Source organism: Exiguobacterium sp. s11 (genome assembly GCF_018619015.1).
In the GTDB taxonomy this organism is placed as follows: Bacteria; Bacillota; Bacilli; order Exiguobacteriales; family Exiguobacteriaceae; genus Exiguobacterium_A; species Exiguobacterium_A indicum.
In genome coordinates this window covers 113,638-228,980 of the sequence record NZ_JACSNF010000005.1, presented here as the reverse complement: position 1 = coordinate 228,980, position 115,343 = coordinate 113,638, and the positions used below count along the sequence as shown (strand labels likewise).

Sequence of the window (115,343 nt, the reverse complement as noted above, 5' to 3'; positions counted from 1 at the left end):
TCTTCTGGAAACAAAAGCATTTCACCGACCACACATAGACAACGAATCGATGAACTCGCATCCGCAAGCCAAGGGTAGACGCGTGTCGCATCGATATGCTCTTCAAGATACGTTTTCATGAAGCATCTCCTTTTTTAATCCCACTGACACGTCACGCTTTGATGGGTTTCAAATCGTAGATGTACGAGTTCATTTGTTTTGAGATTAGACAGTTTCAGCGAACTTTGAGCTTCATTCGTATAAGGCAATTCGAATGTGACATCTTCGATTTTTTTCAGTAAAAAGGATGCCCAGTGCCGATCGTATTCATTTTCGGACAGGACATCCCATAACGCATCCTCACAATGATCCGCCTCGTAGACATATAATTTCATGAACGTGTTCTCCGCTATCACGGCTAACCTTGAGAATACAGGAGGATTCGGAATTCGTGGTTTTTGAATGACCAAGGTATAGCCCTCTTTCAGAAGGCGATCCAAATGTTCGCGGCTATCCGGTAGCTCCTCTTCGATGACGGAATCCGGCAGTTCTCTGATGCGGATTGGCAATCCCACCTCATATTCAAAAGGATCTTGGAGTGCGAGTAAGTCTTCATGGGAATAGATTATTTTCATGAGATTATCCTCACATTCTTTTATGGAGTGCTTTCAGATTACACGCGCGCCATGCATCACGGACGATATCTTGGAAAGTCGTTGCCTTCGGTTTGAGTTTTAACGTTCTATAATCGAAGCGATAGACGGCTTCGTCTGGACGCTCTTTCAATACCGCATAGTATTCGTCCTGTTTAAACGACGAGCCAAAAAAGAAATACTTGTCACGGATCGCATCGAACTCGGTTAACGCGTATTCATCGAGACTGTCCGAGAGATTGCCTTGGATCTCATGCGATAAACCATTCCAACTCGTCAACGGAATACCGTTTAAGTTCAACTCTTCGGAAAAACGCACACCGTTACAGACTCGCAAAATACCTTTATACCACTCCGGAATCGCAAAATGATCGGTCTCGAATGCTTGGATGCGGGCTTCTGGACAAAGACTCTCCACGGACACTTGATAGTTTTGGATGGAGGATGAATAATCATACAAATACAGCTTGTGCTCCACCTTCTCACCTTCGATTGGAATACTGTATTTCAAGGATTTTTGATCGTTCACATAAAAGAGTCGCATCGCCTGAAGGATATTCGTAAGAAAGACATCGTCTGGTAAAACAGTGTTCTGATGATTCAGTCGTGGAACTTCAACGTCTTCTAGTGACACGTCTTCCTTGTCATCGTGTTCTTCAAAAGCCTCATGTTCCCCGAGGAGGATCGCAATCCCTGTCACGTTACCGTCTTCTCGTCGGACAAGGACTTCATAGTGTCCGTCCCCCATTAACTGAACGGCGACACCGAACGGAAACAGGAAAATCTCGTCTTCCATCATTTCGTCTGAGATAGCGATATAGAACGGGTCGATCTCTTCGTCGAACTCTAGCGTATTTCGAATCTCCCAATTGATGGCTTCCCGTCTCCCGTAATCTGCTGTGTTCATGACGACGAGCTGCGCTGAATCGACGACGACTAGATCGGATAACGGCTCGAAATCGGATGGATCCAGCTTCGTTTCTTCATTTATTGTTAGGTAAAGCAAATTGATTGATTCGAACTCATCTTCGTCATAGAAGACCGTCCAAAACGAACCTTGTTCAACTGGAATTGTCACGTTGTATTCTACATCCGGCTCAAGGAAAGCAGGATCCGAGACAATCAGATTCCCTTTGTGATTTGTAAACGTGCCTAGCTTTTTCATGGTGCATCACTCCTTCTTACAGATTTCTATCATACCGGAACGGATAGTCGCTCCTTCTTTCTCTTCATCAAACGATCGATAGAGCGCTCTCTGCCATGCGACAGTTCTCTTCATCCAACTCGGATCCTCGATGTTCAGGTAGGTTAATGCGTCTTTCGCTAAGTCCTCATGTTCTTGTTTTGTCGTTAGCCCATTCATCACGAAAGACTTTCCGTCACCGTCAGGTGGTTCAACTAAATCAGACCCGACGACAAACCGTTCTTCTGCTTTTAAATCAGATACTTTCACTTTATTTGGGAGAATCGTGTCCCCTTCAAAATCGACATAACCAGTCAATGGGACGATACTCGTTTCCATATAAAAATCTTCACTGTATTTCGTTATATAGATCATCAAGATTTCCTGAAAGGAGTCTTGTTTACGTCTAAAAAGAGGATAGCTTCCTTTGAATCCATGTGCTCGTAAGTACGGCACCATGATCGTTTTCATCGCTTGTATCATCATCTGCCGATTTCCGAGAGTAATGAATCCCACGCGTTTCCGCCCTTTCTAAACAGCTGAGGTCATTGCATTGTTGTAACTCAACCCTTTGATTCTTGTTGCATCCGCCACTCCATGAATCCGGTGGTGTGCTCTTGCCGGAAACGAATCCAATTCGTTAAGGTTTGATTCCTCTTCTGCCATTCGTTAATACATTCCGATTTCAAAACCGCATCTTCGAGTTGCTCGATTAGTAACCAAGCTTCTGTTAAGGTTGCTGCATCCTCTTCTATTTCTCCTAAATACAAATCTTCATCGAGATGGTGGAAAGAATACCAAAGTCCATACAAGTGATGATCAATCATTCTCTTGATCGCTAACTGTTCCCGTCTTCCCCCACGTGTAAGCGCTTCTTGTAAGTAGATGTAACGGTCATCTTCATCAATGAAAAGACCATACCAGCGATACGGTCGGACGTCATCCGGCAACTCTTTCATCCACTTCTTCAAAGTCGGTTTTAGAAGACGTTCTTTTAGCGGATGAATCAAGAGGAACGAAGCGTCTGTCTCTCCTTCACAGGTAGATAATAACCAACTCACAAACGTCCGCTGTCGCTCGAAGTTCCACGTATTCGCTTCTTCAATGAATCTATCCATATGTACTAGCCACTCTTTGCGTAAGCCACGATTTTTGGCAAGAAGAGCGGTGTGAAGACGTGGTAGATCAGAAACGATAGGGTCTTGTAATAACTTATCTAGAAGCGACATGTTTCATCTCCTTTTAAAAATGTCATTGCTCCACTTTCATTTGTTGTCTCGTTTTTCGAAGATGAAACCATAATAGTATTCCCGTGCCTATCGAAAGAATCGGGAAAAGATACGGGATGTACGATTCCTGCTGATGAATCACGTGCATGAAAAAGTAACTAACGAAGCAGACAATTCGAAGCCATGTAGGAAGATAACCTTTACCGAGAAAAGCTAAAAGCATCAAAGGAATACCCATTCCAAATATTACAATTGGTAAGACAGAGAACGGTGTCACGAACTGAAACAGAGCAAGTCCCATAAGGATATAGGCGAACCAGGACGTCCGTCGTCGAAACTTCTCGCGTTCCTTTCGTCCAGGTTGTATCCCGTAAATATCATCCTGCTTGTATCCTTCCGCTTGTTTCTCGGCAATCAGTTCCTCCATCCGTCGTTTCGCTTGACGCCTCGTCGAGTACTGTTCTTCCTTCTCATCGCTGACATCTTGATCCAACTTCCATTGCTCGGTGACACCGTGATAGATCTGGATTGTTCGACCATCACGATACAAGTACCAAAAGTACGTAATGCCATCCACCTGTTTCCTGAGTGTCTGAACCATGTTAACCCTCCAGATCTGCTAGGACATCTTCTGGATCCAGCTCAAGTCCGACGAGCTCCGGGCCCCAGTTCAAGCCACAATACAGTCCGTCCTCGATCATGTTCGGTAACCAACCGTTAATAAACAAGTCCAAATCCAATCGAATCAGATGATAGTTCGACCATTCCTTCGTCTGTAACGCCTTCGCCGTTGCTTCCGTCGAAAAGAATAACAGGACGTCTGTCTCGTCTTGATTCGACGGACAATAGGCCCAGCCCGACTGTTCCAACTTCGATAGACCATAGACAGTTCCCGTTTCAAGAACCGTCTCTAAGAAAAGTTCTACTTGTTCCGCACTCTGTTCCATTTGTTGTTCCTTTTCAACGAACGCATTCAACGTCGGTGCTACCGGAAATAGTTCTTGTTCTTCGTGGTCCCACAAGACGATCGTCTCTGTATCCGGTAACTGATATCCGAGTTCGTCACCTGTTCCGTCCGCCGCAATCCGCAAGAACCCTTCTGGATACTCTTTTGCATCTGTCAAATTGACACGAACAAGATCGTCCCATGTTCGCTTGATATACTGCTCGTCCTTGATCGGATGAAACTCCCATTCACCGACATTAAACTTGTTTTCGCACTTGTACCAGTTTCGTAGTTCTTTCGGAAGCTCGAAGCCGAGTACTGCCTCTACTTCTTGTAGTCTCTCTTCCGTAACGCCAGGTAATCCACTTTGATATGTCATTCTGTATGACTCCTTTGATCTTAAATTAAATTATTTGTAGGTATTTAGTGCATAATCCATCTAATAATCTGTTGGTAACATCGCTTTTAGCTGATCGACGGTTTGAAAGGCATCTCCATTCGAAAACCACATGAAACCGAGCGCATCATGCGACGGAAGGATGAACGGTAATCCATCACGTGCATCAACTACATGCGTGTATTTCGCTTCTTGAAAAATCCATCTCCCAGAAGTCTTTAACTCAAACGTAGGTCTTGCGAACGTGACGAGGAACGTTTCACTATAAGCAGCTCGAAAGAAGGACTTTTTTAAGACGAAATGCAGATCATTCGCATCCACCACTTCGATACAACAGTAAAAACTGGTGCGTCGCTGATCACCTTCGTACCGTGGATGTTCATGGTATACGAATGGTCGCAATTTTAAACGCTCTAAGAGGTCCATTTCATCTTCTCGAAGCTCATCAAAATTAGTCGTGATATATAAAGGAAAATGATTGAAGCGAACTAGCGTGCCATACAATACCTCCTCCGTCAATTCACTGGTAAAACTACCTACTGTATGGTCATAACACATGATTTCGTAGATAGTTTGCAATGGACCAAGCACGTTAATTTCGGATGTCTGAAGCATACGTTGGATACTCTTCGACTGAAAAGAATATTCGTCGATTGTCAGCTCGTTCATACTGTATCTCCAATCTGTGTCGTCATTGTTCAATTTTTTTCCGGCTAAAATTCTTGCCTGTGGGATAAAGTCCGGTCAAGCGTCTGCCGTAATGAACTTTTGCCTGCCCCATTCGGATTTTCTTCAGATTAAACTGGTCCTTGAAATAATCAATGACGGGTTCAACGATATAAGACGGCTCCAAGATATGAAGGACGAATTCGATCGCTTCTGGACCATATTCATCTTCAACAAAATACCCGTTTCCGATTTCAAAAAGAAATTCATTGAGGTCTTCTTCAATGCTCGAACGACGCTCAAAGATGACGTCATACTCTGTATCCTGACAAAAGATCTCTACGACAACTTCGTGGTAATCCGCTTCTTGAACGACCGAGTATCCGTCCTTTTCTTTCTCCGCTACGAGCTCCCCAATGTAGGCATCCAGATGAAAAAAGCGCGAGAACTTTTGCTCACTCATTGGTTCTTTCAATCTCTCTCCCATGATGCCGTGAAACGTGTAGAGTGTCCGTCCATCCTTTTCGAACAGCCATAAATGATTCTGACCGTTCATTGGTTTGATGAGTTGCATGAAATTCCCTCCACTCTTATAGGTCTGCGAACAATTCGCCATTCAGCTGGCGAATCATCGTATCGTTCGGTAACTGTTGTCGTAGTCGTTTCGCCCAATCTGTGCGAAGATCATAAGCGAAGTGTTCTTCGTTCGATAGCAGATAAAGCATTGTTCCATCATGGCCGACAATCACGACGGTCGTATCTTCCGGATAAACGAACCGATCTTCTAAGACACGTGTTTTTCTGTACGTCGTTTCGACCTCTTGTTGAATCGACAAGCGATTGGAATACGAAAACATGAACAGTTCGTTCATCGACGCAACTCTATAAGCGTGTTCAAGGATGAGTTCGAGCATCCTAGCATTTTCAATCTTTACCGTGAAAAAATGACTCTCACTTGTCGATGTTCGTTTTCCACGTAACCAACCGTTCGTTTGTTTCTGTCTAGACAAGACATGTGAAGTGAACGACATATGATGTTGCGAGAAAAAAGCCCTGTTGTCTTTGTCTTCCTCTTCAAAAGCAAAAAAGGTCGCGTAGATCGGGAAACGATTTTGATGATTTAGAAAATCAAACAGGAAAGTTTCATTTTGATCTGTATCGCCTTGTTCTCCCGATTCAACACTCATGTGATACGCTTTCGCTAGCGGTCCATTTAGTACTAATGGTCGTTGGATATCGTCTTCAAAAAGGGCGTCGGTAATTTCGCATTCGCAAACGAATACCTCCCTGTTAAAAATCGATTCTTCAATTTCTTCATTGTCTCCCACGAGCGGATGTCGTTTTAAATTAAGCAGCTGCATCTCAGTTTCATATAACATCTCATTAAATTCCTCAGTACCGTATTTTTCGATGTAAGCGACTTCCGAAGCAAAGATAGGTACGAACCAGACTGGTAACACCGTCTCCGGTTCCCCGAATGCCGCGTTCCCTTTATAGACTTGAAATGATTCTTCAAAGTAGAACGGTGTCGTCACGTATAGGGCAGCGAAGTCGTACTTCGATAACAACCCAACCGGAATCGGTATGTACTCGCCTAAATCATAAGCGTGTCCAGTCTTTAATGCTTCCAGTGTCAAGCGATAGATCAATTCAATTAAATCCGACTCGGCATCTTGTTGCATGACAGATAGCATCACTTCTTGATGGATAACGGCACCGTTCTCGAATTGCAATGGGTGATGCAATAATCCAAGTGATGTCACGGTATTCGCATTCGCAAACGGTGCATTTTGAAACTGAACCAATTGAATCGCATGATCTTGTAATTCTTCCATCTCAAGGTGACCAGTACTTTCACCACAATGGGCTTCTAAGTGTTCGATGTAGTTCATATTTTTATATCCTCATTTCATGACATTAAAAAATGTCATTTTCAATAAATATCTTCTACCATATATTATATGTTTCACGATACATTTTTGGATTTTTTTATTTAAAAAATTGATATAATGTATGTTTTTAATTTAGAAAAGAACAGTGTTTACGAATAGATGGTGTTTTTCTTCAAGAGGAACACTACTTTATGTTGGAATCGATCGAAAAAAAACGATACATTCTGTGTATATTTCCGTATCAACCTAGTTAAACGTCATACTTTTCTTGCGTGAAGGATAGTGTGACACATGAAGTTCTGGAAATTATAAAAGATGACTCCGGTCAAATACCGAAGCCATCTCATAGTAACGTAAAACGATAAAGGTACTTTTATTAGCGTGTCCAATCGTTAGGCAGCCTTCACATGTAACGATTTTGTTTGAAGTACTTTCCTTCGATCCATGTCCATATCCGATGTCCTAAGTAAATATCAATTATGCCAATGATTAACGCAACGACAATCATGAGAATACCACTCATATCAAAAGCGATTATAGGGTATAAAATTGTAAAAACTATACTCAAAAGAATAGGAAGCGTGATCCCCATCCAAACAGAATTAAACACTATTGCCTTCCACACTCAAATCATTCCTTTACTTAGTAATAAATTGCTTGAGTTTAGCATGTGATAAACAGAAGAGGTGAAGTATGTGTCGGTACTCTAATAGTCCATACGCTTGAACTTAATATATCGTTAAGAGAAGAGGACCTACGAATCCATCAACGCATTCCATCGAAGAGTTTGAGGATTTTTTTATTTTTATATTCTTTCGCATAATCAATGGCCGTTTTTCCATTGGCATCCTGATGATTCAGATCTGCTCCGTGTTGTAGTAATTCGTGAACGACCTTAGCGTGATCATAACTAACTGCTAACATCAGCGGCGTCGCGTGACTATCAAGCGGGTTTTCAGCTTCCACTTCCGCCTGTCCCTCAATCAGTGCTTTTACGGCTTTTACATGTCCTTCTCCTGCTGCAGTGTGTAACGGGGTGAATCCATGTACCGTGCGCAAATTCACATCCGCTCCGGCTTGAAGTAACACGTTGATACACTTCACTTTATTTTCTTGTGCCGCATAGTGGAGTGGCGCGTATCCATCTCCATCCCCATCAAATCGATTGATGTATTGTGCTTCGCGAGCGAGCGCCTTAAGAATTTTTGAATTGCCAGTTTTACTCGCAACCACGTGCAACGCATTGTACCCATCCGTATCGATCTCGAATGATACTCCTTGCTGAATGATTTCAATCGCGATCTCCGTTTGATTATCTAAAAGCGCGATATGTAGGGGCGAGAACCCCTCCCGATTCTGTTTTTCAAGATCAGCGCCGCTCTCAATCAAAAGCCGGACAATATCCAGATACCCTTCTTGAATCGCCCAGTGCAGCGGACTGTATCCTTCCTCATCCAGCAAATCAATCTCCGCTCCGTTTTTGATCGCTTTCCGGACCTTCTTTAGCTCCCCTTGAAAAGCATAGTCATTCAATGCATATCGCGACACGTGTACTCCTCCTTTTAAACGAATTAAATCTTATATATAGCGCTTAGTGTATATTCGACTTTAACGCATACATGTGATTGTCTTTCGGTTGGATGACGATTTTTTTATCGTATAACGCTCCAACCTCGTGAACGGATTGGTTGTCATCGTCATCCGCTTCGTCCCATTCCTGTTCTTCTACGTAATAGCTGACCATGAATGCATCCGCATTAAACCATCCGGTCAAGTAGTCAGGTAAAGTCTCTTGAAACGGCTGCAACGCCTTATGCTCAAACGGAAACGGTGTCTCGTTCGGATTGAACGAATGCACGTATACGGCATCTAATGCAGCGTCATGTTGCGAAATTTCCATCCAAATCTGAAATGGTTGATCCCATTCATGTAGCCTAGCATTCAATTTCATCATTAGATCATATGACGCTTGAAGATGAAGCTTTCTGTACCGTATGGATTCATTTCCGCGTCCATAAAAATCAAGATGGGTATGCCAAAAATCGAACCAACTATCGTCGCTAAAGTCTAAATTGTGCGTCTCGAATACTGTCTCTTTTTTTAAGTTGCGGAAGTATCTTTTTTTACCTCTGAATTTTTTCATATAAGTGCTCCCCTTTCATAAGTACATTTTAAAAATTCTAAATCCTATGTATTCGTCACCCCATAGAGAAGGAAACTCTTCTCTATAGTATTCATTCCAATAACTAATCATTTGGCTTTCTACTTTTTGAACGAACGCTTCATTTTGAGATGTAAACGCATTTAGCTTACTCTTATCTATCTTTTCGAATACCTGATTAACGCTATATAACAATTCTATGACACCCTCACCAAGGAACTTGATTAGATAGGGAATCATCCAATCCTCTACTTGTAAGAGGTTATCCAACTTCATTATATATTTTTCTCTTACAAAGCCGTCGTGGTGTCTCGAATAAATACAACAGAGTATAGATTGTTGCAAGGGAGCAAACTGACGATAGGTTTCCTCAGACACTTCATTAAAATAGATTCTTTCAGGAATAGTTAAAACTTCCCCATTTTCAAGCAAGGCACTAAAAGACATATTGGAAAGTTCATTTTGAAACCACTTTATATCCATTTGATCGATAACCACTTTGACATCCTGTTTTAATACTTTTGGAAAGGCATTCATTAAACGCTTCTTTGTTTTCATAATATCCTCGTTTCTAATGATTACTACAATTTACATATCTCAATCTATTCACTTATCTAAAACATCATAAGTGGATAAACGCACCTTACATTAACTTTTTTCTACTGATCATTTATTGAAAAATAGCTTTTAAGAAGTAATATTATATTATTATACTTGATTATTTTAAAAGAAGAGGTTTTTTAATGAATTTTTGGGGTTAATTGTTAGGGGATAAAAACGCTTCTTTACTTCTTCATGAAGATGTAAGGAATCAAATTGAACAAGAATCGGGTGATTGTTTTCTTAAAACGTATTGAACAGCTCGACGAACAGAATTGCGGACATCTTGTAATCGATAATGAAGGTTAACTTTGAATTTACATGGTCTGACGCAGAAAGGAGTCTTTACCTACCGTTGTATCGGTGTAACCCGTTAACGGTCGATGACTTCGAAGATGGCGTTTCCACATTGTATGAAAGGGGATTAACAGGAAAATTGATGTTCGATGAGAGCGAGGGAATTATCTCTAATCCTCTGATTTTGATGACATTCCAAACCAACCACACATTGTGTTTGGATATTTCGGATGAGACAACCTACCTCATAGAGGAGAATTTTGACCAATTCCCTAAAAAGCATTAGACGAAATCAAGAAGTTGAATTCATACGCTATGATGTGCTTACCAACTATCCATCGCTAGATGAAAATCGAGACATTATTGAAGGGCTATGAAAATTATTGCCAGCTCTTCATCAACGAGTCGATCTGGCCACTTAACCCATCGTTATTACAATTCGAATGGTTAACATCAAAAAATCCAATTCTCATAGCGGACTTTTATGTACATGTAACCGTCAATTGCTTGATGTAACTCTTGACCGATAAGATGGAAACGGTGAATCGTACATATCAGAAAATACCGATTCTTACAATATTGTATGCAAACTTTCTTTTGTTCGATATGTTCGTCTCAGTAGCGGGTTAGGACAATTCGACTGTATTGTCCCATCGATTCAGCTGCATGCACGACTCATATACCTTTTCAATGCTCGTTTAATTGGATCGAACTGATGCAATACTCTATATTTTTTAACTACCATCAACAAGTCTATTATCTCTGACATACATTTCTTTACTATATGAGTAGTTTATCAATAGTCGAAAGCAATCAATTTTTTTCAAAAAAAGGAATACTCCATTTATTCGAAATACTGCCAAGTTGAACGACAAAATTTTGGGTAGGTGTGGCATCACCCATGTTTTAACGCATAAAAAACCCTGAATGGTGGCCATTGTAAAGTGTCCACCATTCAGGGTTCAGTTCATTGACAAGAACAGATGAATGCCCCCTATTAAACTGGGCTCATTCAAGTTATCCTTTCTCGGTACCTCTGGCAAAGTGCCTTCATGAGAATAAATTAGACTTCCGATACTTCATAATACACATGTGTCGACTTCGAAGACGTTCAAAAGGACATGAGGTTTACTTCAATCCAGATGAATTTGTATCAACCAATTTACCTTGAGAGATACGTACGCCTTTGCCAGCAGTGATTGATTCCTTCACCTTTTTAGCCGAGCTCGACGTTTCTGCAATGTATCGACCCAAGCGGTTATTGTGCAAATCCATCTGTCTTTCGATCGCTGGTTGATTATCAGCTCCGTACTCATGCGCATCAGCGAAGTACTTCGCATATTTAGCTGTGATGGACTTTACCATCAACGCATTCCAATAGGCATGTCGGAATGCATCCCCATTACCATTGTAGAGGACCGAGCTTTTATAATATTTTTCAGCCTGTTCTACGGCAGTTTCAGAATCGCTCTTAGCCTTAGTGCACTTGACAGGGTGACGGACACATAGACTTCTCTCATCGCTGTTCGCCTCAATGCTGAAATCATTGTCCTCAGGATCATTCTCGATCTCGAACGATCTTAACATCATCATCGGTTGTACTTCTTCTGGAGTAGTCGCCTTCTCTTGGAACAGACTATACACGATCTCGTCCATCTCTTCTTCGGTCATTTCCGGATGATCGCGTTCCAACTCCTTGATCTGGGGCATGATCGCGTCAATATCTTCAGAAGATATCTCGTCTACGACCGATGCATCACGATCCATGAAGTCGACCTCTTCTCGTACTTGATCCATCATTTGATTATATTCGATTTCATCCTTACTTTCTCCAGAAGCATGTACTTGATCTCCTTGATTCCCAAGATAAAATAGGCCAAGTAAAAACGAAGTAGCAAATAACATTTTTTTCATAATAAATACTCCTTTGAATTTTAATGTGTATACAAGATATAATAGCTTTAGTTTTATGACTATCGGATTAGAAGACTATACAATTTTAAGGGAGAGGAAATGGAATGAAAAAGCTTGTAGCGATTGCATTAGTAACCATTTTAGCTGGGTGTGGTAGTCAACATGATACCGAGAAAATGATTAAGTGGGGTGAATATAATAAATCAAATGTCGAAAGACTGAAAGAAAATGATATTAAGGTACAAGTCAAAGACGATGTTATGTATATACCGAAATCAGATCAAAAGAAAGCTGTTAAATGCTGTACGTAATTTTCATTGGTTATCATGTCCATCATCCTACTCGGATTGATGGACATTCCTTTTATTCTTTCCTATTCCAAATCCCTTGTCCCTTATACCTCACTCACCCACACTCTATTATAGGAATTTCCTCCCAGACTGCTAATTACAATATAGAAAGGTAGGAGAACCATTTACGATCCATCTATATTTTCCGCGTTATATTTCTCTCATTCATCAAATTAATAGCTTTTGTTCTCTAGATAATTCAAATTCAGCAGACAATTAAATAACCTAACTAAAAAATGAATTTTTTTCTTGGTATTCAATCTTACAATTTTGTAATCTAATCTTTTTTTCTAATGACTAAATCGATTTCGACGTCGAAACGTATACATACCCCTATTCGTCATCCAGCCTCGTTCCTAATGGTAAGCACGATTCGTATCAACTAGAAGTAGGAAATAAAATCAGTATCCAATCTCTATTTCAATATCGCTTCTCAAATACATGCTACTAGAATTCTTCCTCATGCCAGAAAAATATGATTTTACCGTTCAACGTAAAGATAACGTCGAATCTACTAATCGACATCTCAAGTGTCGTAAGATAGACGTTTTCCTATAATATATTGTATACAAACTAGACTCTCCATTGACTCATTCTTTAAAAATTTTTACTTCTGATTAATACTTACTAAGAAAATGAAGACCATTTGACGATGTTTATATCTTCGGCACAATGTTTTTATGACTTAAAGTTAAAAACGGGTGTTGATGTAAAGATTATCAGCCGTGATCCTCGACCATCGTAAGCGCTGAATAAGTTATATAATCGTATAGAGCATGTCCGAATTACCAAATCAAATACCGGAATCATTCAACACCCTTTTTAACGGATTTTACTTCAAGGTGATATATGAATCCGCATCACATACGCTTTGGAACATTGACATGTGGTTATTACAAATCAAACGCCAGGACCCAATATCACACGATCTTGTCGATGGTATAAATAATTCATTGATAAACGAATAAAAAAACTAATTTTCATGATCAAGGAAGACATAATCCGTAAAAATTTGAATTATCCTTCGATCTTCATTCGTCAAACAGACTTAAACCGATACATCAGCATGTGAAAGAATTGTATGATTCGATGAACACGATCAATTCGGATATCTTGAATAACTGGATACCTCAGTAATGAAGTAGACATCGTGACGAGCAAGTATCAGTACATTAACAGGCGCACTCCATAATTAAAGAAGAGTCGCATTCGTATGATGAACAAACGATTTGAATCGAACAAAAAATGCAACCATCCTCTTCAAGAGAAAGGCTGCATTCGTTATTCCATCTGAGATTCCTGAGAAACAGAACATTGATTCTCCTCTTGTATTACATCGACCACTCTCAAAATAAGTTTATCGAATCTAATCATAGCCTCTCCATGATTTACTCCGTCTTACATCACATAGTCCGGTGCACCTTTAGGCAGTAAGAAAGCAGCTATGAAAATCAAGGATCCTTGAAATACTAGATAATACTAAATAGCAGTTCCTTTAAATTTAAATGAAAACCAATGTATCAACGCATATAGGATAAAAATAGATGTAAACAATATACTTTCTAAGAATTTAATTTGATTAACAAACTGTAGAAATAAAGCTACTATATAAGCGAGAAGGTTCCAAAATATTATGGGTGCTCGAGAAATGGTTAGAAGATCATCTGTTTTACCCATAGTGTTAGAACATTTGCTCATTTTCATACCCTTCCTTGTTTGATGTAATAACAATTTCAAATGATCTTTAAAAAAGGCTGCGCAGCCCTTTTGCAAGCTTATTCTATTTTACCAATTCCAACTATCCCTTAATTATGGGTGAAATACAAAGTAAAAAAGAAACTAGGAATTTAGTATTCGTGGTCATTTTTGATAATCAACTTTCGTGAGTGATTTTTCGATCACCGCTACGTAATATAGAAATCAAAATCATCTTGTTCTTGCTGATTTAACCTATTTTAAACGGAATTTTATCTGATATTATTTATTACTATTTTATTATTACTTATGTGAAATCAGTCTGAAGTCTAAAGTAATATTTTCTATTTAATCGTACACTTTACTTTTATTGAAGAATCATATGGAAAGTAGGAATGCTAAAATGAATCCTCCAAAAATAAGTATTTTGTTACTACGAACATGTCTTTTTGCATTTTTTCTTGGTCTTCTAGGTTTAGCAATTTATGGATCATTTACACTGTTTAAAGGTTTATCAAATGGAGTTATTTTTGAGAAACCAGGATACGTAGTGTTAATGGTTGCTTATATTGCTCTCATACCTTTGTTAACTTCTATCTTTCATGGTTTCCACATTTTGAACGCATTTGCAAAGGACTTTGACTCAGCGTCTTCTATTTCTTCATCGTTAAATATTATTAAAAATTCGTTCCTCGTTATTGCTGTTTTAGCCGCCTGTATTCTACCAGTCTTCTTTTATATTGGTCAGGCAGACGATGCTCCTGGAGTAGTCCTTTTAGGGATTACTATCGTCATCTTCCCATTAGCAATCAGTGCTGTTTTTCGATGCCTTCAATACGTTTTAAAAAAATGCACTCCTTTGTAAGATAAACAAGTAGATAATTAATTTAGAAAAGATTATGAATTATGAATTACGTAGTGAAAAGCATTCTTTTTTAGAGATAATTAGGCTGACAACAAATTAAGGAATAAGAGTTTTTGTAAATAGGTATATACATTTCGATATTGAAATGCATACACCTATTTTAGACAATACTCTGTTAACTTTTTAATTAATAAATGAGGCTGGAGACATCTTTTATTCTTTCATAAAATTTCTAGTTTTTATGAAATGTATTTTTTACCTTCAATAATAAAGACGGTTTCTACACGGTTACGTCCTTTTCTCTTTGCTTTATATAATTGTTGATCCACATCATTATAGAAATGGGAAACATCATAAGAGTCAGAACCTAAATAACCAGCTCCAATGGAGACCGTTATTCGTTGCGGTAATGAGAAGTCTGTCTGTTCTACGGAATGACGCAGATGTTCAGAAAAAGCAATAATGTCATCAGGTGATGTTTCTTGAAGAATTATCGCGAACTCTTCTCCACCAATTCGAATAGGTAATCCTGAATGGGGAGTGACAGAAGAAATCAGTTTAGCGAGTTTTATCAACACTTGGTCTCCCTTCACGTGTCCATACGTATCGTTGATGCTTTTAAACCGATCAATATCAAGCAATACATAACCAAAAGACTCTTCGTTATCTCGTATCATTTGAATCAATTGATTCAATCGTCGTCGATTTGCAAGACCCGTCATTGGATCTGTTCCTGCCATTTCTTCAAAATCTCGTAACATGACCTGTTGGTTTTCTGCAAACGAGAGAATCATAGCTCGAATATTTTCAGCTTCCCGATAGGGGGAGTTTAAACCTCTCGTTTCTTGTATGACTTCACCTATCGGTTTTTTATAATCGAGTAATGAAAGGCGATTCAACGGTTTTGTAATAAAGATAATCAATCCAATCAAGACAAGAAATGAAATCAAAATCAATGGAAACCCAATAGTGGCTGCTTTGATTGCTGTCAGTTGAGCAGGAGCCAACGCTTTTGATACAGGTGTCATCGAAATGATCCTCCAATCATTTTGAAGAACTGTTGTATATCCAGCGAATACTTGTTCCCCTGTCTGCGCCACTATCGTTCCTTTACCAGGTCTTCCTTTATCAAGATTAATGGTCGCTTGGTATTTATGTGCCTTTGTCCCGATCCAACTGCGCTTCTTATGGTAAATATAAGTACCGGTCGAGTCGTAGACGGCTACGTCGTATTTATCATTGCCGTATGTTTCCTCGAGAAGGTGAGTCAAAAAGTTTTTTTCACGCAACCAGACTAATCCATTGAGCATACCGTAATATTTCCCATCCTTATAGAGTGCTGTCGAAACTATTAACATCAGTTTCTGATTTTTCCCGATATAAGGGCTCGAAGTAAAATTTCGTTTTAATAGCAATCCTAGTCGTACACCTTCCGTATCCACCTTAGTTCCCATAAGCTTCAAGTCAGGAGTATTGGCTTTTCCAATACCATTTTTATCGATGATTGCAATCGAGTTAAAATTAGAATTAGATTTTTTCAAAGTTTGTGTAAGTTCGTTCAATTTTTGGGGATTATCCCAATTGGATAGGATAGTTTCATGATGTGCAAGTAATGTTTGCTCCATTAGTAGAAATGTATCATTAGTTAGAGCACTTAACTTCTTAGCATTTGAATAGTTTTCGTTTATCGTATTTTCCTTCAGCGTTTGTCGGTTAACATAGTAACTCGTAGCAAAAATAGAGATTAATACTACAATCATAGTTACCATTGTTACGGTAATGACCCAAAACTTAAGCGGTAGCTTCATTCAGTGTAGATCCTTCCTTTTTTATAACCATAATGTTACATAAATTATACCAAAAGAAAGAATGGTAACTTCATCTAGAAGATGTTTTAATATTTTTATTTATAATAAATGTGAAAGCGTAGACAAAAAATATTCTAAGTAGAAATGCCCTAAAATTTACTCTTTTTACATATTTTCCTGATAAAATAAAAATACACGGTGGACATTCTTTTGAACACCAGGTATTCCGTCATATACGTCGGTCCATAAAGCCTTTAAACGATGCTCTCATTTCCTATCACAGCTTTCTTAGATCACCTACTCCATTTCCTAGTTTTCCTTTACTATAGTGACCTCTAGTATTGCTGTGACTTTCTTTCGATGTCATCTTTGTAAATTATTTTTTTCAATTGTTAAAGTATGTATTCATATTAAAAGTAGGTCTCTTTTTACTTTATTAGAGATATCTTTTTTGATTATCTCTTTAGAATGGAGGAACTATGAAACACTTACGATGGGGCTTATATCTTCTAACTATTTTTTTATTTTTATTTATTTATAATTCGTTTTTTAATTATGAATTCGTCCTGTTCATTTCGACTTTTTCGTCTATCCACGTTATGCATTTTTGTGTAGTCTTTAGTTTTCTACTCACTTTTTGTTCCATCTTATTAATGATGAAAATTAGCTCATCGAATGATAGTAAAGCCGTTATCGGTATATTAATTACTCTCGTTTTAAATTTATCGTTTCTACTTATTACAGGAATCATTGATTTTATCGGATCGTGGCTGACTTAACAATATTGCTATACATGTTAAAGATAAACATGGGAACTATAAAAGATGACTCCGATACAAAACGGAAGTCATCTTCATGCAAGCTTTAACCAATTAAGGTGGTTGTATTAAACTGTTCAAATACTAGGACTTAGAAAATTATTGGTTTGCATTTAATTTAATACGTTTATTCTAGCATTCATTTATTTGATACAAAGTTGATATCCATTCCCCTTTTATATTTTTAATCAACCATCACATTAAATTTCTTAAAGTAGTATGTATCTTTAAGCTTTCCTTTGCTTATAAAAATTCATCATATAATTGTAAGGAATTATCTCGCACCTTTTAATAGTTATCTATTGAAAAATCATTTGTTTATTAAAAGACCTTTCCCACCTTTTGTTTGCAGCGTGTTTACTCTCTCTACGTTTTCAAGAAGAGGCTTTGCCTTTTGAATCAAAGTTTGAGTGACTGCTAGATTTAAAGACGCTTTATGGGATGTTTCATTCGACCATACTTCGTATACATAAACCACATTTGCTTCCTCATCAGAAACACTTACAACATAAATTTCACATTCCTCTAATTTTTCCATTGATCGAGAGGCATTTAAAAGGATATCAACCATTTCTTCTCTTTTATTTTCTGATACAAAGAACTTAGTAAATAAACAGTACTTAGACATATATATCCTCCTTTTGGATTCGAGATATTATTTTACTTTTAGAACCCTACATACTTGTATTAGTCTTTAAGTCTTTAAGTCTTTAAGTCTTTAAGTCTTTAAGTCTTTACCTCTTTTTCCACATCATGGTTTATTATTTGTAAAAAAATGATCAATCAAATCAAAATTTTAGTTAAGCTCCTTATTCTCAAATTATGTTCAAAATCCTTCTATACTTATAGAAAAAATAATTTCCGTTACTTTTTTCGTCTACTACTGAAATTTATGAAAAACACTTAAATGTTATTACACAAGATAAGACCGTTCCGAAGAAAAACACGTATCCTAAAAAAGGTCTTTCATGATAACTGCATGTTTCTGAATTCTTTTTTATCAACACATATTTCCTCTAACTTTTCATATAAAAACAAAGAGTGTAGATATTTCGATGTCGAAATGTCTACACTCTTTGTTCAGTGAGTACTCGATTACTGATTTGATTACTGACTTTTTTGTCTAAATCTGATGTCTTATTTTTATTCCATAAATTTTTTCACACCGATCGCTGCGTTATGGCTACCGAATCCGAACGAGTTAAATAATCCATACTGCATTTCCATCGAGCGAGCCCCATCTGTTACATAATCCTGGTCGCACATGGGATCATCGACTTCAAGATTAATCGTGGGTGGAGTGATTCCTTCCTGTAAACATTTCGCAAGCGCGATCGCTTTCGATCCACCGGGAGTGCGTTCGCATGTTCCTCAAACAATTTTTTAATCGTACGTATCTCGGACTGATCACCGACGATCGTACTCGTCGCATGCGCACTGATTACATCGATGTCATTCGTCTCGATTCCTTACATGTTGCACGGCACGTTTCATGGCGAGGTATGCTCCTCGCCACTATATGATAAGCATCTGAACTTACCCCGTAACCGACGACTTCCGCATAGATGGACGCTCCTCATTGCTTCGCGCGTGATAACGATTCTAGTATCAAGATGCCTGCATCCTCCGACATCACGAAGCCATCACGTGTCGCGTCAAAAGGGCGACTCGCTTTTGCAAGTGATTCATTTTTTGTAGACAATGCTGTCCTTGCCATAGGCAATTCCGCGATGCCGCTTCCATCCCATCAGCGAATGCAGCATCAGCTGAAAGTGCTCGAGGATCTACAAGTATGAGTCTTGACCTATCCTTACAGCGATGTTAGTAGCTATATAGACTAATTGGGTAAAAACGTTATAAAAGTAAGCGGTGACCCCTAAAGGTCCGGACTACTTCATGAAGAGGGTTGTTTCCCCTCTTTTTTTACATGTAGTGCTGATGTTTTCGAGTATAGATAAGAAATGTTATCTTCATTAAAACTACTGAAATTAATTGGATTATCGGTAAAATTAATAATAAACGAATGATTTCGACGTCGAACCGTATACACTCATTATTAATTTATTCGTTTCATCAAAATAATGTCAGGGTTACAATCAATAATAAAATGTGTGAGAGTATTTTATACAAATATTTTTGTTTACAATCTTTCTATTTACTATAGTTCAGGTTTTTTACGTAAACAGCTTTTTTCCTTCTAACTACATTTTTTACAATAATAAAGAAGTCTTAAGGTCTAAAAGTTCTGTTTAGTATCTAATACTAGGAACTAGTGATAATATAGCAATCGAGAGTACATTATCGTATCGAGGAGTGAATAAAATGGTTGTTTCTAAAGCTCAGATCACTGCAATTGGTTCCTACGTCCCTAAAAACAAATTAACCAATATGGATTTAGAAAGTATGGTAGAAACAAATGATGAATGGATTGTACAACGCACCGGTATTAAAGAGAGAAGAATAGCGAATAAAGATGAGTATACAAGTGATATTGCTTATCAAGCTGTACTAAATCTGAAAGAGCGCTACAAGAAGTCGATAGAAGATGTAGATATGATTATCGTCTGCACCCTGACACCTGATTTTAAAACGCCAAGTGTCGCTTCCCTTGTTCAAGCAAAATTAGGTATATTACATGCGGGTGCCATTGACTTAAATGCTGCATGCGCTGGTTTTGCGTATGGATTACATATGGCAAATGCTTTAATCAGCTCTGGATTGCATAAGAAGGTACTCGTTATTGGTGCTGAAACGCTTTCTAAAGTCACTGATTATACTGATCGTAATACCTGTATTTTATTTGGTGATGGTGGTGGAGCAGCACTGGTCGAATTCGACGAAAACCATTCAAGTTTTATTTCTTCACATCTCATTTCTGAAGGAGAAAAAGCAAAGAGCTTATATTGTTCTAATCTATCCGATCAAATATTTAAAGACGAAATATTAGACAGTAAAAAGATTGTTCAAAACGGTAGAGAAGTTTACAAGTGGGCAGTCAGTACCGTGCCTAAAGGAATGAAACATGTTGTCGAAAAAGGGGCGACTTCCTTAGAGCAAGTCGATTGGTTTATACCGCATAGTGCTAATCTCAGAATGATTGATTCGATCTGTGAAAAAAGCGGATTTCCTTTGGAGAAAACTCTGTATAGCTTGGTCGACTACGGAAATACTTCTTCTGCAACCATTCCTTTATCATTAGACAAAGGAATTAAAGAAGGAAAGATCAAGTCGGGTGACCGTATCCTCTTATATGGATTTGGGGGCGGACTGACTCAAGCTGGTTTACTGTTAGAATGGACTCTGTAAAATCGTAAATTAACACTAAAGCACCCACATTTCAATAATGAACTGCCCCATAAAAGTTGGACATAAAAATCCAACTTTTATGGGGTGTTTTTTATGGTCAAATATACAAAGGCGTTTAAAGTCTAGGTCGCTGAGTGTTATCTGACAGGACGAGAAGGATACCGAGATGTAGCGATAGAATTCGGGATAGCACGTGAACTGATCCGTGAGTGGTCGCGTCTCTATGAGCGTTGGGGGGAAACGATCTTCGATCCTTCCTATACAAGCCACTCGCTGGCATTTAAACTGGAGGTATTAAACGACATGGTGACCAACGGACTGTCCTACATAGAGGCGGCCGTAAAGTACCGAATTTTCTCCCCAGGGACGATTTCGAGATGGAGAACGCTGCGTTAAAAAAATTGAAAGCCTTGGTTCAAGAAGAGAATGCGCGACGAACCGGATCAAGGCACAAGTAATCGACGAATTGCGGTCAGTCTATCCCGTTCCGGGACTCCTTCGCGTGCTCGGTATGGCACGAAGCGTCTATTACTATTGGCGGACGCGCCTGACGGGTGAGGACAAGTATTCGAAGGTGAAGACAGCTATCCATACCCTCTTCCACGAACATAAGGGACGATGTGGCTATCGTCGCATCCACGCACTTCTCGAACGCCAAGGCTTCCGGCAAGACCGAAGACCGTACGCCGTCTAATGAATGAGCTCGGTCTAAAATGTCTCGTCCGTATGAAGCGATACCGCTCCTATAAAGGACGGGTCGGAAAGGTCGCACCGAATCTTCTCCAACGTGACTTCAAGGCCACCGGCCTGAACCAGAAATGGGTGACTGACGTCACTGAGTTTCACCTGTTCGGGGAGAAGCTCTACCTCTCGCCGATGATGGACTTGGGAAACCGTGAGATCATTGCTTATACCCTATCGGACCGCCCTACCTATCAATTCGTTGGTGAAATGTTGGATCAGGCAATCGGGAAGCTCGACGAGAAAGCCCGATCGATTCTGCATTCCGACCAAGGGTGGCATTATCAATATCGAGCGTTCGTCGGTACGCTTCACGAGCACGGCATTACGCAAAGCATGTCCCGTAAGGGCAACTGCCTCGACAACGCAGCCATCGAAAGCTTCTTCGCTGTGCTCAAGTCAGAGCTCCTGTATCTCAAGGAGTTCGATGACATGGACCACTTCAAATGTGAGCTCGAGCGTTACATCGAGTACTATAACCATCGTCGTATCAAGGGACGACTAAAAAACCTGAGCCCAGTGGAATACCGGACTCAGGTCCTCAAGGTCGCCTGACAAATTATTTATTGTCTAACTTTTTTGGTTCAGTTCATAAATACTAGGGGATGTTGATCTTATATCGAAGCTGCGACTTCTTGTAAATTGTCTGCTGTTTCGGCAATTGAATCGGCGATGCGGCGCATCCCTTCGATTGTTCCGGCGACATCACTTGTATCTGACGATAACTCGCGTACTTGTCGTGAGACAACTTCTGTCTGTTCGGAGATTCTAGAGAATACGTGGACGATTTCTTGCATTTCAGTCGTCGTCTGAACGACTGCGCTTTCTGTCTCCCCCATTCGTTTCGACACAACCAGCATTTTTTGTGTGATTTCCTGTGCGATACGTGATGTCTCTGCTGCTGATTGTTTACTTTCTTCTGCCAACTTTCGTACCTCCTGAGCAACGACCGTGAATCCTCTTCCCATCTCACCTGCGCGCGCAGCTTCAATTGAAGCGTTCAAGCTCAGTAAATTTGTTTGGTCCGAAATCGTCGTCACCATCCCAGCAATTCGTTCGATTTCTTCGGATAGCCGAGATAGCTCTGCGACCTGTTCGGTTGTCTGTGTCAGGTCATGAACAACATCTTGAAAATGATGCGTTTTTTCTTCGACCAATGTCACTCCATCTTCTGCCTCCACAACTGCTTTTGTTAAACGATCTGAAATTGTGTCGGTTGTCAGTGAGACGCGTTTCGCATGCTGCTCGATTTCTTGAAAATTCGCTGATGATTCTTCACTCATTGCCGCTAATCCCTCAATTGATCGTTGAACACCCTCACCAACTTGACGCTTTGCTAATTCAATTGCTTGTCGCTCTTCTTCAACTTGCCCTTCATACATCGTCATGACGATTTGCTGTTCTAGATTGAACAGTTTACTCGCAGAACGCATAATACGAATACGCTCAGCTTCTGGCCAGTCACTATTTTCAATTTTATCGCTTAGCACATTCCATACTTTTTGGAAAGCAGCAACATACCATTTAGTCTGTAGACCAATCTGTACATGGCGATCTGCGATCCGACGACGAGCTTCTATGTAGTCCATCGTCAATTTTCCTTCAAACATTTGAAGAATGTGTCGAGAGAGCGTTCCTTTTAATCGTTCGAGAGTCGAATGATGCTCAATCAAACGACGTAAAGAAGGAATCCGAATCAGCTCTTCATAGAACGCATCGACCATACTAGGCATCCAATGAGCTACATCCGTATAAATAACACGTACCATTTGTAAATCGAGGATGGTTAGATCAATTAAGTGAAGCTGTTCTTCCAAAGAACTCGGTACTTTCAGGATGGCATACGTAGCTTCAGCTTCAATTAACGCATCAAAGGTTACTACTTTTGCTGTTTTAAACCATTTCATTTATTTCTCCCCTTCATTTCCAGTTAAACCTCGCCTCTTATATCGTCGTATTTTATTGGAATTTGAATGGGAGTTCAAAGAACGGTGTCTTTTTCTTTTTAAGATAAATTATTTCATTGTCGTTATAAGGATACTGCGATAATTGTATATTTCCCTTATCAAACCGATAACTATTGAAGTATTTTAAATTCCAAATCCTATTCTCACTATTAATTGTAGTAACGTTTTAATCATACTATCACCCTGATCTTCAGGCGGAAGAATACAGTCTAAATAATTGCAGATATAGACATGCACCAATGATAGCGAAAAGGAGAATGATAGTGAAGATACCGAGAGGTGCAATCCATCCTGATGCGTAGATGGCGAGAGGCGCCAGCGACTTACCAAGTGTGTTTTGAAGACTATCAGCAGCTAGATACTGACCTCTTGCCTCTTCAGGAGCATAATGTCCGATGAAACTTTGTGTGACAGGTGTACGCATGATCTCACCTAACGTGAAGATAAGCGTACAGCCAAACAGAAACCAGATGTTGTTATTCCATCCGACTAAAAACGTACCTCCTCCTGCAAGTAGCGTCGACATGACAAATAGACGTTTTTCTGACCAATGTTTGAGTCGATTCGTTACGGGAAGAATCAAGATGACAAACAAAAAACCATTAAAGCCTACCAACCACCCAAAAATGGATTGGCTCGTGAGCTGAAATGAATCCATCAGGTTTGGTACAAGAGGTTGTGTAGGTACATTCTCTATCACATAGACTGGTAAGTAGAGATCGAGCTGCATCACTGGGAAGAGCGAACAAATTCCCGCAATCACGTATATCAGAAAAATGCTATCTTTGAGAACAAATCGATAACCAGACCACTTAGATTGAAAGGCAGATTTAAGTGGGATTGTGACATCTTTTGGCTTGGAACGATCAGGTAAGGTTTCACTGACGATAAAATAGATCGTGATGAAGTAAAGGAACAGAACCGTTGCACAGATCCATAATAACAGTTGACGATATTGAAAAAAGAAGACTGCCCCGATAATAGGTCCTAAAACAGCACCTATATTGTTCACGGTCATAAATGTCGCGTACACCTGTCGCAATTCATCCTTTGGTACCGTGTCCGCTACCATTGCTGAACTTGCGGGCCGATAAAATGCTGCCCCTATCCCAATTCCGATAAATGCAACATAATCGATCCAAGGAGAGGAGGAGACGGCAAATAGAATGAACATACTCATTTGCAAAAATGTTCCGATCAGCATGACAGGACGCCTCCCTAACGTATCCGCAACGCTTCCCCCTATTAAACTTCCGATGATACTTAGTAAGGGCGGTAGTACCATTATTAATCCAGCAGTCTGTAAGCCAAGTTTTTGACCAAAGTAGACCGTCAAAAAAGGAAAGTACATCCAAAATAATAAATTAAATAATCCTTCTCCTACCAGTCTGACTTTCACATTCGAATTCCAATAAATTTTGTTCATAATAACTCCTCTCAAATAAATAAGGAATAGCGTCTTCCTTTTGTAGTTTTACTATAGAGAAGATGATTAATGAGATATAGACTTATCTTTTAATGTGGATTATACTAATATTATGAAAATTGAGTAGACAAACCTTTGTTTAAATTGTACTTTAAAACGAACGTATGTTTGTTTTGAGGTACTTTATTTTTGACTATCACTTTTTTGTTTCTTCCTATTTTTAAGAATTTTAAAGTTTCTTTGCTATATAACTGACCAATAAAAAGCAGTCCCTGTCTTTATATGACGAGGACTGCTTTTTATTATTTTAAACACGTCGACTTTTTACTTTATCGATCAGAAACAACTACAGACTAACTCGATTAAATAAAAATCACTTATTTTTTCTTAGCCGTAATTAACTCCTACAAGTAGAAGCAGAGATTCGTTTATATGGCTTATATGGAAGTTAAGTCCGTGACCTAGATTTCTCATACACATCATTTTTATTGTTCTTTTGCGACTCAATTATCAATAAATCATTCAATGTAGTGGATTGGAGGGAGTCGATGAATAAGGAATAGGCTTTATCCATTACGTAAGGGATAGCATATCCACCTATATAGCTACGTTCTGCATCTGTGGAATGCGTCATCTTTTCAAATTGTAAAACGACTTCGCTCACTTTAATTTGAGTGGCTGGTTTTGCTAACTTAAATCCACCTCCCCTTCCACGAATAGTGTGAAGAAGGTCTAGCTTACTCAGGATCCAGACAATTTTCATTAGATGATTTTCCGAGATGCGTTGAGCCTCTGCTACTTCTTTCACTGTCACTAATCGTGAAGAGTGTGTCCCAGCAAACAACAGTGTACGGATGGCATAATCAGTCGATACGTTTATTCTCATAAGTATAAGAGTCCTCCTTGCGCTTTACAATGAACCATATCTGTCGGCATATAACAAATCCATCTTTTCGATATAATACAGTTTGACAACTTTTTTATTATAGAATATGTAGGATGTCCAGACAAAATAAATATCTTAATTTTAAGAAGAAAATTGAATGAATGTAACAATATTACAAATTGATTTATCAGCCTTTTAATCTGCTACTATTCTTTCGCAAGAGCAATTTAGATATAAAAAAACAAGCCACCTATTTAGATAGCTTGTTTTTTTACGATTTGCGAAATACCCAATAAGACTGACCGAGATAATTTAATCCCGTATAGATGACCATCCCGATTAGAATTGCGCCAGTCTCTTGTAGATTTGGTAAAAGGTAATAGACTCCCCATAGACTAAAACGATAGGCAATGAGGTAGCTGATGGAAACGACGATTAAAAAACGGATCCAATAGGACCACCCTCCTGCCTCTTGGCGAAAGGTGAAACGGCGATTGAGCATGTAGCTGATCCAAACACCACATGCATTCCCAATAGCCGTCGCTCCCCAATAACCAGTATGCAAAACATGAAAACAAAACAATGTCAACGTCAGACCAACCAACGTATTGAGAATTCCTACTAATAAGAAACGAAGGAAGGTCATCATTCTCGTTTTTTTTCGACGACATAACGAGGACGCCGCTTGACTTCCTGATAGATTTTACCGATATATTCACCTATCAGTCCGATACCGAGTAACTGAAGTCCCCCGATGAACCAGATGGACATCATTAATGACGTCCATCCATCCATTGCCTCTCCTTCATATCTGCGATAAAGCGCATACCCGACAAATCCGACCGAGACGATGAGCATGAACAGTGAGACTAAAAATAACAGCTTAATCGGGCGGACACTAAATGAGGTTACCCCGTCCCATGCAAGAGCCATCATCTTCCGTAATGGATATTTCGATTCCCCTGCTTGACGTGCTTGTCGTGTGTAGGTCACTTCTGTTGTTTGGAAACCAAGGGAAGGCACCATTCCTCGCAAAAAGAGATTGCGTTCCGGATGTGCACAAAGCGTTTCGACGGCTCGTTTGCTCATGAGACGATAGTCTGCATGATTGAAAATGGTTTCTACACCTAGCCAGTCAATGAAGCGATAAAAACCTTGAGCAGTGGACCGTTTAAACCAACTATCGGTCTGACGATCTTTTCGTACGCCATAGACAATATCATTCCCTTTCGCAAATTCACCCAAGAACTGCTCGATTACTTTTACGTCATCTTGAAGGTCTGCATCCATCGACACAACACAATCTGCATGTGTGTGTCCTTCGACAAGACCCGCGAACAAAGCATTTTGATGTCCAACGTTATGAGCTAATTTTAATCCTCTAAACCGACCATCCTGTGCATGGACATCTTCGATTTGAGACCAGGTATCATCTTTACTTCCATCATCTACGAATAAGACAAAGGAGTCCTCAGAAATGAGATGTCTTTCTCGCCACTCTGTTAAAAAACGGTGCATCGTACGGACCGTCAAGCGTAATACTTCCGTCTCGTTATAGCATGGAATTATTACACCTAGCGTAGGTGTCTTCGTCATTGTCATATCATTACTCCTCCATGAACGAAATTACTTCGTGCTCTCTGTAGTAGCTTGAATACGGTACAACCGAATCTTCCAAGCGGAATGCTGATCTTCGAACGTTCTTTCGTACTGCAATCCAATCGCTGCAGCATTTTTGATTGGTACAGCAGATAAGAGATATGTTGCACCTATCTGCTTCAACTGTGCTGTATTGATGGACAAATGTTGAATTGGAACTTGGTGTTTCTTCGTGTATTCGTATTCTTTACCGAGCTCGGAAGAAAACAAATAAACTCGATTTCCCCACGTATCAAAATAACGTTGCAATAGATCACTTTTATTTAGTTCTTCAGCAATCACCTTTCGGAAGGAAGCTTTATACCATAGCGGATAAAAGTTCACATAGCCATCCACAGTCTGCATCCCATTGTACTGAGCGATCGCAGGGTGCATTCCAATAGAGGCAACCTGGTAATCTTTTGTAGGTTTGTCAATAAACCGTTTGATATCAGAGAACTGAGAAGTCGCATAAAATGCCTTATAGGATGGATGATGACGATAAAGGAACTCGGGATTCCATGCGAGCAAGACAAAGGTTTGGGCTATTAGCAGGCAAATCACCCATTTTCGTTTAGCTGTTCTCCATAACCAATCGAGCATCAAGTAAAACAATGCATACCACAACATCGGTTGAAGAAAGTGGAATCGGGAGAAATTGAAAGTTCTGATGAGAGAGACCTGTTGCTTTAACGGGTTCCATCCCTCATAGAACCAAAATGCATACCAAAGTGATAAACCAAAAACAAACCACATTAAAGTTCGAATTCGCTTTGCTGCATGATCTTTTTGACGGAATACTAAAAATCCGACAATCAAGAGTGTTAGTAGGATAATGGGCGACTGAACCGCTCGATCATGTGTATGACCGAATATCAAATTTTTAAAAAACAAACGTATACTGGACCAAAAGCCGTTGTTTCCCGTCTCGAAGTCATTTCGACTGGTAGGTTCTTCCTCCCACAACATCGAGAAGACCAATCGATATTCAATTAGTAAATATAATAAGACTTGAAAACAATATGCGATCCAAAAGCGACTATGAAAACTACGTTCGCGGATTTCCTTCATCACATGGTAGAGGGCAAGCATTGCTAAAAAGAAAATGATTCCTAACACAAAGCTAGAATAGAATGGAACCAAAATTAGTATTAACGCACTCAACTTTATCTTTCGACCATGCCAGATATTCCAGTACGCCCACAATAAGAGCGGCATCCCAAGCGTACTGAGCATGCCTGATGGCCAGAATGGCGTCCAAGAAAATAAAACCGCCACCCATAAAGTATATGATTTAGGAATAACGCCTTTCGCATAATCACGTAATAATAGGTACATTCCTAAAAAAGCAAAGATTCGGACCAGTGTTTGACTGATTACATATGCCGTAAACGGCGAGAACCATTGATACAGCCAAATGATAGCCGTAAATTCGCTGACAAAGGCATTTCTTGAGACAACCCCACTTAATAAGTCAGGAACAGTCGCTTGAAGGCTTGCATAAATACTATTCGTATCGACCAATGTTTTGTACCAAACGATATTCGAATCTAAATTATCATGAATACGAACATGAGCATCTTCCCCAAGTAAGACCATCGGGGAAATGTAGAGACATGCTAGCAACATCCCTATTAAAATGCGAGTTCTTTCTCTCATCGTCTCCCTCCTTCTTTTTGATTTAAGATTAAATCTATTAATTTATAACCCTATTAAATACAAGGTATATCCTTTTTCCGTTCCGTTTTTAGATACAAAATAATTGGTTTCTTTTACTTCCTTTAAGTAATTTATGTGAATCATCTTCCTTTTTCCATTCTTTTTTATGGTATATAATCCCTAATAAACCATTTTCAACAATACCCTATACCACAATAAGATAATCTCTATTTCATTAATAAATACCTTGTTGTAAGTGTATTTCAATAAAAATTACTGAATGGTTTTGAATGGATACGCGCGTTTTTCTTGAGAAGACAGTGTTATCCTATTTTCGTCGAATTATTAATGGAGGGTTGAAATGAGGATCACACAATATACCGATCATACGATTCGATTATTGCTTTATTTAGGAAATAATCAAGAAGACTTTAAAAAGATAGAAGATATTGCAGATCACTATATTATTTCATCGAATCATTTACGAAAAGTGATGCGACACCTTTCATCGCTGGGATATACGGAAACAAGACGGGGTCCTTTAGGGGGCATTCGTTTAAGACGACGTCCACATGAAATCAACATCGGTCGACTTTTTCGAGAAATAGAACCTCTTCATTTAATTGAACAAATAGATAGCCCACTGTTTCCCTTTAGTAATATAAATGAACGCTGGAAATCAATGTTTGATCAAGCGTTAGATGCCTTTTTGAAAGAACTAGATAAATATACGCTGGTAGATCTTATAGATAATCCAGATGAACTCTTTACCCACCTTTCATTAAAATGATTCTTTTCTTAATTACTATGTCAAGTTGTGAATTGTGATTTTTCAATGCGATTAAAAACCATTTTCTCCTTTCACTCCATTCACTCACTTTCATCTTTTCATTCAAAAATTAACTACTTAAGAGTCTTTAATCCATCATTGATTGCTCATGTTGTATTTCTCTCTTGCCTATTTGGAAGGCTTCAAGCACATTCAAATACCAACTGTTGATAAGAATATAGTGTATCATTGGCTAGGGAAGAGGAAATGAGGAGCTTTATATTGAAAACAGAACAGTTTCAATTGATTTGTATGCAAATTGCACTTTAAGAATTTACTATTGCATATGATAAATTACTTTATAAAGAAAGCATTACGCTTAAAAAACAAATAGCCCTCAATCTAATGCAGCAAATTCGTTCGGAATTTGATTTTCTTGGAATGGATAGTCGCAAAACACCTTTTATGAGTAACGTTTTTTGTTTATATGCACAATTGAAGATACTATCATTCTGAAAGTATGAACACAATTTTTTAACCATGCCTTCTTAAAATGTTAAACTCATCTATTTATCAAGAGTTTTTTTGCCTTTATTTTATAATGCCATAACTTAGGTAACTCAAAATCATGTAAGGTTCTTTAGGAGGAGAAATTATGTCTTTTTTATCCATTATTTTTGTTTTAATTGTTTCGTTAGAACACTTCTACATACTTGCTCTCGAAATGTTTTTCCTATCTTCTCAAGCAGCTAAACGTTCTTTTGGTCTCAGTGATGAAGCTGTAGCGTCAAAACAAATTCAAACACTTTTTGCTAATCAAGGACTATATAACGGTTTCTTAGCAGCCGGACTTTTATACGGACTGATTCGTGAAGATCAGGGAATTGTGATCTTTTTCTTATCTTGTGTTATTATTGCAGCTTTATATGGGTCTATTACCTCTAATCGATCTATTTTAATAAAACAAGGTTTACCAGCAATCATAGCTTTGTTACTTGTACTTTTGGTATCATGAAGAACAATTGATATTAATATTTTTAAAAAAGTATAAGTTAGACTGTGTAAAGTCTAACTTATACTTTTTTAGTTTATTATCTTTAATAAAGACATTTATTTAACCTTTTAAAAATTAAAATATGAAACAATGAAAGAATTTTATTGAATTTTCTATGGTAATTTTTTGTATGGCATATGAATTTCTCTAAAAAAAGCTATATTTTTTACATGTTTGGGTACAGTTAGATAAGAACATTATCTATAAATACTTTGTTATTCTGTTCTATTAAAAATTGTCCAAAGGAATGGTTTTATGTCTCGAGAAAAAGATAGTACAAAAAAGTATTTTTATTTTTTGCCTACACGAAAGAAGAATTTAAACTATTTTTCAATCGTCCATGACGAAAGCAAAGTGTCTGAAATTGGGAGCTTTATAGAAAAAGCAGCTGCTAATGGAGATATCATATCTATTGCAGCCATCGATTCTTATCGAATTCTATACTTTGATGCTTACATTGAAAATTTTGACTCTTTTCGGCATGAAGTCTATCTCATTAAATCAAATCTTGAATTAAAAGTACTCCCTTATAAAAATATATTGGATATCAAAATAAAAGAAATTTAAGCTTATTTCTCATATTCGTTTGTAAAATCTACTGTCCTCAATAATAAAAAGACTATGATGATCTCCAAGTTTGTGTATACTTTAACTAAAAACATATAAGTATAATATATGTTATATTCTACAGAAACATGAGGTTAATAATATGATATCTTCACAAGTTCATCCTTTATTAAGTGAATTAGATGAATATGAAAAGAGTTATCATAGACATCATCAAACTATGAACAGCTGGTCCATTCTCCAACTCTATAGACACCTTATTGATAAGAGCAATGAGTTTCTTGATTTTGCAGAGCAATGTGAGTTCGCCCCTCCTTTAGCTACGAAGGGACGAACACGATTCGGGAACTTAGTTTTCTTATATGGTGAAGTTCCATGGGTACGTATAAGGTTTCGAGATGATCTTGATATCGAATTAGAAAATAATTTAGATTATGCTATTCTTAAGGAGAGTGCAAGACAATTAGTTACACGTATCGACCAAGTTAAGACACACGCTCAAACAATAGATTCTTCAAGAAAAATTTATCAAGAAGAACTTGGTTGGTTAAATGTATCCGACTGGCTTGAATGGTTAGATATTCATTTACAGTATCATTTAAGAAAAAGATAGATATTTCATCAACCAGTATTCATTATGTATGAAATTAATAGATCTTCCTGTTTTTCCTGAGCATATAAACTTTTCTTCTTTTATAAAAAGAGCATCCTTGTCGGACGCTCTTTTTTAAGGGTTAAATATTTAATCCTTATTTTGAAAGATTTCTGTGTTTTCAATACGAATTGAATCTACGATACCGCAATCCATACAAAACGAAAATACTTTGTGAGCACCTTGAAGTGATCCTTTTGATGGTTTTAGTGGAATATAGTCTGTTGCTTCTTGAAAATTAGTACTTCCGCATGATGCACAAATTTTATTTTCCATTTAGAGCACCTCCAATAAGCATTGTTTAAAACTTTTTACTTCTAGTTTTATTTTATCATCTGTATAGTTGTTACGCTTATTTCTTTTGATGTATTTATCTTATATGCCTTTAAAATGACACTTTCTTTCCTATTCCGTAACTTATAGGCAACCATTCCTTTACTACGGTCATATGTCCCAGAATTGAAAAATCGTTTCGGATATGTTTTTACACTAGTAGAAATATCCGCAACATCTAAAGCTTTTCCTCCCTGTTCTACTTGAAAGCATTCAAACCAAGAAATTATTTCATTTTTGTTATTCATACCATGGTTCTCGAACTTGAACTTTATTAATAGTAAAGGTGTAGTCTTGTTGTCAATTGGATTAGATGGGATTACATTGAATGATTTTATGTAAAGACTATATGTATCGCTCGAATAATGCTTTCCATCAAAAAATTCGTTGTGGTCACTTTTATGAAGTCTCTTCATCTTTATTAATGTTTCAGCTTTGTTTTTATGACTTTCAGATTGGGTTAGACTTATGCAAAAAACTCCAAAGAGAATAAGCAAAACGATTGGTCTGACCAGTAGCATATCATCACTCTTCCGCTATTTTAATAAGGTTCATATAGTTTTTTCTTTCGTGTTTGCCTTGTTATAAAAAATTTTCTTTTTTTTTTCAGACTATACTTCATCCTATCTTTCTAACATAGTGTAATCAACCATTTTATTTTTTTTCGACATCAGTGAAGCGAATATCTTTCTTAATGAAAACCACTTTATATAATCTTGAAACGACCGATACTCATAGAGAATCTTTTGATTAGGAGGAACTAGTTTGAAGAGTGTAACCAAGTGGCCGTTCCTAATTTTAATAGGAATCAGTATGATGTTTTGGTATGGGAATGTGATTTATGAAGGATCCGAATGGATTCGCTTAACTTTTCTCAACACTATTCAACTTACCGTTGGAATAGTAAGTACTTTTTGGATTATACGTCTTTATAAGAATCCTGCTACTTCATTGAAAATATTTTGGCTTTTTCTGAGTATGGGTACAGGATTATCCTTTATCGGTACTTTAGTTTGGATCATTGATTTATTGATCACAAAACAGGCATCTGAAGCCCCACCGTTCTCGTATTTCTTGTGGGCGTTATGCTATATATGTTATTTCATCGCTTTACTGTATAGATTGAGAAAAACTTATATTCAGTTTGCGAATATGACTTATTTTTTCAACACGATGATTTATATGATTGCTGCCATTTCGATCAGCTATTATTACTTGCTTTATCCTTTATATCGTATTGAAGAGCACTCTTTAGGAAAAATTACATACACTGTTATTTTTCAAATTGCTGATTTGGGCATTTTATTTTTTATCATTACTCTCTTTTATCTAATTCAGTTTAATAAGAAAAATAAATCCCTGAATTATCTGATCATAGGCCTATTCCTACAAATATTAGGTGATATGCTGTTTGCTCAAATGATGATTAGTGAGAACTATCAAAGCGGTAAATTTGTCGATTTTGTTTGGACAATTGCTTTATTATTTATTGGTTGTTCTGCTTATTTCTATAAAGATGAACAGAAGACAGCGTTTGAACTTGGAACTCCCTTTTTCTCTACAATGAAAAGAGAGTTCCTCTTTCCTTACCTAAGCATTTTAGTTTTATCAGTTTTAATGATGGAAAGTTATGACTGGTCCTTAAATGCACTTAGTTTTGGATGGATCATGATTTTTCTATTGACCATTGTCAGACAAGGGATTACAACATCAAAGAATAATAAATTAGTATCACAACTTAATGAGGTTGCCTATACGGACATACTTACAAATTTAGGAAACCGTGCGGCATTTTTAAAAGAAACGCAGTACGCAATGGACTCACGTCAACAAGACTTCACTTTTATACTTTTACAAGTAGAAAGATTAAAAATGTTTAACGATGTTTTCGGTCATCAAGTCGGTGAGCAGCTTATTAAAGAGGTCTCTAACCGTCTAAAACATACTATTGGTATGAATGTTAAGTTATATCGTTTCACCGAAGATGAATTTATGATTGTATCATCTAATAAATCTACTGCAGATATTCTGTTGTTAAATGAATCTATTTTTGATGTATTACAACCGACATTTAAAACATCTGATTTTGAATTGAATATCATAGGACATATTGGAATCACACATTATCCGAAACAAAGTATATCCTTGGAAAAAGTCCAACAACATACGGCTGAAGCGCTCTATCAGGCAAAACAGTATGCGAATTATTCCTTTGTTATTTACAACAATGAAATGGAATCAAATTTGCTACGTAAATTAGAAATGGAGGCTCACTTAAAGAACGCGATCAAGAATAATCAGCTTTCCGTATATTATCAACCTAAAGTTGATCTCGCCTCCGGATGTATGGTCGGTATGGAAGCATTATTGCGATGGGAACATCCAAAATTCGGTTGGATTTCGCCTGCTGAGTTCATTCCTCTTGCTGAAGAGACTGGTTTAATCAATGAAATCGGAGAATGGGTACTGTATACTGCTGCACATCACAACAAACAGTTACAACGTCTTGGATTTAAACCATTATTGGTTTCAGTGAACGTATCCGCTCTTCAGTTTCAAAACCCTAATTTCTGCAACATGGTGGGAGAAGTCATTACAAAAACTAAGTTGGATCCGGAATGGCTAGAATTAGAGATTACAGAAAGCATTGTTCAAAACATCAAAGAAAGTTTTAATATCTTGCAAAAAATAAAATCAATGGGTATAAAAATATCCATTGATGACTTTGGCACAGGTTATTCTTCTTTAAATGTCTTAGAACAGCTTCCTATTGATACCTTAAAAATTGATAAGTCTTTCATCGATCGAATTTCATATAGTAATCCTTCACCTATGGTAAAAGCAATCATAGAACTGGCTTTAAACCTGCAATTAAACGTTGTAGCGGAAGGCATTGAGACAGTGGAGCAAAAAGAAATCCTTTATAGAAATGGATGTATGATTGGTCAAGGCTATCTCTTCTCAAGACCTGTTGATTACTATACTTTTGTTGACTTCCTTACATCGTATGCACAGTCAAATGTCACTTCGTCCTGAATTAAGATGCATAAAGCAACCGATTGATATAATCGTTGCTCTATGCATTTTATAGTTTATATACCATTACTAATCATTGATTGTTGTCGATTTTCTAAATATTTTTACATCTGCTATAAATCATACACCTATTTTTAGAAGTCATAAATCATCTCTGTTCTTTTACATCTATACTAGTGAGATTAACGTTAAAAGGAGTACGAATGCGGTATGTTCAATAGAATCAATCTGCGTTACTTTATTCTCGTTTTGTATTTACTCGGTTATTATTGCTGGATTTTGTTATATCCAAACTCTCCTTATCAATCCATTGGAAGCAGTATCTTTTCAATCATTGGCCTCTTGATTGCTTTGTATTTTTTGATCCTTACTCTTTTGAAAACCATAAATAAAGAACGCACATTCTGGTCCATCATCACTCTAGGCACATTTTTTTATTTAGCAGCGGAAATTTTATGGATGATATCAGACACTATGTTCGGTAAAGAAGTAATTTTTATCAGTTGGTCGGATGTTTTTTATCTCTTACAAATCATCTGTATTCTCAGTGCATTATTTTATAAAATCATGCATCAAACCAAAATGATCATGCATTTATCTTTCATGTTCGATTTCCTTATTATTCTCATTATCGCAACGACATTTTCTTGGTACCTTTTAATTTCTCCGGTTCTTGCAAGTAGTGCAGCTACACCTTTAGCATTTATCATTTCCCTAGCTTATCCTATTGGTGACCTTGGGATGTTAATTGCAGCTGTCTTTTTAATGATGCATAGATCGTCTCGAACCCATACGTCCTCTATGATTGTGATTATCTTAGCCGTATGTATACAGGCAATTGCAGATTCAGCCTATCTCTATTTAATTTCTATCGATAATATCTCTTCAGGTAGTGTGGTTGATCCACTCTTTATCTTGAGTATAATCTTATTAAGTTTTGCAGGAAGAACGAAAACTTCTAAGTTCGTTATTAAACATTCTTCTATACAACTGGAAAAACTAAACATCTTTCAAGTTTTAATTCCTTATAGCGGGATTTTATTTTTATTTACTTTCATGGTATTTCATTCCAATAGCTTTGACATTATTTCAGCGGGGTGTGGAATATCGATTTGTCTTGTACTCATTCGACAAATTGTGATTGTTCTAGAAAATCAAAAACTTGTCGATAAATATATTCATCAGGCTAATGCGCTAGAAGTAAGCGAAGAACGATACAAGTCGTTGTTCGAATATCATCCTCATCCAGTTTGTTCGATGGATTTAGAAGGGAACTTTGAAAGTGTAAACGAAGCATGTAGTCAGTTATTTAATCTTAGTTCTGATGAATTAGTCGGTCAAAATAGTTTAGCCTTTATTGAAAAAAAGTCGAAAACGATAGTGCTTCAAGAACTCGAATTTGTCTTTAAGGGCTCCCCACGCAGCTATGAAGTCAAAATTCTTAACAGTGAAGGAGGAATCATCTGTATGAACCTCACAAACATCCCAATCATTGTACAAAACGAGATAGTCGGTATTTTTGCCATTGGAAAAGATGTTACAGAGGAAAAAACTATTGAACAACAAGTGAAATATCTCGCTTATCATGACCAATTGACAGGCTTGAGTAATCGATCTGCATTTGAAAATCATTTAACTTCTCTTATAGAAGGAACATTCAAACAATCAGATTTTAAGTTAGCGCTATTTTTCATCGATTTAAACGACTTTAAACATGTTAACGATACCCTTGGTCACGATATTGGAGACTTATTATTGCAGGCTGTAGGGGGACGTCTAAAATCTATAGAGAAACAGTTTGAAATGATTGCACGTCAAGGAGGAGATGAGTTTACTCTACTACTTAAAAATGTGCTGACACAAGAACAATTGAAACAACGAGCCGAGTTAATTCTTTCTGTTTTAAAAGCACCCTATTACATTAACGGCCAAACCATACTCTGTCCTCCAAGCATCGGTATTTCATCCTCTCTCACTGACGCAACAACTGCTATGGAAATCATGAAACAGGCAGATATAGCTATGTATCAAGCGAAAAAGAATCGTTTAGGTGCTTATGTTTTATATAGCGACCTCCATCTAACATCTAAACAAAAGTAAATTTAATTTTTTTATTTTCCAAACACTATATTTTCAAAAAAATGCCTTTTACTCCCTTTAATAAACATGTATACTTTAATCATGTAATAAATAAGGAGGGAAGCATTTGCGCCTTTTTTTGAAAAAACGTGCTATTTCTGAACGATATTGGATTCCTCAATCTGAGTGGCAACGAACATGTGCACGTCGTAACGTAAAAATGCAAACACGTCCTTATGAAACGTTTGTTGGGTTAGCCTACAACAAAGAAGAACAACTTGTTCAGATTACCAAAAACACCTTAGCTTCAGCCTCTATTTTTTATGTAACTCTTTTGGAAGAACAATCGATCCATACGAATATCTTGAACCAGCAGTCTTCTTTAAGTGTTCAGCAGGTTCTTCCAGAATCTAAACATATTGACAGCGTTTCAGAGTTCAAGCTATTGGATTTATATGTAAGAAAAGAAGGGATTGGCGAAAGGGGATTGTTGCTTGAAGCTTTAATTGACGACCTTCAATGCCAGTATAATAAATTTTCTATCCATGGAAGTTATAATCATATCTCGTATTCTGGATTGATCTCTTTAGAATGTTTTTCTCGCTATGGATTTAAATTGGAAAATGGACAATTAATCTACCAAAAAACATAAAAAACGTCTTTAGCCGTGTGCCCCACGAACAAAAGACGTTTTTTAATTAGCATTTCTCATTAAAGTTTATAGCTGGCTTTGCTTAGTTGGTAAAATAACTTGAATGATTGTACCTTTACCAAGTTCGGAACTTAACTCAATCTTCCCATTGTGTGCCTCGACAATTTCTTTACAGATGGCAAGACCTAAGCCTGTCCCCTCAATTTTATGATATGAACTCCTGTGTGCTCGATAAAACTTATCAAAGACTTTTAATTGATCGTTTTCAGAAATCCCAATCCCCTCATCCCGGACTTGAATAACTATCATAGCCTCTTTCTGCTTCATCCAGATCTCTATAGACCCACCTTCCGGAGAATATTTTCTCGCATTATAGATCAAATTTGTGAATAACTGTGCCATTTTTTCTTGATCTGCTTCGACCTCCATTTTTTCCTGTTCGTTTATTTGAACATTCCATATGTGGAGTAAGTCCTCCTCACGCTGTACCGTTACTATGTTCTGAATGATTTCCACTAAATCTACCGTCTCTATCACAAATGATTGTTGATTTGATTCCATACGTTGTATGTCTAAGAAATTATCAACCAACAAAGATAATCTTTTTGTTTCAGAGTGTATCGTTTCCAAGTATTTCTTCTGACGATCCATATTGTACGATTTAGCTAATAGCAATTCTGTAAATCCATAAATCGATGAAAGGGGTGTTCGTAACTCATGCGAAACAGTTGAAATAAGTTCTGACTTCAGACGATCCACTTCCACTTCATGCGTGACATCTTTTAACACCAACATGATTCCTTTCAAAGATGCATGATAGCGAACTTCTTCTGCATAAATTGTTACTATTTTCGCTCCATCATTTAATGTGATTTGAATGTCTTCTTGTGGAATTGAATTTGAATAGACTTTATCCATGAATTTATTAAACTTTTCTTTTTGATCTACTCGTCGAACTAATAGTTCATTTTGAACGTCTAATGAGATGAGACCCCGGATATTTTGCTTTTCATTATTCTGTTGACTGTAATCAAATAAATTTAGCAGTGCATGATTAGCAAGTACTTTATTGTCTTCAAAATACATCATTGCCTCGCGAATGGAATGGATCAGAGTCGTTGTTTTTTCTTTCTCGACTTGCATCTCATCAAATACCCTCATGCGTAAGAGTGATAACGCAATTTGGCGAGCGAAGGACATCATATCTTCTAGTTCATCTGTTTCAAACGGCATTTTATAGCGACCAAGATAGATACAAGCCAATACTTCATCAGAATCAGTGTCTAATACAGGTACAGCCGATTCGTAGATATAGTACGGGTGTGGTAACGGGTGATCTAGTGCAATCTGTTTAGTAGAGTGCGTACTGCGTTTTAAAAGTTTAGCTCGCTCTAAGAGTGAACCAGGCATCGCTATCTTTCCAAGTGAGGTTTCTGTAATACCGAATGAAAAGATCTGCTCTAAATGTTCTCTGTCATAAAAAATGATTGCTCCAAATTCTGCATGTGTAATGGCTACTAGCTTTTCAATGATTGTTTCATAGGCTGTATATGTTTCTCGAGATGCCAAGGTTTCGGTCAGTTCATTTCGATACTTTAAATGTTGCTCATTTTGAAGTGTAACATTCAATGCTTCTTCGAGCTCTTCTTGTTGAGCATGTAACTCTTCCTGTTGGGCAAGCAGTTCTTCACTTTGCATTTGTAATGCTTCGTTATTCAACTGCAAATGCTTTTTTTGTCCAATAATCGATGCTGACATTTGATTGAATGTTTTAGTGAGTTCTCCTACTTCATCCTGTTCATTTAGAACTGGTATTGGCTCCGTATCACTTCCTTGAGCCAGTCTATCTGTTTCTCGATTTAAACGTTTTAACTGTCGTGTAAGTCGTGTTGTAAAAGGTCGTACAAAGAGTAACGTCAATAGAATCAATATCCCAATATTAATTCCTCCAAGAACTTGAGATGTATTGACTAGGCTACCCAAACTTTTTTGAGCAGCCTTTTCTTGTTTATTTATTTCGTTTCGATAGGTTGTAAATGTTGTTTCCATATCTAAAATGTTTTCTCTCATGTCTAAAGAAGAACTATTACTATTGGACAATTGTTGATTGTCGTTGCTTGCAGCTGGAGTCAACTTCGACAATGTATTTTGTTGTAGGAAAGGCTCATCGATTTTTCCATCTTTTTTCTCTTTAACATAATTGATGACGCTCGGTATGACACGATTTGTATAGGACTCATAAAGGAATCGTGTATCCTTGGCATAGTTCGCATCTACTTCAGTTGTCTTATTTAGTTTAAACCAATTTGTTTGTTCTTCGATATTTGCTTTTTCTTTATTGATTTCATTTAATACAGAAGTTTCACCATAAAGTGCGTAACCTCGAACGTCATATTGAAGCATTAACCACGACTCATGTAAGAGAGTAGCTTTCGTCCGGTGTTCACTTAAAGTATCTAATTGTTTCTGTGAATCAATCATTTGGTTTTTTGTATAAAAATAGATACAAAGGGTAGATAAAAGTAATGTTATAAATACGCTATAAAACGCAAACATGATTTGTCTTCCAATGGTTCGATTTAACCAAATTTTCATTTAAAGTTCCTTTCCGATACTTACATTTATGAGATAAGTTTCTCATTAAAATAAATCTTGCCATCTATTTGTTTTGATTTTGGATAATTGTTATTCAACTATTTTCGAATGTTTATACCATTTGTACCTTTGAAAAAATTATAAGAAGGCGTAGACATGAAGCCATTCCAACTAAGTGTCATATATCTAAAAATCTGTACTATATTGATGATTACCGGATTGATTGGCATCGCCGGTTTTGGTGTTTCTTTATTACTTGATGGTTTAATGAACAAATTATTTTTTGAAAAACCAGGATATACTTTATTGATTCTTTATTACCTAGCACTGGTACCCTTTCTTTATTCTTTATTTCATGTGTTACGCATTCTCCGATTTCTTTCTTTAGACATAATTCCGTTCATCCAAATTTATCAATCGATGCAATCGATCAAAACTTCGCTTTTTATAACAACAAATATAGGAATTCTTATGTTCCCTGTATTTTTTATATCGCACAAGCAGACAATGCAACCGGATTGATACTTATCAGTATTGCTCTGATAGTCATTCCACTAGCATTAGATGCTATCATTATTTGTTGTTAACATGTAATAAAAAAAATTAACTTTATTAAAGAATAAGTTAATAGAATTCTTTTATACCATTTTTAGAAGAAATAAATATAAAAAAGCTAAATAAATAAAAATATTTAAAATTAAATATTCAGAAAATTTAGTTTTATTGTATTATCTCATTAATTTTCGGGAATAAATAAATATTTATTTCATGTATATTTTTATTTTAACTCATTACGGAGGTGAAAGGATGAATAACATTTGGAACGGAACGTCGTTGAACTTGAACGGCATTCTCGGATCACTCGGCAACTTGCTTGGAGCGATCATCGTTTTCTTGATTGGGTGGCTCATTGCCAAGCTGATCGCGAACGGGGTTCAAAAAGCGTTAGAGAAGTCTGGGGTCGTCAACAAGTTGTCACCTCAAAAAGAAGGTACGCCACCAAAGAAGAAAAAGTGGACACCTGAAAAAATCATCGGGACCGTCGTCTTTTGGGTTCTCATGGTCTTCGTTCTTATCTTGGTCTTCAACATCCTTGATCTGAACATCATTGCTGGACCACTTGCGGATACGATGAGTACATTACTCGCGGCAATCCCGAACATCTTGAAAGCAGCTCTCATCCTTCTCTTGGCATACGTCATCGCGGTCGTTCTCCGCATGATCATCGTCAAAGCAGGAACGAAGCTGATGGCGAACGACAAAGTACGTTCGAACAAGATGCTTCAAGGTCAGACGGATCTTTCAGCTTATCCAAAAGTAGCAGGGGAGATCGTCTTCTACCTCGTCTTGCTTCTGTTCCTACCGGGTGTACTCGGTGCCTTGAACATTGAGAGTGTCTCACAACCGTTCAGCCAATTGTTATCGTCATTCCTTGGATTCATTCCACGCTTGATTGCTGCGGCAGCCATCTTCTTCGTCGGCTTCCTCGTAGCGAAAATCGTCCGCGATATCGTGACGAATTTCCTTCATGCTGTTGGAACGGATAAATTTGCAGCTCGCTTCAACCTTGGATCAACGGATCAAAAAGATGCGAAATCACTTTCGTCGATTCTCGGAACAGTCGTCTTCATCTTGATTCTGATTCCAATCACGATTTCAGCACTTGATCAATTGAACATTAAAGGAATCACAGGACCAGCGATCAACATGTTGAACGATGTCCTCGGTATGATTCCAAACATCATCGTTGGTGTCGTACTGATTCTTGTCGGTCTTTACGTCGGACGTTTCGTTAAGAAATTCGTGACGGATCTCTTATCACGTCTTGGTTTCAACAACCTGACACGTCACTTGAAAATCGGTACGTGGGATGCAAACCAAGCTTCTACATCACCAGCTTCGATCGTTGGTGCACTCGTTGAGATCGTCATCGTCGTTCTCTTCGTCGTCGAAGCCTTCAACTTGATTGGTCTTGACTTCATGGTCGACCTCGGTCGCGCCGTCCTTGCGTTCTTACCGAGCGTCCTGACAGCGATCATCATTCTCGCAATCGGGATCATCGTCAGCAACCTCGTCAAACGTACGATGGACAGCCTGTTCGGTAACTCTGAACTAAAAGTCCTCTCAAGCGTTGCGAAGTATGCGATCCTTGCACTTGCTGTCTTCATGGCACTTGATCAATTGGGTGTTGCTGATACGATCGTCAACTCAGCCTTCATCTTGATCTTGGGAGCACTTGCGCTTGCGTTCGGTCTTGCCTTTGGTCTCGGTGGACGTGATAATGCATCGCGTTACCTCGATCGTCTGCAAAAGAAAGCAGAGAACACGGAAGTCGACACATCGAACCTTCCAAGTAAGTCAGCATCGACTTCTTCATCACCGAGCTTGAAAGATGCAGCAAAAGGTGCAGCTTCGCAAGCAGCTGATGATGTCACACCAGACCGTGCACCACGCTCAGCGCGTTCATCTTCAACAGATGAGACGACACATGGTACACCAAAAGGTGCGTTGCCAAAAAACGATTTAGCACAGCAAGATGATTACCCGATCGACCCGAATGATCATAAAAGTCCTAACTTTGATCGTCCAAAGGATTCACGTAGACCCAACGACCCACCACCTGATTTCAATCAATTTTAAACAAAAAATACAGCAAATGATCAATTCGAAAAGGACATTATTTACTAATGTCCTTTTACTTACGATAGAGAGGTGAACAACATTGAAACTCATCAAAGGAGATCAACTTACAAGTCACCTAGAGAAACATATTTTTATACAGTGCTTCGTTTTTGAAAATATCATCACTACAGCGAATGCGGCGAAAGTTAAGATATACTTCAACGAACCAATTTCACACTATTCAACGAGCCCTAAACAATTAGAATCTGCTCGAATTTTTGTTGGTGAAGTTCATTACCATCTAAGTCTTCCGACGCTTGAGAAGCGTTTTTATCTCGAGTTCTCAAATGGAAGCAAGCATCAAATCGTATTAGCTGCTCATGAGCCAATAGACGAAGTAATTGCCCTACTTCAGTATTTCTTTATGAATTATTCAAGGTAATTTAAAAAGCGAGAAGTAGTCCTTAGACTACTTCTCGCTTTTATGGGAGTTTGATTATATCGATGCTCATTTGCTGACACGGTACAAATAAGTCATCAAGTTTAATCAAATGAAATAACATTACTTGTATATTCCCAGAGAGTTAATAATTAAACCTTTTAAAGACAATTTTATTAGTTAAATCTTGATATAGTTAATCGAGTTTACAACAGTATTTCAAAATAATTGAAATAATGATAAAATATTATACACTAGATAATTTTTATACTTAGAATAATGGAGGAACATAATGAAAATTGATACACTAAGTGCAACGAATTCTTACAAAGAGAATATACACCTTTTAGAATTCGTTCATGAGATTGAATTCTATGACCATCATTTACATAAAAAAGAGTTGCAGTACCCTTCTTTAATGAAACATTTACAACGACAAGCGAACCTATTAACGATTCAAGCATTAAATAATTTGACTTCTATACATTTAGCGGAAGAACGTATGATTCAACTGGTAAGAAACACGTATAGTCCTTTTCATATACAAGAACGTGAGCTCGCTGGCCATCGTGATGCCCTCTCTTATATACATGATCATCACATCGACTATTCAGTTTATGATTTTCGCATCGTGTATATTATTCATAAGGAAATAAATCAGCATTTGACTACAGACCAACTCAATGAAAAAACAAGTTTATTTCCTGAGAACCCTTTACTTCCCCACTCCATCACGTCGACTAGTCAATGTCTTTCTACAGCTGACCTTCAAAAGTTATTTTTTGAATTTCAATCATCAATTGAAGTCCAAAAAATGCATCCTTTAATTGCAATTCCGTTATTACTCCATAAATTCTTTAAACAAATAAGAGGTCATTATGATGCATTAAGACTCATGAGGCTGTTGAATATCTACTTACTTCACCAATTTGATTATCGAATCCAATGTTACTTTTCACTCGATCGACAATTTAATGAATCCTACGACAGTTTTCATGACAGCTTTCTACAAAGATTTAAGGATCAAGATGCCGATGCCATCTTACCGTTACATCAATGGACTCAATTCTACTTAGAAACTGTTCTAACAGCTTACAAAGAAATAGGCGGCTTTATCAATGCTTATAAAAACCGTTCCATTTCCGAAATCAAGATGGAGCAAATTTTTACGTTTATAACTTCTCAATCGGAACCTTTCACAAAACAACAGGTGCTAGAACACCACCCTGAAGTAGGTAAGCAGCTCGTCGAAAAAATGTTGCGTATTTTGCGAAATAAAGGTCAGATGCAATGTATTGGAAAAGGAAAGAACATAAAGTGGGAGTGGATATCTGAAGAGAGGATACCTTAATGATATAATCCTTACTTTCTGCTTGTTTGTTCATTTAGTTATCATAAACAATGAGTTGTGGTTGACTCATAAGAACTTCCTCTTTTCTCCACAGCAATGATGGGTAATCAAATCATCTGTTTTTGATAGAATCAATGTTCGACATCCTAAACAAGAAAACAATTTGATCTTAGCAGTTTTTGTTGTCAAACCATTTCTTCTTAATTCGTTTTCAAAAATGAATTTAGATTGATAAGCAGAAACTGAATAAGAATACATTTTCAAATCCTCCTTATAGATTGCTAGAAATAATGCTTGTTGTCGTTTTTTCTTCTATCGTATTAAACTAAGAATAGTATAGTTTAGTATATACCCGAATTTAAAGATGTATAAATAGTTATATATGTGATTGAAAATACTATTTACTTTTTCATCATCCAGTCCGATATATGAACTATACTCTCGTTACCAATTTATTTAGGAGGTTGAGCATGAGCGGGAAAAAACACTCCATTCGCACTCGATTATTGTTGATTATCGGACTAATCTTTACTTTATTTTTTATTATAAGTAGTGCATCACTTTACTTTAATACTAAACAGACTGCATTATCTACCTTAAAAGCTACAGCTGAAAAAGATGCGTTACGTATTGCAAATACAATCAATTTAGAGAAATATGAATCCTTTCTAAATGAACTAACGCCATCAGCAAAGTACGACCAATTGCGTGAACAATTAAATACCCTTCGCAAGGAAAATGGCTTAATGTATGCGTACACAGCACGAGTAGAAAATAATAAAGTTCATCTTTTAGTAGATGGATTACCTGCAAAGGACGCTGTAAAAATCGATTCCCCTGCGACTGGAGCAAAAGCAAAAGACATGAAAGATGTTTTAAAAGGACAAACTTTTGCGACTGATGTCATTCAAGATCCTGATTATGGCGAGTACATCAGTGTGTATGTACCTTTGAAAAGTTCTTCGGGTCAAGTCATTGGTATTTTAGGAACAGATATTGCTGCAAAAGAAGTCACTGAATTAACGACTTCTTTGTTAAAACAAAACCTTCCTCTCTTTATTGGCTTATTATTGTTGTTACTTTTTGGAACGCTTACCTTGTTATATATTGTTCTTGGACGAAAGTTAAGACCGCTCGAAACATTGCAATCAGTCGCAGACCTAATTGCTAAAGGACATCTTAAACAAGCAAAACAAACATTAACGGATTTGACTATTCCTTCAAAAGATGAAATTTATGCGTTAGCAATCTCCATTCGTGACATGAATGAGATGCTACGAGTAATGATTGCTGATATTAAACAAACATCAAATCTTGTCACGACGACCAGTCATTCAATCGATCACAGCACGACAGAAGTATTAGATGGTTCTACACAAATTGCGCGTACAATGGGAGAGATCGCAATCGGTACAGAGAACCAGACCCATGTCACACTGTCTTTAAATGAAGAAATGCAAAGTTTTTCTTCGCTGATTCAAACTGCCTCCGAATCTGGTCGGACCATTCAAGAGACAACCATAGATATGGCTTCGTTAACAAAAATTGGACGTGACCAAATGCAACAGTCAGTAGAAAGAATGAATCACATTCATCAACAAGTCGTTCAATCTGCCGATCAGGTCGAGCAGTTGAAACAACAATCTTCTGATATTCAAGCTTTAGTCGGGATCATTCGTGGTATTTCGGAACAAACCAATCTTCTTGCGCTTAACGCAGCTATTGAAGCCGCTCGAGCTGGTGAACAAGGTAAAGGATTTGCTGTAGTCGCTACAGAGGTGAAAAATCTGTCGAGTCATGTTGCTAGTAGTGTAAGTGAAATCGCCTCAATCGTTACCTCAATCGAGACGAGTGCCGCTCAAATGCAACAGAGTTTCTCTACTACAGTGCAAGCAACGGAGAGTGGTAAGCAAATTGTTCTTGAAACGGATAAGACATTTGAGAATCTATCTACTCAGGTTACAGACGTCTCTACGTCAACCAGACATATGACTGAGAAAATGAATCATGTTTTAGCTTCTGAGCAAAAAATCCGAATGGCGCTTGAGGAGATAGCTGCAGTTGCAGAAGAACACACAGCAAGTAATGAAGAAGTGGCAGCTGCATCGGAGCAGATGATTGCTACCATCACTACATTGCACGATTTAGTAGAAAACTTGAATGAGCGAACGAATCATTTGGAATCAGAATCGAAAAAATTTGATATTTAAGTTTTTCTATACGGAAAGGTGACCTTTAAAATTTAAAGCACCTTTCCGTTTCTTTTAATTTATTTTTAAGATAAACTCTATGAACCATTAAAGTTTTTTTTAAAACACTCTTAAGTAATAAATAATAGAAGGGATTTATCGTAATATGACTGAACAGCTAAATTCTTTTTCTTCACTTTCTCCTGCTATTCAGAAAGAAAAAATGGTCCGTTTAATTCAAGGACTTCAGCAAATTCATACTACGCCAATAAAGGCAAGCCATTACATCACTCTTACGGAATTCCTTCCATACCCACCATATGAAGAAGTCCTTCAACTTTACGGAACGTGGAAGAATTTTTTAATTGAAAGTGGCGTGATAAAAGCATCTGCTAAGCCACAAAAAACATCAATTAGTCGTACCCCAAAAGAAAAGCCAATATTGATTCAGAACAAATTATCAATAGAAGAAAGCTTACACTTATGTTCTAAAAAAATCGGTCCTTCATTTACTGTACGTCAGTATACTGAATTGAGAAAAAAATACCCTTCTATGATGAGTGCTAGTAACATTACACATCATCACGGGAGCTGGAAACTAGCTTTAACTTACCATGGATATCTTTCAGGTGAGGCCCAATCGAAAAAAAATTGTCTGAAAGCCCTGGAGTCTGCCCAAATAGATTTTAATACGTGTAACCTCACCATAACGCAATATCGAAAATGGCTAAAAAATAATGTAGGACCATCTGTTCCAATGATCAAGCTAAGATTTGGGAATTGGAAAAATGCGCTATCATTTCTCACTGACTAATTTTTCGTCACTTTTGAACGATAGAATTGTCTAGAAGAAGGGTATACACGGTAATATGTCATATTTATTTGATCATCCGTTCGCTGATTCGTACCTTAAGTTTTTAGGCAGATGAATCGGTCACATGGGAGGAGGTATATCCTTTGGATAAGATTACTTTCGTCGTTCATTTGGTTTTACTATTTATTTTAAACGTGTGTTATTTAAATGAAGCATTGCACATCGGTTCTGTACTTATCTTGATTCTTTTATCTATCATCGAGGCTGTTATTCTTCAATTACTACTGAAACCACTCTTATCAAATCGGTCTATTTTTCGTGCTGCCTCACAAAACCAAAGAGAAAAAACTGAACTTTCTCAGTAAGATTAACTCAGCATTAGATAAAGCAACAGATAGAAACCTATGGAGAAACATATACTTTTTAAAAGTATATGTTTCTCCATTTCTTTTGCTTCCAACACGAGAATCTCTTAGATTGCTTTAGTTGTAGATGAATACTTAAAAGGTAGAGGAAAAATTACTAACTGCAATGATTTTTGGAACGACTCCTCTTTAATAATGTAATGTGGCTTTTTTTATTTACATTCATCTATCAAGTGACTAGTGTTGACAAAAGACTTTACACTCGCTTCACTATCTGAAAATTTTTACTTCAGAGGATAATCTAAACAATTGATAACATATACCGATATTACTGTCTGTATGAAAAAAACTCAGGAGGACTTGTATGCAAAACAAACGTACGCATTCTTTAAGAAACAGACTATCCCTTATTATCGGTATGATTCTTCTTTTATTTTTCTTGTTCAGTAACGTCGCCCTCTATTTCAACACCACACAAACGGCACTGTCTACTCTCAAAAAGACAGCTATTCAAGATCTCCAAAGGATCTCAAAACAAATTGATCCCACAACCTATGAGCGTTTTCTCGCTCAGCCTGAAGAAGGAACAGATTATGAGAAGCTTCGTTCTCAGTTAGATGATCTGCGTCTGCAAAATGGTCTTCTATATACTTATACCGCACTCGTAGAAGATGATCACGTAAAGCTCATGGTAGATGGTAGCTCTTCGGAGAGCGCCAGTGACATCGGAGAACCTTCAACCGGCGCTTCTTACAAAGACGTAAAAGACGTTCTTTCAGGTAAGACACACGCTACTGATATCATCGAAGACAAGACATACGGTAAATATATCAGTGTTTTTGTTCCGATTAAATCCACTGACGGCAGCGTTATTGGTATTTTAGGTGGGGATATTTCAGCAGATGAGGTCCATGAACTCACGATGGCTCTCGCTAAACAAAACTTCCCGCTCTTCTTTTTAGGCCTCATCCTCTTCCTTGGCATCACATTGATTTACTTACGGTGGATTCTTATGCGCAAGCTTGATCCAATTCGTACGCTCCAAGAGGTCGCTCAATTCATTGCAGCAGGTGATTTAAAAAATGCGGATCTTCGATTACGAGATTTGAAGGTGAGCGCAAACGATGAGATCCACTCCCTTGCAGTATCGATGCAAGACATGAACGACATGTTGAGTAAGATGATTGGCGAAATCAAAAAAACTTCTACAGTGATCACTCAAACTAGTAAAACCATCGATTCCAGTTCACAGGAAGTACTCGACGGATCGTCGCAAATCGCGCATACGATGACAGAGATTGCTGTAGGAACTGAGAGCCAGACTCACGTGACTCATTCTCTCAACGAAGAGATGAATGCGTTCGCAGGTTTGATTCAGAGTACGGATGAAGTCAGCACGAATATTAATAACGCTACGATCGAGATGAATGAATTGACACAAGAGGGTCGCGCTCACATGCATCAGTCTGTCGAGCGAATGAACGTCATCCATTCTCACGTCCAACGTTCAACGAATCAAGTGCAAGAGCTCAATCGACAATCAGAAGAAATCCAAGGTCTCATTTCTATCATTCGTGATATCTCTGAACAAACCAATCTCCTGGCACTGAATGCTGCGATCGAAGCAGCTCGTGCCGGCGAGCAAGGGAAAGGATTTGCCGTCGTCGCTTCTGAAGTGAAGAATCTCTCCATGCACGTTGCAGAAAACGTCAGTCAAATCTCCTCTATTGTAAACAATGTCCTCATCAGTACTCGATCGATGGAAAAAAGTTTTACTGAGACAGTCAGTGAGACAGAGGCCGGTAAGCAATCCATCCTTGATACGGATCAATCTTTTAGTCGATTGACAGAACACGTCGATGTCGTGTCCCAGTCTTCACAACATATGGCGCGTCAAATGCAGAACGTCCTTCAATCAGAAAATCGCATTCGTCACGCGTTAAGCGAGATTGCATCCGTCGCCGAGGAACATACTGCAGGAAACGAAGAAGTCGCTGCAGCATCAGAACAGATGATTGGTACGGTCACCGCTTTGCATGACTTAGTTGTCACTTTAAACGAAACGACAGATGTTTTAGAAAAAGGGACAAATCGCTTTAAGATTTAAGGGTAATATCTTTCACCAAAAAACATCCCCTTTGTAGAATTGCTCTACAAAGGGGATGTTTTGTTTTGACTTCATGGCCGTTTAACTCGACACCGCGTATACGACATTCACTATATTTCATATGAGTAAAAAGCTAGTATTGATTCTACTTAAATCGGCTTATCAAAATATGGCTTCTTATCAATACCCCACGTAAAGATCTGTGCCCGTGTATGACGATTCGGATCGTACAAAGGGTCACCCTCAATTTCCGTGTAGGTCCGTGCATGATAGACAATAACGTCGCGTCCCTGCTCATCTATCGTAAAGCTATTATGTCCTGGTCCATATTGGCTAGCCGCATCGTTCGTCGCGAAGACTGGCCGCAATGACTTTTCCCAAACATCCGGATTCAGTGGATCATCGTCTTCTGAAGCACTCAACATACCCATGCAATAATTCTCATCCGTTGCACTAGCAGAATACGTAATGAAGATTTGTCCGTGACGCTTCAGGACTGCAGGTCCTTCGTTCACCAGAAAGCCTTTTGTCTCCCAATCAAGCTCTGGCTTTGTCAACATGACTTGCGGTTTTTGAATGGTCCAAGGATTCTTTAAAGAAGCGATATATAGGTTCGAGTTCCCTTCGATGAAAGGATCTTTTTGTGCCCATACTAAGTAATGAACATCTTGATGTTCGAACACGGTCGCATCAAGGGCAAATGAATCCCACTGTGTTTCAATTTGTCCTCGTTCTATCCATTCGCCTTCTAGCGGGTTGTCCGAACCATTCTCTAACACAAACATGCGATGATCAAAGAGTCCGTTTACAATTTCACGTGACTTCGCAGCTGCAAAATAAAGATACCATTTCCCATGAATATGATGTAATTCGGGTGCCCAAATCAGATCACTCATCGGACCAGTATCAGGTTTGACCCAAGCTGTCACCGCTTCTACATCCTTTAGTTCATGAAGAGATCTAGCACGACGCAATTCGATTCGATCGTATTCGGGAACGGATGCTGTGAAATAATAATAACCATCAGAATGAAGATACACCCATGGATCTGCCCGTTGCTCTAAAACAAGATTCCGATCCTCTGTCTGGTTCATCGTGTGACCTCCTTGTTGACCATCCTGTTTTTAAAAATAGGCATATCTCCCTGCCAAGAAAATGGTCGTATATACGTATGGCGATTCGGATCCCATAATGGATCATCTTCGATTTCTTTATAGTTCCGCGCATGATAGACAATTATATCGGTCCCATCTGCGAGTGTCGTGAAACTGTTATGACCTGGTCCGTATTCACGAATTGACTCATTTGTCGTAAGAATGGGTTGCGGGTATTTTTTCCAATGAGTGGCATCTAACATATCTTCTTTTTCATCGATACGAAGTAGACCTACACAATAGTTATGATTTGTTGCACTTGCCGAGAACGTCACATATATATGTCCATCCCGCTTCATAACAGCAGGTCCTTCGTTCACCAGAAAGCCAACTTTTTCCCATGTATATTCAGGTGTCGCAATCATGGTCTGGGACCCTGTCAATGTCCAAGGATTCTCCATTTCAGAAATATAGAGATTGGAATTCCCTTCAATTTCAGGATCTTTCTGAGCCCAAATGTAATATAACCGGTTCTCATGCTCGAAAGTTGTTGCATCGAGGGCGAACGATTCTTTCCAAGTCTTGATTTGTCCTTTTTCCACCCATTCGCCTTCCAACGGATTGGCTGAACCATTCTCGAGAACGTACATGCGATGATCAAAAATAGCATCTTCACGTGCCGCCGCGAAATAGAGGTACCATTTTCCTTGAATATAATGCAATTCTGGCGCCCAAATGTTGGCACTCATGATTCCAGTCGAGCGCTTCTGCCACACGACTTTCTCTTCTGCTCCAGTCAATTCCCCGAGCGTCTGAGCGCGACGTAGCGGAATCCCGCTAAAATCAGGTAAGGACGCCGTAAAATAATAATAGCCATCTGTATGACGCATGATCCATGGATCCGCGCGTTGTTCTACGATTGGATTTACGATTGTCTCTGTCATAATGAACGCTCCTCTGTTTCAAAGTGGGTCGTTTGTAAGATCAACTGTTTTAACAGGGTGTGTCTTTCGCGAAGCCGATACGCTTCTCTCTTGCTACTCGCTAGGAGAAGGGGTGAAATACCGATTTCCTCTGGTCGAATCGGGGCTTGTAACGAATTAAAAATGGACTCCATCTTCTGTCTTGTCGGGAGCTGATTCGCCCACTCCTCTAGATTCATCGGTACATTAGACTTCTCTTGAATTATCGTTCTATAAGTATCAATGAGTTCCATCGTCGCAATTGCAACTTTGGTGCCATGCAAGACCGCCGGACGTTCGTGTGTCAAGAAGTCCATCTCCCAGTAATGAGAGAGGTGGTGTTCGCCACCAGATGCAGGATGTGAATGTCCAAAAATCAACATCGCAATTCCGGATAAGATCAATGAATCCATCAGCTGATCTAAACCTTCCACTTTTTCTGCATAGATATCTGGTAGAGCTTTTACACAATCGAATAAAGCTTGTTCTGTCAATCGAGCAACAACAGGACAAAAGGGTTCTTGTCCATCAAAGGCGCCAAAACGCCAATCCAGTAAGGAGGTGTACTTCCCAAGCATGTCGCCGACACCTGCCGCCACTAACGCCCGAGGTGCATCACGGATGATATCACTTGGGATGAATACTGCAATTGGTGAGACGAGCTGATAGGTGATTTTCTTCCCTCTTATGATTAAGGGCGCTCCTTTTGAAGTAAATCCGTCCACTGAAGGAGCGGTCGGCACAGATAAAAATGGGATTTTTGCTTTCGCAGCACAAAACCGCGTCACATCATGAATGGTACCTGCTCCAAGTGCAATCAATGCATCCACACTATCGTCCAGCTCGAGCATTACTTGTACAACTGCTAGTTCATCAGCTGCGACGTCCCCTTGTTTGTTCGGTGAGAGCGTGACTAAGGTTACATCAATTCCTACCGTCATCAATGCTTTCTGCAACGGGGAATAACCGACCGTCTGCGTAGTGACGTCAGCGATGACGAGAAGATGCCGCCACTCTTTCTTCTGCACAAACTTAACTAGCGATTGCCACACCTTTTCCGAGGCATTGATTTGCTCAATCGAGATCGGATGGTGTGGATTTCCACAAGAACATGTGGCAACCTGCTTTTGTATCTGTTCGAGGTTCATCGACTGACTCCTTTCCCGACACGATATTCCGTTTCCCAGTAATAAGTCTGCCCCGCCGATAATTGGATAGAAGGAAAATTACTGTGATGAACGGCGTTAGGAAGATGTTGAGGCTCCAGACAAACACCGTAATATTTTCGAGAGCGTCCCTCGCGTAACATCGTTTCTTCATTCATCTGGTTTCCTGAATAGAGCACGAGAGCAGGTGCAGTCGTAGACAACATCAAGATGCGTTTACTTTTAGGATCGTACAGCGTCGCTTTTCGTTGGTCATCGAATAAAAAAGGATGATCATAACCATTGACGAGTTGATTTTGTGGATGGCTTGAAGCTGGACCATCTCCCAGCATTCGTCCTGATCGGAAGTCGAAAGGGGTCTGATCGACATCCAGTAAGCGACCTGTAGGGATCAAATCATTTCGAAGCTCAGCAAATTGATTAGCCGGTAACGTCAATTCATGCTGTAAGATATCTCGGTTTCCGCTACTTAGATTGAAATACGTATGATTTGTCATATCAACCACTGTATCTGTGTCACTGGTTGCCTGATACGTAATCTTGACACCGTCTTTTAACAATACAAACGAAGCTCTGACATCGAGTGCACCCATATAGCCATTCTCACCATCAGGACTTACATACCGAAGAATGAGATGCGTATTGGATACGTCTTCCACTTTCCAGAATCGACAGTGGAGACCGTCTCCTCCGTGAAGATGATGCTTCCCTTCGTTTTGAGGCAGATGGTACGTTACACTGTCCATATCGAATGTTCCGTCCTCGATTCGCCCAGCCACACGACCGATCGTCGCGCCCAAGTAATATGTGTCTGTCTTGTATTCTTCAACTGTATCGTAAGACAAGATGAGGTTTTTCCATCCCTCATCTTGAATCGAAAACTCTTGCAGAGTTGCTCCATATGTCAATATACGTAAACGACACATATCGTTCTCGAGCGTAAATGCCGTCTGATCTATTACTTCTTGTTGTCCCATCTCAAGTCGCTCCTTTTTCACCAAACCTTCACCGGACAATGTTTTGTTGCAAGGCGTGCCCGATAAGAGACATAGCATCCGCATTTCAAACAGGTATCGTCCTGGTAAAACGAACAGACTGCACATTGACGAAGACGTTCCTGATATTCAGCGTCCGTGACTTGTGCCATGACTTCCGCGTCGATGGTCAATAACCAATCAGTGTCTACTTCTGTTGGAGGACAAGTACGACACCGTCTTGTCTCAACGACTTTCATCTCAGCGAACCGCCAGTGTGATGACGCTCATCGCTGGAACATCCATGATGAGCTTCCCGTCTTCCGTCACCTTGACCTCATGCTCACGTGGCGCAACCACGTCTGGTTGTTCAAACGTATTATGGGCATTGAGATGATCTGCTGTTAAAATGCGCGCTGATACGTCCGAAATCGTACCCATTCCTCGCAGATCAATTTCGACCTTATCGCTGTTTTGATGATCGAGCTGGCAGAGGCTAATATGCAATACACCATCAGCATCACGAGAAGCTGTCGCGTTTACAGAAGGAATCGATTCTTCTTTGGCTACATAGTCACGCGTGATGGCTGCTAGCTCGACACGTTCAGCATCTTGATGGACACGATACATCTCAAAGACATGGTATGTCGGTGTGAGAATGAACTGGTCTCCCTCCGTTAAAATCATCGCTTGAAGTACATTGACCATTTGCGCGATATTCGCCATGTGAACACGGTCATTGTGCTTATGGAAGATATTGAAGTGAATTGCTGCGACGAGTGCATCCCGAATAGAGTTTTGTTGATACAAGAAGCCTGGATTTGTTCCTGGTTCAACGTCAAACCATGTTCCCCATTCATCGATGATGAGACCGACCCGCTTCTCTGGATCATATTGATCCATGATTAGTCCATGCTTTGTGATCAGTTCATCCATGTAATAAGCACGTTTCAAGGTGAGGAACCATTCATCTTCCGTAAAGTCTAGCGCTGATCCCTTACCTAACCAAAAATCGCCTGGGATCGTGTAATAGTGAAGGCTGAGACCATCCATCATCGTACCCGCTTCACGCATAAGAACTTCAGTCCATTTATAATCATCAATGTTTGCACCACCAGCAATCTTGTAGAGTTGATTGCCATCGTAGTTACGCACATAGGTCTGATAGCGTCGATATAGGTCGGCATAATATTCCGGACGCATATTTCCACCGCAACCCCAGTTCTCGTTACCAACACCGAAATACGTAAGCGACCATGGCTCTATACGGCCATTCTCCTGACGCCAGTTCGCCATCGGTGACTCACCATTGAACGTCATGTACTCCACCCATTCAGACATCTCTTGGACGGTTCCACTTCCCACGTTTCCACAAATATAAGGCTCACACTCTAGTAGTTCACAAAGACGCATAAATTCATGGGTTCCGAAATGATTGTTTTCAACGACGCCACCCCAATGTGTATTGACCATCCGTTTTCGGTTTTCATTCGGTCCGATACCATCTTTCCAGTGGTATTCGTCTGCAAAGCACCCACCCGGCCAGCGTAAGACCGGAATGTTCAATTTCTTCAATGCTGTTAGTACATCGTTCCGAATGCCATCTGTATTCGGTATGGTCGACTCCGGACCGACCCAAAGACCTTCATAAATACAACGCCCGAGGTGTTCCGCAAAGTGTCCATAGATATGTTTACTGATTTTACCTTTTGGTAAATCCACGTTGACGATCAATTGTGTTGCCGCTTCTTTTGTATTTAACGTTGATGTGACGAGTTGGTTATTCATAGTATCTCCTCCAAGAAAAGGGACCTAGCAAGGTCCCAATAAATTATGGTCGATAGTACAGTTCATTCCAACGTAACTCATTATTAAATCGAACCGTCTCCGTTTCTTTATCGATAACAGCAATTTCAATGTTCAGAAGTTCTGCGAAGTCGCGCAATTGTTCAGTTGTTACTTCGTACGAGTAACAAGTATGGTGCGCTCCCCCGGCTTGGATCCAGTTTTCGACAGCTTGAGCCATCGATGGTTCTGTTTTCCATAGAACACGTGCCACCGGAAGATTCGGCATTGCTTCCTCAGGTTGGATGCCCTCAACTGTGTTTACCAAGAGACGGAAGCGATGTCCTAAATCAATCAGACTAGCGTTCAATGCCTTGCCATTCTGTCCTTCGAATACCATCCGCGCTGGCGCTTCACGATCTCCGATTCCGAGAGGATGAACTTCGATTCTAGGCTTATCGACCGCAATCGTCGGACAAATCTCGAGCATATGCGCTCCGAGTACCATCTCGTTGCCTGGTTCAAAATGATAAGTATAGTCTTCCATGAAAGATGTCCGTTCGTTGCTCGCCATGATTTTCATAAGTCGAACAAGTGCTGCGGTTTTCCAGTCTCCTTCTCCAGCAAACCCGTACCCTTGCTCCATCAATCGTTGGACGGCTAGTCCAGGTAGTTGATTGATGCCATGTAGGTCTTCGAAGGTTGTCGTGAAGGCCGTGTATCCACCTGCTTCAAGAAAAGCTTTCATGCCGAGTTCGATGCGCCCTTGATAGCGGACCGATTCCTGGAATGCTTCTTCTTCCATTCCAGTATTCGTCATTTCATACCGCGTGCGATATTCTTCCATCAAGTCATCTAAATCCAACTCCGATACCGCATTCATATAGGTGACGAGATCACCGACACCATACCCATCGACCGTCCAGCCCAGTTGAATCTGGGCTTCGACTTTATCACCTTCCGTCACCGCTACATTCCGCATGTTGTCACCAAAACGCGCGACCTTTAAGTTCTTACTTTCCGCTAACGCATGTGCCACATTCATCCAAGATGACATCTTTTGGCGTGTGAGTTCATCTTCCCAATGTCCGACGAGTACTTTTCGCTTCACGTTCATCCGACTTGTGATAAAACCATGTTCACGATCACCGTGCGCCGACTGATTGAGGTTCATGAAATCCATATCGATCGCATCCCACGGGATGTCACGATTGAACTGTGTTCCAAAATGAAGCAAAGGTTTTTGTAACACACGCATCCCACTGATCCACATTTTCGATGGTGAGAAGGTATGCATCCATGTGATCACACCGGCACAGGCATCATCAGCATTCGCCCGCAACATCATCTGCCGAATTTCTTCTGCATTTTTGACGACTCCCTTGTAAACAATTCGATCTCGGAAGACATCCGCTGCATCTAATCCTGAGACGATCTCTTTCGAATGTGTTTCGACTTGACGAAGTACCTCCTCACCGTAGAGCATCTGGCTTCCTGTCACGAACCAAAATTCGTGTGTGTTTGCTGTCAACATTTAAAATCCCCCTCATCTAGCTATGTGCACCTATCATTTCTGACCGTAGTAGGCGTTTTCTCCATGTTTGCGCAAGTAGTGTTTATCTAAGATGCTTTGTTTGATGGGTGCTAATCCTGGATTCAGATTCAAGGCATGAATACCCATCTTGGCTACTTCCTCAAGTACGACTGCATTGTGTACGGCTTCATCCGCATCCTTGCCCCAACAAAAAGGTGCATGATTTGCGACCAGTACACCGGGTACGGCAACAGGTTCTAAATGCAGTTCGTTCAGCGTCTCAATGATGACGTTTCCGGTTTCCAGCTCGTACGCCGTCTCGATCTCTTCATCAGATAATTCACGTGTACACGGAATTTCTCCGTAAAAGTAGTCGGCATGTGTCGTCCCAAAGGCAGGAATCGCTCGCTTTGCTTGCGCCCAGCTCGTCGCCCAAGGGGAATGCGTATGGACAATGCCTCCTATCTCAGGCAGAGCCCGATACAAAGCCAAATGTGTTGGCGTATCAGAAGATGGACGAAGATTGCCCTCGACGACGTTGCCTTCTAAATCGACTACGACCAAATCCTCTATCGCCAAAGCATCATACGGGACACCGCTCGGTTTGATGACGACCAACCCCGCATTTCGATCAATCCCACTAACATTCCCCCACGTAAAGGTGACCAAGTCATGCTTCGGTAATGCTAGGTTCGCTTCAAGTACTTCTTCTTTTAATTGACGACTCACCATACTGGTTCCCCTTTCTGACGTGACGCTTCCGCCTTAATTTTCTTTAATCGCTTCATCACATCATTTTCTCCACGACCGAAATAATCGTATAGCTTCGTGTATTCAGCAAACAGCGCCTCATACACTTCAACGTTTTCTGGAATCGGAAGATATGTTTTTTCTTTTACACGTCCCATCTTCGTCGCTGCTTCAGTGATGGTGGCATAACCACCTCGTTCTGCTCCTGCGGCTACGGCACCGAACATAGCAGATCCTAAAGCTGGAGTTTGAGAAGAGGCTGAAATCTTGATCTCCATGTTTAGGACGTCGGCATAAATCTGCATCATCAAGGCATTTTTCTCCGCAATTCCTCCTGCAGCGTATACTTCATGGACGGGAACACCACTTGTTCGAAATGCTTCGACAATCGTTCGCGTGCCATAAGCAGTCGCTTCGATCAATGCGCGGTAGATATCTTCTGGTTTCGTCAGTAATGTTGCACCTAGAAGTACGCCCGTCAGATTCGTATCTACCAGTGTAGAACGATTTCCGTTCCACCAATCAAGAGCGATCAATCCATGTTCGCCGACGCGTTGCATCGTTGCCTTATCGGTCAATAATTGGTGCGCACTAACTCCTTGAATGTTTGCTTCTTGCAAATAATCACTTGGTACACAGTTTTCAATGAACCATTCGAAATGATCTCCGACACAGGACTGACCAGCTTCATATCCCATTAACCCCGGTAGGACTCCGTCTTCGACGATACCGCACATACCGGGTACGACCTGTTCCTCTTCACCAAGCAGGATATGACAAGTAGACGTTCCCATTACCATCAACAACTTACCAGGTTCCGTGATCCCGACCGCAGGTACTGCAACATGAGCATCTACATTCCCTACGGCAACGGCAGTTCCCGGAAGGAGACCGATTCGTTCTGCAAAGGATATTGTTAATTCTCCTGCTTTGGCACCGATGGGTGCGATGTCATTGGAAAGCTTCTCTTCGACTACGTTCTCGAGTCGTGGATCTAACGCTTTGAAAAACTCTTTAGAAGGATAGCCTTCCTGTTTGTGCCAGATCGCTTTATAGCCAGCCGTGCAACTATTTCGTACCACTTTTCCAGTTAGCTGAGAAACGACCCAATCCGTCGCCTCTAAAATTTCGTGAGCAGCCTCGTAAATGGAGGGTGCCTCGTTTAGGATTTGCCAGACTTTCGGGATCATCCATTCAGATGAAATTTTCCCGCCGTAGCGCTTTAGGAATGGTTCTTCTCGTTCACTCGCAATACGGTTCAAAGCGTCTGCCTCATCTTGAGCTGCATGATGCTTCCACAACTTCACATAGCTATGCGGATTATGTTGATACTCTTCACGGAAGCACAACGGATTCAAATCGACATCGATCGGTAGAATCGTACAAGCTGTAAAGTCGATACCAAGCCCAATGACTTGTTCCTTCGTGATACCTGCCTCTTTGACAACTGCGGGGATCGTCAATTCCAGGACCTCTAAATAATCACGCGGATGTTGGAGTGCCCAGTCATGTTCAAGCCGTGTTTTTCCATCAGGCAAAAATTGATCTATTACTCCATGTGTATATGGTTTGACTGCAGTCGCCACTTCATGACCTGTTTCGACGTCAATCAAGACGGCTCTACCTGATTGCGTGCCATAATCAATTCCGATTGTATATTTCGACATTTCATCACCCTACTCCCAAAAAGAATACGCTTACATTTCAGAAGAAAAAATAAAGTGTGTGGGCACTCCCTCATTTTCATCCGGACAAATATTCAAAATTCGTGCAGAAAACTTAAATAAACAATAAATTTGTACGTATAACTTACACTATGATTGTATCAATTATTTAGGAATAAGCAATCATTTTTCAGAAAAATACGCATTTATTTACGTTTTTTTCTAATTATCAAACTGTTAATCTTCTTTAATATAGTTATTTGTCCGTACAAATAATTAATTTAACGTTTTTTTGTCCAAACTGCTGTTCCGTCCTCACTAAGACCTGTCATGATGATCGTGGATTTCCAATTTTCCCAATCCCACGCCGCACCGACCCGTAACTCATACCTCTCTTGCCCAATGCGTAGACTAAGAATGTCCCCCTTTAATTGCCACGAACCTTCCTCATCAAGAAGAGTGCCCTCTTTTTGCAACTTCAGCTTTCTTGATTGTTGCTGACCATCATCAAATCGTGGAAAAATAATGATTTCCCATTCTCCAACGATCTGGTCTTTTTGAACACTGATATTCTTTTCACCTGCGTATCGTTCAGGCGAAACCACTGGCCAACCCTCTTTTGTCCAATACACTTTTCGGACCTGCAATTGCGACCAATAGATATCTTCGCTTGGTCGAGCTTGATGGATAATAAAAGTATCTTCTCCATCCTGTAAAAATGCAGAATGACCGGTCCCCACGTAACCGTCGTCTCCCCCAAAACGGTAGGAGCCAACAATTTTTAAACCAGTATCAAATGATTCATCCGAAGTATCCCGTAAATCACGCCCGCGAGAATCAACATAGGGTCCATCGAGCGATTTTGATCGCCCAATTCTTACGTTATATGAATCTTCTAACCAACCATATGAAACCATCAAGTAGTAATAACCTGTTTTTGCGTTGTATAGAATTTCTGGACCTTCTATTCCCATCGTCATATCTTTTCGCTTAGCAAGTAACTTACCTTCTGATGACTTCTTCATCAATTTGCCCGTATTCGGATTGATTTCCGTCAAGAAGATACCACCAAAATAGGATCCATACGTCATCCACCATTTTCCTGTTTTGTCTTGGAGCACGTGAGGGTCAATCGCATTGACCGTTTTTCCATCCCCTTCTTTAGACGCGATGACGACTCCTTGATCGCGCCATGGTCCTTCAACATTTGAAGCGCTCGCCATACCAATGTATGAAGTACGACTCCCAACTTTTGAGACAGAATAGTAGAGGTAGAATGTGTCTTTGATTTTCGTAATGGAGGGCGCCCAAAATGTATTCCCTCCCGTCCAGTTGAACGCTTCTTGAGAGACTTCGTCAAATACTCGCCCTGTAAATTCCCAATTAATGAGATCTTTTGATTTCCGAACCTGAATGCCCGGTGTCGGAGGACCACCTACCATGTAATCCGTCGAGAACACATAATAGGTATCACCTTCCTTTATGATCGCTCCGTCATGCGTAAAGTTTGTCGTCCACTTCTTTTCTTGATTCAAAATATTTTGTCTGACATCTGCCATTTTCTTATCAAAAGGCGCTTTCGGTAAATTCAAATCCTGGAGAGACGCTCTCGTGGACCACCAAAAGAAAGAGCAGCCTGCGATGAATAAAACGATGATTCCTATTAATATTTTTTTCATACGAATTTTTCCTCCTTTAATTAAAAACACCCGCCTTTACTCAAGACGGGCGTTTCCATTTTCGTTATACCTCACCCTTTAACACCAGAAATAGCAATCGATTCGATGATTTGCTTCTGAAAAATCATGAAGACGATCAACATCGGTAATAATGCGACAACAGACGCAGCCATGATTAACGGATAATCACTTTGGATGGCATAGGATGCATTAAAATTGGCGATGACCAATTGTAAGGTTTGTTTCTCGGGAGAGTTGAGATAAAGAATCGGACCAAGATAATCGTTCCAGATAGCCATGAACCATAGAATTAATTGTGCGGCCACAGCGGGCTTGATCAACGGGAAGACGATTTTATAAAAGATTTGAAAATAGGAGCAACCGTCAATTTTTGCAGCTTCGATGATAGAATTCGGAATACTGTTCAAGAACTGACGTAAGAAGAAAATCATGAAAATATTTCCGAACAAACCAGGTACGATCAACGGAAGAAGTGTATCGACCCATCCGATTTCTGAGAACATCATAAACTGTGGAATCATCAGGACAGGGTACGGAATCATGACAGACGCAAACAAGAGAAGGAAGATTTTATTCTTCCCCCTAAAATTCAACTTAGCGAACGCAAATGCCGCGAGACTCGAGGTGAATGTTCCAACGATCGTGACAGATAGGGCGACGATCAGACTGTTTGATATACCAGACAAGAGCGGACCCATATTCCAAATCTCCAAATACTTATTGAACGATATGTCGGTAGGAATCCACACGGGCGGAAGTGAAAACACTTCATCTTTCGATTTCAGAGAGGTGGACACCATCCATAATAAGGGTGCGATCATGACGATTGCACCCATCGTCAGAAAGATAAAGACGAAGATATCCGTGATCCGATCTTTTTTCTTCACGGACATCGTCTCTACATTTTCTTTTTTACGGGTAAGAGCTAACTGCATGGTCATTCTCCTTTCTAAGGTATTAACGCCTCAATCCAAGTCAAATGATGATTTTTCGTTCATACGGAATTGGAACAAGGTAACGATGAAAATGAAAAGACCGAGAACGAGTGCCATTGCTGAAGCATAGCCTAGTTGGAAGTTTCCAAAGGATTTTTGCCAAATGTAGAAGACGGCAGAAGCAGATGAATACTCCGGTCCCCCTGTCGGTGTCATAACGTTGATTTCCGTAAAGATTTGCGCACCACCAATAATATTCGTCACGATGATGAAGAAAGTGACAGGTTTAACCATCGGGAGTGTAATATACCAAAAACAGTGCCAAGCATTCGCGCCATCTAACTTCGCTGCTTCATAATATGAACGCGGTACGCTCTGCAAGGCTGCCAAATACAAGAGCATCGTATAGCCAAGACCTTTCCAAATTGCCATGACGATCAACGCCGGTTTAACGGTATTAGCATTTTGGAGCCAGTTTGGACCATCGATACCGATTAAGTCTAAGAACTGATTCACCAAACCATAATCACCGTTATATGCCCACTGCCACAAAATCGAGACAGCGGCGATGGAAGAAATGACGGGAATGTAATAGATAACCCGGAACGTATTTGTACCAAAAATCCCTCGATTCAAAGCGAGGGCAAGTAATAACGCTAATACGATACCAATGGGAATCCCAATCATCATGAACAGCGTGTTGTACATGGCTTTATAGAAATACTCGTCTTGGAACACGTTAATGAAATTTTCAAGACCAATAAACTTCATTTGTCCAAGTCCGTTCCAGTTCGTGAATGCACCATAGAAGGAATACATTAACGGAATTAAAGCAAACAGAAAGAACCCAATTATCGGAGCCGCAACGAATAGGTAAGCATACCGTTGCTCCGTACGATATAACTTGGAAATCGGTTTTGTCTTCATTGTCTTCCATCCTTTCTACACTAGAGATTCAGGTGGCGACTTACGCCACCCGACTCATTACCTCTAGTTAGTTCGCCTGTTTCTCTTGAGCGATGGCATCATCTAGCAACTTTTGCATTTTTGGTTGCTCTTTTTTCACATAGTCTTCCACTGATGTTTTTCCATCGAGGACAGGCTGGATGTTTTTGAAGAACTCGTCATACCATTCAGCAGTGTATGTTTTTTCTGCTGGCATACCGCGTCCGTAATCATTGATCAAATCAAGGAACTCCTGTTTATTAGCAGGTTTAATGGATGTGTCTTCTACCCAATTTTTAGCGATTTTCATGCTGTTCGGTAATTGTACTTGTGCATCTACCAAAGCCTGTTGTCCTTCTTGATTGGCAGATAAGTACATGGCTAGTTCTGTCGCTTCTTTTTTATGTTGCGTCGTTGACCCTACACCGATTCCGAGTGATCCAACCCAACCAGCTGCTTTCCCTGTTGATCCTGCTGGCCATGGAAGAAGATCATATTCGAACTTTAATTGATCTTTGAAAGCTGCCATATCCCAAGGACCGACTGGGAAGAACGCCAGTTGCCCTTTCATCCACCGTTGATACGTATCGAGTGTTTGTGACTCTCCAATAGATGGAGTTACTTTATGTTTTAACTGCTGGTCCACAAAAAATTGGAGGGCTTCGATGAATTTTGGATCGTCAATCGTTACCTTCGTTCCCTCTTCATTGATCCAGTCTGCCCCATTACTCCAGACGAATGGTTGCAATGCCCAGTTCACGTTAAATCCAGTGCCATACTGATCCATTTTCCCATCACCGTTCGTATCCTTCGTTAACTTCTTAGCTACCTGAATAAACTCATCCCACGTGTATGGTTTGTCTTTATCCGGAAGTGATACCTTTGCTTTTTCGAACATCGTCTTATTATAGCCGAGCGCAAATGGTCCTAAATCTTTTGGAAGACCGTAAATAGCGCCTTTGCCAAGCACCTTTCCATCATACCGGTATTTATCAACACCTTTTTTCCAGATATCCTCTAACTGGATGTCCTTCGATCCTTCGACGTTCTTTGTGATATCTAGTAGTACACCCGAGTTCACGTAAGCTTTGACTTGAGCCGGATTGTAGAAAAAGACATCGGGTACTTTACGTCCTGCGATAGCAGATTTTAATTTTGTATCATATTGGTCCGGAGCTGTTTGTACCATTGTCACTTTTACGTCTTTATTGGCTTCTTCAAATCGTTTCACTGTTGCTTTGTACGCTTTTAGCTCTTCAGGATTCCCGCGAAACATGAATGTGAGTTCGACTTTTCCATCCGCACTTTTACCATCTCCTGAACAACCAGCTAATGCTATTGATGTCGCCATCAAGGCAGTCATTGTAAGCGCAAACATCTTCTTTGTTTTAAGGTTCATTGTGAATTCCTCCAGTGCTTTAATTTTCAGTGTCAAAGCGGAATTAAGATGTACGTACATATTTATTTAAGCAAATACGATATTTTTTATAGCGAAGCCCACACAACGCTATAACGAAAGACAATTAAAACAAGTTAAATGAACAATGAAAGCGTTTTCTGCACAATTTGAGTCTATTACACACATTCGGACATGTCAATTTGATTTTTTGTCATTTATTTCTTTTTTGTACGTACATTTAAATGATTTATCGATTGATTTTCTCTTAAATCCATAGCAAACCGGACAAATCTTTGCTAATATGTAAGTACTATCATATCTTGTACGGATAAGTTTGCTGATACAAGAGAGAAAGCAGGGACGCCTTATGGCACAACGGACAAAATATAGCATCGTGAAGAATCATATACTTGATTGGATTAAGGATGGCACAGTACGTCCTGGTGAAAAAATTCCTCCTGAAAGTGAACTTGTACAATCTTTCCAAGTTAGTCGGCACACGATTCGCCAAGCAGTTGGAGAGCTTGTGAATGAAGGCTATTTGTACCGCGAACAAGGTTCAGGAACTTACTGCTCCCACGTACTTCCTAAACCAGAAGCTGAGGTAATCGAGCGCTCTAATAACGGCAAGAATATCGGTGTGATTACAACCTATATGTCTGATTACATCTTTCCATCCATCATTCGAGGAATCGAATCTCATTTAGCTTCGAAAGGATATACTCTGACACTTTCGTGTACAGACAATGATGTAGAGAAAGAACGTCAATGCCTCGAAATGATGTTAGATCGTCAAGTTGATGGATTAATTGTTGAACCAACCAAAAGTAGTAACCATAATCCGAACATCAAATATTATCTAGAACTTGAGCAACAAAACATCCCCTACTTGATGATTAACCAGTATTACTCCCAATTGATGCCTCCTCATCTCATGATGGATGACGAAAGAGGTGGATTTTTAGCAGCAGAACATTTAATCAATCTTGGTCATGAACGTATCATGGGCTTATTTAAAACGGATGATTTACAGGGAGTTTATCGAATGCGTGGATTCCTCCGTGCGTTTCGTGAGTACAATATTCCTTTAGAGTCAGAATTGATCATCACTTATACCACGGAAGAGTTAGTTCCAAGTTTCTATGATTCGATTGGACGCCTCTTCGAGAGTGAAGAGCATCGCCCAAGTGCTGCGGTTTGCTACAATGATCAACTAGCCTTAAGTGTCTTGGATCAGTTAAGGAAGCTACGTCTATCTGTCCCGCAAGATATCTCTCTTGTAGGTTATGATGATTCCGTCCTTGCAGTGGCCACAGAAGTGAAGTTGACTTCGATCATCCATCCAAAACAAGAACTTGGACGTGCTGCAGCAGAACGGATCATCGCAGCAGTAGAGAAAAAAGAAGCCCCTCCATCTCACATTTATGAACCGGAATTAATTATTCGTAACTCAACAGCACCCTTTAATCGTCTCGAATCTAAGTCTGGTTAATTTTTGTGTAGAACTTCGGGGAGGTACTTATGAACTTAAGACATGAACAAAACAAACTATTCCAATTACTTGAATTTACCACGGGACTCGTACAGCTGAACTTTATTTTCTTTATCACCCTTTTACCAGTCATCACGATTTTCCCAGCTCTGTATGCACTAACTGCTGTCACACGACAATGGTCCGTTCATCAAGATTATAGTGTTTTTCGATCGTACATTCACTTTTTCAAAGAAGCGCTTCAATACCATTTAAAATTTGGTATGTTATGGACCTTCATCTTACTGTTTTTACTTTTTGATTTTTTAATCATTCGCCACATCGAAACCGGACAGACTTTCTTATTTACGGGTCTGTCAATCGTCAGCTTGTCATTTTTAGCTGTTTCCGTTTTCTTATTTCCAATCCTCTCGCATTATGAGTTGAAAAAAAAAGATGCCTTCAAGTTAGCTCTTTTTAGTTTAGTACGTTATGGATATGTTTTATTGATTTCTTTTCTTTTACTAACGACATTGATTGTATTAGCATATCAATCGCCACTTTATTTACTGTTCGGCTTCTCGTTCGTTATTTTCCTTATTACCAAGCTGTATTTACATCAGCTGGATCGCACAATGCTTAAATCTTAGTCATTATTGGATAATACCTTCCAAGCATAAATCAGTTTGATTTTTTCTAAAGATTTATCTCTTTTCCCTATATAATTTTTTGTAATTAAGCTTGTTTATGATTCTTTACAGATAAAGAAATGCGTATACATTTCGACATCGAAATGTATACGCATTTCTTATTTAGCCATCATTGAACCTTCTTATAGCGTCCCTCAAGTTTAATCAGAAAGAGAAGATATTCATAAACTTGACCCATCTTCATTCATCGACCGATATGGACGGAAGTAAAGACGAACTTATCATAACGGTGTCGCGAAAACGAATACTCTAACGGCTTCCCGTTCCCGAGAAAGACGACTTGCTCGACCTCGATAATTGGATCGGTCTCCTCGTTCCCAAGATAATCACGAACCCACTGGTTCGGCTTATCCGCACGAATCATCTTATGTGAGCTCGTGATCGTGTAACCGAGATCTTCCTGGATGTATTTGATAGATGGAACTATCAAGGACCTCCTTCGTCACTCCAGTGATCAACGAGGAGGGCATAAACGTATGCTCGATCACGTAAAGTTCGTCATCGACATAACGGACGCGCCGGATCTCATAGACAGGATCGCTCTTCTCGATCATCAAGTGACGGGCGACCTCCGTATACGGGAAGCGCACCTCGAACTGGAGGACCTCACTCCTGACGGTCCGCTCGCCGAGAAGCTTCGTCAGCCCTTGGGATTCTTTGTTCAACACGTTGATTCTTCTCTGTGAGAAGCTCGAAGGCAGGATGAAGCTCCCCTGTCCTCGTTGACGATAGATGATGCCTTCCGACACAAGGATTTCGAGTGCCCGCTTCATCGTCATCCGACTGACCGCGAACTCCTCCGCAAGTTGGATCTCTCCGGCATCGCTTCCTCGACATCATAACCTCCGTTAAGGATCCGTTTACGTAGTTCATCTGCGATTTTCTCATACTTTGGTTTCTTTTTAGTAGACATGATTACACCCCATGTATAGACATATTCGTATAATATAACAAAAAAAGGATGACCAGGGCTAAATATACCCTGTTCATCCTTCATCATCTCAAGAATCCATTCTCTTCGATCACTCGCTTAAACCATTGTCCACTCTTCTTGACCGTCCGGCTTTGAGATTCGTGCTTATCCAGATCCTGAGAAGCCTTACTTGAGAGGAAAGAGAATCACGGACTTCTTCAGAAAACGTCTCAAGATTCCGTATCGGTCTCCCAGCATTATCTTTCATACCAATCAATGAGTAGCTCAGGTTTTCTTCGATTGTAATGATTTGGCTCGACGTCATGGAGACGACATCCTCACATGCATTGAGTATCTTACATGAATTGATCGCTACGTCCTTCCAAATAAATTTAATCGGAAGATTTACCTCCATGAACCGGTTCAAAGAATCGACGAGGAGATGCGTCTTGCTCGACTCCTTGTTCTCGAGCAAGATTTGTTTCACGCGAGAGGATACATAGAAAAATGATTAGAACGTATACACATCACTATCAAAATGTATACGTTCTAATCATTTTTGAAGCACGTCCTTTTTTCTATGTGATACCTCGACCAACCATTCGAGATGCAGCGTCAATCAGATGGATGAAGGAAGTGGGACGTCTCTCATGATCCATTCCAATTCACCTTTGATTCGAATAGGAAGTACCTATCGTCAGCATAAGTTGATCTCCAGTATTGACTTTGAGCGTTCAATCGCTTTCAACTTCAATTCGGTCGTCGCTTGGACATGATAGATGTTAAATTCGGGAACCTGTACTAATCTCTTTATCTGTGCAGTCTTCATCTGTTTCGCTTTCACTTCTGACATCTTCTTGCGGAGATGGACGTAACGGTCACCGCTTTATCCAGATGTAGTTCACGAGCTCGTCCGTCTTCATCCGTTCGATCGAAGTCTTACAGTCAATAGGTCATGTCAAAGGATTGTTGCGTCTCGAGAATCAAGAAGCCCTTTTCGATAGCATGGATCGTTCCACTCGGGACGAAAATGAAATCTCCCTTCGCAACCGGTAGACACGTTAGTAATCGACCTGACTCTTCGTTGCTAGCATATTCAATAATTCTTCCTTTGATCTCACAGAATAATCAATGATAAGTTCTTCCTCCAGGAATATTTCCACCAATAATAACGGATTGTGGCAAGAGGCTAAGCTGTCATGAGCAAATACATGAATCCTTCGGTACTCCAACATGCTCTGCAGTTCTATATTCTTAATGACAATTGAGGAATTATGAAAGCGCCAATAAACTTTTTCACGAATTCTGCTCAAAAGGAATGAGCTCTGGAATAGTTCATTCAACAGAACTGGATTACTCATTTTCTCGAATCACTATCCAACTACATAAGTGTATCTATTGAAAATAGATATATTTTCTCATGCAAAAACACCTTCGATGTCAGTACATTTTAAAAATGTACCACTCCGAAGGTGTTTTATATTGTATCAAAATTTAGGTTAGTCTACTCCTATATCGTTTTTTAACGGTATAGTGCGATGAAGTTTTTATTTTAATACGTTAGGTAAATAAATATACTTGTTTTGATTCAGCTTCTTAAATTGATTTAAAGCTTTATTTGGTTTGTTTTTCAATTTTTCTTTACTTATTAACAAAGCTATTGCTCCAGAAACTTTTGGAGCTGCATAAGATACACCAGCATCTTGGTAGTAGCCTCCATCCATACCAGTCGTCAGTATCAATTCTTTCTCAAACCATCCTTCCTCCATCCATTTCTCTTGTCCATATTGATTTAAGTAACTGAAGTCCCCTCCTGCTGCGTAATAGTCAATAAAATTTCTACCATAGTTACTAAATATAGATTGAGTATTTAACGGACCAATAGATCCTACAGAAACTACTTTCGATAATTGAGCAGGCATATCATAAATTTTTACTTTTTTGTTTTTTGATGATTCATCTAAATCATTTCCAAGCAAAGTAAATAATTCTTTCATATCATTCTGATTTCTAACGTTCACTCCAGCATTGCCTGCAGCAGCCACCACGATACTCCCTTTTTTATATGCATAATCTACAGCTTTTTTATAGGCTTTATACTCTTTCAGATCATTTGTTCCATCTTTGTATTGACCAGAAACTAACATATATTCTCCAAGGCTTAAATTAATTACATCAGCATCATCGTTTGCAGCCTCAATAATTGCTTTTAATATCCATTCTGTCTTAGCAGACTTTTCCCCAAACACGCGATAACTACGAATACCAATTCCAGGAGCGACTCCGTGTAACTTTCCATTAGCCGAAATTTGACCAGCGACACCTGTCCCATGTCCCATGCGATCTTTATAATCATTTTTATTTCCTAATTCGGTACTTTCGGTTCCATTATATCCACCGACAGGAACCAAATTCTTTGATCCTTTGACCACACTATCTTTTAAATCCTGGTGCTCGTCATTTATACCTGAATCAATTATAGCGACTACTGTTCCCTTATTTGCCTGATGCAATGAGTAGCTCAATTTATCTCCTGTAATTTGCTTCATATCCCATTGAGCTTCCCAGAGTGAAAATGTTTCTTCGTTTAATGATGGATTTTCTTCTCTGGCAATTGGTTTTAATGAAGAAGAAGAAAAAACACTTTCAATATATTTGTTTTCCTTTAATTTTGAGTGCGAATCTTGAACAACTATTAATTTTAATTCAGGAATTTGATAAGTAACTTTTAATGTTTTGTCTTTTATGACTTGCTGCATTGATTCTTTTGAAACACTTTCTTTGAAGATAATTACTTTTTCGTTATTATTACTAAGAGCATCCGCAGACACGTTAGAAGGTATTCCATATAAACTACCTACTAAGACTGACAGGATGGTTACTCTTTTCATCATGTTCAGATTCCCCCATTTTTAAATATAGTCTATAGTATCGCTGTCTATTGTTAATCAATTCAGAGTGTGTTCCACTCTCAACTATTCTTCCCTCATGTAATACAACGATTTTATCAGCACTTTGAACTGTATTTAATCGATGAGCAATGATTAGTTTACCTACTTTTAAATTTTCAATGTTTTCCTTTATTAAGTGCTCGGTGATATTATCAAGACTGCTAGTCGCCTCGTCAAAAACAATTAGCTTAGGCTTTTTTAAGAGTGCTCGAGCGATAATCAATCTTTGTCTTTGTCCTCCTGAAAGATTACCACCACCTTCGGAAATGATCGTCTCAAACTTTAATGGAGTTTTTATGATGTCATCATAGATCATTGCCATTTGGGCCGCTTCTTCAATTTCCCTTTCCTCTACTTCAGCACCCATTCCAATATTTTCTTTGAAAGTTCCATTAAAAAGTTCTGCCTCTTGTAGCACTGATCCAATCTGCTTTCTTAAAGTAGGAAGATGATACTTTTCAATAGCGACATCATCAATCAAAATTTCACCTTTAGTCACTCGATGTAAACCTAATAGTAGTTTAGCAATTGTACTTTTCCCAGATCCAGAAGGACCTACAATTGCGACTGTTTCTCCTGGCTTTATGGTGAAAGAGATATCTTTTATAGTATTTTCTACAAATTGATTATGAGAAAACGAAACATTTTTGAATTCAATCTTTCCCATTTTTAACTCTTCGTATACTAAACCTGGATTTGTTTCTTGTTCCTTCTTAGTTTTTATTACATCTACTAACCGTGTAAAATATGCTCTTAAAGAGACTATCTGTGTATAGTGGTTACTCATTGAAATGATCGGTGAGATGAACGATACTGCGATTGAACTAGAGGCAATGACTGTCCCAACTGTTATATCTCCTCTTAAATAAAGCATTGTTCCCATCCATAAAATCAATAACGGAATCATTACTTGAATTCCAGATGTGATAGTATACACAATACCTTCCCAAATGTTTAATCTTTGACTACTCTTTAATTGTGTATCGTAATTTATACTCCACTTACCCAAGAGTTCTTCTTCAATCCCTAACACTTTAATATCCATAGCATTGTGAACGATTTCAGTAACCTGTGATTGAACCTTAACTTTATCTCGTATACTAGTGTCTACTAGTTTTCTTACGATTTTTGAATTGAAAAATAGGCTTGTCATCAGGATGATAGACAGTAACAGTAAAATAACTGCCAGTATCTTTGAGAAAGTCATTAAAATGAAAAAGTAAGTGATGATCAACATGGCATCAATGATTATAGAGATAAACGTAGTCGAAAGAATGTCTCTAATGTAAAAATTAGAGTTTGCTCGAAATAAGATATCTCCATTGGATCGATTATCAAAAAAGGAATGAGGTAATCTAACCAATGTATTCATGAAATCAGTCATAATTGATTTATCAATACTTGTCTCAGCCTTTGCTAAAATAAACGACCTTACCCCTGTGAAGAATAAATAAGTAATGAATATTCCTAGTATCGTAATACCGACAACATTCATTAGGGGCTCTTCTTTGTTGATTAGTAAATGATCAGTAGTCCATTTAGTGATTAAAGGGATAGTTAATAATACTATTTGAAGAAGGATTGTCAGTGCTAACAAATGGAATACTGTCTTTTTGTGTTTGCTGAAATAATGAAATAATATATTCGATTCTTCAATTGACCTTTTTTGGAACGTTGACGAGGGCGAAAACATGATGGCAAATCCACTCATTTTAGTTATGAAGTCTATTTTTTTTAACCTCATACGTCCTTTTGCAGGATCTACAATATGGAAAATATCATTACGTATTTTTTCTAAAATTACGAAATGGTTTCCTTCCCAGTGAAGTATGGCGGGTAAAATCAAATTTTCAACACCACTTTCATCTATTTGAACAGCTCGACTCATCATTTTTTTATTATCTGCAATTTGTGTTAAGTTCAGAAACGAATAACCACCACGTGGACTAGGAAACTCATCGCGTATTTCATTTAGTGTTATTTGATAATCATGATAATTGAGTATCATGGCGACACAAGCTAAACCACATTCACTAAATTCCATTTGTTGAATAAATTTAACTTTTTTCATGCCGATACTCCTTTTTGATTATAAATTAAGCGCTTTTAATAGAATCATTTGTTGATGAGGATCAACCATTTCTTTGTAAATTTCATTTTTTGAAATGCAAATTTTTTTATAGTCACTACTATTTTGTTTGAGTATGTTTAGTGAAATACTATACATGCATTTTCCATACCAAAAGTTTATTTCTTTTAACTGTTCAATGTATTCTTCGCTCATTTCTTTTTGAATCAGGCTTTTTATTAATGAATTATAAAAACCTAGTATTTTTTGTTGTATTTCCGAAGAAACAATTTTTTGAGCAAATATTAATGAAGTACTTGCCTCATTATAATTTTTTTTATTTATGTGATAATGAGCCTTTAAAATTGCAATTGAGAATACCTCATCATCATTAGATGCTGCAGTTACTTTTTTTTCTAACCAAAGAAACTCATCTTCTTGAATATCTTCTATCGCCTTATAATAGAGGTACTGTACAGTATAGTCATCTACTACTTCAGCATTACTTTTCTTCATTAGAGAAACAATTTCTCCTCCATCAGTACCTTCTACCGGTATAAGTGTGATTATCCCTATTATTAAATTCAGGATTAAAAAATAAGAATAAGAGTCACTAGAGGTAAGTTGAGTATTAGGCTCAATTGCTCGATAACTTAACATAATCACTGCAACAACTAAGTTAATTAAAGGACCTCCAATATAGTTTAATAACAGCTTTCTTTTAAGATTTTTTATATCTTTTCTAGATTTAAAGTACATTTTTGTTGTCCCTAGCGCTAAAAATACATTTTCGTTTATCATAATTTTTATTTTTCCATTCACTTGAATTGCTATCAAGAACCACCATGTTAAGAAATGCAATTGAGCATGTTGTATCAATCCCGCTACTAAGTGACCTATTTCATGAATAGCGATAACAACCATCATAAGGAGTAATAATTGAAGTATCAAAAGATACAAAAAATCGTTTTGATACTTGTAAAAGAATGTACACACAATGACCATTATTAAACTTAGTGTTATCGGATGTAAGAGTAGATACTTAGATTTAAGCATACGATTCAAAGTACTCCTCAAGCGTGTCGCAATCAAATAAATGATTTTCAACCCAATATTTATGTTCAAAATGTTGTTGTTCATATTGACTCAAAATAATTTTCAATGTATTGAATGTAGTTTCTTGATAATCAGTCGGAGTAAATTTATAACTAGAATCAAGAACATGCAACATTGAATCGACAGTCTCTTCTACATAAGTATCAGCTAAAAAACTTTCTGTTTTAATAAAATTTGTTTTGTGAATAACTGACGCCCCCATAAAACTTAACGTTTTCTCCAGATAATCTGTAACGAATGTTGCTCCATTACTTTCAGCTGTTGAAATTACAATCCCAGCTTTTTTTACGAGCGTATATAGATGCGCCCAATATGATAAGCGATCGATTAAAACTTTCATATCCGAAGAAACATTGTGTGAATATACAGGACTCGCCAAAACTATATAATCAGCTTCTTTCATTTTTCTTTTTATCATTTCTCCATCGTCAGGTTTATCTTTTAATTCACTTGGACACTTGCCAAGATTAAAACACTGCCTACACCCTGTAGAAGGATTTAATTGAGTGTTTAACGGCGAATATATATCAATCTGAAGCTCAATTTCTTTAGAACAAAGATTTTTAAATCGAGAAATAATTTGGTTTGTCAAATCAAATATTCGTGAATCTTTATTTCGTGAACCAACATAGACAAATATTTTTTTTAACATGATTTTGTCCTCCTTCAACTCAAAATGCTTGGTACTTCATCTGGGTTAATCAGTCTTAAAAGTTGGTACCCTATGCCAGAAGTTCCAGTAAATAAACTAATGTCTTCAAAATTGCTATTATGCATTAACTTATACTCGCTATTATTATTTTTAAGCTTTATAACCGCCATGCCAATACTTCTACCTTTTTCAAACGTATCTGATGACGTCAAGAAATATTCTACGAGACTCATATTCCCATGACAAATTGAATCATTATTCATTAATGTTTTATTTTCTAACCGATTGTAGTTGTTTACAAATACTTTATGCCCCTGCATTTCTTGGTCAAACACTTCATTTTTTGTCATATCGATCCCTAAACAACCTGTGCACCAATGAAGACTTTTGCTAGATTGTAGACTTTCCGGAATATCAATATTAGAAAGAAGTGAGTTAGCAAAGTCATTGTATTTTTTGATTTGAGTCAAATTAAATAATCTCTTAATAATTACAATTTTTCCAAACTCGCCATGACCAAAACTCGGATCTTTGATTGGGACGTTTTTATTCACTAAGAAATCACCACACTTTATCGCTAACTCTAATACTCTTGACATTTTTGTATGTTCATAAAGACGTATCAAACTTCCAATTAGGCTAGTAATTCCGTTAAGATAATCTAATTCAACAATTGAATTGCTCTTATCATTCAAAATTTCTTCTATTTTAGAACAGTATTGAATAATTAATTTTAAAATCTTAGCATTGTCATCTTTGAAATCATTCATATACGAAAATGCGTGCAGATAGGCTGGATAACCCGATAGTCCAAGCTTATAATCAAATACTAATTCTGGGTTACATTGCGCCAATAGTTTTTGGTAAAACTCTTTGTACTTTTTGATACCTGTTTGATTATATAAGTGATAATAAAACAGTAAAATTCCAGAGGAGCCATTATAAAAATCATCCGAACTCGGAGCCAGCGACCAAACATCATCATCTGATTGATTACTCGGAATAATCCAGCTTACATGGTCCAAATCAATTGCTTTTTCAATTATGCTATCTGCAATTTCATAAATTTCATTCAATACGATCTGTTCATTCCACTCAAATGATAATTTCGAAAACGGTTCAGAAATTGTCTCTAGCGCAGATAATTCTTTTTTTCTAACACTTGAGAAATCACCGAAGTGTAATTGTATGACTGAAAGTTGATGCTGCAATTCGCTTTCAGACACTTCATTGAAAGTAGTTAAAAGATATTCATAGGGCGTATAGTCATAATAGTTCTCAATCATCATGCTTTTATTCCCTTCAATATGAAGAGAATTAGTAACATTAAAAAATACTGGAATATCGTTAAAAATCATATCGCGAGTTTCTGAATCAATAATTGATTTATCGGCATATGGAAATACCCACATGTTTTCGAGTGCTTTTTCTCTATCCAACATATCCATCAGCATTTGAGGATGCTGCATGTGCATCAGAATAGTGGCATACTGGTTTGTGTCTCTAAAAAGAACTCTTACTTTTAAATTTTTGAACTTCTCTAATACTTTAGAGTTTAAGAGTTCAGCTTTATTTTTTATAATCATTTCATACACTGTTTGAAAACCAGTTAGTATTTGATTTTTATAATGTTTATAGTCTATTTCTACAATGTCATTTTCAAGAGTCGGTAAATTTTTTGATCCTTTTAAAATAAACTCTTTATATTCATATCGCATTTCGTCAGTTCCCTGATTTACTGGCTGTAAGACCTTATAATCTAACTTGCTTTCTCTTCCATTTAATGCACTTAAATCTAGTTTTTCAGTTTTTAGTCCATTCGTTGGTAAGAACAGTGTTCTCGTTACATTTTTAAAATTGCGATCTCTAATTTCTTTAAGTGTCAGTTCTTCTTCTTGACCGAATAAAGGATTTTGTCTTTGAATTAATGTTTCTAGATCAATAATGACTGGATGCGAACCATGCGAAATCAGATTCTCCATGTGAATATCTGTTCCATTTAAAATCTGGAAAATTGCCATAAGCTGTCCAAAACGATGATAAAAATCTTCAATTTCTTCTATAGATTCGCAATATTTTTGCTCTATAAATAACTCATACGAGTATGTATATTTATTTAACGTAGGCAATGTCTTTAGACTTTTAAAGTTAGGGTAATTTAATCCATTCATATAATTTATGAAATCATTAAATACTTTATTCACTTTCAAATCTTTAGGCTTATAAACAATTTTTGTTGAATCTAATAATTCTAACACTGTTACAGTTCTTCCCTCTTGGTGTGTGTCCCCTTCACCAAACTTCATCCCAATAATTTTTAAATCTCCTGTTCGAAATTCGCACATTAATTCTTTTTGATCTTCGACAATACGGTTCACTAATTCATTAACATGGTCAATAAAGAATAGTGAGCGCGAAGATAATAATCTTGTAATAACCATGTACTTATCGAAAAATGCATTCAATTTTTTTATTTGATCGAAAGATTTAACAAAATGCATATAACGCTCTTCAGGTGATTCTCCAATTAATAAGCCTTGCTCTTTTTCAAGGTTCAACTCTAATACAAGTGTTTTATGAACAATTTCCGATAACTCATTTGTTATGTATAGAATTACCTGTTCGAAAACAGGTGTAGAAAAAATATTTTTTGAGGAATCTCTAAAAAATAGTTGTTTTAAATCAATTTTAATATTTTCTATAAATGGACGGATTACATTCGAAAAATTATCATATGTTTCATTTGAATCTAAAATATTCTTTATCCCACGATCGTAAAATTTATACCAGTCTGATTCAGCAGCAACTTTTTGATATTTTTCTTGCAATTCAAATTCTGGTTGATAACAAATCGCATGAGAAAAAATATTTTTGTTTAAACTCTTTGTTTTCAGCATTTCGTTGAATGTATTCTCAGAAATGATAGACATCTCTTGTCTCCACTTTAACAATGATGGATGAACATTCGAGATATTCGTTCTTTGTAAGATTTCATACCTTTCTTTGATAGTTAAAGCTTTAAAAAGATTTTTCATTTTAGTGCCTCCATTCTAATCTCAAAATTAAAAACTCAGAAGTGAGCGACCGAAGTCGCCCACGCTATTCTTATTTTTTATTATCTTTTCCGCACTTCAATCCTGCAGAAGCTAAGTAACTGCCGACAAAAGAAAGTAAAGCAGAACAAACCAGTGATGACCTAACATCTACATCAGTAGATCCACCAAAAATTTCATTCATCTCTTCTTCAGACAATTCTTTAAGGCTTGTTCCTACAGCATCAAGACTTTTAAGGTTTTCCATCAGAACCTCCAAGTATTATTAGTTTTAGTTTTATCCTAAGCAATCTTTATTGTGACTTACAATTCCACTGATGGCAGATGCTCCTGCACCAATACAAGCTTTTGTGCTTTTTACAATTGAACGAGCTACAAGAGAAATTACTGGAGTCCAACGCGGATCTACATCTGAAGCACCATAGATCTCAGACATCTTTTCAGTATCCAACGATTTCATTCCTTCACCACATGTTGCATTCATAAGCATGATTTCTTTTTCAGTCATTTTTTACATCCACCTTTTAAAATATATTTTCATTTCATATGCGAAAAATTACGTCTAATGTTTCACAACGAATTGAATATGTCCATGTTAACAAACCAAAAATGGAATAATACCCATTTAAATGGAATTGGTAAATACGTCCTATACTAATCCTTAATTCAACTTATTTTGTTTGAAATTTTAGCGATTCTCACTTTCATTGCGACTGTAAGCATTTTTAAACATTTAATAAAATACCTAATTTAGTTAGTTTTTTTAAAATAAGTTCAAAAGAACTAGATTTTTTTAATTCCGTTTTTTATTAAGCGTTTACAAAAATGTCTAATGATTCCGTAAAAATGAAATCATTAGACATTTGATTAGTTATTTAGCAACCAATAAGTTAGCTTCTAGTTTTCTATGCTTTTAATTTTTATCTTATGACGGTTTGTCAAATTAAGTGCAACACTTCTTCTGTGAAGACCTCGTATGCAGTTTTCCAGTTGAGACATTTTCGCGGTCTCCCATTGATCCAGGCGAGCGCTTGAGCGAGTTCAGCACGACTGACCTTTCCGAAATCTGTCCCCTTCGGGAAAAATTCACGGAGAAGACCATTGGCGTTCTCGTTACTCCCACGCTGCCAAGAAGAATACGGATCCGCAAAATACATCGGTACGCCTAACGTGTCACGAATTCGTTCATGACAACTAAACTCTTTTCCACGATCTGTCGTCGCAGTTTGGAACGTTCCCAACGGGAAGTAAAGATGCAATGCTTGAATCGCAGACTCCATCGATTGAGCGGACCGATCTTCCATCGGTACAGCGAGATAGAAGCGGCTCTTTCGCTCGACGAACGTTGCGACACAGGCTTTAGATTTCCCTCTACCCGAGACAACAGTATCCAACTCCCAATGTCCGAACGTTTGGCGCGCTTTGACGTCAGCCGGACGTTTACTGATCGGCAGTCCGACGTTGAAGCGTCCACGCGTCTCACGTGGTTTCTGACGCTTTCCTTTTTGTCGGAGGAGTCCAAAATCGGCCTCGACGAGGCCCATATAAATCCAACGATAAATGGTCTTGAACGAGAGTCCTTCGTCTTGGAATAATCGTCCGGCAATCTGTTCAGGGGACCAGGTCTCTCGTAACTTTTCGAGGATGCGGACTCCTTTTTCGATCGTAAACTTCGTCCGTGCACCGCACTTCTTCTTCCGCTCCACATAACGCTTGTCGGCATGGGAAGAGTCATAGTGAGGATTTCGTTTCAATTCTCGTGAAATCGTAGAAGTTTGACGCCCTAGGCGTCCAGCAATCTTTCGGATAGAAAAATCTAGCTCGAGATATGTCTCTATTTTGACTCTTTCTGATGTGGTAAGATGAACATAGCTCATAACGAATCCTCCGTTGAATTTTGTGTGGTAACTCTATTCTACACGAGGCCGTTATGGGGTTTTTTGTGTTTTCAGTTAGGTGTTGCACTTAATATTACAATTCGTCGTGTTTAAAGGTATCTATATACTGTGCCTATTCAATTTAGATGCGAGAACTATTCATGAGCAAACGCGACTTTAATCCAGATCAAACCAGACAACTTGAAATGGATCTTCACATAGCCTCTGTATTAGATCGTGCAATTCAATATAAAGGAGAATTTAGCTGTTAAGCGACCGATACAAACCTTTGAGGAAAGCGGCTTTGGCCTGGGCATGATTGGTAAGCAAACGAAGAACTAAGCGTTAAAACGGTGGTGGAAGATATATCGCATTTATGGAGTGAGCGACGTGGAATGATGGCACATCATGTATCTACAAGCTTCCATACGGAACCCGCCCTTCATACAACGAATAAATTCGCAGAACGACTCCAAGCGAATGTTCGCTAGAAGCCATGATACCTTCCAATCAAGGATTCCATTATACGCATTCTGCTTATCAAACACGTATAAGTTAAGATGGGAATGCTTCAATCCATATCTCGTAGAGAAAAACTGCCTGGATAATACCCAGATGAAGTCGTTCTTTGGGCACTTGAAAGATTATGTCGATTATAAATTAGTATCTGACCTCGATGAGGTTTGTGCCATGGTCGATGCTTACATTGATTATTACAATACAATGGAAACTACAAAAGATGACTCCGGTACAATACCGAAGCCATCTCATATCAGCTTGAAACGTCAAGGGTGCTTTTATTGAACTTACATTTTTTTCTTGAGAACGACTTATTTGAAGCTCATTTTTATAGGAACTCTAAACATGAATTATAAAATTAAAATGATTTCTATACAAAATCAGAATCATTTTATAAAATCATAATCAACGAGCACACATCAATTTCATATAGTACCTAAAGTTCAATCTGAAACTCCTTCATGATTTTTCTTACACGAAGTATGAAAATTAATTATTATCGCTCAGCTGTAATTGCTTTTCGATTTCTAATAAATTAAATCCATGAATTTTTACTTTCTCACCATTGTCTTTTTCAACAATCGTTAATGGAGTACCTATTCCATCCTCTGATTTAAATGCATCAAACTTTTCTTTACTCTCATAAATGTTGACATTAGTGTAATTTAATCCTTTCTCTAACATAAATTCCTTTTGCAATTTACAAAACGTACAATTTTCAGATGTATATACTGTAATTTTCATTTTTATTTTTCTCCTTTTTAATTAAACTACTTCTTTTTTTGATTTATTATAAATCTCCCAAAATCCTGGAGTTGAATTTACATCGTACTGTTTAATCGAGGTTATTAATTTATACTTCAGTTCTTGTGAGAGATCATCTTTATTCTGATTTGTCGTGAGTGACAAAGATTTTTTTATTTTGGGTTCAAACATAGTAATGATTTTTTCAAGAGCAAGATCATCATTTTTTGATTTCGATACTAATTCGTATAGATCCATTTTAATCAATCCTTTTTATGCGTCTGTATTACGCTTGATAGTTGACTAATTACGACTTCAAGATTTTCAATTTTCTTTTCAAATCTCATGAATAGATACATAGTAATCACTATAGGAAATCCAAAATTTCCAAGTATTGAAATCCATTGTGGTAACTCAATTACCGTCATTCAAGTGTTCTCCTTTCAACTAAATTTAAATGAGAATGTATGTTTTCTAGCGCTTTTTTTCTAGTTTTTGATACAGTCTGCTGAGACTTGTTGAGCTTTCTAGCGATTTCAGTATCTGATAGTCCATCAATGTAGGATAAACTAATGATTTTTTTTTGAGTTTCTGTTAGTAGAAGAATTGCCTGTAGTAATTTCTCGTCTCCGACATATTTTTCTAAATTCTCATCATTTATTATTTGTTCAATATCGATATGGGCCTTATCATCAACTATTAAATCTTTAATTGATAATTGATCATCTTCTTTTAAATTAGAATCAGCGATCAACGGAAATCTACTATTTACAAGTCTTATTTTCTTATCAAAATTAATTGCACTAAAGTATATAGTCTGAGATATAAATGAGATAAATCGAACGTTAAAATAAAATTTTTTGAACGATTCATCAATTTTATTTTTATTATTCTCATTTGGATTCTCAATAACATTTAGTAAAAGCTCTTGATTTTCGATGTTATTCAAAAAATTTTTAATAATTTTGTTATTTAAAAACTCTTGATTAGCATCAAAAAATTCACCTATTTTCTCATCTAAATCGTTTAATCTATCTTTATCCATAGTTTCCCCCAAAGAAATAAAAACGTATGTTCTCATATTAACGAAAAAAAATTATTCTTTACAGTAGTTGCTAATCTTTTCAGATAAGTTACTTGAATCTTTTATGAGCTCAATAATGAAACTTCTTTCAGTTTCGCTTAAATTTTCACTTAAGCATTTTGAGAAAAAAGCTTGTGTTTTTCGACTTTCACAAAAGCATTTTAAAATCAACTCACTTGTCTCTTTCACAAAGCCACCTCCAATTTATTACTTTTCTAAATTTAAAGATTTAATCATTGTCTTCTCGATAAACTCTATAGTTGTGTGACTCATCAAAATTTCGAATACTTCTTTTGTAGAAATAGATCTAGTAGCTTTTTTCTCATATTCCTCAATTAAAATTGCTAAAGATCCAGCTACAAAAGGAACTGCCATTGAAGTACCACTCATTTCGATAAATTCATTATTCAAAGAGTTCGAATAGATATTTACTCCTGGAGCATATACATCTACATATTCATTTGAATTTGAAAAATCAGCTATATTTTTAATTGATTCATCAATTGCACCAACTGAAATCACTTCTTTAAAAGAAGCAGGATATCGATATTCCATCGTAGTCAAATCTCCATCACCATCGTTTCCAGCTGCTGCAACAACAGTTATTCCTTTTTTATCAACTTGTTTGATAAGATCATGTAGCTTTTTATCGTACTTTCGAACTCCTAATGATAGAGAAATAATCTTGACACGTTCATTATTATCACCTCGCCAATTCATTGCATATTTTAGTCCTTCAGAAAGAAGTTCAAGTGAACCTTTTCCACTACCATTTAACACCTTTACTATCAGTAAAGATACTTTGGGAGCAATACCTTGAATGCCATAATTATTGTTAGATCCTGCAATTATTCCAGCTACATGTGATCCATGACCATTTGTATCTCCATAATTATTTGTATCTCCATTGAACTCTTCGGTGAAATTATATCCATCAATCATTCTGTCTTTCAGATCTAAGTTCATCACGTCACAACCGGTATCTAAAACTGCAATGACTATTCCTTCTCCGTAGAATCCTTTTTGCCATTTTGTTTCGATTCCTACAGACAACACACTTGGTGACACATAATCTTTTTTAGCCAATTAATAACCTCCATAAATTGCCTTTAATAACCTATAAAGAGGTATTAAGAAGCCTTATAACAACTTTTTATTGGAATTAAATTAAATAATTATGTATTTTTATTTTATTTATGTTTTTTATGATATGAAAATTTTTGTTAATAAATTCTTCGCAGAAATAATCATCTTCTTCAATTTATTATTTAAGCTCTCAAAAAGTAAAAAGTGACACATCAGCTGTAAAGTTAAACTAATCAATAAGCAGTGGCCCCTTAATTAAAACGTTAGTTAAAGTTATCGATATATTATAGTTACTCAGTTTAAATAGGAGAACTATCCATGAACAGATTTATCATTAATACAGATCAACGCAAACAACTTTCCACATCGCCTTCATATCAGATCGCAAGTTTTCAAAGGAGAATTTAAAATTCGAGCGATACTTTCGAATCCAGTTGGTAAGCGCCGATACAATTTGTTCTTTACCCTGTAACATGATTGCTAAGTAAACAACAAACGAAGTAGTGAAAGTATGGTTCACTACAATTTATATATGGATAAAAGAGTTTTAATGATAAATGTGAAAGATTCAACTTTGACGTTAACCGAAAAAGGAAGCTTCCATCGGATGAAGCCTTGGGAAATCTGAAGTACGAACTAAGTACCTTACAGCAAAGAACAAATTTATGGTTTTAAAAGAGAAATGAAGAATTTAAAATAATGACGTGTGATCACTATATGACCATTATATTTTTTACGAAGGCAATCATTTAACCGATTGCCAAGGCTCTGTATATGCTCATTAAGGTCAATCGCAAGAATTATTTGGCACTGGCATATTTCTCCTTGCTTGAAGAATGCGATGAAGATCCGTAGGCAGAGCATTTTGCATAAAATGTCTATAGCGACATATAACACTGAGAGTGGATCAAACGACTCAAACCATCAGCTCGGTCAGAGAAATAGTAAGATATTTGCTATAGACAACACTTATCTTCGTATTGACTTTATCCAAGTAGTTTATCTCTCTTATTTGAAAGATTCCGCACCCTTGAAATGATGGCATATTATGAATCTACAAACTTTTATATGAAACCTGCATCATACAAGGAATATACTCGTAGAATGACTACACGAGAATATATGCTACTCGCAATTCATAATACATTCCAATGAAGTTCAAATACCTATCCTGCTTATTAATCACTCATTCATGAGTTGGAATGTTTATATACATGTCGCATACAGAAAACTGACTGAATAATGTCCTGATCCAAGTATTCTTTGGGTGCTTTAAAGATGTTTCGATTAGTAATTAGTAGCTAATCTCGATGAAGTATAACTATGATTGTTGCATCTATTGATTATTACAGTAACGAACGAAAATAATGGAAACGACAAAAGATGACTCCGGTACAATACCGAAGTCATCTTAATGGCAGCTTAAATCAATTCAAATACTTTTTCTAAACTCTAAAGTTCAGTTTAGTTACTACATTTTAAAAGTGTTTCGAAAAAATCTAAATTTGGGATTTATATAAAATTGTCGTGTTAGTAAATTAAAGGTTTTTTTACTCTACTCATTAATCAAAATTTTTAAAGAAGCACCATTTCACGAAATTCTTTTTTTATGGAATATCGATATTTTAGTCCTATTCATAAGAAATATTAATTAGTAAAAAATAATCATCTTCTTAAATAATTCAAATAGTATAACCTTTATTTTTACACTTATGTGTTACTATATACTAAATACTAAAATTAATTTAGTAATAAAAGGAGGTTTCATCATGACAAAAAATCTTGGGTGGATTTCTATTGGGATAATTATTTTTACTTTAATTACATTTAGCGTACTTCCAGTCAACGGATTTTGGGGAACAAATTATTTAATTGGTGGTATGCTGTTAGCTTTATTAACTGCTATGTTTAGTAAAAAAGGTATCGGAAAAAATCTTGCTTTTATAGCAATGGGTATTCTTTTACTTCTATTTGTATTATCAATTTTAGGATTTTTAGGAATCCTGTAATATTTTATTAAATATAAATCCTAGTACATTAGATGACCACTAATACTAGGATTTATATTTATATTCATTCGATTAATTAATTTGAGAAATTTTTATTTTTTACAGTTTAGTCAATGTAGCATGACCTGTCGCATTTTGACTGTAACTTGTCAATCGAAGATACAAATAATCCTTTTTAACTTTAATATTTGACTGATTTAACGATTGCCCTGGCTGCAAAAACCACTCTTTAACTGGTTCATCGAATCCTGCCACGTCTACAATATGAACACCCATTACTGCATTTGAACTTGTATTCTTAGCAGAGATTCGTGCCAGACCGTTTGTAAAATTCATTTTTGTTCCATTGACCACTCTATCTCCAATAGCGATAGAAATTCCGTTACTTGATACTAAAGCCTCTACATCATTTTTATTCTTTTCCATTTTTTTATCTCCTTCTCCTTTTTTTTATTAGCAAACAAAGCACATTACTGCTTCTACTACAGGTGTATTAAATGTTTTACCTGCTGCTTGAGCACAGTCACATAATCTTTGATCACAGTAACAGTTAGGGTAACTTACACCTCGTTTTGTATAACAGCAATCATGTGTTTTACAGCAATTATCTAGTCCATTGATTCCTTTTTTAGTTGAAGTACAAGCTGACGAACCACCACAAGCTTGACCACACCAAATATAACCTCCAGCTAAACAGCCATCAAAAACACCATTTGCCTCTACATCTCCATTTAACATTCCAGGTACATAATCTTGATAAAAAGGAAACTCACTTTCTTCTTTATCATTTTTTTCTTTATACAAGGCGATTAATTCTTGATCAAAAGTCGATTCTGAAAACTTAATATAATTTTCGCTTCGAGCAGTATAATTATTCAATGTAACTTCATCATTATCTTCGTTATAATATTCACCTACAAAAAAGTCATTTTGAGTCGATAAATCATTATTTCGATATCGAGTAATATAACGAATCTTTACATTGCTGGCTACTTCAAAATAAATCGATTTTGCAGTTACAACATCTTCTTCTTTTTTCGCATCAAACTCAATTGCTTGAATGACTTTTACTTCTTGAGGATTAAATTCAAATTTTTGTTTATGATTCATTTCTTCAATTAGATTTTTTAACTTCTTATTTTCTTTGATGTCATGTAGAATAAATTTAATTTCTTGTTCTTCTAACCGTTTACCGATAAGCATAAATTAACATCTTCCCTTCATTTTATTATCAGCTGATATTGTAGAAAGAAGTTTATAGTAGAACATATACAACCTATTACATCTACTTTTTCTTATTTATTAATGTATAAAGTCTTTCAACAAATGTCAGATCAAGTTTTTGTACTCATATTAAAAATATAACCAAGCTATTCTCATTCAAAATAAATCAAAAAATGACTTAATCCGATTATGAACTGAACCCCGAATGATAAACACTTATAAAAAAGTGTATCATTCGGGGTTTTTCGTGTGCATACGAATCGCTATAATGAACCTATTCATTCAGACGGGAGAAACAACCATGAGTAAAATCACCTTCACTATGACTCAAATCAACCAGCTCGAAGAAAATCCGAACGTCGCTTCCGTATCAGAACGTTCAATCCAGTACACGGCCGAGTTCAAGGTCAAAGCTGTACGTGAGAATATTGAAGGAAAAGGACCTCAACAAATCTTCACGGAGGCTGGATTCGACCTGACGGTGATCGGGAAACGAAAAGCGCATTCCGCGTTGATTCGCTGGCGTCAAACGTTCCGAAATGACAGAGAGGAGGGTCTTCGGAACGACAAACGTGGAAAGGCTCTGGGAGGCGGACGCTCGAAGACAGACGAGTCGATGGAGAGACGGTTGGCGAAGGCAGAGGCACGGATCAAATACCTGACGGCAGAGAACGAGCTCTTAAAAAAGCTAGAGCAGTTAGAGGGGCAGGCGAAACGTACGAACTGACACCAGCAGAGAAATATCAGGCCATCAACACCGTCATCCGCATCGCACAGTTTAAGAATCTCGTCTGCCCACTATGTGAGATTGCCGGAGTGAGCCGCAGTGGCTATTACGCTTGGTTGAACCGTGCCGAGGCGGATTCCCTTCGGGAAGAGCATGATTATCTAGATGCGACACTCCTCAAGAAAATCCATGATAGCCACAAAGGCAAAGTCGGTTATCGGAGGCTGTACATGGAGGTGTTCGCTACCCTCGGTTTCCCGATCAACCATAAACGGATTCTTCGGCTGATGCGCAAATATAACACCGTGACCAAAATCCGGAGGATGAACTCTTATCGCAAGCTCTCTCGGGCGACGCACGAGCACCGCGTCGTGCCGAACCGATTGAACCGCGAGTTCCCGGCAGAGCGAGCCCGGGAAAGTATTCGTGACCGATATCACCTACCTCCCTATCGCCTCCGGCGAGAACGTCTATCTGTCTTGTGTGAAGGACGTCGCCACACGCGGGATCGTGGCACACCAATTGTCCACGAGTCTTCACATGGACCTCGTCTTTCAGACGATGAAAAAGCTCGAAGAGCATCTCCAAGAGAAGCGACATCCCGAGGCAATGATTCATTCGGACCAAGGCTTTCACTACACCCATCCGAGCTACCAGCGACTCATTGGCGACCTCGGACTGGTTCAGTCCATGTCCCGTCGGGGCAACTGTCTCGACAACGCACCGATCGAATCGTTCTTCGGTCATTTGAAGGACTATGTCACCAACCGTTCGTGCGAATCAATCGAGGAGGTCCGAGAGATAGTCGGGGACTACATCAGCTATTACAACTGCGAGCGCGGTCAATGGAACCTAAAAAAGATGACCCCGAAACAATATCGGAACCATCTGATCGCAGCGTAGAAAACTTGGTCTTTTTATTAAACTGTCCATTTTACGGGGCTCAGTTCATTAAAAAGGACAAGTCATTTTTTGATTTATACTTATTTAAATAAATGGAATTCTTCTTTCAATCGTTCTCAAATATTTTATAGAAATCCATGTGCATATACTTAAATAGATCAAAGTAACAAATAAATTTATAATAATTATTTTGATGGTAAATTGAGTATCAAAATAAAAAATATGTGGCCATGGAATTAATTTCCCACCCGTCAACCCCTCTGATCCACAGTACATAATTACTATTAGTAAAGACACCTCAACACTTTTAAAAAGTATACTACTTAAAAATGAAGTAATTGATAGTATCAAGGACTGAGTAAATAATAATAAAAATAAGCTGATAAAAGAAAAACTTTCGCTCTTAATACAAAATATAGTAACTAAAATAATGATCAATAGTGAAAATAGGCTTATAAAATAAGCATTATATTTAGCAATTTTTTGACTTGGTAGTTGAATCATTATTTCTTCTGAATTTTCATGATAGAGACTGTACACTAAAAGTGACGACCATAATGAAATTGACGGAACAAAAATGATCTGAAGAACTAAAAAGAACTGTGCATCAAATTTAGAGTTATAGAAACCTAAAAGATAAATCATTAATGATAAAGCTATAATAATAGGAATATAAAAATTAAAGCCAATACTTTTAATTTGAAATTTCACTAAACTGTTCACCACCTAGCTCTTTAATAATAGATACATAACCATCTACAAAACGAGGATTTACTGCTACCGCGCCTCCTGGATTTTCTGTAGAAATAATTTTCACTTTTATTGTATCTATATTGATCTCATCAACTTCAATAACCATATATTTATTTAATATTTCATTTAAACTATCATGATTTATTTTCATTTCCCAAACTAACCCTTTCGCATAGCTAGCAAGCGCTTGGGGGGTTGATTCAACAAGTAATTTCCCCTCTTTAATGATCCCTACTTTTGTACATAAAAATTCAATATCTTCTACAATATGCGAAGAAATAATTACAGTTTTTTCTCTAGAAAGTTCCTTCAATAAGTTTCTAAAACGTATTCTTTCGTAAATATCTAATCCAGATGTCGGCTCGTCAACTATGATAATTTGAGGATCAGTTAAAAATAATTGTGCAATCCCAAGTCTTTTTCTCATTCCACCAGATAAATTTCCAACTTGTTTAGTTTTTGATTCAAGTAAATTTACTTTTTTAAGTACATAATCAATTCTCTTTGCTCTTTCATCACTATTTTTTAACCCTTTAAGTATTGCAATATGATTTAAACAATCTTGTACAGTTGCTTTCGGGTATAAATTAAAATCTTGTGGAAGATAGCCAATCAGATTCCGAATGTCTTTAATCTTCTTAGGTTTTATACTAAGATCATCTGAATGCTCTAAGTCAATCGTTCCATTATCAACACTAATAATGCCTGCAATAGCTCTCATCAATGTTGTTTTTCCAGCACCGTTTGGTCCAATTAACCCGTATATTCCTTCAATATTTAGTGAAACATCATCTAAAATACTTTTTTTATTTTTGATTTTTGAAATATTTTTAATATAAATCATTTGTTACCTCCTGATTTAATCAATTGATTTTTTAATTGATACCATGTAAGTTCTTTGTTCCTCATTAAATCGTTCCATCTTCTTAATAATCTTGCAGCTTTGTCATCATCACTTGTGCTAATAAAGTTGATTATTTCTTCAATATATTTTTTATTTTTTTTAGATTCATTGTCATATACTTCACTGATCCAAAAATCACCTTCCGAATACTCTTCTTTTGCTATTTTATGCATTTTATTAATGTAATTTGTTGTTAAGACATTAAATATGATTGGAATATTGTCATTTTCGGTATAGTTATTTTGTATTTTCCATGTCATAGCACCTACGAGTTGATATGAAATATCTTTGCTCATGATATCAAAAGTTAATTTATTGTGATGTTCATAAGGACTTACTAAAATAAATAGATTTTTGTTTTTTTGGTACCACATAGTTTCTGTAGGTAAAACATCATTTGCGCCTCTTCCAGGTACAATATAAATATTTTCAGGAAATTTATAAGCTTTTTTATGAAAAACTTGATTTATAAGATTAAATGTTTCTCTTAATTTGTCAATGTATTTAGCTATAGTCTCAATATTATTTTCCCAAGTAATCGGGTACACAACACGATAATTATTAATGGTTTTGTCTTTGAGCTCACCATAAATAATGTTTATCCCGCTATCACTTGTTATTTGATACGTATTATTGTTTTTTTCTCCAAGACTATCCATTAATTGAACGTTGCCATTCAATTTTAAATTGAACTTTATTTTTGATGTATCATACACTGATAATCGCGTATTTGAATTGTAAACACTTTTCATTGCAGGATTTACTGATTTTACAGGGTACCACGAGAAATAAAATGGTAAGTATGCATGTGATGCTTTAGCTTCCATAAACGGAGATGAACTACCTTTATAATTAATAACAATGGACTTTGTCGGTCTATCTAAGTAAATTTTTAAAAAGTCCTTATCTTGCTTAAATCTAACTACTTTTCTCTCCTCATCTTTTATAGAAGATACAGAAAATTGATGATATAAAGAAAAAACTTTTTCACCCTTTTCTTCGTCTTTAAAGTAAATCTTCACTTCGCTTTTTAACTGATTCTCAATGCTCAATTGAATATCGTATTGTTTAATGTCGTAATCAAAGTTCTTTAACGAGTTTACTTTTTCAGGAGTATAGTTGTAATAGTAATCCAACTCGTTGATATTTCTTTTGTTAAATTTTTCAGGTGTAATTTTTTCATTTTTTTGAAAATTTGAAAATCCTACTACTAACACCGGTATAATGAGCGTTAGTGCTAAACTTTTTTGGAATTTAAAAAACGAATACGAATTATTAAATAATTTGATTGCTATCAATAGAAACAGCATTAACGTCCAAACGTATTTATTTGTTAGATCTCCTTGCGGAAATAAAAACCCGCTTAATGCGTTGTAAGACATTTGAGGATTATCAATTCCAAGATGAATAAAGGCAGGGATCTCTTTCATGCCGAGTATATTAAAAAATGGTTCTAAAACATAAACGTTTGTAGGAGAAAGGACCAGCCATATTAAAATTAGTACGGAATAATTAATTTTACTATTTGAAATTTGTCCGATGTAAAATCCAATTAAAGAAATAATTAAATTTGGGAAGAACCAATACAGCATAATAAATTTGATTGAGTTAACGTAGATTTCTGATTCTCTGTATCCTGAAAAATAGAATATCATCAATATTATCAGTGTAGATCCTACTGAGAATAAGATGTTATTTACAAATACAAAGAAATAATTTGAAATACTTTTGACACTTATACTATTAGGTATCGAGCTAAAAAAGTTATTAATATCTTCTTTTGTTTCAGTAATTGCAGCATGATAACCTAAAAAAACAAATACTAGCATGCTCCCCTGTATTAAGAAAGACGACAATTGTAGAAAGTTCCCGGGGTTAGAGATCTCGGACAACGTGTATGTATAGATCATTATTGATAGATAGATAAAGCTAAAAAGTGAAGATACGATAAATAATGGATTTTTGTAATTAATCTTTGAATAAAATACGAATGAATTTATGATTTTCTTCAAATTATTCACACCTTCTATATGAAATTAGTATAATAAGACCTTTCTAATTATTAGAAAGGTCTTATATCATTAATCTGTAATCTTTACAGTTCCGCGGATATCTTTAGAACTATATTCTGCCCATGCTTCTGCGTAATATGTGGATGGTGCTGGAGAAAATGATGATTTTACCTCTGTAACAGGGCGAGCATAGCTAGTATGAACAGTTGGATCAGGTAAAACTACAATACTTTTTTTAGCGTATCCGATTAATTGGAATGGTCCTCCACCGCTATTAGTTACTGTCATACGTGACGAGCCATCGTGAATATTAATTTTTCCGCCCTCAGCACTTGCTGTATAGTTTAGTGATGCTGTAGATGTTGCTGCTGAAACACTCGTTGTTGCTAGTAAAACTGCCAATGCACCTAGTGCTAACATTTTAGGTGCAGTTTTTTTGTTGCTAACTGCCAAATTAACCATTTGTTTATTTCCTCCTTTTAGTTTTTATAAGAACGTTGTCTTATGTCTTAAAAAGAGGTAATTTATACGATAATAACAACTTGCTGATTAAAATGTCGTTTTTAATTTTTTATTACATTAAACTAATGGATTCGTTTCTTTAGTATCTACTGGTGAAGTTTTAGTCATTGCAGATTCAATTTCAACTGAAAGTTTCTTATCATTTTTTCTTTCCTCTTGATCTAAAATAGTGACAGTTTCTCTTGAACGATCATTTAGCCACTCGATTTGAATTTCCCTTAAAAAACTAATCAATGTAGCCACACGATCTGCATACAAATTAAAAAATGGCTCACAAATTTTTAAGATAGCATGTATCACTAAGGCTGCAAAAAAATAGATTACAAAATATAAAGCTAATGTTTCATTAGTGACTTGCCCCTTATTGGAAAGAGTCGAAATTAAGGTGACGCCTAGAACGACGAATGGAAAAGCGACACCTAACTGTTTCTGATTTCCATCTCGCTCTTCAGTTAATGTTTTTATAAGTACATCAAGTTGAGCACTGTTAACTATACTTTCTTCATTTAACTGTTTTTTTAATGCTATTTTGTATTCCTCATTCTTATTTACAAAAAAATCTGTTTCTCTTTCTAAATAATTAAAGTAACGATATGTTCCTATCGCAAAACCAGCTGGTAGTATCCATGAGACAAGAAGTACAAAATAATTAGATAATAGTGGAATAAGAAGAATGCTCACTAAAAAACCACATAATAAAAGAATACTAAATAAAAACTCTTTCGTTTTAAATCTCTCTTTAGTCTTTGGATTGTAATTATTTTGATGGAATATAATCAGTTTTCGCATTTAATCAGCTCTCCTTGCACATGTATTTTTAAGTTCACATTTAAGTAGATTGTTTGACGATTAATTAAACCATCTATCATTCTGACTACTTGCACTCCTAATTGATGAATCGGCTGATCGATAGTGGTAATATCGATTGCTTCAGTAATCAATTGATTATCAAATCTGTCACAGCACATTTTTTTGGAATCTTTATTTTTAACAGTCTCGCTTGGTGAATGATTCCTGCTGCCACATAATCGTTTCCGACTAAAATTACTCTAATGGATATACTTATAAAATGCATTTTTACGACTTTTTCCAACACTGCTATCTGGATTTCTTAAACAAAGCGCTACGCTTTGATATCTACTCTCCTAAAGGTGATTCATGGCTAGTTCAATTCCATCGGAATGATCAATGTATATTTGAGAATGATCTCCTTTCGACCACTCACATGATACTATCGGACCGTATTTACTGATTTCCAGCAAGACTGATGCTGAAGTCACTGTTGGAGCAACCATTAGCCCATCAATTTGTTTGTATCGTAATTGGTCAAACGAATGGCCTCTAAAACAGCTTCTCTTTTTGCTCTGTTACACAAAGATGATTATTTAGTACGCGTGGTACAGTGGATCGTGATACGATAGCTAATCAATCAATTTTTGTTATTTTTGCCATTATACCCCTTTCTTGTGTCAATATTTTGGTATTTTAATCATATCAAAAATGCGAGACACTATATCAATTAAAATATCTAAAAAAACAATGGACGAATAACGTTTCGATACCACTTGATCCATTTAAAACGCGATACAAAAGGCTGTACACTCTCCGCATGTCTTTTTTATTGCCAGCTTCCAGCTTGTTCGCTTGCTAAGTTTAATCATAAATTCATCATTAAGAACAGCAAGTAAAGAAGAGCATATATACAAAGCAAGTCCACAACTTATTATCAATATCCCAATAAAAAAATAATAATCAGCTAGTAGATCGATTCTCTGAATCAATCTCATTCGTAATATGAATATTTAATCCATCTACTAACAAACCAATAATGAAAATATGTATAAAACTTAACAGATTAGATATACCTTGTTTAATTAGACCATTGATAAAAATCAGTTCACTCCCTATTGTGAACACTCAAAAACCAATACTCATTCCTATATTTCGCTCTAATGCGATATTCAGTGCATCTCAAGGTGCTATACCTATACTAGCTATGATCATAAGCACGACACGGAGTGAAAGTGTTAACAACCCTTCTAGATACATTGCCCATCTCTTTTTACGATTCATACATTTACTCGCTTTATATACTGTTCTTTCACCCGACGCGATGACAAACAATTCTTATTTAAAGGATCAAATTACGGAAGATCATCCGACGATTGAATAGATTGTTGAAGTACTGATTAAGAATGGTATTAAACCTGAATTAGGACACTTTCAAAAAAATGACCCTACTATACTTCAGAGTTAATTGAGAAAATCATCAAGGTCGCTAAAAAGGCAAACCACTTTACAGATTCTACACCTATACTTATAGATCATTTGTTTAATGATATGCCATTAAATTTTATGCATACGTGGAGAACATCAGAAGGAAAGAAAGTCAGACTACATGAGTTATACGATTCAGAAATCCAAAAATGGTCGCTTGATAATATTTGCGAGAAAGTAGGACAAGTTCCAGGAACGTTGATTAAAGCTGCTGCTGCTGGAGATATCACTATCTGTATGAATTTTGATAGCGAACATGTAGATTTGGAAGTTGTAAGAAAAGTAGGAAAGTTGATTGGCACTCGTAATATCATTGCGATGATTGATCGAATTGATACGGCTACTATGTGTGGTCAAAATCTGAAGAAAAATGAGGATAATAATTTATGGTATCAAAGCAAAGGTTATATGGCTGCAGGATCCTAATACAATTGATCGCCTCATGCATAACATTCGATCGATTGGTTTCAACGAATCAAAGATTTGGAAGTTGACTTCATTTGTTCCACTTCGTGAAGCGCACTACTTGAAACAATTAAAGTCTCGAGAAATCGTACCTTTTAGTTTTATAAATGAAACTAAAATCAGAACACACTTTAAAGCCTCTAATCCTGAATTAGTATTAAAATAAGCTCATTACCATTCAAAGGAGGTGATAATATGGATCGAATTCCTTATGCGGATACAGACTCTACATTAACTGTTAGAGTAGAATTGCAACATGCAGCAGATGTATTTTTAGTAGATAGCATCAATTATCAACATTATAAAAGCGGCCGACGTTTTAAGTACTTTGGCGGTCACCAAACAAGTTCTCCAGTAACCATATCTGTACAAGGCGCTGGACGGTGGTATTTAATCGTCAACGGAAATACAAGGTATTATTATCAGTTCTTTTAACAAATAATCTATAACTACGGTTTTCTCATAGAAGTAGACAGTCGAACGAATAATACTGCCTACTTCTATGATTTTTTTATTCAAAGTTAGCGAAAAGTAATATTCATAAGAAAGTAAACAAGTTAACCGTTTAAACGAATTCTCTTATCGTACCTGATCCTATGACTTTTCTGGTATTTCATTAATAAGTAATTTCGCTTTCGTTCCATCAACAAATCCGATTTTGGAAAGTAAAACAGAATCACTTTCCTTAGACTTTGAATACAATTCTTCGATTTTCTCATTCCATATGGTGTGATCTTCATCAGTCATCACCATAAAGAGTCTTCTCATGAATAGCAAATGAATTATTAACCTTTTGTCATAATGAAATCGTCTCAATTCTTCTATGTACAATTTGTCATTCTCATGCTCTTTCGGAATTAAATTGAAATTAGTACCGTAAATTTTACCTGTGTGTGACACTACATTTCTTAAGTGTCTTAATGAATCAATCCAGCTTGCTAATAAATCGCCTAATAGCCTATTTTCTTTGGCATTCGTAGTCATTTTTCGAGCCACAAGAGTTTTATACTGAGGAATCAATAAGCTATAGAATGTTGAAAGACTACCTAAAGTCATTAAATCAAACAATAACCAGACTGGTGTAGCACCATAATTCTGTTCATGGTGTTTAATCGCTTCATGCTTTTGTTTATTAGCTTGGATCGTTTTATAGAAATTTTCATATAATTTATTAACTCTAATTACTCTCTCCTTCTTAGTTCTAGAACGTTTCCCTTTCTCCTCGAAATAAATATCTTCATCTAAATAAAATTGAGCAGGTTGAAAATTATCTGATTGATAATTTTGAGCTAATATATCGATAATGGAAGACCGCAAGAATACTTCTAGTCTAGAAATCAAGTCGTGTAGCCAACTTCGTAAGTAATGATCGTAACTATAAGTTGCTTTCACCGCAGTAAAGCTTTTTTCAATGCCTTTACCAAATAAATCATTTGAATAGTATTTGAACGTGTAATAATTTACTTTTCTTAAAAAATCCTTACATTCATTCTCTTCTTCCAAAGTGAAAGACATATTATCTTTTTTCAATTTTTCAATCATTTCTTCTATTGAATAAGGAGATTTCATAAGAAGCTTTGTTTTTTGCGGTTGATCAAAATAAAAATTAATTTTGTCAATGTCTCTTACATCGTAAAGCTCATCTGTATAAAATAATTGTTCAACATCTACAAATTTAATTTTTTTGGAATTATCCATCTTAAAAAAAACTCCGCCTTGAATTTTGACATAAAAAAAGGCCAACTGTGTTTCGCATTGTTAAGAGGCGTTAGTTGACTGCTGTTACTTTTATTATACTTTTATTCAATCAAAAATCAACTGTTTTATTTGTTAGATACTTTTTACGTTCCAAAAAATTGTGTATTTAAAAATCACACTATTTCTAAGTACATAAAATTTTAAGCTGTTCATGAGATCATAATAAAATCAGCTATTTTAAACTAACCTTTTATTAGCATACACTATTATTAAACTTCTAGAAAATAAAAAATAGCTTAATTTTTCGACATCGAAATGTATACTTTAATTTATCTTATCATTTTTTGATTAGATATTTGAATTATGCTATTTTATATGCCTTTGTATTCTTTATTAATTTCTGTTTGTATAAATAAATAAGATTCTTATGCACAAAAAATGTACAACCTTCTTCATGAATAGACTATGATACCTCTTTATAAGATAAGGGGAATTTTTTAATATATATTCACATATAGAAGATAAGTAATTTTGGTCTAGTATCAATAATACATCTACCGATCATTCGAGTAACATTAAAGAAACGGTGCTTGTTTCCTTTATTAAATATATGAAAGACTCACGGGACCCCATATTATCAAAGATAAAAAAATCATTTGAAAACAGCTCATAATAATTAAAAGATCGCATTTAGATTTACTCTTATTAGTTTATGAATTAGTTGGTAAGGTGGTCGTTGATTTCGATGTTTTGGCTGACCCATTTGATTTTGTGCAAAGCAATATAACTTCTGATGATTTGAACTCAGTAAATTCCTGAATTTATTCCCCATTGCTTCAACGCCATATCTACCTAGATCGCCCCAAGCTAAAAACACAGTATCAGCCCACTCTATCGCTTCTTCTATTGCCTTCTCATTAATAGTATCATTGATAAAGTAATCTTCATTAAGAGCTTGAGAGTCGGGATTGATAATTGGGCTTATATTGACAATTTTAAGACTACCCGCCTTAAAATACTTTTGCGCATATTTTGTCATAAATGTTACTGTTGGATCGCTGAATCTTTCATTAGCATGACTAGGATTCATCATAACTACGGTAACTTTCTGACACTCCTCATTCGTGTTCCACATAATATGTAAACTATATCTTTTTATCCCGTCTTTACTAAAAATAGCCTTATGTTGCGCATTTTGAATGCTTAACTCCTGATCCTTGTTTTGCAAGTCTATTTCAAATATACTTCCTTGTTCATGAATCCATTTTTGTAACTCTTCGTAAAATTTAGCTTCTGTCATATTATTAGATAATCGAACAGAACTCTCTAATAGCAGCCGATTCATCATTTTTCTCCTTTGATTACGAACTATCATAATATATTAATATTTCAGTTGCCTTAAGAATTTTTTGATTAAATAATCCCTTTGAAATTACCTATAATACAAAAGAAGCTTTTTTAACGGTATGGAAATTCCGCATTGCTTCATTCTGCCAATTCTTTGATCATATAGTTTTTTTATTATCTCTTTGCTTTGAGTAATGCTTTCGTGATGAATTCGTTTATGACAAACTGAGCAAAGCATTACAATATTAGCAGTTACATCTAAGCTATACTCGAATTCGTCTTGAAACTCCATTGGTATTAGATGGTGTGCTTCGACATAATTTTTATTTGTCACTTTAGAAATAAAGTTCTGGTGTAATGCATCATATTCACAAGTATAGTCGGAAGCAGTTAAAGCCTTTTTGACAATAGATTTACTTCTGACCCACTTTTGATTTGATTTCATATTATTTATTCTGATCCGTTGAACTGGAATATCTTCATCTTCAGGATCACGATGTGGCAGTTCAATACGTTCCATTGCCTCTTGATCCTCTAATTTGCTTAGGGATGTAAATGTGATTTCTTTGGATAAAAGTAAGCACATCATATTGTAAAAATACAAAGTGTTAATTATTCTTTTAGCATTACTAAATTTGTTTAGATGAATGCCAGATTGTTGAACCTCCTGAAGGTTAATAGGAATAAATGTAGCTATTGAAGAAGGAAAAAACCTATAGCTACCCGTATAACCGTTTTGGGTTGGAGAAGAATATTTAATTACTTCTTCTAAAACGGCAGAAGCAATTAAGTGAGAGTTCCACTGAAATAATACAAGAGATCCCCGTTCTATATTCATTCCAGTTTTAAATTGATACAGTTCAGAAGGGAGTGTATGTTGAAACCATATTTGAACTTCTGCAGTAGTTTTATCTCTAAATGTTAAGTCTTTATTAGACATTGGTAATATTCGAATGCTATCGCCTTTTGAATACGGGAAAAGATTTATTAAATAATATGGATTAATTCTTACTTTTTCTGTTCCATAAACGGTTTTCCAACTTGAGTTATTTCTATTAGCATCGATAGCTAAACGTGTAAATTCGGAATGTAGGTTTTTATTCTTTAAAATAAAGTAATCCCGACTTTTTTGTCTACTAAACAAGCTAGTCATTGCATAGTTGAAAGAAGCGGTCTTATAACTCCCTCTAGTTAAATCATAAAGTTTTTCTCCAATTTCTGAAACTAGGTATTCATTTTTCCATAATCGATTGTCTTCTTTAATACTACTCAAAAACAATTGAAACAGTGTGTCTACATTCGACAATTCTTATTCACCTCAACTTACCGTGTATTTTAATACACTTATAATACTCATATAGATTAAAATAAATTGATAACTTAGACATCTACCTTAGTTTGAATAACCAATGACATGTCTCGATACAGCTTCAATCGTTTCAGAGTCAATTGTATTGATAGCTAAAGTGTACATTGTATTTAGTCGAGGATTGAATACTCCTAATTCGGATAACCCAACAAAATGGTCTTTAAGTTTTGATCGACATCCCATTAAATAATAGATCAGCAGTTGCAATGTATGTTCGATAGTAGGACTATTTTTTGAAACTTTCATTTCCCATAGAGCATGCGGAGTTAAATAATCCGCATCTCCCTTAGTGATAATATCTGTATACCCACCTTCAAAAATAATTTTTTCTTGATTGACCGGCCCATATTCTTCAAAAAAATGTAGACTTCTCATTACCATTGTTTTGATATTCTGAATCGTTTCATCGTCTGGATTAATCGTTTGGACAGGTTTATACGTATTTTTCGCAGCACGTGCTAAGCTCTCATATCCGCATAATCTACACGCATTAAAAATCGATTCTTCATCTAACCCGTGTATCTCCGATCGTAGTTCTGATGCATACTCAAGATCTTTTACGACCAATGCCCCATTCATAGGAGAAACAAAGGCCTTATCATCACCTTGGCAAAAGCGCGTCAAATAATCTACGACAATGCCAATAAGCGTTGGATGGATGTTCTCATTTAAAGATAGTTCAATTCCATCTTCAAAACATCGTTTATTAAATATTTTTGGAGGAATATAACCACCTCTTGGTTGCTTAACAGAGTCACTTTTTTTAATTGCTTGAATGCGTTGTGTGACGGATACCATACATATCACCTCAATTTAAATATAGAGACAACTTATTATTATTTATCGAGTTCATCTCTTAATCATTAGTATATCGATTATTGTGCTATTTGTATGGATAATCCTTCCACCTTATCATTTTTTGATATAGGCTGTATTTTTGTTAATACTCAGAACGCGATGATGGTGAATCATAAGCTATTTAGCAGATTAAAAGAAACCACTTTTAAGCTATAGATGCTCCATATTTAAAATAAATTGATTTGTATACTTTCGATGTCGAAATACCGTTGAACGTAATATCTGTTACTTATATAAATTTATGTAAGATGACTAAAAATAATTTCACTGCAGTTTTCATTTTTATAATGAATTTCAACTCGCTCTTATGATAATTTCTTTTTAGTGAATTGAGTCAAATAAGCTCATGATATACTATCTATAAATATTTAAGTTGAAAGAGGGATATATATGTCATCCAATGAAATGAAAAATAAATCGTTTCGTCTTTCTGAAGAAGTTACTGAAAAAATTGGTGAATTATTAAAAGGACGTCAAATTACAACCAATCAGTTATTTGAAGAGTTTATTGTACTTGCTGAACAAAGAGAGATTGATCCGAAACTCAGTGAAGAGGATGCTGTATTAGAATCATCGCTCAAGCAGATTACGCTTCTCTTTCAAGAACGTGCAGCACGTCTTGAAGCGTTCCAATACGAAAATCAACGCATTCAATCTCGGCACTTAGATACAGTTACTAAGTTAGAGTCAGAAGTGCTCCAAGCAAAAGAAAACATAGAAGCAGAATACGAAGAAAAAGTCTCTAATCATCAGCAAGAACTTCAAGACATGAAAGCAAAACTGGAACAGACAGAAAATGAGTTAGTTCAGATAAGACAACAACAAGAAAAATTAGAAGTATCTAAAAAGGAAGAAATTACTTCATTAAAACGAGAAGTATTTCATTTGGAAGGAAATATTACTAAACTTGAGGAAGAACGCGATCACTTGTATCGCCAAAACAAAGCTTTAACTGATCGAATCGATGAATTGAAAGCACGTACCGAGCGTTCCGAGCAGTTAGAAGAAGAAAATCGAAAACTATCGCTAGCGTTGACCATTGCGCAGCGGGATCAAGAATCGTTTGAACGTCGACTTCACGAACAAGTTGAGCTAGCTGTTTTACGAGAGCGTACACAATCATCTCTCGATAGTAAAAATGAGTAATCGATTAAGCTGAAATTATCAAAAGACCGTTCTACTAAGACGTAGGACGGTCTTTGTCATTTAATTACGTGCGTAAGTATTGCTCCAACGCTGCTCGTATGATTTGATCAGGTTTCATTCCTTGATCTTGCGCTCGCTTTTTCAGCGTTTGGTACAATGGATCATTTTTGTCAGAAAAATCTACATGCACACGTGCTGGTTTTGGCTGTAAAGGAGCTGCATCAATAACATTTTGTTCTTTCCGCTCATTTAACATTTTTTTTACTTCACGCAATTGCTCACGTGTCATTTCGTAGACCGTGAACTCTCCATCTTTTATCTTATACTTTCGCTCTTCGAGCAACGCGATTTTTGGATCTTCTGGCCATGTTAATAGTTCAGCTAATTTAGAAGCACTGAAGTCATGTTGAATCGCCTTGTCTAAGATCGTTGGTCCAAACACATTCCAAAATGAAATAAAACGACTGACTTGAGGTTGAGACATTCCAATATGATTTAAAAAATCTTTCCAACTTCCTTGCTCCTGTTGAAACGCCTTTTTAGTTTCACCATCACGGAATACTTCATTTGCATGGGCTAGAATACGACACTTCTCAACAAAACTTGTTGCTTGGATTGTATCAATATGATTGTAGTACTGAATAATACCTTCCATGTCTTCCGGAAGACGTTTTGATAGCACACGTGATAAACCGACAGCTGGAAGCGACTGATACGGATTTGACATAGCAGGCGCAGCAAACTTCTTCACCGCTTCGACTTGCTCTTCTCGTAACGCTTCTGTGCTCTCTTCTTGAACAAGTTTTTCAGCTACTGTGCTCTGAAAGCTTTTGAACGTTGCTTGTCCTTTTTTACGTCGACTGCTCATAGGGCAAGTACCTCCTCTGCTAACTGTAAGTAAGCATCAGTTGCTGGACTCTTATGGTCAAGAACAGGACGTGCTTCTCGTTGTAAGGATTGGATTTTTACGATGTATGGGATTGTCGTTAGTACAGGAATTCCAACTTCTTCCCCTAACTCCTTTAACTCGTCCACAGTCGTCATATCTCCTTTAGAGCGCGCATTCACCATTGTTGGAATAAACGCTGAGATATGAATATCTTCCTTGTATCCGTGTCTCATTTCTTCTAACTCTTCCGGAGCTGTATAGACAGCATCCATCGAGAATTTCTGCATCTGTACCGGCATGACGATCCGATCTTGCGCAACGAGAGCACAACGCGCATATGGATTTAAAGCTGACGTCGATCCTGGGCAATCAATCAAACAAATATCAAACAAGTCTTCGATTCGCGTTAGTTCTTCAATCAAGCGGTATTCATATCCCATCTGACTCGTCAGTCCGGTAGGAGAGGCAGAGCGACGCGTTGGTACTAGGTGAATTGTCCCTAGTTCATAATCACAGGTAACAATCACTTGTTCAATCGGCGCGTACAAGGGATCGTATTCTTCAATCAGACAATCAAGGAGCACTTTTCCATCGTAATCATCCGTTAAGCCTAGTCCATTCGTCGTCGATGCTTGGTCATCTGCATCAATGACGAGGACGCGCAATCCTTGGCGTGCATACGCGTGGGCTAGATTAATCGTGGTTGTCGATTTTCCGACGCCACCCTTTCGATTATATAAGGCAATTTTTTTCACTGTTCCTTCTCTCCTTCCACGATCTCACTTTGATCTTTAATAATGTCCCGCTGAATTGTCTCTTCAATCATCTTTGAAATGTATTCACTAATGCTGAGCCCTTTAGCACGAGCAAGCACATGAATCTGTTCTGATGTTTCTGTCGGAACTCGTGTAGAAAGGACAGTCGATGTCACTTCCGGTTGTTGAAACGATTTGACTTTTACTTTAGGTGTCGTTGATCGAGCAGCACGGATTTCTCGGACGGTTGCTTGTTCGAGCGACTTTCTTCCCTCTTCTATCGGAAGTCCATTTAATACAATGTCTTCTGGATCATCGACATACATCAATTCAAATACTTTGGATGCCGGTAACGTTTGAAGTTGTTCTTCAAATGGTTCTAGTGTGTCAAATGCTTTGACGTAACGGGAAGCGAGTGAAGTTGACATGTTGACCACTTCTAAAAACGTACGCCATTCTTGTTGATCGTGCATCTCGGATTTAGCAATCGACAAACGCTTACCAATCTCGAAAACGGAGATCGTTTGAATCTTCGCTAACTCTTTAATTTCGACAGCAAGGTTCTCCAAATCACGAGAAACGGGTAATTTCTGCACGACGGAACTCAAATCGGTCAATCCACTCCGATAAGGATGTTGATCCTGCGGTCTGACTTTATGAATTTGTTTATTCCGTGCTTTCATGTTTCGGTCCTCCTGTCATCAAGAGTGCTAGCTCACGAAACGGTTGTGCCAGTTCGATGCCTTCTTTCGACTTGTACTGTAAAACACTCTTTCCGCTATCTGCTGCCTTCTCAATAAAAGCAGCACGTCGTATAGATGGGAGCACATGTAATTGTTCAGCTGTTGCTAATTGCTCCATCGCTTCTGCATATTCGCGATCCCCTTTTAAACCAAGATCGAGTGCTACTGGCATAATGCCTGTTAGCTCAAGTGAAGCGTTATAATACTTCTTCACTTGTCGAATCGTTCGAACTGTACTTCCTAACTGATCAAATACGAGCTTTTTCGGCATAAATGGAATGACCACATGGTCTGCGCACGACAAGACGACTTTTGAGAGTTCGTTGATCGAAGGGACTGAATCCAGAATGATCCAATCAAACTCATCGGCAAGAGGTGCTAATAAGTCCTTTAATAGAAAAATCTTATCTTGTTCAGATATTAAATTGATTAAGCGTGCATTTCGTTCATTGGAGGGAAGAAGACTGATATTATGTTTTTCATCATCAAATAAGATCTCTTCTATTGCTAATCCTTTAGATTGGACGTCGTACAGTGTCATGTATTGAATCGTATCCGACACTTTCAGCATCAACTTACTTAACGATCCTTGGGGATCTAAGTCGACGAGAAGAGTTCGATATCCGAGCTCTCCAAGGGCATGACCCATATTTAGCGAACAAGTTGTCTTTCCGGATCCTCCTTTTGATATGTAAAACGTCATAATATTCATCATCTCTCCCCTTTCTTTATTCATCATGGCATACGGTTGTTTGGTTTTCAATAATTTTTATCAATCAAAAGACATTAAAAAAAGAAATGATATGTATACAAAGAAAATAACTTGTAAACATTTCGACGTCGAAATGTTTACAAGTTATTTTAGATTTTACTTATGCACTTTTGTTTACACTTTTAATTCGTATCTGAAGTCCTGAAGTGATTTCTGATCATGATAATACGTGATCTACCAGATTATTATGATTCAATACATTGGAATAGATTAAAAAGATTAATAAAGAATTAATAAGAATTAGAAAAACGCTTCACCTCCTCAAGCGTGTAGTACCAACAAAAACTAAGCATTTTACGATTAGGGAAACAAACATCACAATTTGTAGAAATTCAAGAATTTCTGTTTTTTATGATTCCATTCAATGATTTTGTTCAGAATCTGTTGAATAAGCAACGTAACAAGCTGTTTTTTTAACAATAGAATTTGTTTTTTTTCCTAAATAGTATGGCATATTGATATTGTCCTTGGATGGATCAATACAATGAGTAGCATAACGATGAAATCGATCAATAAGACTCAAAATAACGCTTAATTGTTGTCTTTTCACAAATATTTTCAAAAAAAAGCATGACAAATAGACCATCATGCAATGGCCAATTTTTCCGATACGAATCGGAGGCGCTCATTTAGATAGAGAATGGGCGATTCAAAGAAGAGACGATAGAGTTCTGCATCTTCGAGACGTTCGCCGTATTGGTAGAAATCGTTTCGAATCGAACGAATGACTTCATCACAGGCAGCAAATCCGTACGTATCACTCAACGACTGCAGCGATGTTTGTGGAACTTCTAGTGCATCGAAATCTACATAATCACGAGCGACTTCGCGCAGATCGAACCAGCTAATCAACGTACTCGCCCGTTCAGCTTCTCGGATACGCTTACTATTGATCTGGTCTTCGAGTTTCACGTGAAACATTAAAGGACGTGTTACAGTATGTATCCGCTTCTTAAGTGAGACGTTCTCTTTGACTGCAGATAAGAAGTCTTTCGTGTTCTCAACCAAATGCACATTAAAGAACTGAGATAGTTGATCGAGCATGCCTTTTACAGCCAAACGGTGTCCACAATAACGCGGTAGGAATCCACGTACTTCATCATAGGTTAAAGTCGCTTTCTCCTGAGACTGGACATTCACGTCCCGCTCTACTTGCACAAGAGCACGCAACGCGACACGAAGGATGTTCACATGCTCAATATCCATCAGTTGGCGTACCATTCCACACCAAAGAGACGTATAACCGGTCTTCGATGTATACGTACCACCTTCTTCAAAGAGGTCACGGTAGTTTTCGAGATAATCTACGAGTTCAATAGTGACGACTCCAGAGAAATGAATCGAGTAGTGAATAAGTCCAGCGGATTCAAAAAGGCGCAGGTTATTGTGTAGCGATCGAACGGAGGTACGCGCATAGTGAGCTAATGCTTCACTTTCCATCAATGAGAGAACGCCTTGATCATCGCAATGCGATAAAAGCGTCAACAAATGACGAATACGAGATTTTGTCCATTTCAAAGCCAGGAAGGGTCCTGGAATGTTATAGTGGTGCTGTTCGTATAAGAAACTATCTTGACGTTTTGTCCAACGTGTTAAACCACTCATCGCGATCAGTAATTTATTAGCGACCAATACGTGACGATTTTCGTGTTGAAATGACATACCTACACCTCCCTACTCTGAACTATTATTACTAGTATCCTGTTCAGAAAAGGAACTGTCAAAATGCATTTTCGGTACGGTTAAAAACGACCAATGTTCTACAAACGTTGATATGAAGCCGTTTTCAGATGCAAAAAAGATGTCATTTTAGTACGGTCAGAAACGACCAGAATAGCTGAAATCCTTATATGATGCGCTTTTTAGAGGTTTTTACTAAGTAAATTCATACATGTAGCGATGTAAAATGTCATTCTGGTACGGTACATAACGACCAAATGATTAAAAGTGTCATTTCAGTACGGGATAGAGCGACTAAAATGTTTAAAAGTGTCGTTTGAGTACGGTATACGACGACCAAATAGGTAAGATAGTCGCTTTAAAATAATTTTTAAAAATTGTTCTAAAGTGCAGAAGTGTCATTCTGGTACGGTAATCAACGACCAAAACTATAAAACTGTTGTTTTGGTACGGTGATCGGCGACCTAAATAGATAAAGTGTAGTTTCGGTACGGTCAAATCCGACAAAAATGCTAAAAATATAAGGAAAAATGCCGTTTTAGTACGGCAAATAACGTTTAAATTTGAAAAATGGTCGTTTTACGACATGATTCGACATTTACGATCACAAGAGGTTCTGGAGAATATTTTATCCAGTCTTACATGAGTCTGTATAAAGAGAGGATGAATAAACAATAATACAGAACATATGTTCTGTATTATTGTTTATGATTCCCAAACGACCATTTTTATTGGTATTACTCTAAAGTTTGTAAGTATGAACGTTTCTTCTAAATTGAATAATGTAATTAGTGTGGAATATAAGAATGAGTGTTGTTGACTTCTGCTTATACTGATTGTGGAATCTCTTGTGAAGCAATCATAAAACGACCAAATTTATCGATGTTAAAATTACACGATAACTAATTATGATTTAATAAGTCACGATAAGGTATATAACACATATGAGGATATACGGTGAATGACTAGCATCTAGTTTCAATGACCACATAACTATATTTAAAAAGAGGCTGGGACATAACTAGCTGAATTTAACGAAAAGAAGGAATTGCCATCACTCAGGATGTGCAATTCCTTCTTTTTTCATCGTCTCTCGTCAAGCTGCCCTTCGGGCAACGCTTTGGATGAGCCATTTTCTCAAATTTACGGCCATGAGGATGAAGCCGAGCTCACGCTTCACCTTCGCTTTTCCTCGAACAGAAAAGCGAGTGAAACTCAAATTAGCCTTCAGATATCCAAAAACTGGTTCCACGTCTATCTTCCGTTTCGCATAGAGGGATCCTGTTTTTTGATCTGAAAGCCATTTTTTCATCTGTTCTTTTTGTTCTTCCCATGAAGTGTTTATGTGTACCTGTCGGTTACGCCCCTCTTCGGCCTTTGTACAACGGGAGCGGAATGGGCAGCCATCACACCCTTCACTTTCATACACCTTGAAATCACGCGTGAATCCGTAACGATCTGTTCTCTTGGACATGTAACGGAATGTTACGTCCTGTCCATTAGGGCACACAAAACGATCCGACCTTTCATCATAAGGCCAGTTCGCTGTTTTAAATGGATCATTGCGCCATTTTCGAGACTTTTCTTTTTCGAACATCGTGTAAGGGATGAGTGGAATGCGCCCACGGCGCATCAGAATATCCTGATAATTCTCCTGACTCCCGTAACCGGCATCCGCAACGATATGCGGTGGCAGTGTTAAATATGAGCTGACCTCATCTAAAAAGGGGAGTAACGTCCGGGCATCCGTCGGATTCGGATAAATATCATAAGCGAGTGTGTATTGTCCTTCGGTCGCGATTTGAACGTTATAGCCTGGTTTGAGTTGTCCATTTTGCATATGATCTTCCTTCATTCGCATGAACGTCGCGTCCGTGTCCGTTTTCGAATAGCTGTTCCGTCCAGCGAGCGTCCTCTTTTGGAGGGCGTATCTCTGTTTCCGCTCGATGAAATCTGTAATCTCCTTTCGAAGGAGACGTGGTTCCTTCCGTTCAGAGCGTATACGTTTTCTTTCTTGGGTATCCGAACTCGCCTCGATTTTTTGGTTGATGGAAGCGATATGTGCGTCTAAAGCTTCACCCATGTGTTCGAGTTCTGAGAGAGTGAGCTCGTCCGGGCTTTCACGTTCAATTTCCGATAGGATGTCTTGTTCGACGAGGTTGTCATAGATACGATTCGATTTGTCCACGAGAGACGCACTATGACGTTCGATCGATTTCCGCCAAACAAAGGTATATCGGTTCGCATTCGCCTCTAACTTTGTACCATCGATAAAGATGGCTTCTTCGTTGATTTCTCCCATCTCGACGAGATGGCAACGGAAGGTAACGAAGGCTTGCTTCAATATCGGAGTGACTGCGAGATGTACTCGAAAACGGTTGATGGTACGATAGCTCGGCGCATTCCCTTGCGCTAGCCACATCATCCGCAGACTATCGGATAGTAATCCCTCAATCTTCCGACCGGAGAAGACCGACTGTGTGTAGGCACATAAAATGATTTTCATCATCATCCACGGATGATAAGCAGGGCATCCGGTCGTCCGCATGAAGGGCTCGAACACATCGTCTGGAATGGATTCGACGAGATGGTGGACAGCGAACGCGATATCATTTTCTTGAAGACGAACTTCTAAATCTAAGGGCAGAACCAGCTGGTTCATGTTATAATCTTTAAACATAAGGGCACCTCTGATGGTTATGGTTTGGTCACTTTAACTTTATCAGAGGTTGTCCTTATTTGTTTATTCAGAATCGGTTTTCATCATAGAACAAGGCCCTCGAAACGACTACACGTTTCGAGGGCCTTTCATTTGTGAAACTGAGTTATGTCCCAGCCTCTTTTATTTAAATTCATGAATAACATAGTAAAATCGCTTTGTTTTAAACGACTCTAAGTTACCTATAATAGAAGTGCATTTCTGCGATCATCATGTTCCCAGCGTTCTAAGGGATGGAAGTACAAGAAATAGTAGTCACCAGATCGATGCCAATCTTGAATGATAAAATCAAGTTCTTTAATGCGATCCAAATTGGTTTCAAGCTCTTTCAAGTTTTCTGCTTTTCGACTCTTATTGAATCGAATTGAGTGTGTAAACTGACGCCAATGCCGTTTCGCGGGCATTGCTTCGTTTAATTGATAAGAGTTAAGTCGTTCCTTTTGAAGTACAAAGGATAGATGGTAAGCGAACGTTCCTTTTAATCGCTCAATCTGTTCTCCATAGATACTGATGATCTGTTGTTTTAATAAATCATCATAGACTTCCTCTGAGACGGTGACAGTGATTTGTGTGTCCCGCTTAACAGAAGAAGCATTACTAATTTTAACGGAGGAGAAGAGACCAAAGATCGAGAGGTCTCCTTCCTCATTTCTAACGGCTACGCGATAATACCCGAGTTTTACAAGACGTTGTGTTGTGAGAGTATAGCTTTTCCCACTATCGTTTCCATAGATCTTCTTAACAAGTTTTGAGATGGGGAAGACGATTTTTCGACTCGTTTGAAACGTTACATCGCGATATGACAGAATTTCGTTAAAGGCCTCAAAATCACGTGCATCAAGGTCTGGTACTTTTCCGTCGAGTTCTGCAAGAAACTCGTTACTGACGAGAACGGATAAATTCGTCGGGATACCTTGCTTGTATTTAGGGACGACAGCGGAGAAATCGTGAAGGTCAAGAGATAAGTCAGTTAACATACTGTCCCCTTGATTGAACTTTTCCGTCGTATTTTTCATGCGATCAGCGATTCCAAAGAACGGTACAGTAATCGAGGTAGAAGTGGCCACATGTGCTTTTGGTTGCGCACGTTTCAATTCCTTCGCAACCTCGCCAATGACCATTAGAATATCGGTCCGCATCGTTGTCGTTTGCTGATTTTTCGTCTTTTGTCCCCAGTGCGGATACGTATGGATCAGTAAGTTATTATTTTCAGCCCATTCCTCAAGTTCCTGTATGTGTTCTTGCATCAATTTCTCAACACTATCAGCTGAGAACTTTCGCTGAAATCCTTCTTTTCCCGCAATATCCCAATACTCAAGATACATTTTATGAAGTCCTCGTAGTTCTTTCATCGGACCTTTATTCTCTACATAGTTTTTTACGGCTGCCCGTACCCAACGCCGTTTTAATTTCTTAAAGGAATAATAACGGAGCTTGGTATAAACATCTTCTTCATTTTGAAATTCATAATATTCTTCATAGAGTTGATTGACATATGCTTCGACATCAATGATATCGATAGAAATCAGTTGTTCGGTAACATCGTTCTCGAGCAATGTCTTCGCTGCTTGAGATACAACAAGTTGTCTATGTTGGACGGATGAGGTAGAGTCCATAATGCACGCCCCCTTAATTCGATATAGCTAGCATAGCATGTCTCAATAGGAGTGGGGAAATTAGATGAAAAGCGTGCGCCGGCGCACGCTTTTTATCTAATTGATAGCTGTATAACCGTTTTTAGAGATCTTTTTAAAATAAACGTTTCACGTGAAACGTTTATTTTTTTAGTATTACTATTAGTTGTATAGATAAAATTCATAATACAGTTTAATTCTGTGTTTAATTATCACTAGATATATAAAGCAAACAAAAACGTGCGCTGACGCACGCTTTTGTTTGGTAGTTATATCTAATTGATCCACCAAAACTAATATATCCTTTCAGGATGTCACCGTTGTATCTTCATACCAAAATAGAGAGTAATCTATCATCAGTGAGGTTTCATTTTGTTGTCTTAGCATGGTAGTAATATTACCTAGATGATACGTACCATGATTAGATACGTGTAAAAGAATTTCTTCAAAAGTTGTTTCTCGTGAACCAGACCAAGGATTATTTACATCTAACGTCACAGTAAGGTCTGAGTTTTCACTTAAAAAGTTTTGATACTCTGTAGCGACAATTTTGAATGCAGATTTAAATTCTTCAATTGTATATGCATCAGTTAATGGTAATTGACTCATCGCATCCTGCAACGCTTGTTGAAATTCTACTCTTTCGAGAATATAAATCCACATGGTATCAACAGCAAGAATGTGACTAAGCGTTTTAGCGATAGAAGGATAAGAACTTTTTACCTCATTGTTTAAAACATCTTTTGGTAAACCACTCAGGTGACCTAACATCGATTGTATTGCCCACTCATGATATCCATACATTGTTTTTCCAGCATTCATTCAAATCGCTCCTTTGAGTTTAGTAATAACTGTCTGACTACATACATTATAAGAAAAGGATATATGACAACTGATTGTCATATATCCTCATAAAGATTTACTATTTTTTTTGCTTCAGTTTTTAAAACTTCTTGTAAGTATAAGGGGTGAATAACAACTACTCCTGACCTGAAACTTAACAAAATGTTAATTAACCATTCTGCATGTAATGGTGTAGGTAATAGAAGCGTTATTGTAAAACTGCCATCTGTTTCTTGAACCATCGATTGATGTTGAAAATGATTTAAAACTAAATGAATGAAATCAGGATGTACTCGTAGAATTATACTTTCTTTTAAAGGTTGCACAAATGGTTTCTCTTCAGGAATCGGATGATTTTTTTTATCGATGTAGTAAGTCTTTGGAGATTGAGTATATGAGACACTTTAAATTCACGATAATCGTTTCTTAAATAACAATAAGCATAGAGATACCATGTACGAAATTTATACCGAAGAGAAATGGGATCTACTTCTCGAGTAGTTTGTTCCTTTTGAGCACTGATAAATTGAAAATAAACTTTCTTTGATTCTCTGATGCTTTTTTGTAAATCAATTAATAAAGCTGGTGCAACAGATTGATGAGCTAAATCAATCTGTAAATGATTTTTTTGTTCTTCTAGCGTAAGAATGGATAGGCGTTCCAGCGCACTTTTTAGATCTTGATCACGTAATTGCTCTGATAAGCTTTTCATTAGAGATAGTACATTGACCATGGAAGACGGATCTAAAAATGTCTTGTCCCATTTGTAATTCTCAATGATACCAAAACCTCCATTTGTCCCATGATAAGAAGTAATAGGAATGCCAGCTGCACTAATGGTTTCGATATCTCTATAAATAGTTCTTTGAGAGACATTTAATTCATCGGCTAATTGAGAAGCCGAAATTGTAGAGCGATGAAGTAATTTAAAAATAATAGCTAGTAAACGTTCAAGTTTCAATGTTTTCTCCTTTACGCTAAGCATAGTAACAGTTTTGTTGTGTGTTTCTTCTTTTTAAGTATATAAGATTTGTTTACAAAAAAATTGAAAAACACTTTAAAAACGTTAAAAAAATACAAAATAAAAAGTATGCGCCGGCGCATACTTTTTATTATTTCACTTACCATATTTTTGATGAAAATAGCTAGCTATACACTAACGCGAAATATTCATTAGACCTATTCTATTTTAGAATGTATTAGGTAGTAAAGCATAAGCATTTAACGCCATAAAAATTAAAAACTAATACTTATAAAATAAAATGTGTACTCTATATGGGAAATTTAAAAGCAAGGGTTTCGTTTGGAAATCAATGTATGTTAGAATTCAGGTCAATTCAGCTATGCATTTTAGCTAAGCTAAAAGGAGAGTGGAGGAAATGGATCAGATTTCGTTCTTAGGGGTTTTAGGTAATATCTTTTTTATCATTATCGTTTTCTATTTTTTCTACAAAGTTATTCAATACATTCGACTGAAATGACTCTTTATTACATATAGTTTATTAAATGAGTAAGATGTAATGATTTACAGAAAAAATCCTCGATATAATATGTTTTGTATAAAAGTGAATAACAAAAATCAAAAAGCGTGCGCCGGCGCACGCTTTTTGATTAAAGCAGAATGAAACGATGTCTATAACGTCATTATTTAGAGGATGGACGTTCAAGCGTTAACAATTCATCATCTAATGATGAAAATTGATTTAATACAGCTGCATGAGCATCCTGAATGCCAACATTGTAAAAATGGACTGCGAGGGACTCTTTGATGAAATCGAAAACACGTTCAGCAGCGAACTCAGATAATTCTTCGTCACGCTCTTCTAAGAAAAAGTCTTGAATGGATTGAATGATTTGTTGTTGCTGTTCTGTATTAAACCGATCGAACATAACGACGACACTCCCTTTAGTTTTATTGCTGTCTTAATGGCCTAAGGAAACTATAAGAGAGCTTGTCTTAAAATCACAGACTATACTTTATCTGAAAAAAATGTACACGCTTTGATTAAAACGTTTTTTTCAATTTTTGCAACATCCCATACCATCCCTGAGACAAGAAATTACGGACCTGACCTTGTGGTTGATTTGCCTTTGGGACTAAATCATAAGCATTTTTCCAGCCACCATGATTCACGGTAAAGATTGTCAAGTCATTCATTGTACTCAAAGAGAAAGTCACAATCCATCCGTCCTCATCCCAACGAAATGATAATTCTTTTTCTGGCAGTACGCTGAGTACTGTGCAGGGAGATGGACCAAAAGGAGATTGAAGATGAAATTGATACCCTGGACGTGCAATGAGATCGTTCGGCATAAACCATTGAGATAGAGAACGAGCGGTCGAGATTCGCCCCCAAACTTCTTCAATAGGAGCTTCAATAGTGACCGAGTGATTGATATCTTCTACAGCTTGATTCATCTTTTATTACCATCCAATCTTATTCATTTAGTTAAATCGTTAAGACTAATAAAAAAGAAAAAACTTCTCTCTTAGTTTCTGTGCTAAAACTAAGTTCATTACAATATAAGTGTTAGGTTTGATCGCAAGCCTTTCCATCGCTATCTCCGTCTACTTCATTGTTATCATTCCTAGACCACAAGCGACTAAATAAATATCTTAAGTTGTCGAAGTATTAGAAATCATCATAAGCATAGTCTGCATTCTATGATACATATATTTTAGCTACTAACTTAGTTTCGTTTAACTAAAGCGTGTTACTTAATTATATACGAAAGCAAAATCCTGAGAAAGAAGCTGGTCTACATAATGAAATCAGCTCCTTTTTCAAATTTTTTTTCTTTATTAATAAGCTGAAGTCACTATAAAACATAAAAGGAAGCTAAAACTTAAAGATTAAAGCGACTATGGACTATTATAACTATTCTTTTTTAAGGAAATTATTTCAATTTTTAAATTGAAACATCAACACTATTTATACTGATAAATACAACTTAATCCGAATTATCATGAAGAGGATTTACTATTCTTCATGTCGATTTTATTGTACAAGTTTACCTTATAATTGATCATTCAAGAACTATAAATAAATTGGCTTCATAGTTATTCTATTTCTTCTTCGATGGTATAAAAACTCACTATGAGTTTTCTAGAAGGATTAATAGATAAAAAGAAGTGGTGAGTGACTTAAAGATGTAAAGGTCGTTCATGTTTAACCAAAAAAAAAGTAGGGGAAAATCAAATATTGGCACGTAAGATGTTTCTTCGCCACTTAATTATCGTT

96 protein-coding genes and 5 pseudogenes (1 of these 101 running past the window's edge) are annotated in these 115,343 nt (G+C 37.3%); 25 read left to right on the top strand and 76 right to left on the bottom strand.

Going from position 1 to position 115,343, the window contains the following annotated elements:
* The 14 genes from KNQ12_RS14975 to KNQ12_RS14910 form a co-directional block, all read right to left on the bottom strand.
* A protein-coding gene (locus tag KNQ12_RS14975) for a hypothetical protein (RefSeq protein ID WP_214749010.1) crosses the window boundary here: on the bottom strand, window positions 1-119 show its 5' portion. 514 nt of this gene lie to the left of the window's left edge; the window shows 119 of its 633 coding nt (coding positions 1-119); its start codon is at window positions 117-119; its stop codon lies off the left edge, out of view.
* A gap of 15 nt (window positions 120-134) precedes the next feature.
* Window positions 135-614 (bottom strand): hypothetical protein, encoded by a 480-nt coding sequence (locus KNQ12_RS14970; protein WP_214749013.1) that lies wholly within the window; start codon window positions 612-614, stop codon window positions 135-137.
* 10 nt (window positions 615-624) lie between these two features.
* Window positions 625-1,797, bottom strand: a complete 1,173-nt coding sequence (locus KNQ12_RS14965) for a hypothetical protein (protein ID WP_214749016.1) — start codon at window positions 1,795-1,797, stop codon at window positions 625-627.
* A gap of 6 nt (window positions 1,798-1,803) precedes the next feature.
* Window positions 1,804-2,331: a DUF4304 domain-containing protein gene (locus KNQ12_RS14960; protein WP_214749019.1), complete on the bottom strand. Its 528-nt coding sequence runs from the start codon at window positions 2,329-2,331 to the stop codon at window positions 1,804-1,806.
* A 47-nt stretch (window positions 2,332-2,378) separates the two neighbouring features.
* A complete protein-coding gene (locus tag KNQ12_RS14955; RefSeq protein ID WP_214749022.1) occupies window positions 2,379-2,933 on the bottom strand; it encodes a hypothetical protein in 555 nt (184 codons plus the stop codon).
* A 133-nt stretch (window positions 2,934-3,066) separates the two neighbouring features.
* Window positions 3,067-3,645 carry a hypothetical protein gene (locus KNQ12_RS14950; RefSeq protein WP_214749025.1) on the bottom strand — a complete coding sequence of 193 codons (579 nt, stop codon included), beginning with the start codon at window positions 3,643-3,645 and terminating at the stop codon, window positions 3,067-3,069.
* Between the two features lies 1 nt (window position 3,646).
* A complete protein-coding gene (locus tag KNQ12_RS14945; protein WP_214749028.1) occupies window positions 3,647-4,369 on the bottom strand; it encodes a DUF2750 domain-containing protein in 723 nt (240 codons plus the stop codon).
* Between the two features lie 60 nt (window positions 4,370-4,429).
* A complete protein-coding gene (locus tag KNQ12_RS14940; protein WP_214749031.1) occupies window positions 4,430-5,002 on the bottom strand; it encodes a hypothetical protein in 573 nt (190 codons plus the stop codon).
* 76 nt (window positions 5,003-5,078) lie between these two features.
* The gene (locus tag KNQ12_RS14935; protein WP_214749034.1) at window positions 5,079-5,627 is read right to left on the bottom strand and encodes a hypothetical protein; all 549 of its coding nucleotides are present in this window, start codon (window positions 5,625-5,627) and stop codon (window positions 5,079-5,081) included.
* Between the two features lie 16 nt (window positions 5,628-5,643).
* Entirely contained in the window at window positions 5,644-6,945 is a 1,302-nt protein-coding gene (locus KNQ12_RS14930) for a suppressor of fused domain protein (RefSeq protein WP_214749037.1), read from the bottom strand.
* Window positions 6,946-7,710: 765 nt separating this feature from the next.
* A complete protein-coding gene (locus KNQ12_RS14925) occupies window positions 7,711-8,493 on the bottom strand; it encodes an ankyrin repeat domain-containing protein (RefSeq protein WP_214749041.1) in 783 nt (260 codons plus the stop codon).
* A gap of 43 nt (window positions 8,494-8,536) precedes the next feature.
* Window positions 8,537-8,899, bottom strand: coding sequence for a hypothetical protein (locus KNQ12_RS14920; RefSeq protein ID WP_214775497.1), 363 nt, complete (start codon window positions 8,897-8,899; stop codon window positions 8,537-8,539).
* Between the two features lie 204 nt (window positions 8,900-9,103).
* Window positions 9,104-9,664, bottom strand: coding sequence for a hypothetical protein (locus KNQ12_RS14915; protein WP_214749047.1), 561 nt, complete (start codon window positions 9,662-9,664; stop codon window positions 9,104-9,106).
* A gap of 1,467 nt (window positions 9,665-11,131) precedes the next feature.
* Window positions 11,132-11,917 (bottom strand): DUF6973 domain-containing protein, encoded by a 786-nt coding sequence (locus tag KNQ12_RS14910; RefSeq protein WP_214749050.1) that lies wholly within the window; start codon window positions 11,915-11,917, stop codon window positions 11,132-11,134.
* Window positions 11,918-12,021: 104 nt separating this feature from the next.
* Here KNQ12_RS14910 and KNQ12_RS14905 point away from each other — a divergent pair, with 104 nt between their 5' ends.
* Window positions 12,022-12,228, top strand: a complete 207-nt coding sequence (locus tag KNQ12_RS14905; RefSeq protein ID WP_214749053.1) for a hypothetical protein — start codon at window positions 12,022-12,024, stop codon at window positions 12,226-12,228.
* 2,137 nt (window positions 12,229-14,365) lie between these two features.
* Window positions 14,366-14,827 carry a DUF2975 domain-containing protein gene (locus KNQ12_RS14900; protein ID WP_214749056.1) on the top strand — a complete coding sequence of 154 codons (462 nt, stop codon included), beginning with the start codon at window positions 14,366-14,368 and terminating at the stop codon, window positions 14,825-14,827.
* Between the two features lie 239 nt (window positions 14,828-15,066).
* Here KNQ12_RS14900 and KNQ12_RS14895 read toward each other — a convergent pair whose 3' ends face one another.
* The 3 genes and pseudogenes from KNQ12_RS14895 to KNQ12_RS14885 all read right to left on the bottom strand — a co-directional run.
* Entirely contained in the window at window positions 15,067-16,635 is a 1,569-nt protein-coding gene (locus KNQ12_RS14895; RefSeq protein WP_214775495.1) for a sensor domain-containing diguanylate cyclase, read from the bottom strand.
* A gap of 1,128 nt (window positions 16,636-17,763) precedes the next feature.
* Entirely contained in the window at window positions 17,764-18,081 is a 318-nt protein-coding gene (locus KNQ12_RS14890) for a putative quinol monooxygenase (protein WP_053451877.1), read from the bottom strand.
* Between the two features lie 515 nt (window positions 18,082-18,596).
* A pseudogene (locus KNQ12_RS14885) lies at window positions 18,597-19,232 on the bottom strand (beta-ketoacyl-[acyl-carrier-protein] synthase family protein); the annotation flags it as partial.
* Between the two features lie 543 nt (window positions 19,233-19,775).
* Here KNQ12_RS14885 and KNQ12_RS14880 point away from each other — a divergent pair.
* Together KNQ12_RS14880 and KNQ12_RS14875 are read left to right on the top strand one after the other, a co-directional pair.
* Window positions 19,776-20,759 (top strand): ketoacyl-ACP synthase III, encoded by a 984-nt coding sequence (locus tag KNQ12_RS14880; RefSeq protein ID WP_214749062.1) that lies wholly within the window; start codon window positions 19,776-19,778, stop codon window positions 20,757-20,759.
* A gap of 141 nt (window positions 20,760-20,900) precedes the next feature.
* Window positions 20,901-22,055 (top strand): annotated as a pseudogene (locus KNQ12_RS14875) (IS3 family transposase).
* 59 nt (window positions 22,056-22,114) lie between these two features.
* Here the strand turns inward: KNQ12_RS14875 and KNQ12_RS14870 are convergent.
* From KNQ12_RS14870 to KNQ12_RS14850, 6 genes are all read right to left on the bottom strand, one after another.
* A complete protein-coding gene (locus KNQ12_RS14870) occupies window positions 22,115-23,407 on the bottom strand; it encodes a globin-coupled sensor protein (RefSeq protein ID WP_214749065.1) in 1,293 nt (430 codons plus the stop codon).
* A 250-nt stretch (window positions 23,408-23,657) separates the two neighbouring features.
* Window positions 23,658-24,893: an MDR family MFS transporter gene (locus KNQ12_RS14865; protein WP_214749068.1), complete on the bottom strand. Its 1,236-nt coding sequence runs from the start codon at window positions 24,891-24,893 to the stop codon at window positions 23,658-23,660.
* A gap of 448 nt (window positions 24,894-25,341) precedes the next feature.
* On the bottom strand, window positions 25,342-25,779 hold the full coding sequence (locus KNQ12_RS14860; protein ID WP_214749071.1) for an RrF2 family transcriptional regulator: 438 nt from the start codon (window positions 25,777-25,779) through the stop codon (window positions 25,342-25,344).
* 271 nt (window positions 25,780-26,050) lie between these two features.
* Window positions 26,051-26,428 carry a GtrA family protein gene (locus KNQ12_RS17090; protein WP_251055856.1) on the bottom strand — a complete coding sequence of 126 codons (378 nt, stop codon included), beginning with the start codon at window positions 26,426-26,428 and terminating at the stop codon, window positions 26,051-26,053.
* A complete protein-coding gene (locus tag KNQ12_RS14855) occupies window positions 26,425-27,381 on the bottom strand; it encodes a glycosyltransferase family 2 protein (protein WP_251055857.1) in 957 nt (318 codons plus the stop codon). The genes KNQ12_RS17090 and KNQ12_RS14855 overlap by 4 nt, the downstream gene beginning before the upstream one ends.
* A 24-nt stretch (window positions 27,382-27,405) precedes the next feature.
* Window positions 27,406-29,076, bottom strand: a complete 1,671-nt coding sequence (locus KNQ12_RS14850) for a DUF6044 family protein (RefSeq protein ID WP_214749074.1) — start codon at window positions 29,074-29,076, stop codon at window positions 27,406-27,408.
* 361 nt (window positions 29,077-29,437) lie between these two features.
* Between KNQ12_RS14850 and KNQ12_RS14845 the strand changes: the two genes are divergently transcribed.
* The 4 genes from KNQ12_RS14845 to KNQ12_RS14830 all read left to right on the top strand — a co-directional run bounded on the left by KNQ12_RS14845 (window position 29,438) and on the right by KNQ12_RS14830 (window position 32,079).
* A complete protein-coding gene (locus KNQ12_RS14845) occupies window positions 29,438-29,866 on the top strand; it encodes an Rrf2 family transcriptional regulator (protein ID WP_214749077.1) in 429 nt (142 codons plus the stop codon).
* 634 nt (window positions 29,867-30,500) lie between these two features.
* Complete coding sequence (locus KNQ12_RS14840; RefSeq protein ID WP_055970256.1) at window positions 30,501-30,860, top strand: DUF1304 domain-containing protein; 360 nt, start codon at window positions 30,501-30,503, stop codon at window positions 30,858-30,860.
* Between the two features lie 294 nt (window positions 30,861-31,154).
* The gene (locus KNQ12_RS14835; protein WP_214749080.1) at window positions 31,155-31,466 is read left to right on the top strand and encodes a YolD-like family protein; all 312 of its coding nucleotides are present in this window, start codon (window positions 31,155-31,157) and stop codon (window positions 31,464-31,466) included.
* 142 nt (window positions 31,467-31,608) lie between these two features.
* Complete coding sequence (locus KNQ12_RS14830) at window positions 31,609-32,079, top strand: hypothetical protein (RefSeq protein ID WP_214749082.1); 471 nt, start codon at window positions 31,609-31,611, stop codon at window positions 32,077-32,079.
* 129 nt (window positions 32,080-32,208) lie between these two features.
* Here the strand turns inward: KNQ12_RS14830 and KNQ12_RS14825 are convergent, their stop codons facing one another.
* Window positions 32,209-32,394 (bottom strand): hypothetical protein, encoded by a 186-nt coding sequence (locus tag KNQ12_RS14825; RefSeq protein WP_058266086.1) that lies wholly within the window; start codon window positions 32,392-32,394, stop codon window positions 32,209-32,211.
* Window positions 32,395-32,441: 47 nt separating this feature from the next.
* On the bottom strand, window positions 32,442-32,867 hold the full coding sequence (locus KNQ12_RS14820; RefSeq protein ID WP_251055869.1) for a DUF5067 domain-containing protein: 426 nt from the start codon (window positions 32,865-32,867) through the stop codon (window positions 32,442-32,444).
* Between the two features lie 349 nt (window positions 32,868-33,216).
* Between KNQ12_RS14820 and KNQ12_RS14815 the strand changes: the two genes are divergently transcribed.
* The 3 genes from KNQ12_RS14815 to KNQ12_RS14805 all read left to right on the top strand — a co-directional run bounded on the left by KNQ12_RS14815 (window position 33,217) and on the right by KNQ12_RS14805 (window position 38,218).
* Window positions 33,217-35,487 carry a putative bifunctional diguanylate cyclase/phosphodiesterase gene (locus KNQ12_RS14815; protein ID WP_214775493.1) on the top strand — a complete coding sequence of 757 codons (2,271 nt, stop codon included), beginning with the start codon at window positions 33,217-33,219 and terminating at the stop codon, window positions 35,485-35,487.
* Between the two features lie 210 nt (window positions 35,488-35,697).
* Window positions 35,698-37,587, top strand: a complete 1,890-nt coding sequence (locus KNQ12_RS14810; protein ID WP_214749090.1) for a diguanylate cyclase domain-containing protein — start codon at window positions 35,698-35,700, stop codon at window positions 37,585-37,587.
* A 118-nt stretch (window positions 37,588-37,705) separates the two neighbouring features.
* Window positions 37,706-38,218, top strand: a complete 513-nt coding sequence (locus KNQ12_RS14805; RefSeq protein ID WP_214775491.1) for a hypothetical protein — start codon at window positions 37,706-37,708, stop codon at window positions 38,216-38,218.
* A 66-nt stretch (window positions 38,219-38,284) separates the two neighbouring features.
* Here KNQ12_RS14805 and KNQ12_RS14800 read toward each other — a convergent pair whose 3' ends face one another.
* Entirely contained in the window at window positions 38,285-40,813 is a 2,529-nt protein-coding gene (locus KNQ12_RS14800) for an ATP-binding protein (protein WP_214749100.1), read from the bottom strand.
* 807 nt (window positions 40,814-41,620) lie between these two features.
* Between KNQ12_RS14800 and KNQ12_RS14795 the strand changes: the two genes are divergently transcribed.
* The 5 genes from KNQ12_RS14795 to KNQ12_RS14775 all read left to right on the top strand — a co-directional run bounded on the left by KNQ12_RS14795 (window position 41,621) and on the right by KNQ12_RS14775 (window position 50,700).
* Window positions 41,621-43,453: a mechanosensitive ion channel gene (locus tag KNQ12_RS14795; protein ID WP_214749103.1), complete on the top strand. Its 1,833-nt coding sequence runs from the start codon at window positions 41,621-41,623 to the stop codon at window positions 43,451-43,453.
* 713 nt (window positions 43,454-44,166) lie between these two features.
* Window positions 44,167-45,225, top strand: coding sequence for a hypothetical protein (locus tag KNQ12_RS14790; RefSeq protein WP_214749106.1), 1,059 nt, complete (start codon window positions 44,167-44,169; stop codon window positions 45,223-45,225).
* 470 nt (window positions 45,226-45,695) lie between these two features.
* Window positions 45,696-47,435 (top strand): methyl-accepting chemotaxis protein, encoded by a 1,740-nt coding sequence (locus tag KNQ12_RS14785; protein ID WP_214749109.1) that lies wholly within the window; start codon window positions 45,696-45,698, stop codon window positions 47,433-47,435.
* A 145-nt stretch (window positions 47,436-47,580) separates the two neighbouring features.
* Window positions 47,581-48,228: a hypothetical protein gene (locus KNQ12_RS14780; protein ID WP_055970019.1), complete on the top strand. Its 648-nt coding sequence runs from the start codon at window positions 47,581-47,583 to the stop codon at window positions 48,226-48,228.
* A 729-nt stretch (window positions 48,229-48,957) separates the two neighbouring features.
* Window positions 48,958-50,700, top strand: a complete 1,743-nt coding sequence (locus tag KNQ12_RS14775; protein ID WP_214749112.1) for a methyl-accepting chemotaxis protein — start codon at window positions 48,958-48,960, stop codon at window positions 50,698-50,700.
* 149 nt (window positions 50,701-50,849) lie between these two features.
* Here KNQ12_RS14775 and KNQ12_RS14770 read toward each other — a convergent pair whose 3' ends face one another.
* From KNQ12_RS14770 to KNQ12_RS14715, 13 genes are all read right to left on the bottom strand, one after another.
* The gene (locus KNQ12_RS14770) at window positions 50,850-51,794 is read right to left on the bottom strand and encodes a glycoside hydrolase family 43 protein (protein WP_053451849.1); all 945 of its coding nucleotides are present in this window, start codon (window positions 51,792-51,794) and stop codon (window positions 50,850-50,852) included.
* A complete protein-coding gene (locus KNQ12_RS14765; protein ID WP_214749115.1) occupies window positions 51,791-52,738 on the bottom strand; it encodes a glycoside hydrolase family 43 protein in 948 nt (315 codons plus the stop codon). The genes KNQ12_RS14770 and KNQ12_RS14765 overlap by 4 nt, the downstream gene beginning before the upstream one ends.
* A complete protein-coding gene (locus tag KNQ12_RS14760; RefSeq protein ID WP_251055858.1) occupies window positions 52,735-53,904 on the bottom strand; it encodes a sn-glycerol-1-phosphate dehydrogenase in 1,170 nt (389 codons plus the stop codon). Before KNQ12_RS14760 ends, KNQ12_RS14765 begins: the two co-directional genes overlap by 4 nt.
* The gene (locus KNQ12_RS14755; RefSeq protein ID WP_214749122.1) at window positions 53,901-54,899 is read right to left on the bottom strand and encodes an aldose epimerase family protein; all 999 of its coding nucleotides are present in this window, start codon (window positions 54,897-54,899) and stop codon (window positions 53,901-53,903) included. The genes KNQ12_RS14760 and KNQ12_RS14755 overlap by 4 nt, the downstream gene beginning before the upstream one ends.
* Before the next feature lie 17 nt (window positions 54,900-54,916).
* Complete coding sequence (locus tag KNQ12_RS17295) at window positions 54,917-55,069, bottom strand: DUF6171 family protein (protein ID WP_483298096.1); 153 nt, start codon at window positions 55,067-55,069, stop codon at window positions 54,917-54,919.
* Between the two features lie 88 nt (window positions 55,070-55,157).
* Window positions 55,158-56,684: an alpha-N-arabinofuranosidase gene (locus KNQ12_RS14750; RefSeq protein ID WP_214749125.1), complete on the bottom strand. Its 1,527-nt coding sequence runs from the start codon at window positions 56,682-56,684 to the stop codon at window positions 55,158-55,160.
* A 43-nt stretch (window positions 56,685-56,727) separates the two neighbouring features.
* Window positions 56,728-58,215 (bottom strand): L-arabinose isomerase, encoded by a 1,488-nt coding sequence (araA, locus tag KNQ12_RS14745; protein ID WP_214749128.1) that lies wholly within the window; start codon window positions 58,213-58,215, stop codon window positions 56,728-56,730.
* Between the two features lie 33 nt (window positions 58,216-58,248).
* On the bottom strand, window positions 58,249-58,947 hold the full coding sequence (gene araD / locus KNQ12_RS14740) for an L-ribulose-5-phosphate 4-epimerase (protein ID WP_053451843.1): 699 nt from the start codon (window positions 58,945-58,947) through the stop codon (window positions 58,249-58,251).
* Window positions 58,941-60,632, bottom strand: a complete 1,692-nt coding sequence (araB, locus tag KNQ12_RS14735) for a ribulokinase (protein ID WP_053451842.1) — start codon at window positions 60,630-60,632, stop codon at window positions 58,941-58,943. The genes araD and araB overlap by 7 nt, the downstream gene beginning before the upstream one ends.
* Before the next feature lie 278 nt (window positions 60,633-60,910).
* Window positions 60,911-62,308 carry an arabinan endo-1,5-alpha-L-arabinosidase gene (locus tag KNQ12_RS14730; RefSeq protein WP_214749132.1) on the bottom strand — a complete coding sequence of 466 codons (1,398 nt, stop codon included), beginning with the start codon at window positions 62,306-62,308 and terminating at the stop codon, window positions 60,911-60,913.
* Window positions 62,309-62,379: 71 nt separating this feature from the next.
* On the bottom strand, window positions 62,380-63,222 hold the full coding sequence (locus tag KNQ12_RS14725; RefSeq protein ID WP_214749540.1) for a carbohydrate ABC transporter permease: 843 nt from the start codon (window positions 63,220-63,222) through the stop codon (window positions 62,380-62,382).
* Between the two features lie 72 nt (window positions 63,223-63,294).
* Complete coding sequence (locus tag KNQ12_RS14720) at window positions 63,295-64,191, bottom strand: carbohydrate ABC transporter permease (RefSeq protein WP_053451839.1); 897 nt, start codon at window positions 64,189-64,191, stop codon at window positions 63,295-63,297.
* Between the two features lie 67 nt (window positions 64,192-64,258).
* Window positions 64,259-65,608, bottom strand: a complete 1,350-nt coding sequence (locus tag KNQ12_RS14715) for an ABC transporter substrate-binding protein (protein ID WP_214749135.1) — start codon at window positions 65,606-65,608, stop codon at window positions 64,259-64,261.
* A 367-nt stretch (window positions 65,609-65,975) separates the two neighbouring features.
* On the opposite strand from KNQ12_RS14715, the gene KNQ12_RS14710 reads away from it, so the two are divergent.
* Window positions 65,976-67,100 carry a GntR family transcriptional regulator gene (locus KNQ12_RS14710; protein WP_214749138.1) on the top strand — a complete coding sequence of 375 codons (1,125 nt, stop codon included), beginning with the start codon at window positions 65,976-65,978 and terminating at the stop codon, window positions 67,098-67,100.
* 29 nt (window positions 67,101-67,129) lie between these two features.
* The gene (locus KNQ12_RS14705; protein WP_214749141.1) at window positions 67,130-67,729 is read left to right on the top strand and encodes a DUF624 domain-containing protein; all 600 of its coding nucleotides are present in this window, start codon (window positions 67,130-67,132) and stop codon (window positions 67,727-67,729) included.
* Between the two features lie 244 nt (window positions 67,730-67,973).
* On the opposite strand, the pseudogene KNQ12_RS14700 reads toward KNQ12_RS14705, so the two are convergent.
* The 14 genes and pseudogenes from KNQ12_RS14700 to KNQ12_RS14630 form a co-directional block, all read right to left on the bottom strand.
* Window positions 67,974-68,702 (bottom strand): annotated as a pseudogene (locus KNQ12_RS14700) (GntR family transcriptional regulator).
* A 1,547-nt stretch (window positions 68,703-70,249) separates the two neighbouring features.
* The gene (locus KNQ12_RS14695) at window positions 70,250-71,596 is read right to left on the bottom strand and encodes a S8 family peptidase (protein ID WP_055970063.1); all 1,347 of its coding nucleotides are present in this window, start codon (window positions 71,594-71,596) and stop codon (window positions 70,250-70,252) included.
* Window positions 71,556-73,724, bottom strand: coding sequence for a peptidase domain-containing ABC transporter (locus KNQ12_RS14690; RefSeq protein WP_214749144.1), 2,169 nt, complete (start codon window positions 73,722-73,724; stop codon window positions 71,556-71,558). The genes KNQ12_RS14695 and KNQ12_RS14690 overlap by 41 nt, the downstream gene beginning before the upstream one ends.
* Before the next feature lie 18 nt (window positions 73,725-73,742).
* Window positions 73,743-74,672 carry a M50 family metallopeptidase gene (locus KNQ12_RS14685; RefSeq protein ID WP_156357228.1) on the bottom strand — a complete coding sequence of 310 codons (930 nt, stop codon included), beginning with the start codon at window positions 74,670-74,672 and terminating at the stop codon, window positions 73,743-73,745.
* A 97-nt stretch (window positions 74,673-74,769) separates the two neighbouring features.
* Window positions 74,770-75,489 carry a flavodoxin family protein gene (locus KNQ12_RS14680; protein WP_055970072.1) on the bottom strand — a complete coding sequence of 240 codons (720 nt, stop codon included), beginning with the start codon at window positions 75,487-75,489 and terminating at the stop codon, window positions 74,770-74,772.
* A 14-nt stretch (window positions 75,490-75,503) separates the two neighbouring features.
* Window positions 75,504-78,524, bottom strand: coding sequence for a type 2 lanthipeptide synthetase LanM (lanM, locus tag KNQ12_RS14675; RefSeq protein ID WP_214749147.1), 3,021 nt, complete (start codon window positions 78,522-78,524; stop codon window positions 75,504-75,506).
* Between the two features lie 70 nt (window positions 78,525-78,594).
* The gene (locus KNQ12_RS14670; protein WP_055970079.1) at window positions 78,595-78,789 is read right to left on the bottom strand and encodes a lichenicidin A2 family type 2 lantibiotic; all 195 of its coding nucleotides are present in this window, start codon (window positions 78,787-78,789) and stop codon (window positions 78,595-78,597) included.
* 30 nt (window positions 78,790-78,819) lie between these two features.
* Window positions 78,820-79,050 carry a mersacidin family lantibiotic gene (locus tag KNQ12_RS14665; protein ID WP_230088609.1) on the bottom strand — a complete coding sequence of 77 codons (231 nt, stop codon included), beginning with the start codon at window positions 79,048-79,050 and terminating at the stop codon, window positions 78,820-78,822.
* Window positions 79,051-79,480: 430 nt separating this feature from the next.
* Window positions 79,481-80,419 (bottom strand): IS30 family transposase, encoded by a 939-nt coding sequence (locus tag KNQ12_RS14660; protein ID WP_214749150.1) that lies wholly within the window; start codon window positions 80,417-80,419, stop codon window positions 79,481-79,483.
* 1,008 nt (window positions 80,420-81,427) lie between these two features.
* Entirely contained in the window at window positions 81,428-81,682 is a 255-nt protein-coding gene (locus KNQ12_RS14650) for a glutaredoxin family protein (RefSeq protein ID WP_055966260.1), read from the bottom strand.
* A gap of 21 nt (window positions 81,683-81,703) precedes the next feature.
* Window positions 81,704-81,940, bottom strand: a complete 237-nt coding sequence (locus KNQ12_RS14645; protein ID WP_055966263.1) for a helix-turn-helix domain-containing protein — start codon at window positions 81,938-81,940, stop codon at window positions 81,704-81,706.
* A gap of 5 nt (window positions 81,941-81,945) precedes the next feature.
* The gene (locus tag KNQ12_RS14640) at window positions 81,946-82,110 is read right to left on the bottom strand and encodes a YvrJ family protein (RefSeq protein ID WP_075643114.1); all 165 of its coding nucleotides are present in this window, start codon (window positions 82,108-82,110) and stop codon (window positions 81,946-81,948) included.
* A complete protein-coding gene (locus KNQ12_RS14635) occupies window positions 82,107-82,727 on the bottom strand; it encodes a sigma-70 family RNA polymerase sigma factor (protein WP_214749156.1) in 621 nt (206 codons plus the stop codon). The genes KNQ12_RS14640 and KNQ12_RS14635 overlap by 4 nt, the downstream gene beginning before the upstream one ends.
* Window positions 82,728-82,973: 246 nt before the next feature.
* Window positions 82,974-83,852 (bottom strand): S8 family peptidase, encoded by an 879-nt coding sequence (locus KNQ12_RS14630; protein WP_214749161.1) that lies wholly within the window; start codon window positions 83,850-83,852, stop codon window positions 82,974-82,976.
* Window positions 83,853-85,621: 1,769 nt separating this feature from the next.
* Here KNQ12_RS14630 and KNQ12_RS14625 point away from each other — a divergent pair.
* The gene (locus KNQ12_RS14625) at window positions 85,622-85,861 is read left to right on the top strand and encodes a hypothetical protein (RefSeq protein WP_055966271.1); all 240 of its coding nucleotides are present in this window, start codon (window positions 85,622-85,624) and stop codon (window positions 85,859-85,861) included.
* Window positions 85,862-85,960: 99 nt separating this feature from the next.
* Here the strand turns inward: KNQ12_RS14625 and KNQ12_RS14620 are convergent, their stop codons facing one another.
* Together KNQ12_RS14620 and KNQ12_RS14615 are read right to left on the bottom strand one after the other, a co-directional pair.
* On the bottom strand, window positions 85,961-86,287 hold the full coding sequence (locus KNQ12_RS14620; RefSeq protein WP_055966274.1) for a hypothetical protein: 327 nt from the start codon (window positions 86,285-86,287) through the stop codon (window positions 85,961-85,963).
* A 27-nt stretch (window positions 86,288-86,314) separates the two neighbouring features.
* Window positions 86,315-87,064, bottom strand: a complete 750-nt coding sequence (locus KNQ12_RS14615) for a phospholipase A2 family protein (RefSeq protein WP_055966276.1) — start codon at window positions 87,062-87,064, stop codon at window positions 86,315-86,317.
* A gap of 322 nt (window positions 87,065-87,386) precedes the next feature.
* Between KNQ12_RS14615 and KNQ12_RS17290 the strand changes: the two genes are divergently transcribed.
* The 3 genes and pseudogenes from KNQ12_RS17290 to KNQ12_RS17280 form a co-directional block, all read left to right on the top strand.
* On the top strand, window positions 87,387-87,812 hold the full coding sequence (locus KNQ12_RS17290; protein WP_421017750.1) for an HTH domain-containing protein: 426 nt from the start codon (window positions 87,387-87,389) through the stop codon (window positions 87,810-87,812).
* 89 nt (window positions 87,813-87,901) lie between these two features.
* Window positions 87,902-88,075: pseudogene (locus KNQ12_RS17285) on the top strand (IS3-like element ISBsp3 family transposase); the annotation flags it as partial.
* Window positions 88,076-88,226: 151 nt separating this feature from the next.
* Window positions 88,227-88,715 (top strand): annotated as a pseudogene (locus tag KNQ12_RS17280) (IS3 family transposase); the annotation flags it as partial.
* A gap of 694 nt (window positions 88,716-89,409) precedes the next feature.
* Here the strand turns inward: KNQ12_RS17280 and KNQ12_RS14605 are convergent.
* The 5 genes from KNQ12_RS14605 to KNQ12_RS17275 all read right to left on the bottom strand — a co-directional run bounded on the left by KNQ12_RS14605 (window position 89,410) and on the right by KNQ12_RS17275 (window position 94,693).
* Window positions 89,410-90,312 carry an ATP-binding cassette domain-containing protein gene (locus tag KNQ12_RS14605; RefSeq protein ID WP_214749164.1) on the bottom strand — a complete coding sequence of 301 codons (903 nt, stop codon included), beginning with the start codon at window positions 90,310-90,312 and terminating at the stop codon, window positions 89,410-89,412.
* Window positions 90,309-92,201: a hypothetical protein gene (locus KNQ12_RS14600; protein ID WP_214775489.1), complete on the bottom strand. Its 1,893-nt coding sequence runs from the start codon at window positions 92,199-92,201 to the stop codon at window positions 90,309-90,311. Before KNQ12_RS14600 ends, KNQ12_RS14605 begins: the two co-directional genes overlap by 4 nt.
* A gap of 252 nt (window positions 92,202-92,453) precedes the next feature.
* Window positions 92,454-92,846 (bottom strand): hypothetical protein, encoded by a 393-nt coding sequence (locus KNQ12_RS14595; RefSeq protein WP_055966292.1) that lies wholly within the window; start codon window positions 92,844-92,846, stop codon window positions 92,454-92,456.
* A 117-nt stretch (window positions 92,847-92,963) separates the two neighbouring features.
* A complete protein-coding gene (locus KNQ12_RS14590; RefSeq protein WP_214749170.1) occupies window positions 92,964-93,695 on the bottom strand; it encodes a hypothetical protein in 732 nt (243 codons plus the stop codon).
* Window positions 93,696-94,480: 785 nt separating this feature from the next.
* Window positions 94,481-94,693 (bottom strand): DUF6198 family protein, encoded by a 213-nt coding sequence (locus tag KNQ12_RS17275; RefSeq protein WP_483297640.1) that lies wholly within the window; start codon window positions 94,691-94,693, stop codon window positions 94,481-94,483.
* 553 nt (window positions 94,694-95,246) lie between these two features.
* Between KNQ12_RS17275 and KNQ12_RS14585 the strand changes: the two genes are divergently transcribed.
* Both KNQ12_RS14585 and KNQ12_RS14580 read left to right on the top strand, forming a co-directional pair.
* Window positions 95,247-95,609 (top strand): hypothetical protein, encoded by a 363-nt coding sequence (locus KNQ12_RS14585; protein WP_214775487.1) that lies wholly within the window; start codon window positions 95,247-95,249, stop codon window positions 95,607-95,609.
* Window positions 95,610-95,843: 234 nt separating this feature from the next.
* Window positions 95,844-96,083 carry a DUF1883 domain-containing protein gene (locus KNQ12_RS14580; RefSeq protein ID WP_214749176.1) on the top strand — a complete coding sequence of 80 codons (240 nt, stop codon included), beginning with the start codon at window positions 95,844-95,846 and terminating at the stop codon, window positions 96,081-96,083.
* Between the two features lie 159 nt (window positions 96,084-96,242).
* Here KNQ12_RS14580 and KNQ12_RS14575 read toward each other — a convergent pair whose 3' ends face one another.
* The 4 genes from KNQ12_RS14575 to KNQ12_RS14560 form a co-directional block, all read right to left on the bottom strand.
* Entirely contained in the window at window positions 96,243-97,346 is a 1,104-nt protein-coding gene (locus KNQ12_RS14575) for an Abi family protein (protein ID WP_214749179.1), read from the bottom strand.
* A 676-nt stretch (window positions 97,347-98,022) separates the two neighbouring features.
* The gene (locus tag KNQ12_RS14570) at window positions 98,023-98,691 is read right to left on the bottom strand and encodes a DUF1643 domain-containing protein (protein ID WP_214749182.1); all 669 of its coding nucleotides are present in this window, start codon (window positions 98,689-98,691) and stop codon (window positions 98,023-98,025) included.
* Window positions 98,692-98,778: 87 nt separating this feature from the next.
* Window positions 98,779-99,999 (bottom strand): HNH endonuclease, encoded by a 1,221-nt coding sequence (locus tag KNQ12_RS14565; protein ID WP_214775485.1) that lies wholly within the window; start codon window positions 99,997-99,999, stop codon window positions 98,779-98,781.
* An 87-nt stretch (window positions 100,000-100,086) separates the two neighbouring features.
* Window positions 100,087-100,860 carry a hypothetical protein gene (locus KNQ12_RS14560; RefSeq protein ID WP_214749188.1) on the bottom strand — a complete coding sequence of 258 codons (774 nt, stop codon included), beginning with the start codon at window positions 100,858-100,860 and terminating at the stop codon, window positions 100,087-100,089.
* 450 nt (window positions 100,861-101,310) lie between these two features.
* Here KNQ12_RS14560 and KNQ12_RS14555 point away from each other — a divergent pair, with 450 nt between their 5' ends.
* The gene (locus KNQ12_RS14555; RefSeq protein WP_214749191.1) at window positions 101,311-102,066 is read left to right on the top strand and encodes a hypothetical protein; all 756 of its coding nucleotides are present in this window, start codon (window positions 101,311-101,313) and stop codon (window positions 102,064-102,066) included.
* Between the two features lie 64 nt (window positions 102,067-102,130).
* Here KNQ12_RS14555 and KNQ12_RS14550 read toward each other — a convergent pair whose 3' ends face one another.
* The 12 genes from KNQ12_RS14550 to KNQ12_RS14495 form a co-directional block, all read right to left on the bottom strand.
* Entirely contained in the window at window positions 102,131-102,934 is an 804-nt protein-coding gene (locus KNQ12_RS14550; protein WP_214749193.1) for a hypothetical protein, read from the bottom strand.
* Window positions 102,931-103,710, bottom strand: coding sequence for a ParA family protein (locus tag KNQ12_RS14545; RefSeq protein ID WP_214749195.1), 780 nt, complete (start codon window positions 103,708-103,710; stop codon window positions 102,931-102,933). The genes KNQ12_RS14550 and KNQ12_RS14545 overlap by 4 nt, the downstream gene beginning before the upstream one ends.
* Window positions 103,707-104,393: a DUF3102 domain-containing protein gene (locus tag KNQ12_RS14540; protein WP_214749198.1), complete on the bottom strand. Its 687-nt coding sequence runs from the start codon at window positions 104,391-104,393 to the stop codon at window positions 103,707-103,709. Before KNQ12_RS14540 ends, KNQ12_RS14545 begins: the two co-directional genes overlap by 4 nt.
* The gene (locus KNQ12_RS14535; RefSeq protein ID WP_251055859.1) at window positions 104,377-105,156 is read right to left on the bottom strand and encodes a ParA family protein; all 780 of its coding nucleotides are present in this window, start codon (window positions 105,154-105,156) and stop codon (window positions 104,377-104,379) included. Before KNQ12_RS14535 ends, KNQ12_RS14540 begins: the two co-directional genes overlap by 17 nt.
* A 654-nt stretch (window positions 105,157-105,810) precedes the next feature.
* Window positions 105,811-106,887, bottom strand: a complete 1,077-nt coding sequence (locus tag KNQ12_RS14530; RefSeq protein ID WP_214749205.1) for a hypothetical protein — start codon at window positions 106,885-106,887, stop codon at window positions 105,811-105,813.
* Window positions 106,888-108,001: 1,114 nt separating this feature from the next.
* The gene (locus KNQ12_RS14525; protein WP_214749207.1) at window positions 108,002-109,585 is read right to left on the bottom strand and encodes an IS1182 family transposase; all 1,584 of its coding nucleotides are present in this window, start codon (window positions 109,583-109,585) and stop codon (window positions 108,002-108,004) included.
* A gap of 221 nt (window positions 109,586-109,806) precedes the next feature.
* A complete protein-coding gene (locus KNQ12_RS14520) occupies window positions 109,807-111,240 on the bottom strand; it encodes a hypothetical protein (RefSeq protein ID WP_214749210.1) in 1,434 nt (477 codons plus the stop codon).
* 324 nt (window positions 111,241-111,564) lie between these two features.
* Window positions 111,565-112,080, bottom strand: a complete 516-nt coding sequence (locus KNQ12_RS14515; protein WP_214749213.1) for a DinB family protein — start codon at window positions 112,078-112,080, stop codon at window positions 111,565-111,567.
* A gap of 77 nt (window positions 112,081-112,157) precedes the next feature.
* Window positions 112,158-112,427 carry a WCX domain-containing protein gene (locus KNQ12_RS14510; RefSeq protein WP_214749217.1) on the bottom strand — a complete coding sequence of 90 codons (270 nt, stop codon included), beginning with the start codon at window positions 112,425-112,427 and terminating at the stop codon, window positions 112,158-112,160.
* Window positions 112,415-113,062, bottom strand: coding sequence for a helix-turn-helix transcriptional regulator (locus KNQ12_RS14505; protein ID WP_214749220.1), 648 nt, complete (start codon window positions 113,060-113,062; stop codon window positions 112,415-112,417). The genes KNQ12_RS14510 and KNQ12_RS14505 overlap by 13 nt, the downstream gene beginning before the upstream one ends.
* A 683-nt stretch (window positions 113,063-113,745) precedes the next feature.
* Entirely contained in the window at window positions 113,746-113,991 is a 246-nt protein-coding gene (locus KNQ12_RS14500; RefSeq protein WP_214749224.1) for a DUF2164 family protein, read from the bottom strand.
* Window positions 113,992-114,106: 115 nt separating this feature from the next.
* Window positions 114,107-114,520: an SRPBCC family protein gene (locus KNQ12_RS14495; protein ID WP_214749227.1), complete on the bottom strand. Its 414-nt coding sequence runs from the start codon at window positions 114,518-114,520 to the stop codon at window positions 114,107-114,109.
* Window positions 114,521-115,343: the final 823 nt, after the last annotated feature.

What these genes read in the sequence shown, in the direction of transcription:
- KNQ12_RS14970 (WP_214749013.1), bottom strand. Translation starts at nt 614, where the DNA reads ATGAAAATAATCTATTCCCATGAAGACTTACTCGCACTCCAAGATCCT.
- KNQ12_RS14965 (WP_214749016.1), bottom strand. Translation starts at nt 1,797, where the DNA reads ATGAAAAAGCTAGGCACGTTTACAAATCACAAAGGGAATCTGATTGTC.
- KNQ12_RS14955 (WP_214749022.1), bottom strand. Translation starts at nt 2,933, where the DNA reads ATGGATAGATTCATTGAAGAAGCGAATACGTGGAACTTCGAGCGACAG.
- KNQ12_RS14950 (WP_214749025.1), bottom strand. Translation starts at nt 3,645, where the DNA reads ATGGTTCAGACACTCAGGAAACAGGTGGATGGCATTACGTACTTTTGG.
- KNQ12_RS14945 (WP_214749028.1), bottom strand. Translation starts at nt 4,369, where the DNA reads ATGACATATCAAAGTGGATTACCTGGCGTTACGGAAGAGAGACTACAA.
- KNQ12_RS14940 (WP_214749031.1), bottom strand. Translation starts at nt 5,002, where the DNA reads ATGCTTCAGACATCCGAAATTAACGTGCTTGGTCCATTGCAAACTATC.
- KNQ12_RS14935 (WP_214749034.1), bottom strand. Translation starts at nt 5,627, where the DNA reads ATGCAACTCATCAAACCAATGAACGGTCAGAATCATTTATGGCTGTTC.
- KNQ12_RS14930 (WP_214749037.1), bottom strand. Translation starts at nt 6,945, where the DNA reads ATGAACTACATCGAACACTTAGAAGCCCATTGTGGTGAAAGTACTGGT.
- KNQ12_RS14920 (WP_214775497.1), bottom strand. Translation starts at nt 8,899, where the DNA reads ATGATGAAATTGAATGCTAGGCTACATGAATGGGATCAACCATTTCAG.
- KNQ12_RS14915 (WP_214749047.1), bottom strand. Translation starts at nt 9,664, where the DNA reads ATGAAAACAAAGAAGCGTTTAATGAATGCCTTTCCAAAAGTATTAAAA.
- KNQ12_RS14910 (WP_214749050.1), bottom strand. Translation starts at nt 11,917, where the DNA reads ATGAAAAAAATGTTATTTGCTACTTCGTTTTTACTTGGCCTATTTTAT.
- KNQ12_RS14905 (WP_214749053.1), top strand. Translation starts at nt 12,022, where the DNA reads ATGAAAAAGCTTGTAGCGATTGCATTAGTAACCATTTTAGCTGGGTGT.
- KNQ12_RS14900 (WP_214749056.1), top strand. Translation starts at nt 14,366, where the DNA reads ATGAATCCTCCAAAAATAAGTATTTTGTTACTACGAACATGTCTTTTT.
- KNQ12_RS14895 (WP_214775495.1), bottom strand. Translation starts at nt 16,635, where the DNA reads ATGAAGCTACCGCTTAAGTTTTGGGTCATTACCGTAACAATGGTAACT.
- KNQ12_RS14890 (WP_053451877.1), bottom strand. Translation starts at nt 18,081, where the DNA reads ATGTCTAAGTACTGTTTATTTACTAAGTTCTTTGTATCAGAAAATAAA.
- KNQ12_RS14880 (WP_214749062.1), top strand. Translation starts at nt 19,776, where the DNA reads ATGGTTGTTTCTAAAGCTCAGATCACTGCAATTGGTTCCTACGTCCCT.
- KNQ12_RS14870 (WP_214749065.1), bottom strand. Translation starts at nt 23,407, where the DNA reads ATGAAATGGTTTAAAACAGCAAAAGTAGTAACCTTTGATGCGTTAATT.
- KNQ12_RS14865 (WP_214749068.1), bottom strand. Translation starts at nt 24,893, where the DNA reads ATGAACAAAATTTATTGGAATTCGAATGTGAAAGTCAGACTGGTAGGA.
- KNQ12_RS14860 (WP_214749071.1), bottom strand. Translation starts at nt 25,779, where the DNA reads ATGAGAATAAACGTATCGACTGATTATGCCATCCGTACACTGTTGTTT.
- KNQ12_RS17090 (WP_251055856.1), bottom strand. Translation starts at nt 26,428, where the DNA reads ATGATGACCTTCCTTCGTTTCTTATTAGTAGGAATTCTCAATACGTTG.
- KNQ12_RS14855 (WP_251055857.1), bottom strand. Translation starts at nt 27,381, where the DNA reads ATGACAATGACGAAGACACCTACGCTAGGTGTAATAATTCCATGCTAT.
- KNQ12_RS14850 (WP_214749074.1), bottom strand. Translation starts at nt 29,076, where the DNA reads ATGAGAGAAAGAACTCGCATTTTAATAGGGATGTTGCTAGCATGTCTC.
- KNQ12_RS14845 (WP_214749077.1), top strand. Translation starts at nt 29,438, where the DNA reads ATGAGGATCACACAATATACCGATCATACGATTCGATTATTGCTTTAT.
- KNQ12_RS14840 (WP_055970256.1), top strand. Translation starts at nt 30,501, where the DNA reads ATGTCTTTTTTATCCATTATTTTTGTTTTAATTGTTTCGTTAGAACAC.
- KNQ12_RS14835 (WP_214749080.1), top strand. Translation starts at nt 31,155, where the DNA reads ATGTCTCGAGAAAAAGATAGTACAAAAAAGTATTTTTATTTTTTGCCT.
- KNQ12_RS14830 (WP_214749082.1), top strand. Translation starts at nt 31,609, where the DNA reads ATGATATCTTCACAAGTTCATCCTTTATTAAGTGAATTAGATGAATAT.
- KNQ12_RS14825 (WP_058266086.1), bottom strand. Translation starts at nt 32,394, where the DNA reads ATGGAAAATAAAATTTGTGCATCATGCGGAAGTACTAATTTTCAAGAA.
- KNQ12_RS14820 (WP_251055869.1), bottom strand. Translation starts at nt 32,867, where the DNA reads ATGAAGAGACTTCATAAAAGTGACCACAACGAATTTTTTGATGGAAAG.
- KNQ12_RS14810 (WP_214749090.1), top strand. Translation starts at nt 35,698, where the DNA reads ATGTTCAATAGAATCAATCTGCGTTACTTTATTCTCGTTTTGTATTTA.
- KNQ12_RS14800 (WP_214749100.1), bottom strand. Translation starts at nt 40,813, where the DNA reads ATGAAAATTTGGTTAAATCGAACCATTGGAAGACAAATCATGTTTGCG.
- KNQ12_RS14795 (WP_214749103.1), top strand. Translation starts at nt 41,621, where the DNA reads ATGAATAACATTTGGAACGGAACGTCGTTGAACTTGAACGGCATTCTC.
- KNQ12_RS14790 (WP_214749106.1), top strand. Translation starts at nt 44,167, where the DNA reads ATGAAAATTGATACACTAAGTGCAACGAATTCTTACAAAGAGAATATA.
- KNQ12_RS14785 (WP_214749109.1), top strand. Translation starts at nt 45,696, where the DNA reads ATGAGCGGGAAAAAACACTCCATTCGCACTCGATTATTGTTGATTATC.
- KNQ12_RS14780 (WP_055970019.1), top strand. Translation starts at nt 47,581, where the DNA reads ATGACTGAACAGCTAAATTCTTTTTCTTCACTTTCTCCTGCTATTCAG.
- KNQ12_RS14775 (WP_214749112.1), top strand. Translation starts at nt 48,958, where the DNA reads ATGCAAAACAAACGTACGCATTCTTTAAGAAACAGACTATCCCTTATT.
- KNQ12_RS14770 (WP_053451849.1), bottom strand. Translation starts at nt 51,794, where the DNA reads ATGAACCAGACAGAGGATCGGAATCTTGTTTTAGAGCAACGGGCAGAT.
- KNQ12_RS14765 (WP_214749115.1), bottom strand. Translation starts at nt 52,738, where the DNA reads ATGACAGAGACAATCGTAAATCCAATCGTAGAACAACGCGCGGATCCA.
- KNQ12_RS14760 (WP_251055858.1), bottom strand. Translation starts at nt 53,904, where the DNA reads ATGAACCTCGAACAGATACAAAAGCAGGTTGCCACATGTTCTTGTGGA.
- KNQ12_RS14755 (WP_214749122.1), bottom strand. Translation starts at nt 54,899, where the DNA reads ATGGGACAACAAGAAGTAATAGATCAGACGGCATTTACGCTCGAGAAC.
- KNQ12_RS17295 (WP_483298096.1), bottom strand. Translation starts at nt 55,069, where the DNA reads ATGGCACAAGTCACGGACGCTGAATATCAGGAACGTCTTCGTCAATGT.
- KNQ12_RS14750 (WP_214749125.1), bottom strand. Translation starts at nt 56,684, where the DNA reads ATGAATAACCAACTCGTCACATCAACGTTAAATACAAAAGAAGCGGCA.
- araA (WP_214749128.1), bottom strand. Translation starts at nt 58,215, where the DNA reads ATGTTGACAGCAAACACACACGAATTTTGGTTCGTGACAGGAAGCCAG.
- araD (WP_053451843.1), bottom strand. Translation starts at nt 58,947, where the DNA reads ATGGTGAGTCGTCAATTAAAAGAAGAAGTACTTGAAGCGAACCTAGCA.
- araB (WP_053451842.1), bottom strand. Translation starts at nt 60,632, where the DNA reads ATGTCGAAATATACAATCGGAATTGATTATGGCACGCAATCAGGTAGA.
- KNQ12_RS14730 (WP_214749132.1), bottom strand. Translation starts at nt 62,308, where the DNA reads ATGAAAAAAATATTAATAGGAATCATCGTTTTATTCATCGCAGGCTGC.
- KNQ12_RS14725 (WP_214749540.1), bottom strand. Translation starts at nt 63,222, where the DNA reads ATGTCCGTGAAGAAAAAAGATCGGATCACGGATATCTTCGTCTTTATC.
- KNQ12_RS14720 (WP_053451839.1), bottom strand. Translation starts at nt 64,191, where the DNA reads ATGAAGACAAAACCGATTTCCAAGTTATATCGTACGGAGCAACGGTAT.
- KNQ12_RS14715 (WP_214749135.1), bottom strand. Translation starts at nt 65,608, where the DNA reads ATGAACCTTAAAACAAAGAAGATGTTTGCGCTTACAATGACTGCCTTG.
- KNQ12_RS14710 (WP_214749138.1), top strand. Translation starts at nt 65,976, where the DNA reads ATGGCACAACGGACAAAATATAGCATCGTGAAGAATCATATACTTGAT.
- KNQ12_RS14705 (WP_214749141.1), top strand. Translation starts at nt 67,130, where the DNA reads ATGAACTTAAGACATGAACAAAACAAACTATTCCAATTACTTGAATTT.
- KNQ12_RS14695 (WP_055970063.1), bottom strand. Translation starts at nt 71,596, where the DNA reads ATGATGAAAAGAGTAACCATCCTGTCAGTCTTAGTAGGTAGTTTATAT.
- KNQ12_RS14690 (WP_214749144.1), bottom strand. Translation starts at nt 73,724, where the DNA reads ATGAAAAAAGTTAAATTTATTCAACAAATGGAATTTAGTGAATGTGGT.
- KNQ12_RS14680 (WP_055970072.1), bottom strand. Translation starts at nt 75,489, where the DNA reads ATGTTAAAAAAAATATTTGTCTATGTTGGTTCACGAAATAAAGATTCA.
- lanM (WP_214749147.1), bottom strand. Translation starts at nt 78,524, where the DNA reads ATGAAAAATCTTTTTAAAGCTTTAACTATCAAAGAAAGGTATGAAATC.
- KNQ12_RS14670 (WP_055970079.1), bottom strand. Translation starts at nt 78,789, where the DNA reads ATGGAAAACCTTAAAAGTCTTGATGCTGTAGGAACAAGCCTTAAAGAA.
- KNQ12_RS14665 (WP_230088609.1), bottom strand. Translation starts at nt 79,050, where the DNA reads ATGACTGAAAAAGAAATCATGCTTATGAATGCAACATGTGGTGAAGGA.
- KNQ12_RS14660 (WP_214749150.1), bottom strand. Translation starts at nt 80,419, where the DNA reads ATGAGCTATGTTCATCTTACCACATCAGAAAGAGTCAAAATAGAGACA.
- KNQ12_RS14650 (WP_055966260.1), bottom strand. Translation starts at nt 81,682, where the DNA reads ATGAAAATTACAGTATATACATCTGAAAATTGTACGTTTTGTAAATTG.
- KNQ12_RS14645 (WP_055966263.1), bottom strand. Translation starts at nt 81,940, where the DNA reads ATGGATCTATACGAATTAGTATCGAAATCAAAAAATGATGATCTTGCT.
- KNQ12_RS14640 (WP_075643114.1), bottom strand. Translation starts at nt 82,110, where the DNA reads ATGACGGTAATTGAGTTACCACAATGGATTTCAATACTTGGAAATTTT.
- KNQ12_RS14635 (WP_214749156.1), bottom strand. Translation starts at nt 82,727, where the DNA reads ATGGATAAAGATAGATTAAACGATTTAGATGAGAAAATAGGTGAATTT.
- KNQ12_RS14625 (WP_055966271.1), top strand. Translation starts at nt 85,622, where the DNA reads ATGACAAAAAATCTTGGGTGGATTTCTATTGGGATAATTATTTTTACT.
- KNQ12_RS14620 (WP_055966274.1), bottom strand. Translation starts at nt 86,287, where the DNA reads ATGGAAAAGAATAAAAATGATGTAGAGGCTTTAGTATCAAGTAACGGA.
- KNQ12_RS14615 (WP_055966276.1), bottom strand. Translation starts at nt 87,064, where the DNA reads ATGCTTATCGGTAAACGGTTAGAAGAACAAGAAATTAAATTTATTCTA.
- KNQ12_RS17290 (WP_421017750.1), top strand. Translation starts at nt 87,387, where the DNA reads ATGAGTAAAATCACCTTCACTATGACTCAAATCAACCAGCTCGAAGAA.
- KNQ12_RS14605 (WP_214749164.1), bottom strand. Translation starts at nt 90,312, where the DNA reads ATGATTTATATTAAAAATATTTCAAAAATCAAAAATAAAAAAAGTATT.
- KNQ12_RS14600 (WP_214775489.1), bottom strand. Translation starts at nt 92,201, where the DNA reads ATGCTAGTATTTGTTTTTTTAGGTTATCATGCTGCAATTACTGAAACA.
- KNQ12_RS14595 (WP_055966292.1), bottom strand. Translation starts at nt 92,846, where the DNA reads ATGGTTAATTTGGCAGTTAGCAACAAAAAAACTGCACCTAAAATGTTA.
- KNQ12_RS14590 (WP_214749170.1), bottom strand. Translation starts at nt 93,695, where the DNA reads ATGCGAAAACTGATTATATTCCATCAAAATAATTACAATCCAAAGACT.
- KNQ12_RS17275 (WP_483297640.1), bottom strand. Translation starts at nt 94,693, where the DNA reads ATGAGATTGATTCAGAGAATCGATCTACTAGCTGATTATTATTTTTTT.
- KNQ12_RS14585 (WP_214775487.1), top strand. Translation starts at nt 95,247, where the DNA reads ATGCCATTAAATTTTATGCATACGTGGAGAACATCAGAAGGAAAGAAA.
- KNQ12_RS14580 (WP_214749176.1), top strand. Translation starts at nt 95,844, where the DNA reads ATGGATCGAATTCCTTATGCGGATACAGACTCTACATTAACTGTTAGA.
- KNQ12_RS14575 (WP_214749179.1), bottom strand. Translation starts at nt 97,346, where the DNA reads ATGGATAATTCCAAAAAAATTAAATTTGTAGATGTTGAACAATTATTT.
- KNQ12_RS14570 (WP_214749182.1), bottom strand. Translation starts at nt 98,691, where the DNA reads ATGAATCGGCTGCTATTAGAGAGTTCTGTTCGATTATCTAATAATATG.
- KNQ12_RS14560 (WP_214749188.1), bottom strand. Translation starts at nt 100,860, where the DNA reads ATGGTATCCGTCACACAACGCATTCAAGCAATTAAAAAAAGTGACTCT.
- KNQ12_RS14555 (WP_214749191.1), top strand. Translation starts at nt 101,311, where the DNA reads ATGTCATCCAATGAAATGAAAAATAAATCGTTTCGTCTTTCTGAAGAA.
- KNQ12_RS14550 (WP_214749193.1), bottom strand. Translation starts at nt 102,934, where the DNA reads ATGAGCAGTCGACGTAAAAAAGGACAAGCAACGTTCAAAAGCTTTCAG.
- KNQ12_RS14540 (WP_214749198.1), bottom strand. Translation starts at nt 104,393, where the DNA reads ATGAAAGCACGGAATAAACAAATTCATAAAGTCAGACCGCAGGATCAA.
- KNQ12_RS14535 (WP_251055859.1), bottom strand. Translation starts at nt 105,156, where the DNA reads ATGACGTTTTACATATCAAAAGGAGGATCCGGAAAGACAACTTGTTCG.
- KNQ12_RS14530 (WP_214749205.1), bottom strand. Translation starts at nt 106,887, where the DNA reads ATGTCATTTCAACACGAAAATCGTCACGTATTGGTCGCTAATAAATTA.
- KNQ12_RS14525 (WP_214749207.1), bottom strand. Translation starts at nt 109,585, where the DNA reads ATGTTTAAAGATTATAACATGAACCAGCTGGTTCTGCCCTTAGATTTA.
- KNQ12_RS14520 (WP_214749210.1), bottom strand. Translation starts at nt 111,240, where the DNA reads ATGGACTCTACCTCATCCGTCCAACATAGACAACTTGTTGTATCTCAA.
- KNQ12_RS14515 (WP_214749213.1), bottom strand. Translation starts at nt 112,080, where the DNA reads ATGAATGCTGGAAAAACAATGTATGGATATCATGAGTGGGCAATACAA.
- KNQ12_RS14500 (WP_214749224.1), bottom strand. Translation starts at nt 113,991, where the DNA reads ATGTTCGATCGGTTTAATACAGAACAGCAACAACAAATCATTCAATCC.
- KNQ12_RS14495 (WP_214749227.1), bottom strand. Translation starts at nt 114,520, where the DNA reads ATGAATCAAGCTGTAGAAGATATCAATCACTCGGTCACTATTGAAGCT.